Genomic DNA, 115,343 nt, shown 5'->3' with positions numbered 1-115,343 from the left:
CCCATCGAAAATACTGACGTTCCGAAGCAGAATCGGCTTTTCCGCTTTTTGTGCGAATGCGGGGCTCGCGATTCCAAGCGCAGGGACGGCGAGCGTTGCCGCGATGCCTTTTAGAACCGAGCGGCGCGACATTTCTTTGCCGATCCGTGCGAAAAGCTGCTGTGCGTTTGAACTATGACACGCGCAGCCCCCGGCATGATTAAGATGCTGGTATTGACGACCGAGGCTAAACAATCTGCACACTCCTCGTTTCACGCAAAGATTGTACTAGGCGGCAGCTGGAATTTGCGCAACCCCTAATATTGTGTCGAGATAAAAACACGATTGGAAGGTTGGCTATCCTTCCAACGCCTTTCGAACCGTAGCTATCTTCCGTTTTCGCTGGTGGGTCCCTATGTCCAGGGAGCTAGGAAAAAAACGCAGCGACAAAAGCGAATTCTTCCATTGGCCTATGGGTGGCCTGCGAACCACAATTCACCAAATTGACCGCTTCTCTACCGACCAGCTACCTGCTGGTTCGTGCCGCTTTCCTTTAGACTGGATAAGGCCAGCTGATTTTCAGGCGGTAAAGACCGCGGCAAAGGCGCTACGCGAAATTTCCTGCCCGGTATGGCTTCGTCATTGATCCGGCAAAAAAGGCTCCGCGGCATCGGCCCATCAGGGGCCTTGGGGGTTACAGGCCGATGCTCAACAACTGTCGTACCTACAAAGGCATGGACATCGTAGTCGATCCACACCGATACATGGACGCGTTCCGCGAATTTCATTTTCCTGTCAACGGGCGAGGGCGAGTAAGCGATGGATATTTGCCGGTCGCGGTCGATCAATGCTCCGCGTAACACCGTTCCATGCGGTTTCACGCCTTTATATTCGCTGCAACTCCTTATCTAACGTCTCGAAGTTGGCGCCTGAAGAATGCGTCAACGTGCCAGACGGCTCCGCCATAAGCTGTCTAAATCTGCCCGCAGCGACGGCTGCGGGCTTTTTTAATGAGATGTACCAGGACAGCAGAAATGATCGTCGCCTTGGCGGAACCGCAGACAAGCAAACCAGACACCAGCAGAGTGCTTTCGGCGGAACGTGAAAAAGAGGCGATACTTCACACGCTCTCCAACATTTGCACTTCGGACACTTTCCGAAATTCCCCGCGGATGCAGCGTTTTCTCCGTTACATCGTGGTGGAAACGATCGAAGGCCGCGCAAATGGTATCAAGTCCTATGTCATTGCCACGGACGTGTTTGACAGATCGCCTTCGGCAGCAATTATCAATGATTCTGTTGTGCGGACGGCGGGAACGCGGCTGCGACTGCTACTTGAGCGCTACAACAGCTCCCCCAAACCCGCAAATGCGATCGTGATAACTCTTCCCCGGGGAGCTTATATTCCTGATTTCAACAGGAATCCCGCCTATGAGCGGAGCGATCCGGCTGGAGTTGAATTTCGGAAGACGCCGCAAATAGGCTGGCCCCTCTGCTGCGCCTTGGTACTGCTCGTTATATTGGTGATGACATATGGCCTGATTTCTCCCGAGCAGCCTTCAGCTGCCCCGACACTGTTCGTTCAGGAAATGGAGTATCGCGAGAATGACAAACGGCTTAACGCGTTCTCCACAGAGTTCCCCGCTCTCATTTCAGGGCAAATGGCCAATTATGGTGGTGCAAATATCATTGATGCGTCATCTTCAAGGGTCCAGCCAAACCAGTTAACGCATACGCACAGTCCGAGCTTCTCGCTCGGGAGTTCGTTACTCGAGGTAGATGAAAGCGTTTTTCTACTCTGGAAAATAGTCGACGTTGATACTCATGAAATCTTATGGGCTGATCGTGACGATCTAGGGCCGTTGGAGCGGTTGGACACGAGTCTCATTGCCAAACGTTTGGCTGTTCAAGTTCTGGGACTGAACGGAGCACTGTCGAAGATCAGTGCCGCAGTTGGTAACCCGGTGCAATGCGTTACACGTGCCGAACGAATCTCACTTGTCTATCACTCTGACTTTGGACCTTCGACGCGCGCCTGTCTGGAAAAACTCGTCAGAGACCAACCTACGAACGCCGACGCCTGGGGATTGCTCGTGCAGGTATATTTCAGGTTGGCCAGGCGGGCCGCATCCTTCGGCGATGATCCGAAACCTTATCAAAACCTGCTGCAACAAGCCGCCACGCAGTCGATGTTACTCGCGCCAAATAGTTTTTCATCGCGATTGGCTGAAATGTACGCATCCATTGATGCGAAGAATTTTGGGGTATTCGCCGATGTTGCGTGCGAATTGATCGACGACTTCCATGATCCCCATCTGAAAATCCGGTTCGGTGCAGCACTCGTCGCCATCGGTCGGCTGGAGGAGGGTGTCAATTTACTGCGACAAGGGCTTAACGAGACCGAATTTAAGGAAACGGGACCATTCTTATGGCTCGCATATGCATCATATTTTGCAGGTGATTATCAAGGCGGGCTTCAGAAATTGTCCTACGTGACGAGCGAGGATCATTATCAGCTTCCTCTACTCAAAACGGTTCTTCTCGCAGAACTGGGGCATGCGGCCGACGCTCGCATCGCGTTGGCGGAACTGCACCGGTTGCGGCCCGGATACGAAGATCACCTGGACTTTGATCTTCGGAACGCAAATTTCTCGGAAGCCTATATCGAGAAGATGAGCAACAGTTTGCAAAAGTTGAAGGTAATGAATCAATGACACGCTCTCCATCTGCACGTACCTTCGGGCCAAGATCACCCGCCCGCCTCCCAAACAACATTTTTGAAATTTGTAATTTAGATAATGCTTTAATTTAGTGTAGATATTGCCACGGTAGGTTTTCATGTATGGCTGCCAATTTTTTGGCTCGGAGTGCGCAGTAGTATTTGCTGGAGTTCCGCTTGACAGGTAATCTCAAAATCAACCCGATCGATCGCGAGGAGGTGATGGCCGCGCTATCGCAGATGTTTGCGTCCGAGATGTTTCGCAATTCCGAACGGATGCAGCAATTCCTGCGATATATCGTGATCGAAACCCTGGAAGGCCGTGCTGACCGCATTAAGTCCTATTCGATCGCTATCGAAGTCTTCGGTCGCAATTCCGGTTTTGACTCTGCGGAAGACCCTATCGTCAGAACGACAGCAACGCGTTTGCGATCACTTCTCGATCGCTATAATCAAACAGCCAACAACGAGAATGGCATCATAATCCAATTGCCCAAGGGCCGTTATGTCCCTGAATTCCAACGAAGAGAGGAACGACAGGAAACGCGGCTGGATGACACGGAAACAGGCCCCGCCAGAACAGAAACGTTGAATAAAAGAAAGCGCTGGCCAAGCGCTTCATTTGCTTATGCGGGAATTTCTCTGTCTGTCGTCGCTGCGGTCGCATTGGTGATAACAGCAGTCCTGCTTGATTTCATACCATGGCCGCCATTTACGAGTGTGCCTGATCACACGGCCTCTGTGGTGGTAATAGTGCGGGATACAACGGCAACTGCCGGAAGTCAGGCCGCGCACTATTTGGCACAGGATTTTTCCGAGCTTGTCGTCGGAAAGCTTGTAAACCACGGCGGAATAAAAATAGTCGATGCCGCCGGGGAAGCAGCAGACTTCGTCAGTTCAATTGTTAAGTCTCGCCCGGATGACGACGTTTTTACATTTGACAGCCTGGTGCGGGAAGGGGGCGGAGCTCTCTCCGTCCTCTGGAAATTAAACGATGCCCGCAGCGGTGTCGTCGTCTGGGCAACCGAGGAACCGGTCAAAAACGAGGCACTGCGCGACCCCAATGCTGTCGCGGACGTCGTGATCGGACGCCTGGTCGGGCTCGAAGGGGCAATACCGACTGTGCTTTCGATTATATACGGCGATCACGCTGATCGTAGAGAGTGCCTGACGAAACCGCAAAGAATTGCGTTTATTTATCACTCAGCATTTCAGCAAAATATGCGGCAATGCCTTGAGAAGGTCGTGGAGAAGGATCCAGCTGATGCGGAGGCCTGGGGCGTGCTTGCGCAATTGTATCACAGGCTCGGTCGAAATGCTGCGTCTTTTGGAAAGGATACAAGCGAGTTCAGTCAGTTGTTAAGTGACGCAGCCCAGAAAAGCGTAGAGCTCGCCCCTCAATCGTTTCTCGGAATGCAAGCATCGATGTATGCTGCTTACGACAAGAAGGATTTCCAGGGGTTCGAATTTGTAGCCAGACGAATTCTAAGCCGTTTTCATGACCCTCATCTTAAAATCAGGATCGGTAATGCCTTCTCGAACATTGGTCGGGACGATGAGGGAATTCCGCTCACACGAGAAGGGATTGAGGAATCAGGTGAACTGCAGGGCCTGGGCTACCTGTCGCTCGGCTATGAGCGATATTACCGGGGAGACATGCTGGGCGCGCTTGAAATGTTAAGCCGCGTTAACGCGGAGGATTACTACCTCGTGCCGTTATTACGCGCAATTACGATGGCGCAGCTCGGTCGATCAGAAGAAATGAACCAGGCAGTAAGCCGGTTGCATGTGTTACGCCCCGATTATGAAGAGAATCTCTATTACGACTTTAATCATAACAACGTTACAAAGCCCATTATCGACAGCATTGCGGTCGGATTAAGAAAAGCCGGGTTGCAGGTCGTTGATCCTCAGGCCCAGCTAAATTGACTGCCGCCAAAAGCGATCGTGACGTCTGTGCAGGAATTTCTGGCGGGAGCCGTGTGTTTGGGGCCTTCCTCCGAAGCGTTAAAACAACATGCTCTGACGAATTGGGTCTATCGGCGAATGCTCAGGTAAAAAACCTTTCGGCCTTGGTTTGCAAATAAAATAGCCCTGCACATGTGTCGCACCAGCTGCAGCCGAGCGTATAAGATCTCGAGCGTCCTCAACCCCCTCCACGACGACCAGCGGCGCGACGGCTTTCGCAAACCCGATAATATGATGGAGCGAAGAATGGTTTTGCCCGCTCGATCGGATATTTCGTAGCAGCGACTTATCGATCTTCACAATATCGACTTCAAGTCTCAAAAGCATAGCTGGTGACATGTAGCCATCGCCAAAATCATCCACGGCAATGCGGCATCCCAAGCTGCGAGCCTGGGCAAGATTTTCAATGAACGCGTCAATATGCGCGATCGGACGAGTTTCCGTTATTTCGATGATCAATCTGTCTGCGACATGAGAATTTTCTGCGATGATTTTGTAAACGCTGTTCCAGGCGTTGTTGTCCTGGATGGTATCGACAGAAATATTACACCCAAGTGCGCCCCGTTCGGTCTGATTGAGATGGGAAAGCGCAAGTGTGATCATGTGCTCGTCTAACAGGCTGATGTTGCCGGCAGCCTCCAATTGCGGAATGAAGGCATCGGGGGCCACAAGGCGTCCTTCGCGGTTCACCATACGGACGAGACATTCACCGTATAGTTCCAGCGTGTTGTCCAGTGCGCAGGAAATTGGCTGAACAACATAAGTCATCCGATCCTGAGCCACCGCAGATAGAAAGTCATCTTTCGCGGATGGCTTTTTGATAAAAGGGAAATTCATGCTTATCACGTTCGACCTACAAATTGGTGGATATAGGACGGGTAATGCTCAGTTGTATCGCAAACGTCCGATGCGCAAATCTGGCATTCTTTAACGGAAAAGATCAGTTTGATACCGCTACAGCACGGTACCAAGCGCGATTGGGCGTCGCGCTCCTGCAGTTCTAATCCGGCATTACCTGAGGTTATGGCGGCCCAGAGCGTGAGGCGAGATATTGCCGTGAGTATTCGGACGTGGGTGAAATCGCACAGCTAAGCAGGGTTCAATGAATGTTGGGCGCACTTTTTGTGCTTGAGGAGAGAAACCTGACTTTGCGAATCTCCGGGATCACTGCGTTCGAAGCAGAATTATAGATATTCATTACCTCAATAGTCCCAAAACGTACGTCGACGAGTGTATCGCTGCGCGTAGAATTGCCATTAAAAAACAATGGCTTCTATTCTTTTTTCTCCGTTTGCAACATGTCTCGCAACGGTATCACACCTCCCGCACGGTCTTGTTTGAGGTTAGCAGGCGCTTCGCATGCAGCTGGGTCTTCGTTTCAAAATCGTAATCCCGTCTGTACTGAAAATTTTGACGGGCCTATGTCCGGCTTGCAACTGGGAAGAAGTCCAGAATTATGAAGCATAAAGCGCAAAGTGCCAAAACTGCAAAAGAAAAGGTTTCTCGTTTTGCAGAGAATTGGTTTGGCAAAAATGCAGATTCCCGTTTCGCACGACGCCGATTGTTCGCCATGCTGCGTATGGCTTATCGGGTTCTCGGCATCAAATCGCGGCGCGGCCTAGGACTTTTGGGAATTGCCGCTGGACTCGGTCTCGCGTCCGCCTCGCTTGTAATGGCGAATGGCATATACATTAATGCAAACACAGACGGGCGGTGCGTGAGCATCAACGATCCGCAGGACAGCTTCGCAGTGGGTTCGCCGACTTTTATCCAGGACGCAACGGCCTATATCAACTTGCGCAACAATGCTGCCGAATGTAACTCGAACAACAAGGCAACCCAGACAAATTCTGTTCTGTTCTACCGTCCAGCAGGTGTGAACGGAGTCGGAGCCACTTCGCTGAGCTTAGGAGGCGAAATTTACGTCAACGGGCTCGCGATGCTCAACGGCTACGTTCATATTCCGATGGCAACTCTTCAAATGGGAAGAGATACAGGGGCCGGATTCAAGATCGGAAGCGCAACAACCAGGACCGTACACGCCGGCGATATCGCAATCGGCGGACAGGCCTCGGCAGACGGAAGTGTTGCGGATGGTGCCGCGCAAGGTTTTGCGGTCGCGATCGGCAATAATTCAGAGGCGATCGGGACCTATGCCCTCGGGGTCGGTACGGCAGCGAAAGCAAGAGGCCAGCGATCCACAGCTGTAGGTCCATCGACGCAGGCGGAGGGATATTCCGCTCTGGCCGCAGGTCGATTTGCACAGGCCTATGGACCCAATACAACTGCAGTCGGACGGAATGCAATAGCAGGGATCGCAAACCAGTTGACTGTCGCAGAAGGCGCCGTCGCTGTGGGCTACGGCGCACGGGCAAGAGCGGAAAACGCGATAGCATTGGGAAGAAACGCCCTCGTTGAGCAGAACATACGCGACGCAATGGCGTTGGGATTCGGAGCCACTGCTGAAAATGACTTCAGTGTTGCGCTGGGTTCCAATGCGAGAACCGGGAACATTGTTGCATATCCAACGGCAACCTTGGCTGGAACAGTCTATAACTTCGCAGGCGGTGCACCACACGCCGAACTCTCAGTTGGTAGTTTGGCACAGCAAAGACAGATCACGAATGTTGCATCGGGGCGGATCACTTCCGAGAGTACGGACGCCATAAATGGTTCGCAGCTCTTTGCCGCTTTCTCAGAGATCGGGAAAACACACAGTCGGGTCAACGATCTCGAAACAAGGATGGCCGCCCTTCCAGCTGCCGGAACGAACCCCGGACAGACACGTGTGGACGAATCCGTGCGCGCTGCGATCGGAGGCGGCGCGGTGATCAATGAGGCAGGCGGTCTCGTCATGCCGCAAATTACATTGAATAGCCTTGGAGCAAGAGTTGACGGCAACGGAAACACGGTCCCAGCCGAACAACCCGACAGCCTTCTGGGTGCAATCGCCGCGCTCGACAATGAAATGATCAAGAATGACCGCGCCATTGGAGCAATCATTGAAAGTGCGCTGTTGTGGCACCCTGACAAAAAAGCCTTCGATGCTGAGCGCATCGTTCCCCAGCTTGATGGTGATGGAAGGCAATTGCTGGACGGTGATGGCAACCCGATGATGGTGCGTGAAAATGGAAAGATAACAAATCTCGCACCCGGAGCTCTTACCCCGGAATCGTCGGATGCGGTAACGGGTGGTCAATTGTCCGAGACCAACGACCGGGTTACCGATCTTGCCACCAAGGCTGACCGCCTTGGTGAGGATTCACTGCTTTGGAACCAGACGTCCGGTGCGTTCGATGCCCGCCACGGAACATCGGCAACCAGCAAGATCTCCAACATCGCCGATGGCGTGCTTGTAAATGATGCCGTCAATGTCGGGCAGTTGCAAACTGTGGCATTGGCCGCCAGCACCGCGCAGACTGCTGCAGACGCCGCCAAGACTGCCGCTGATAACGCCCAAGCATCTGCCAATGCTGCCCAGACCACGGCCGATGGTGCCAAGACCGCTGCCGATGCCGCGCAAGGTACGGCCGATAATGCCCTGACTGCGGCGGGCAACGCCCAGACGACGGCCGACGGCGCGAAGACCGCCGCCGATGGTGCCCGGGCTGCCGCCGATGGCGCCAAGACCGCTGCTGATGCCGCGCAAGGTACAGCCGATAATGCCTTGGCTGCGGCGGGCACCGCCCAGACCACAGCCGACGGTGCAAAGACCGCTGCCGATGGCGCCAAGACCGCTGCTGATACCGCGCAAGGTACAGCCGATAATGCTCTGGCTGCGGCGGGCAACGCCCAGACCACGGCCGACGGTGCAAAGACCGCTGCCGATGGCGCTAAGACCGCTGCTGATACCGCGCAAGGTACAGCCGATAATGCCCTGGCTGCGGCGGGTAACGCCCAGACGACGGCCGACGGTGCGAAGACCGCCGCCGATGGTGCCCGGGTTGCCGCCGATGGCGCTAAGACCGCTGCTGATGCCGCGCAAGGTACAGCCGATAATGCCTTGGCTGCGGCGGGCACCGCCCAGACTACAGCCGACGGTGCGAAGACCGCTGCCGATGGTGCCCGGGCTGCCGCCGATGGCGCTAAGACCGCTGCTGATGCCGCGCAAGGTACAGCCGATAATGCCCTGGCTGCGGCGGGCACCGCCCAGACGACGGCTGACGGTGCGAGGACCGCTGCCGATGGCGCTAAAACTGCTGCCGATGCCGCGCAAGGTACGGCCGATAATGCTCTGGCTGCGGCCGGCACCGCCCAGACCACGGCCGACGGTGCAAAGACCGCCGCCGATGGCGCCCGGACCGCTGCCGATGCCGCGCAAGGTAGAGCCGATAATGCCTTGGCTGCAGCGAGCACCGCCCAGACGACGGCCGACGGTGCCCGGGCCGCTGCCGATGCCGGTAAGCCCGCTGCTGATGCGGCGCAGGGTACAGCCGATAATCCCCTGGCTGCGGCGGGCACTGCCCAGACGACGGCTGACGGTGCGAAGCCCGCTGCCGACGCTGCGCAAGGCACCGCCGATGCTGCTTTGGCTGCGGCCGACACCGCCGGTTCCCAGCTCGCAGGGATTGGTGCCAACGAAACCGTTGCTGGCCGTATTGCCGGCGTTGGACAATCGACCGCCGATGCTCTGGGCGGCGGCTCGTCGGTGAACTCGGATGGCACGGTGACAGCGCCGGCCTACGAGATTGCCACGATAGGGGCGGACGGTACGGCGCAGGACCCGACGGTGCATCACAATGTCGGGGATGCAATTTCTGCACTCGACGGCAATATCGCCACGGTCAACACACGCGTGGATGATCTTGCCGATGACAGTCTGCTTTGGAGCGAGGAGGAAGGTGCTTTCAGCGCAAGCCACGCCCTTGAGAAAACAAGCCGCATCGCGAATGTGACGGCGGGTGTCGCTGAGACCGATGCCGTGAATCTGGGGCAGCTGGACACCGTTCGAAACGCTGCAGATGCGGCGCAGATTGCGGCGACTGCCGCACAAGGCACTGCCGACACTGCGTTGAGGGCTGCGGGCACTGCCCAGCAGGCGGCACAGGGTGCAGAAACCGCGGCTGGCGCCGCGCAGACCTCTGCGAATGCGGCGCAGGTCGTGGCTGATAACGCTCTGGCCGCGGCAGGGGCTGCACAGAATACGGCCGATACCGCACGGGATGCGGCGGCGACTGCACAAAACACGGCTAATGCCGCTCTGGCCGCTGCGGGGAACGCCTCATCCCAGCTGGCGGGGGTTGGCGCCGATGAAACCGTTGTTGGCCGTATCGCAGACCTTGGTCAGTCGACTGCCGATGCGCTTGGAGGCGGCGCGGCCGTTAATTCCGACGGTACGGTGACGGCCCCGTCCTACGGGATTGCCACGATAACGCCGGACGGTACGAAGCAGGATCCGACAGCGCATAATAATGTCGGAGACGCACTCTCCGCACTCGACGGCAATATCGATACGGTTAACACCCGTGTCGACGATCTGGCTCGCGACAGCCTGCTGTGGAGCGATGACGAAGGCGCCTTCAGCGCCACGCATGGCAACGAAAAGACGAACAGGATTGCCAACGTGGCGGCGGGTGTCGCTGACACCGATGCCGTCAATTTCGGGCAACTGGAAGCGATCAATAAGCGGGTGAGTGATGCATTTGATCTGACAGAGGAAAGCTCTCAACAAGTTGACGGGCTTAAAGAGGCATTGGTGCAAGCACTTGGTGGAGCCGCGGTGCTGAATGCCGATGGAAGTGTTGCGGCACCGGCATACGGAGTTGGGACCATCAGCCCCGACGGTACGGTGCAGTCCCCGACAATCTTCAGCAATGTTGGCGATGCACTTGGAAGCCTCCGTGGCAATGTCGAAGTCGTCAACAGTCGCATTGATAATCTAGCTGACGAAAGCCTTAGGTGGGATGCAGGCGAGGGAGCTTTCAGCGCTAGCCATGGCGATGACAAGACCAACCGTGTCGGCAATGTCGCTGCCGGTACACGCGACACCGATGCCGTAAATGTCGGGCAGCTGAATGCCGTCAGCGATGCCACAAATGCTGCGCAGGGGACGGCTGATGGCGCCATGGCTGCCGCTACCGCCGCCCAATCCCAGCTGGTTGGGATCGGACCCAACGAAACTGTTGCTGCCCGCATCGCCGAAGTTGGACGCTCTGCCGCGAATGCGCTCGGTGGTGGTGTCACCACGAATTCCGATGGCACATTAACGACGCCGGCCTATGAGATTGCCATGATCGGAGCGGACGGCACGACCCAGGGCCAGAGGTTGTATAACAATACAGGCAGCGCACTTGCCGCCCTCGGCGACAATATCGGTACAGTCAACACCCGCGTCGACGATCTGGCAGAGGCGCAGGCAGCCAGCCTAACCTACGACGCTACACCGAACGGCTCCCGGGCAAACTCGGTAACATTGCTTGGCGGTGACCCTAATGCCCCTGTCTTGATCAGGAATGTGGCGATGGGTGTCGATGAACAGGACGGGGTGAATGTCCGGCAGTTAAAACAGGCCCAGCAGGAGCTGGAAGCGCAAGATCGTCAACGTGCGACGGAGGCCCGTGCCTATGTTGATCAATCCAATGTTGATACCCTGGTGGCCGGCAAGTCTTATGCCGATGAGGTCGGGTCAAACACGCTGACGACCTCCATGCAATACACCGACCAGTATGTCGGCTCGCTTGCGGGCGATATGAATGAAGGCTTCAACAGGCTCAGCTCAAGCATAAACGAGGTGCGTGGGGAGGCAAGGCAGGCTGCGGCAATCGGACTGGCGGCGGCCTCGCTGAGGTTTGACGACAGGCCCGGCAAGCTTAGTCTCGCGGTTGGTGCAGGCGCCTGGCGCGGAGCCGGTGCCGGAGCTTTCGGTCTCGGTTACACCAGCGAAACCGGCAACATGCGGATGAATGTTTCCGGTGTCATGACCGAAGGGAATTTCGGTGTGGGCGCCGGCCTGAGTTTTACTCTCAACTAATTGGCTGAGCTATGCGTCTCTTTTACACAATGCTGTTGATTTCGATCGTGTCTGCCTTTGATGGCGCAATTGCTGCCGCGGAGGACGGTTCGCCGTTTCGGTTGAAACCCTCCGACGTGGTGGTGCCGGCAGGATCCGTACTTGGCAACTATCAGCGGGTCGTTCGCCCATTTGAGAACTGGGAGCTGATCTGTGACGAAAACCTCGTTTCGATGAAAAAAATCTGCAATGTGACCCAGTCTATCGTGGACGGGGAGGGAAAGGTTGCCTTCAGCTGGTCCTTGGCTGCCACAGACGGGGGCCAGCCTGTCATGATACTGCGGACACGTCCGGATCCGGACGGAGACAGGATGATTGTCTTAAACGTGCCCGGGCGCCAAAAGCCGGTCAGCATCAAAATCCAAGCCTGCGATGTATCCGTCTGTACGGCCTTTTTGCCGGTAGGGGCGATGATGCGTGAGCAAATCCGCCAAAAGGCCACGATAGCGGTCAGCTATTCATCCGCCGCCATGGGCAATGTCAGTTTAAAGGCGCCATTGGCGGGGCTTGTTGCCGCTTTGGCCGCTATCGAATAGTCGCGCCCCGATGAAGCGCGTTGCGGACACAATCTTCCATTTGAACCTGTCAGAGATCGTTGTGCTTATATGAAAACAGTCATGAAAATTACCGCGAGCATCGGAGCTTTCCTTGTCTTGGCGGGCGCCACTTTTTCGCACGCCCAAACACCGACGTCACATACGTTACCAGGAGGAGCGACCTCCGTCCGTGAGGTTTTTCGCGACTGGATCGTCGAGTGCCAGGTGATCGGGAACGCCAGTGACTGCATAATCTCACAGGAGCAGACTCAAAGCGACGGGCGACGCCTGCTGCTGATCAACATCCGGCCTCAGAATGAAGGCACGGTAAGTGGTACGATGGTCCTGCCATTTGGGTTGATTTTGACACAGGGCGTCAGAATCCAGATTGATGAAGGAGCGGTAGGCGAGGTGCCACTGCCCTTCCACACCTGCCAGCCTATAGGTTGCATTGTCGAGTTCACATTGAGTGCGGCTCTTGTTAAGGCAATGCGCGCCGGGGCGGCTCTCAACATCCTGGGCACGGTGCCGGACTCAAAGGAGCATCCTTTTCGGATCCCGCTGGGCGGCTTTTCCGCCGCATCCGAGAGAGCCCTTTTGTTGATGCGTTCTTGAGCATAGCAATGCTTCGCGCCGGATAAATTCCGGTGCATTTGTGGACTGAATATTCCACTGAGTGTTGTGAGAAATTGCTGCACCTCATAAGCGGCGGAAACGGTTTGCATGGAGTTTCGTTTTTAGCCGCTCCGGCTGAGCCGATATGAGCAAGATAACGAACAAGTTCTCGCCTGAAGTCCTCGAACGTAAGATCCGTATGGCGCTGGCTCACGGAGCAGAACACCCTTCGCGCCAGCCCGCACGACATTCTCGCAAGATGGCTTGGAGCCGGCTTGACCGGCAGCTCGAAGCCCCTGCACTCGACAGGCTTTACCTGTTTCGTCACTTGTCAGGGCTTCGCCTGTCGCTTTGTCGGCTGGTCGGCGAGCCCGCCGGCACATGCAAGCTTTGTCCTGGATGGCCCGGTCATCGATACGTCGACAACACAGGCGAGTGATGATTAGAATGAAACCACCCGGGGGGCCAAGACGTTTAGGGGAATATACGTGTCAAATTGAATTGCGGGCAACTGCCGGATGGGCCTAGTGCCAAATGGAGCAGATGGTCGAAGGGGTGGAGATGGTAGGAGCTTTAAAGGCAAGAACGGGTGTCTCCGGGTTGGATGACATTCTCGGAGGAGGCCTGTCCAAAGGTCACGTGTTTCTTCTTGAAGGCAATCCCGGAACTGGAAAGACAACGATTGCCCTGCAGTTCCTGTGCGATGGCGCAGAGGACGGAGAACGGGGTCTCTATATAACCCTGTCCGAGACCGACACAGAACTGCGAGAAGGGGCGAACTCGCATGGAATGGAAATCCCCGGTTTAATCGACGTCTTTGAACTTGTGCCGCCGGAAAGCCTGCTTGACGCAGAACACCAGCAGAGCCTTCTTTACTCGGCTGATCTTGAGCTTGGCGAGACGACAAAGCTGATCTTCGAAGCATTTGAGCGGGTCAAACCCGCGCGTGTCGTGCTCGACAGCCTTTCGGAAATACGGCTGTTGGCGCAGAGTTCGCTGCGCTATCGTCGGCAGATTCTCGCCCTGAAGCATTACTTCGCGCGTCAGGGGGCCACGGTCCTGCTGCTTGACGACCTGACGGCCGATGTTCTCGACAAGACCGTTCACAGCGTTGTTCACGGTGTTATTCATCTTGAGGAACTGGCTCCCGACTATGGGGCAGAGCGCCGTCGGTTAAGGATCGTCAAATACCGCGGCCAGGCCTATAGAGGCGGCTATCACGATTTCACCATCAGGACAGGCGGCGTGGCGGTGTTTCCGCGGTTGCGTGCCAATGAGCATTTCACAACCTACGACCGCCATCAGGCCCGCAGCGGAATTGCGGAACTCGATGCGTTGCTGGGTGGTGGGATCGAGCAGGGCTCCAGCACGCTTGTGCTTGGACCTGCCGGAACCGGCAAAACGATCTTTACCATGCAGTTTGTCGCAGCAGCGATCGCCCGTGGAGAAAAGGCAGCGTTTTTCGGCTTCGACGAAGAGCTGGGGCTTCTGTCAAATCGCATGCGCGGGATCGGTATCGATATCGACGCCATGCGTGAAAGCGGCATGCTGCATATTGAGCAACTCGATGCGGCAGAACTGTCGCCGGGCGAATTTGCCCATAGGGTGCGGGAGCGTGTCGATATTGCCCAAGCCAAGACGATCGTGATCGACAGTATTAATGGCTACCAGGCCGCGATGCCGCAAGAAAATGCACTCATTCTGCATATCCATGAATTGCTGCAATATCTCAACAGGCAGGGCGCCAACACGTTTCTCACTGTTTCCCAGCATGGCCTTTTCGGCGATATGAAATCGCCTGTCGACGTCACCTATCTCGCCGACAGCGTCATCCTGCTGCGTTACTTCGAGGCCATGGGAAAGGTGCGTCGCGCCGTGTCGGTCGTCAAGAAGCGCACCGGAAGACACGAAACGACAATTCGGGAATACAATATCGGCGAGGTCGGTCTGGTGCTCGGTGATCCTCTCGCGGGCTTCCAGGGTGTCTTGCGCGGCATACCCCATTTTGTCGGTGAGCAGAAAAACATGCTCGACATTGGAGGGAATTCCGATTCCTGATCGTGACAGTGTCGCCCTCATTTACGCCCCGAACGGTCGCGACAGTGTTGTCGCAGCATCCATCCTGCAAGAGCGCGGTATTTCATCGCAGCCGGTGGCAAGCCTTGAGGCCCTGGCCGAGTGCCTTGGAGAAAACGCTCTTTTTGTCGTCGTCGTGGAAGAGGTCCTTCGCTCCAGCAATCTCGGGCCTATCAACGCCTGGGTGACGGCCCAGCCAAGCTGGTCGGATCTCCCTTTCATCGTCCTGACGCACAAAGGAGCGGGGCCGGAGAGAAACCCTGCTGCCGCAAGAGTTGCCCAGGCACTTGGAAACGTCTCCTTTCTGGAGCGACCGTTCCACCCGACAACTTTCGTCAGCGTCGTGGAGTCGGCACGCAAGAACCGTCGGCGGCAACTTGAAGCTCGCAACCGCATTGTCGAATTGCGTGAAAGCGAGCTCAACCTCAAGACTGCATTGCTTGCAGGGCATCTAGGCACATGGAGCCTAGACCTCTCGAGTTGGGAGCTTGGCTCCTCCCCCGAGTTTCGTCAGATTTTCGGCCGATGTGCAGACAAGGAGCTGAGTTACGACGAGCTTACAGCCTCCGTGCATCCCGATGACAGGCAAGGCCGTGAAGATGGTCTTCGACGCAGCCTGGATGCAGGCGAAGACTACGTCTCCGAATATCGTGTTATTTGGCCGGACCAAAGCCTGCATTGGGCGGAGGTTCGCGGCCGTCTTGTCCATGATCAGCGCGGCAAGCCCCAGCGTCTTATTGGTGTCGGTTCCGACATCACATCCCGCAAGCATGCCGAGGCGGCGCTACGCTCGATGAATGAAACGCTGGAGCGCCGGGTCGAAGAACGAACCGAGGCGCTGAAGGCGGAAATAGCCCAGCGGCAGGATACCGAGCAGAAGTTGCTTCAATCGCAGAAACTTGAGGCGATTGGCCAGTTGACGGGCGGGGTCGCCCACGACTTTAACAACCTGCTCATGGCCGTGCTTGGCAACCTCGACCTCGCCAGAAAACATGCTGCCGATGATCCGAGACTGACACGTCTGATCGATGGCGCGCTTCAGGGTGCGCGGCGCGGCGCCTCCTTGACACAGAGACTGCTGGCGTTTGCACGCCGGCAGGATCTTGAGGTGGAGCCGACAGATCTATCCGAACTTGTGGCAAACATGCAGGAACTGCTGGCACGCTCCGTCGGCTCGTCCATTCAGATTACCACTGCCATCGCCGGCGGCCTGCCATTGGTTCTGGTCGACGGCAACCAGGTCGAGCTTGCTTTGCTCAACCTTGTCGTCAATGCGCGCGACGCCATGCCGGAGGGCGGTCAGTTGTCGATAAGCGTTCGCGCTGAAGAAAGCGTGGTACCTTCCGAGGGGCTTCCTCTGGGTGCATATGTATGCCTCAGCGTAAGGGACACCGGATCCGGGATGGACGAAGAAACCGTTCGGCGTGCCGTAGATCCGTTTTTCTCCACCAAAGAACTGGGCAAGGGGACGGGGCTGGGCTTGTCGATGATCCATGGTCTGGCTGTCCAGCTCAATGGCGCACTGACACTCACCAGCACACTGGGCGAGGGCACATTGGCCGAGCTCTGGCTTCCGGTGACCACAGAAGTGCGCCGTCAGGTATCGATGCCCGACCCGTCAGATGAACTGCCGCGCGGGCCAGCGATAATCCTGCTGGTTGACGATGACGCCTTGATCGCCATGAGTTCCGTCGACATGCTCGAAGATCTCGGACATCGCGTACTAGAAGCAAATTCGGGGCAACAGGCGCTGGATATCATAAAAAATGAGCCAGCCATTGACCTGATGATTACTGACTTTTCGATGCCAGGCATGAATGGAGCTCAACTCGCAAAGGCCGCACGCGAATTGCGCCCAGCCCTGCCGATCCTGGTTGCGACGGGTTATGCGGATTTGCCGGCCGGGACCGAAATGGGTCTTCCAAGACTGGGAAAACCCTACACGCAGGAACAGTTAGAGCGAGAGATCGCCAGAATTCTTTCCTGAACTATAACGCCCCTTTTTCGGCGCCACAGCCTCAATCTCGTGAATTTCTCCGGGCGTCCGGGTCATGGCGACATTGCATCTTCTTTACATCACCGCCGTTCTTCATCGGTTTTCTGTCAGCCGGAGGAAACCAGCGCCGCTTTCGCGGATTATCCACTGGTAGACATTTAAAGGAGGACGTCATGACCATAACCCGACGCACCATTCTCGTAACAGGCGCGGCGGCAGCTGCCGCAACAGTCTTTCCGCTCCCTCACATCGCCCGCGCAGCCTTGCCTTTGAAGCAACCGGCCCTTCCATTTGCGGAAGCTGATCTAGCACCGGTCATTTCGGCCAAAACGGTTGGCCTGCATTACGGCAAACACCACAAGGCCTATTTCGACAAGCTCAACACATTGGCAACTGGCAGCCGTTATGCGGATATGGACCTGATCGAGATCGTCAAGGCAGCCGCCAAATCGAAAGGCGCGGATGATGTCAAGATTTTCAACAATGCCGCGCAGGCCTGGAACCACGTTGCTTATTGGGATCAGTTCGTTCCCGGTGGCTCAAACCGCCCGACAGGCAATCTTGCAGCTTCTATTGACGAGACCTTCGGCGGCTATGACGGCTTTACCAAACGCGCCGTTGATGTGTCGGATACGGTGTTTGGAACCGGCTGGGTCTGGCTTACACGCGACGATGACAACAAGCTCGCCCTGATCGGATATGAAGACGGCAACAATCCCGTCGCCGTCGGCCGTCCCGCCTATCTCGGCATCGATATATGGGAACACGCCTATTACCTGGATTATGAAAATCGCAAAGCAGAACATATCCGCGCAGTTCTCGACAGGTTGATCAACTGGAAGGTCGTTGAAGAGCGTATCAACGCCTGAAGATCGCTGGTGCGAAATCCACGGTGAAAACTCGGCGCTGCAATTCCTGCGCCGATTTCATTTAGCATGCAGGCAAGCTGGGTCTGCGGCGACTGTCCGGGCACCCATTCATCTTTCCGCAGATGGGGCAGCAGAGATTTCGGGCGATTATAGCCCTCGATATCATTTTTCTGTCACTATGTTTTCTGCACAGCGCTTCGATCAGGACATGCAGTTCTTCCGTTCGCTCTTGAAGCATACCCGTGCTTCCTAGCTGGTCTGCGAAGCAGGTTCGACTGCAAGCCGGTAGCGGGTGGTGAAGGTCCGGTCTGGCTCGAATGCGATTGCAGTCGCTATGCCGGATGATGCCAGCGGGTTGGCAGCGTTTGACACCGCAGGGCCGAGGTCGAAGGCGGAAGCGACCGGCTCGACACCAAGCGCCAGGTGCCGTCCATTCCAGGGATAGGCCCTGCGTCCGCGATTGCTGTACCAGAGGAGGAGGCTGGGAAAGTGCTCCTTCTGCCACGTGAGCCGTGCGCGAAAACCCTCGTCGCGGTAGTGAAGCGCCAGCCTGCCATCAATGCCGGAAAGCTGTAGAAGGTCCTCGGTGTTTTCGGCAAGGGGTACTTGCGCTGCATCGACCGTCGAACCGCCGCGCGTCTCGACTGTGCCGAGCGAGGGCCATTGCCGATCGGGTGCAAACAGCGCAGCACCCGGTTCGACATCGCCGGGGAAACTCCAGACCTGATCGCAGATGCCGGGCTCGATAATGACGGACCCTGGCCGCGGCGACAGCCGGAAGGTCGGATGCAGGCCAATCGGAAGGCGGCAAGGGTGCCGTACCTCGATCTCCAGGATAATGTCGATGGCAGCCGCGCTCTGATCCGGAATGATCCTCCGGCGAAGCAAGCGGATCGGATGAAGGTCGGGATAGCGGCATTCCATTGCGATCTGCCGCTCGTCGCAGTCTCCCCAGGTCCAATGGACATTCGAGCTGTGACCATGCGGCACGCCCGCGCCGTCGAAACTCTCGCCCGTTGCGGGCCAGCCTGGTGGGAGCTTTCGGCCCGCGTCGCTGCCGAAGGGAACGCAAGGCCATTCGCCGCGAAGCTCCTGCAGGATTTCCGGCAGTTTCTCGCGCTCAGCCTCATTGCCCCAGGGGGCGACATGCAGCGGGCTGACCTGCCGCCCGTCAGGCAGCAGGAACAATACCGGACCAAGCATACCGCCGAGCGACTGCACCGCGACGCATCCATGCGCCCAGGCAAGTGCACGTCGTGTGGTCATTCCGCTCATGGTGTCGCTGCTCCGTAGCGGTTTTCCGGAAGGCCGGCGATGTCTACCCGCATGGCATAGAGACTGCCGGCGAGTCGCTCGGCCGATCCCCCGCCTGCCGTTGTGATGTAGAGCGTTTTCAGATCCACGCCACCGAAGGCGCAGGTGGTGATGTTGGTGACCGGCATATCAATCACCTCCGCCAGGCTGCCGTCAGGCGCGATGCGGGCCAGACAACGGCCGCCATAACGGCAGTTCCAGAGGAAGCCTTGGCTGTCGATCGCCGAACCGTCGGGCGAACCGCGCTCGAAGCCGGCGAAGAAGTGCCGCTCTGCCGATATGGTACCCTTCGATACATCGTAGTCGAAAGCGTAAATTTCGTTCGCGAGCGTATCGCCAAAATAGAAGGTGCTTCGGTCCGGGCTCCAGCAAAGCGTATTGGAAATTCCAAGGCCAGCCCGCCATTCGCTGAAGGCACCGTCCGGCGCGATCCGGTAGAGGATGCCTTCGCCGGGCGCCACATCGCCCAGTTGACCATCGGGAAGGACGTTGTTCTTCATGGAACCGACCCAGAAGTTTCCGGCCGGATCGGTGCGTCCGTCGTTCAAGCGGACGCGTGGGGCATCGGGCAGGACAAAGCCGTGATCCTTGCGCCGGTCGGTCTGTGGCCACCACCAGATCAGCTTCGAGCCGAGGGCGACAAGCAGTCGGCCATCTTCGTCTGTGAGCGAGATAGCGACCACCGGCTCCTCGAAGAGCCACGTCCTGACGGCGAGTGTTTCCTCTTCGTAGCGATGAATGAGAAAACGGTTGATGTCGGTCCAGTAGAGTGCCGCTTCCGGCGCCGACCAGACCGCACCTTCACCGCAGCGGTCGCCCACGGGCGCGACACAGACAGGTTCGCGTGCCATCCGCACCTCCTATTCCGCCGCCATGCTTGCGGTGAAAGAGCGCGACGGGCCGAGAGCTTCGGCGTTCTGCACAAGCGCCTTCATGTATCCAAGCGCGAAAGCCTTGCCCGCATGCCAGGAAGCACCGCAGGTCATGGCCGGCGTATGGTCGGGGATCAGCACGCCCCGGTAATTCTCGTCACGCAGGATGCGGATGATTTCGGCCATGTCGATATCGCCCTCATCGACGAAGGTTTCAACATAACGCGGCATTTTTCCGCGCACGTTGCGGAAATGGATGTAACCGATGCGGCCGGAGCGGGCGAAGCGACGAACGTGCTCATAGATGTCGCCGCCCGGCATTTCCTGCAGCGACCCGAGGCAGAGTTCCAAACCGTTCGAGGGCGAATCCACGATCGCCATCAGCCGGTCGTACTTTTCCGGGCGGTTGACGAGCCGTGCCGTGCCGCGCAGTTCCTCCGCCGGCGGATCGTCCGGGTGAGCGCCAAGCACGACGCCCGCCTCTTCGGCAACGGGCACGATCTCCTTCAGGAAACGTCCAAGGCGGTCCCAAAGTTCAGCCGAACTGACCGAGACGGAGGCCGCGTCAGCGACCGCGCGGCGATAGCGCATGTTCCAGACCATACCATCCGGGATCGGTGCGTCCGGACTGGGCGCAATACTGTTTTCGACGCCGAAGCCAACGGATTCCGCGCCGCCGCGGGCATAGGGACCGCGCGTCCACCCATAGACACCGGCAAGGGAGAAATTGTAGCCGATGCAGGGAATGCCGGCGCGTCCGGCGTCTCGGATAAGCTGTTTCAGCCCCTCGATCTGTTGAGCCCGCTCCGGTCCGTCGAGCAGCACGTCATGCCAGAAACGCGGCGAGAAGTTCTCGATCGCTGCAATCTCCAGACCGCCGGCGCGCACGTCCTTCACCAGAGCCGACAGTTCCTCGTAAGACCACAGCCGGTCGCCGGAACAATCGCCCCAGCCACCTGTGTCACCGCTGTCGATCTTGGGATCCTTGCCGGCAAAATAGTTGGTCAGGTGCGCAACGACATGGGTTGCGCCCGCTTGCTGCGCAAACTGATAATTGTCGGGGGTGAGCTGCTCCCGGTAAAGTCCAAGGCCGATCTTCATGTTGTCGTTTCCTGTCTGATTATTTGACGCCAATGCCGGCGGTAAGACCACCGTCTATGCGGAAGTCCGAGCCGGTGACGAAGGCTGCGCGGTCGGAGGCGAGATAGGCCACGAGTTCCGCCACTTCCTCCGGTTCACCGATGCGGCCGATGGGGTGCGCGGCGCCGAAGCGGGCGAAGGCTTCCGCTTCGCTGACACCCTCACCGCCATAGGTGCGGGCCGCAAGCGCAAGCAGCGGCGTGCGCACCGATCCGGGGCTTACTGAATTCACCCGGACTTTCGCTGCCGCATGGTCAAGCGCCATGGCGCGGGTCAGTGCATGGATGGCGCCCTTGGAGGCGACATAGGCTGCAACGTTCTGTTGGCAGGCATGGCCCTGTACCGAGGAGATGTTGACGATCGCGCCGCCGCCGCGCTTCACCATCTCCGGAATGCCGAAGCGACCAGTGAGGTAGATGGAGCCGACATTGACGGCGAGGCAGCGGGTAAAGGTCTCGGCGCTGGTATCGAGCACCGTGCCAAAAGGGTGGACGGCTGCGGCGTTGACGATGATATCGAGCCCGCCATGGCGCAGGACTGTTTCGCGCACGGCCGCCTCGACCTCTGCCTCCACGGCGACATCGGTGGACCGTGCCGACATCGGCAGGTCGCGCTCCTTGGCGATGCGGTCGAAGATCTCGTTGGTGGCGGCGTCGTTACCGCATGCAAGCACGGTCGCGCCTGATGACGCCAGGCGGATCGCCGAGGCAAGACCGATCCCGGAGGTGCCGGTGACGAGCGCGATTTTTCCCTTGAATTCAGTCATGATTGTCTCCGCGACAGATCGTCATGGTTTCAGTCCGGACAGGCCCGAAACCATAAGCACGATCAAGTTTCATGGGAGCGATATGCAAGGCGTCTGCCTCAACGCACCCGTTCCAGAACTTGGTTGAGAAGCACGGCGCCGAGGATGATGCCGCCGCGCACGACGTACTGCCAATATTCACTGACATTCATCAGTGTCATGCCATTAGAGATGCAGCCGAGGAACAGGACGCCAATCAGCGTGCCCCAGATGCGGCCCTTGCCGCCGAAGAGCGAGGTGCCACCGATGATCACGGCTGCGATGACGTCGAGCTCCATGCCGGTGGCCGTCGTCCCGGTTCCAGCGCCGATCTGCGAGGCGATCAGCGTGCCTGAAAGGGCCGTCAGTGCGCCGGTGAGGCCCAGTGTCAGCGCCTTCACCTTCCAGATGTCGATACCGGAAAGGCGGGCAGCTTCCATATTGCCACCAACGGCATAAACCTCGCGGCCGAAGCTCGTGTACTTCATCAGGAAGTGCATGACGGCAAATGTGAGCGCGAAAATATAGACCGGAAACGGAATGCCGAAGAGGTATCCGCCGCCGAGGAAATCGAAACCGAGCGGGAAGGACGACAGTGGAAAACCGCCGGTGATGAGGTTGGCAACGCCGCGCAGCGCTGCAAACAGGGCAAGCGTGGTGATGAAGGTCGGCACGTTAAACCATTGGCGGAAACGGCCGGTGAGATAGCCGAGCGTGAAACCGAGCAGGAGCGCCACGGCAAAGCCGACCGCGACTGCGCCCCAATCGCCGAGGACGCCGGCAAAGCGGTCCGCGAACCAGGCGACGATGCAGCCGGCGAGGGCGGCGCCGGCACCGACAGACAAGTCGATCTCGCCGCTAATGATCACGGCCGTCATGCCGAAGGCGATGATGCCAAGCATGGAGACGGTACGAAGCACATTGAGCATATTGGCAGTCGAGGCAAAGCCGGGCGCAACCAGGATGAGGAAAATCACCAGTGCCGCGAGGATGATCTCCATCGGGTAGGTCTTGAGAAGCTTGAGCAGCGTATTCTGGCCACGGGCTTCCGTTGTCGGGTTTACAAGCGTCATTGTCTGGCCCCTTCCATGCATAGGCCGTAAAGTTCGGTAAGGTCGGTTTTTGCCGGGTCCACCTCGGCAACGACTTCGCCGTGGTGCATGACGAGAATGCGGTCAGCCACTTCGAGGACTTCCTCGAGTTCCGTCGAGACAAAAATGCTGGCAAGACCGTCAGCCGCCTTCTGCCAGATGATATCGAAGATCTGGCTCTTCGCCTGAACGTCGACACCGCGGCTCGGTTCATCAAAGAACATCACCGAAGGCTGCCGGTTTAGCCACTTGCCGATCACCACTTTCTGCTGGTTGCCGCCTGACAGCGACGACACGGGCAGTTCGGGGTCACCACACTTGATGTGGAGCGCCGTGATCTGGCGGCGGACAAACGGCTGTTCGCGCCGACGGGAAATGAAGCCTCCGCTGGAGATCGGACCAAGGCTCGCCATGCAGAGATTGTCGGCCGTCGAGAGCGATTGCACGAGGCCGACTTCCTTGCGGTTTTCCGGGGTGTAGCCGAGACCGGCCTTGCGCATGTCGCGTGGGCTGGCGCCGGTCATATCACGGCCGTTGAACATCACTGAACCGCCGTCGACCGGGTCAGCACCGAAGATTGCCCGCATTAGCTCGGTGCGGCCGGCGCCGAGCAGGCCCGCAATGCCGAGGATTTCGCCGGGGTAAAGATCAAAGGAGACATCCTGGAAATGCCCGGATCGACTGAGGTTGCGGACCTCAAGCACCGGCTCGGCGCGATCGAGTGTTCGCCGTGGCGGGCGTGTGGCGCGTGCGGCATCGCCGAACATCATGCCGACGATGGCCGATGGCGTCGTCTCCTTCATCGCAACCGCGCCGATGTAATGGCCATCGCGGATCACCGTGCAGGTATCGGCGATTTCGAAAAGCTCACTCATCCGGTGGGTGATGTAAATCATCGTTACGCCGCGGGCGCGCAGGCGTTCGATGAGTGTGAAGAGCTGTTTGACCTCGCGGGAAGCAAGCGCCGAAGTCGGCTCGTCCAGAAGCAGGATCGAGGGATTGAAGGACATCGCCTTGACGATCTCCACCACCTGCTGCTGACCGACGCTGAGCGCGGACACCGGCTGACGGGAATCGATCGTCAGCCCCATGTCGGCGAGCAGTTCGCCGGCGCGGCGATGGAGCCCCACCCAGTCCACGACGCTGAAACCGGCGCGGCGGCGATGAGGCAGGCGTCCGAGAAAAATGTTTTCGCCAACCGAAAGCTCCGGCACCAGCGAAAGCTCCTGGTGCACCGTGACGATGCCGGCTGCGAAAGCGTCATGCGGCGACGTAAAGCGACGATCCTCGCCATTGACGCTGATCGTGCCGGATGTCGGTTCGGTGACACCGGCAAGAAGTTTGACAAGCGTCGACTTACCGGAGCCGTTCTTGCCCATCAGGGCATGCACCTGGCCCGGCGCGAAACTGTGGGTGAACTCGGAAAGGGCGACCGTCGGGCCATAACGCTTGGTCACGGCCTGAAAGTCCAGCCGTCCCTGCGCCCCTTGCAACGCGGCTGACCTCAATTGCGGATTGCTCATACGGATTTCCTGCTGTCGGGTGCGAAGGCGCGGCGGGAAAAACCCGCCACGCGGCTCACGTCCTGGCCCTATTTCAGGGCCTTCAGGCCTTCCTTGTAGGCGGCGATGCCTTCGGCGTTGGCGCGTGTCAGAGGCAGCACCGGCACGTTGACCTTGGTCTCGATCTTCTTGCCGTCGAGCAGGTTCTGCGCCGCCTCGATCGCCTGCTTGCCGACTTCGAGTGGCTGCTGTGCCGTTGTCGCCTGCAGCACGTTGTCGGAATTCAGGAGCATGTTGGCGAGCTGCTCGGAACCGTCTGTGCCGAAGACGAAGACCTTGCCTTCCAGGCCGGCCTTCTTCACGGCCTGGACGGCGCCAATCGTACCGCCTTCGTTGGCGGCATAGATGACGCGGATACCCGGATTGGCCGTTAGCATGTCACTGGCGACGGCGAGCGCCTTTTCGGCAAGCCAGGCGTCCTGCTGGGCGACGATATCGACCTGATCGCTAACGACGCTCAGGAAACCCTCGACGCGGGCATTGGACTGTTCGGGCAGCAGCGCCTTGAAGGCGAGCATGCCGATCTTGACCTTCTCGCCGTTGCCGAGTGTCTTCAGGAAATCAGTCGCGGCCTTGCCGGTGCCGATGCCGATATCGCGGTCGGAGCTCGTCACTGTCGCCTGTGCGACGTCGCCATTGGCCGAGGTGCCGTAGGTAACGACCGTAATACCGGCATCACGTGCCTTCTTCAGCGCAGGAACCGAGGCGTCGGCCGAGAGTGGCGCGACGACGATCGAGTTCACGCCACGGGCGATGTAGGTGTCGATCAGCTGGGCTTCCTTCTCGAGCTTGCTATCGCTGTTACCCGCCAGGAGCTCGTCACCGGCAGCTTTCGCCGCCTTTTCCATGCCGATTTGGATGCCACGGAAATATTGGTCCTGCTGAAAAACGATGCCGGCGATTGCCTTGCCACCGGCAAATGCAGCATTCGGCGCAAAGCTTACGGTGGCAAGCAGCGCGGCAAGCGCCAGACGTTTCATGTTGCTCATATTGGTTCTCCTCCCAAAGCGCCCTGTTCGTACCGCCGGACCAACGGGCGAGTGGATCCGGAAAACGGCTGCCTGCACCGCCCACATTGGGAGCGGTTCAGCTAAAATCTCATATGCTCATCACAACGGTTGACCCCGAGGTGCTGCATCGACGAAACGGATGCCGAACTCCAAGTGACGGCTCATCAGGTAAACATAGGCGATGCGATCGCGAGCCCTCAATGCACGGACGATCTCCGCATGCGTTTCGAAGGTTGCCGCATGCACCGGACGTTCCGTCTTGCCGAGCCGCATGACCTCCTCGATCACCGAGCGCAGCATGTGATAGGCGGCAAGGGTCGTGCGGTTGCCGGAGAGTTCGACGATCGCCGAATGGAATTCGTAGTCGCAGCGCGCTGCCGCCTCGACGCTTTCGGCCTCCAGAATTCGCGCATTGATCGTGTCGAGCCTGTCGAAATCCGCTTCGCTTGCGGTGAGGATGATGTGTTCACCGATGCCGGTTTCAATGATGCGGCGGAAGCCCTGCAGATCTCGGAAGGAGTCCGGCGAAATACCGTTGTGAAAGGCGAAAAGGCGGCGGATTGCCTCGCCATGGCCACCGCTGATGACGGCACCGACCTTTGGCCTGGTCTCGACCATGCCATAGGCGCGAAGCACCTGCAGTGCCTCGCGCACGGTGTTGCGGCCGGTCTGAAACTGCTCGCCGAGATCGCGCTCGGTTGGCAGCGCGTCGCCTATCCCAAGGCCGCGTTCCGAGATCATCTCGCGGATCTGATCAACCAGCCGATCGACCGCCGAGGTCTTGCCGGGTTCGACAATCTCCATGCTCGACAGCGCATCTTCCCTTGCAGAACTGCTCACCGATCATCCTCCGTGCAATGGCTTATTTGTTGGTCCAGATTTAAACATCAGTCAAGAGAACCTCTCAAAATATTTTCTTATCAGGGCTTAAATCGCAAAATTACATAATGTCAGGCTTGAATTGTTGGGCCAATTGGACATTATCGGTCTTTGTGGTCCAACAATAGCCACCTGAAGCGGTAGGAGTTCTGCATGAGACTGATGGAAGAGTGCTTTCGCTGGTACGGGCCAAACGATCCGGTGCCGCTCAGCCATATCCGGCAGGCAGGCGCTACGGGGATCGTTTCGGCGCTGCACCACATCTATGATGGTTCGCCCTGGTCTGACGAAGCAATCCTGGCGCAGAAGGCGCAGATCGAAGCTGCTGGAATGCGCTGGAGCGTCGTCGAGAGCATCCCGGTTCACAACTCGATTAAGCTAGGAACATCAGACAGCGCGCGCTATATCGGCTGGTACAAGGACACGCTGCGGGCATTGGCGCGCTCTGGCATTGAGATCGTCTGCTACAATTTCATGCCGGTGGTGGACTGGACACGCACCGAGTTGATGCAGCCCCTGGCTAACGGCGGTTATGCGCTGCGCTTTGACGCGGTTGATTTTGCCGCCTACGATCTTTTCGTGCTGAAGCGGCCGCGTGTCGAAGAAAGTTACTCCAAAGAGCAGATATTCACGGCGCGTCAGCGTCTCGATGGCATGGATCAGGCAAAGATCAACCGGATCGAGCGCAATCTCATTGCCGGCCTGCCGGCAACCGAGCGCCAGTTCAACCGAGCGAGCTTTCTCGCCGCGCTCGCCGAATATGACGGTGTGGCTGCCGATGTCCTGCATGCGAATCTCGCGCGCTTCCTGAGGGAGATCGTGCCCGTTGCCGAAGAGGTCGGTATACGGCTTTGCATCCATCCCGATGATCCGGCCTTTTCGCTCTATGGTCTGCCGCGCATCGTCTCGACGGCCGCCGATGTCAGACGCATACTCTCCGCTGTCGATAGTCCCGCCAACGGTATCACTTTCTGTACCGGCTCATATGGCACACGCGCCAACAACGACCTGCCGGCCATGGTTCGCGAGTTCGGCCCGCGCATTCACTTCGCCCACCTCCGCAATGTCCAGCGCGAGGATGATGGCTCGTTCTACGAAGCCGATCATCTCGGCGGATCGAGCGACATGCCGGCGGTAATCCTTGCACTGATGCAGGAGCAGGAGCGGCGCGTAGGCGAGGGCCGCGCCGACTGGCAAATCCCACTTCGTCCGGATCACGGACACCTGCTAGCCGATGATATCGGCAAGGATCGGATCAATCCCGGCTATTCCCTAATCGGACGCTTGAAGGGCCTGGCCGAAATCCGAGGCGTGATGCAAGGCATCGCAATAGCTCTCGCGCACAGTGAATGACGAATTTCCCCGTGCCACAAAGCCGCGTTTCCACGAAACTCGCTATAGTCGGACTAATGTGACGGCTGGTATCGATCGGCCCGTGGGCAGGCGTGGCAGAGCCGCGCTATTGCCCCGAGCCCTGTGCACGACTTGGCTCTGGATCGAGAAATGGTGGCGGTCTGCGGCTCATTTGGAGGTTCCTTCGCTTGCTGTCTTTGGTTGGCGTACGCGCCGCGGCAGTTGCCCGTTGAGGACGATGGCGGCGGCGAGGCCGATTAGCAGGCCCCAGAACGCCCCACCAATACCGAGCAATTTGATATTGGCGGCAGATGCGAGGAAGGTAATCAGCGCCGCCTCGCGGGAACTCGGGTCTGCCATCGCTGCCGCAAGACTGCTGCCGATGGTACCAAGAAGTGCAAGACCGGCGAGCGTGGTGATGAAGGTTGCTGGAAACGCCATGAAGAGGGCAGCCAGCGTTACGCCGAACACGCCGACCAGAATATAGAAACAGCCAGCGGCAACTCCGGCAATCCAGCGTTTGGAAGGATCGTCATGCGCTTCTTTACCCGTGGCGATCGCCGCCGTGATCGCTGCGATGTTGAAGGCATGGGAGCCGAAAGGAGCCATGGCGAGCGAACCAAGTCCGGTCACGGTCACAATGGGATTGGCGCTTGTCTTGAAGCCGTCATTCCGCAAGACCAGCATTCCCGGCATATATTGGCCGGACAGCGTAATCAGGAATAGCGGAAGCGCGACCGACAGCAGCGCATTCAACGAGAATTCCGGCATGGTGAAGACCGGCGCTGCAAACTTCAGGGTGAGGCCGGACAGATCGACGCGACCTTGCGCCAGAAGGAAAACAAGCCCCAGAACCAGAATACCGACCACTGCGTAGCGAGCGGAGAGCCTTTTCAATGCCACGTAGGCGAAGATTAGCGAGCCGACCAATAGCGGATCGACACTTGCGCCAGCGAAGGCTCCGATGCCGAATTGCAGCAGAATGCCGGCAAGCAAACCGGAAGCGATACCGGGTGGGATCAGGCGAATGACTTTCTCGAAGTAGCCGGATATGCCGAGCACGACGAAGGCCGCCGCAGAGATCATGTAAGCGCCAATCGCCTCCGCATATGGTGTTGTTGCCAGCGCGGTGACGAGAAATGCCGCAGCCGGTGTCGACCATGCCGTGATGATCGGTTCGCGATAGCGCAGGCTGAGGAAAAGCCCAGTCAATCCGACGCCGATCGAGATCGACCACACCCAGGATGCCGTGAGTTGTGGGCTCAGGCCTGCAATCTTCGCTGCCTGAAAGACCAGGATGAACGTGCCGCCATAGTTGACGATGACGGAGATCAATCCCGCAACAACGGGATGGGGAAGGTCGTCAAGGCGGACGGATGAAGGCGAGAAATGCGGTGGCATAGTCTGGGAAATCTCCTGGAGTTTGAGCAGGCCGTGAACAAGGCGCATTGACATTTAGTCCATTAATGGACTGATTAACCCAGCCAATCTTGACACTGCGAGCAGACCATTTGTTCAAGCATTCCCAACTCGAAACCGTAAAGGCTTGGATTGCCGATCCGGCCCATGCCGCTATGCCGCTTCACGTGCGGATTCAAAGGGCGATCCGCCAATTGATTATCGGTGGTGCATTGGGTCCGGGCAGGCCTTTGCCCGCCTCACGCGCGCTTGCCAAATCGCTGGAGGTATCGCGTGATACGATCGAAGCGGCCTATACCCAGCTTCACGCCGAAGGTTTCATCGACCGGCGTGTTGGCAGCGGCAGCTTCGTCGCGGAGATGACGGAGTTCACGCCCGGCCCCCGTCTTTCCCGGCAGGCCATGCTCCTGCGCAGTCAGGCTCCCAGTCTCAGCAGGCGGGGGGCGGCCATGTTTCGCAGCGGCGGCGTTCGCGAGATGCTGTCACCGCGGCCGTTCGCTCACGGGATACCGGAGACGCGCACCTTTCCGCTTCAGATATGGGAGCGTCTCGAACGGCAGGTTCGCAAGGAGGTTGGCGCACAAACTCTGCTTCACGGTGACCCGCAGGGAGCAGAACCGCTTCGGCGCGCCATCGCCGATTATGTCAACCTTGAGCGGGGCGCACGCGCGACTGCCGACAGGGTGCTGGTATTGACCAGTTCGCAGCAGGCTATGTCGTTGTGCGCCAACATGCTGCTTGATCCCGGCGATCGGATCTTCATCGAAGATCCCGCCTATTACGGCGCGCGCAAGGCGTTCGATGCGGCGGGACTGGAATGTGTTTCTATACCTGTCGACCGGCAGGGCGTCGTCATCGAGCAGATCATGGCTCACCCGCGCCGGGCCAAGGCGATTTTCCTGACGCCATCCCATCAATTTCCGACTGGTGCGACGCTGGCTCTGGACCGTCGCCTGGCGCTGATTGAATGGGCGGCCCGGCATCAGATGTGGATCATCGAAGACGACTATGACAGTGAATTTCACTACGCCGGCAAGCCAACTGCCTGTGTGCAAGGTCTGGATCCCCACGACCGGACTATCTACATCGGCACCTTCACCAAATCGCTCTTTCCGGGTTTGCGGATCGGCTATGTCGTGTTGCCGTCCCAGCTCGTCAAGCCGATGACCGTTGCGCGCACATTGCTGGACGGTCATACGGCGCCGATGGCGCAGCTGACGCTCGCCCGCTTTATGGAGGGTGGGCATTTCGGAGCACATGTACGCGCCATGCGCGGCATCTACGCCGAACGGCTCGACGTATTGGCTCGTCTCGCCAGCAAGCATCTGTCGGATTTCATCGAGCCGCATGTTCCCGTTGGTGGGCTGCAAATGTCCTGTGTATTGACTGGTGAACTTTCGGAACGCGCTGCCATCGATGCGGCACGGCGCGTGGGTATCGAGCTTCTGGGGTTATCGGGTCTATACGCTGCCGGTGACCCGAAGGCCGGTTTCCTGATGGGTTTTGCTGCATACACACCTCTCGAGATAGAAGAGGCCATCAAGAAACTGGCGAAGGCGCTTCGGGCGGTGGCAAAACCATGATTTCACCTGTCCCACTTTCCTGAACGGGCATAAACGCACAAGTAAGCGCGGTCCAATTGTCAGTCGCGGATTGGTGATTGCGTGGTTAAGTGCCCCTAATCTGCGTCTCTGCGGAGGTCTGACGTTTTCCAGGCCAGGCCGCAAGTGCAAGGTCGATCAGCCGTTTCAGCAAGGCATTGCAGGCGCCGTCGCAAGCCTGGGCGGACATGCCCTGGATGATCGCGCCATAAAAGCGTGCGAGCGTGTCGGTATCAGTGTTTGCAGGCAACGCCCCTTCCTCGACGGCGCGGTCGAAACGGGCTTTGAGTGTCTGCATTGACGTTTCGCGCAAGGATGCCGTCATCCGCGCCACGGATGTATTTTCTTGCGCATGTTGCAGGACGGCCGTCGAGACCATGCAGCCGGGCGGTTTGTCCGGCTGGGTGTCTCCGTCAGCGATATCGTAAAGATAGAGCCTCAAGGCTTCATAAACCGGAAGATCCGATTGCAGGATGTTCGACCGGCGGCTGTTTTCACGGGCAATGCTGAAGTCGAGCGCCTGACGGTACAATTCTTCCTTTGAGCCGAAGGTGGAATAGAGAGTTGGCGGATTGATACCCATCGACCTCGTAAGATCGGCGATCGATGTCCCTTCGTAGCCATGTTCCCAGAACAGCCGGGCCGCGATGTCGAGGCCAATATCGCGGTCGAACATGCGGGGTCTGCCGCGTTTGCGGACTGGCTTCTCCATTAAAATAGCGATCCCTATTAAATTGTTGACAGACGTATTTCAGCTCTTATTGTAGGGATCACTATTTATTTTAGCAACGGAGTGATCCATGTCCAAGCGTCTCGCAGGCAAAATAGCCCTTATTACTGGAAGTTCACGCGGTATCGGCCGGGCAGTTGGCCTCGCTTTTGCCAGGGAGGGCGCCGCCTTGATTGGCGTTCACTACACCGCCAATTTGGATGCGGCCAATGCAACGGTACGCGACATCGAGGCGCTTGGCGTCAAGGCCGTCGCGGTGAAGGCCGACCTCAGACAGGGTAAGGAGGCGGCCGACAGCCTCTGGGCGCAGTTCAGTGAAGCCGCGCGTGACGAGACGGGTTCGTCCGGTTTCGACATACTGGTGAACAATGCCGGCATCGCGCCTGCGTTGCCGTTGAAGCAGACGAACGAGTCTGTTTTCGACGAGGTGATGACGATTAACTACAAGGCGCCGTTCTTCCTGATCCAGGCAGTCGCCGACCATATTCGCGAGAACGGCCGGATCATCAATGTCTCCACCGGGTTTACACGGATCGCGGCGCCGACGCATCCCGCCTACGCTGCTTCCAAAGGTGCGCTTGAGACATTGACGCTTGCACTGGCACCTGAATTTGCAGCACGCGGCATTACAGTCAATGCCGTGCTACCGGGCGTGACGGAAACGGATATGAATGCCGAGTGGCTGGCGTCGCCTGATGCGCGCGCCGGTGCGGAAGCCCTCTCGGTCTTCTCGCGTGTCGGACGAGCGGAAGATATTGCCGACGTCATTGCCTTCCTCGCATCGAACGATGCGCGTTGGACGACGGGCCAGATGATAGATGCAACCGGTGGCGCCCGGATCTGATCGGTTGGGCTCTCCTTTGCAAGGAGAGCCTATGCCTCCTCAACGGTGTAGCAATCCCGGGTCCGTGGGATGCTGCTGCACACGCCTTCTATAACAGCCGCGCGCTGCCGACGGCGATAACTGGGCCGGTTGCCTGACCGGTTGGCGATCCGCCGAAGGGCTCCACGCTGATCGCGAAGGTCGTGCCTTCCGTGATTGTGCTGCGCATATCGGCGGGGATGATGAGATCGCCAGACGTGCCGGGCTGGAACACGCCCAGCGAGCGCGTCTTGCCGCCATCCATGACCAGCCACAGTTCCAGTGATTTTTCGTCCGTCTTACCGGTTGCGACGGGGATGATGCGCATCCGTCCGGATTCCGCGTCATAGGAGGCAAGCAGATTGACCTGGCTGTCGGTTGTCGCAAGTTCCGCCACCAGCGGGGTGACGCCCTGCCGTTTTTCGGGAAAGGCGGCGTAGACCACGGCGGCCACGGCGGTCGCGCTGGTGGCAACCGATATCCAGCGCCAGAAGGACGCGGAATTCCACAGGCTGCCGTTGGCGTTGATATCCCTGCTGCCAAACAGGCGCTCTTCGATGCGAGCAAGAACAGCCGTATTCGGTACCTGCTCTTCATAATCGGCATTGAAGTCGGAAAATTCCTGCTCCCAACGCTGCACCAGTTGCGCGAAGACCCTGTCGTTCTCAATACGCCGCTCCAGTTCGCGGCGCTTTTCGAGCGGCAGGACGCCCAGCACATATTCGCCGGCGAGGATTTCGTCGCGCGAGTGCATTCCGCCGCTCTGGTCGCCCGTTGTCATCGCTGCATGCACTCTCTGAGTTTGAGAAGACTGCGCCGCAGCCACGTTCTGACCGTATTCAGTGGCACGCGCAATTCATCTGCCAGTTCGAGATAGCTTAAACCCTCAACATAGGCTCGGCGTACCGCCTTTGCGTGAACAGTTTCAAGTTCACGCATGCAATCCTCGATCCTGCGGCCTTCGTCAGCCAGAACGACCTGCTGTTCAGGATCGCGAATGCCATCGTCGGCAAGTTCGTAGGCCTCATCAATATCATCGCTTATGGGTTTACGGGCCCGGATCGTGTCGATCGCGTGGTTGCGGGCGATGGCGGCAAGCCATGTAGCCGGCTTGCCGGCGCTTGCGGCAAATGTGCGGGCGCGCTGCCACACCTTGATATAGATTTCCTGCAGCGCCTCCTCGGCTTCGGTTCTGTCCCGCAGGATCTTCAGGCAGATCGCGAAAAGCTTTGGACTGGTTGCCTGGTAGAGCGAGACGAATGCTGAACGATCACCCATGCCGACACGGTTGATTAGGCTTGCTATCTCTGTGCCCTGCATTCGAACCTTCCTTGCTGCGCTTCCTTTATAAGGTCGTCTTTCACACGAAGACAAGGGACGAGGAAGAGGAAGTTCACGATGGGACCCCCACAGGAGGGCCGCACTTGCGCCGTAGCCGAGAGGAAGCGTCGTCATGATATGCCCGTCGAATTTTCCAGCGGGCCGAGGAGGCGCACCGTGACGAGATAACCGATGATCGCCGCTGCGGCGGAAACGAAGGTTCCCCAAAGAAGATCGGCGATGGTGAGGGTGGTTGGCCAGTTCTTCAACGTCGCCTGATTGGTCAGATCATAGGTGGCGTAGGCCATGAAACCGACAATCGCGCCGTAAAGCAGCGCCGTCGTCCATTCACCGGAAAGCAGGGCCGGGCGCACGGCAAGAAAGGTCAGCCCGCCGGCGTAGATGAGGTAGAAGACGACCGCTGGAGCGAGCCGGAAATTTTCCGCCAGGAGATCGCCGATAGCCGGGCGGTAAAGACGTGACGCCATGGTGCTCAGCCAGATGAAATCGATCACCAGAAACGCGATGAGCGTGAAAAAATAGGCTGCGAAATAGGTCTTCATCGGTGTTTTCCTTTGCCGGGCATTGAGAAGGCGGCGAGTTTTTTTCGTTCGGAAGACAATGCAATTAGTGGATGGAACGGCGCGTGATCTGCGCTAGTCGATCCGGGTCCAGCTTATGCCCTTGCACAGAAGGCCGGCGACGATACAGCCCTTCGTGGTCATGTTACTTCCCGAAAGTGTCACAGTTATCCTGTAGGATTTGTCCCGCTGAGGATCGAAGGCGGTGCCGGAATAGATGCCCGCCTCGCTCTCTTTGATGTCCATGATCAGGCGGTCGCCGGTCTTCTCCTTCGGCGTGCCGGGTTTGATCCAGGTGTTTGTGGCGCATATTTTTTCACCGCAGGGCGCGATCAGCACTTTTGCCTTGCCGTCGCCGCGCGCCCAGTTGCCGTCGATCTCCGCCGCTGTCGCGCCGAAGCCGACCAGCATCGGGGACAGGGCAGATACAATTGCCAATCTAATGATTTTCATTGTCTTTCTCCACCGGTTGGCCCCGCCTCATCCTTGTTCTATCGTGTACAAGCCGACATTTATGGTCCCTTCGGCAAAACCTGCTTCGCAATAGCAGAGGTAATAATCCCAGAGCCGCCGGAAGCGGTCGTCGAATCCAAGCAGGGAAATCGTCTGCCACCGGGCATTAAAACGCTGACGCCACTCCGAAAGCGTGAGCGCATAGGACTGGCCGAAAAGTTCTGTCTCCGTGAGCTTCAGGCCGGCTTGTCCTACGGCTTTTTCGAGCGCTGAATCGGAGGGCAGGAAACCGCCGGGAAAGATGTATTTCTGGATGAAATCTGCCTTGCGCCGATAGGTATCGAAGCGGTTTTCCTCGATGGAGATGATTTGCAGCACCGCACGGCCGCCGGGTTTCAGGCAGCGTTTCAGCGTTTCGAAATAACTTGGCCAGTAGGCTTCACCGACCGCTTCAAACATTTCCACGGAGACGATATTGTCGAATTGGCCGGTCACGTCGCGGTAATCCTGCAATCTGAGATCGATCCGGCTGGCCTTGCCTTCTTTTTCCGCCGCATTTTCCGCCCAATTCAACTGGGACGGGGACAGGGTAATGCCGGTCACGCTGGCATTGTGCTGCGTGGCGAGGTGGATGGCGAGCGCACCCCAGCCGCAGCCGATTTCCAATACGCTCTTGTTGCCGGTTAACTGGAGTTTTTCCGCAATGCGCTCGAGTTTCTTGCGTTGCGCGGCCTCAAGGCTGGGTGTCGTGCCGTCGAAAATCGCCGACGAATAGAGCATCGAGGGGTCGAGCCATTGCCGGTAAAACTCGTTGCCGAGATCGTAATGCGCCTCGATATTGCGGCGGCTGCCGCGTCGGGTATTGGCATTCAGCCCGTGTGCAAGCCGGTTGATGAGGCGCATGGGCAGGCTGCCGCGCATAGACCTTGCAAATGCCTCGCGATTTTGAGCGGCGAAACGGATGAGCGCCGTCAGGTCAGGCGTAGACCAGTCATTCTCGATGAAGCCTTCCGCGAAGCCGATATCGCCGTTGACGAGCAGCCTGCGGATTGCCCGCCAGTTATGCAGCACGATAACGGCGTCGCTGCCTTCCGATTTTCCTGATTTTTCGACGGTTCCGCCGCCAGGAAGGACGACGCGCAGCCGTCCCCGGTCGATATTGTTCAGCAGCCGGTTGATGAGCCATATGCCCATGCCTGTGCGGCCCTTGAGGCGGGTATTCTGCGCCGGTAACTCGGAGAGATTTTCAAACGGAGTCATGACTTCTGGCCTCGATTTGCGACGATGAAGGGGAAACGAAGGAGATTGGCTCGACGGGTGGCAGCGGACGTTTTCTCAGCCGCACGCCCTTCAGCCAGATTTTCAGGGCTTCCCAGTGAATGCCGACAACGACTTTCAGCGTGAGAAAAGGGATGGCGACGAAGGCTTTCAGCAGCGCGCCATCGGTCAGCTCGACCCTTCGGGCAAGATGGCGGGCTGTCAGGACCGGACCTTCATCATCGAAAGTTTCAATGACGATCTTCAGCCTGTCACCGGGCGGGACGACGCGGAAAACATAGTGGAGGTTCATGTCCATGAAGGGCGAGACATAAAAGGCCTTGTTGCATCGCTGGACGATCTCTGTCCCCGTGCCGGCCTCTACCGGGATCAGATAGGAGTGTCTTTGGCCGAAGGTGTTGTCGACCTGCCAGAGGATGGCTTTAAGTGACATGTCGCGCCCGTGGCAGAAGAACACGCTGAGCGGGTTGAAGGCCCAGCCAAGCAGGCGCGGCATGGTAAGCAGGCGGATGGGCCCGCCATCGACGGCCATGCCCGCCGCCGCCATGGCCGTTTCTATCTGCTGGCGCAGTCCGATCGTGTTGTCACCATTGCCGCGATCCTTGCGATGAAACGAAAACAGGTTGAAACGGTCGACAGAGAACAACCGTAATTTCCGGTCGAGCGTCTCCAGCTCATCGAGATCGAGAAGCAGCGAATAAATCCGGTAGTCCAGTTTGTGGGTTTTTGGCTTGAAACGCGCATGGGTCACGTGGCCCGGGAAAAGCGCCGATGTGAGGGGAGGCGTCATGGCGTTGCCTCCATGAGTTGTGTATCCGTCGCAATCGCCGCCAAATCCAGGCGAATGATCCGGCCGCTGTCGTCCGCAACCTTCCATGGGCGGGATGCGCCGCCAAGATCTTCGGCGACCGCAAGGCCCGCCTGAAGGCCGTCTTCATGAAAACCAGAGCCGAAATAGGCGCCGCAGAACCAGGTGTTTCGCAGGCCCTGCAAGGCCCATAATTCCTGGCGCATCTGTTCGGTGCCAGCGTCAAAAACCGGGTGGTGATAGGTTTCCTCGGCGATGATTTTTCCTTGATCCGGTTCTCGCGCCGGGTTCAGCGTTACAAAAGTATCAGGGGTTTTGCCCAGCGGCTGGAGCCTGTTCATCCAGTAGGTGATGCTCGGCTGACGAGCTTCAATGCTCTTGTCGGCCACATAGTTCCAGCTTGACCAGGCAGCGCGCCGGCGCGGCATGAAGCTGCTGTCGGTGTGAAGCACGGCGCGGTTTCGGGTGTAGGTAAAGGCGCCGAGAATGCGCCGTTCGGCGCGCGTTGCATCCACGAGCATATCGAGCGCCTGATCCGCATGGGTTGCGATCACCACGTCATCGAAGCGAGCGGTTTCGCCCTCCGCAGTGATGATTTCGATGCCATCAGGCAGGCGGTGGATGCGCGTCACCGGCGTCGAGAGGCGAATTCGATCCGCAAACGGTGCGGTGATGCGTTTTACATATTCGTGTGCGCCACCGACGACGGTGCGCCAGACCGGCCGATTGCGTAGCAGCAGCAGACCGTGATTGCGGCAGAATTTGATGAAATGTGCCGCTGGATAACGACCGACCTCCATCGCCGGCGTGGACCATATGGCCGCGGCCATGGGGTAAAGATGATCATCGCGGAAGGCCGCCCCGTAGCGATTGCGCGTGAGATAGTCGTCGAGAGACACGTCGCCCATCACATGCAGGTCTCGCGGAGCGTTGCGGTAGAACCGCAGCAGGTCCGCCAGCATCGACCAGAAACGGGGTCGTAGCGCATTTCTCTTTTGTGCCAGCAGGCCAAGACCGGTTCCGCCGGAATATTCAAAGCCGCCATTGTCGAGCGAAACGGCGAAAGACATGTTGGAGGCTGCCGTCGGCACGTCCAGTGTCTGAAAAAGCGCGGTGAGATTGGGATAGGTCGATTCGTTATAAACGATGAAGCCGGTATCGACGTGAACCGGCCCATTATCCGTGTCGAATGTTACCGTGTTGGTGTGACCGCCGATGCGATCCGCCGCCTCGAAGACCGTGACATCGTGCCGTTGCGACAAAAGCCAGGCCGCCGACAGGCCGGAAATTCCTGTTCCCACTATGGCGATGCGCCGCCGGCTATGTCCTCGTGTTGCTTCGGTGTCGGTCATCTATCCTCGCTATCGCATTACAGAAATTTGCCCTGGGACAGCGCAGATACGAGGCCGGCGCCTGATAAGTTTCAGCGGCCGGCAGTTTTTTTGATTTTTTTCCGAACCCTGAAACTCTTTTGCCGGTTCGCTCGTATTTGCCATCACGGACACCCGGCCTCGATCTGTTCAAAACGGTGAGCGAAGTAGTGATGTTTTCTGTGATCCTGATGCTTGCCATTCTCATGTCGCTGCTCATGGCCGGAGCGTGGGCATTACAGAGAGCAACCGGCTCTAGCGGCTGGATCGACACCGTCTGGTCCGCGAGCGTGGGGCTCGGAGGCGTCTTGGCTGTTTTATTGGCGGAAGGAGACGGTGCGCGACGCGCTATCGTATTTTTGCTTATTGCCGTCTGGTCCCTGCGGCTTGCCGGCCATATCGGCCTGCGCACGCGGGGCGGCGGGGAAGATCCGCGTTATGCGAAACTCATCGAAAAATGGGGCAGCGCGGCCTCCCTGCGACTTTTCATCTTCCTCCAGATACAGGCCATTGCCGCCTTCGTGCTTGTTCTGGCAGTCTATCTTGCGGCCAGTAATGGCCAGAGTTTCCTGCGTGTTCTCGACCTTCTTGCCACCATGATTGCCGTTGCAGCGCTGGCAGGGGAAGCTCTCTCGGACGCACAGCTATCGAAATTCAGGAAAACCCCTGAAGCAAAAACCGGCGTGTGTGAAACCGGTCTCTGGCGTTATTCCCGCCATCCCAATTATTTCTTCGAATGGCTCTTCTGGTGCGGCCTGCCGTTGCTGGCGGTTCAGGCCCACGCCTTGTCATGGGCCTCGCTCGCCGCACCGGTCATGATGTACTGGCTGCTCGTCCATGTCTCCGGCATTCCGCCGCTTGAAGAGCACATGCTGAAATCGCGCGGGGAAAAATTCCGCGCCCTGCAACGCCGCGTCAACGCCTTCTTTCCGGGGCCGCGCAAGAACGAGGAAACGCCATGAACATGCTCTCCTTCGCCATCAATGCCGCGGAACGTACGCCGCTAAACGACAGCGTCACTCTCGCCGGGATAGATATGCTCTGCGCAAGAACGAAACGGCGGCTTGCAAAAATCCCGGCCGATGCCGAGTTGGTTTTTGCGGCCGATATGGCAAAATTCCCCATTGCCAGCCATACCGACGAGGCGAACAGGCAGCACTACGAGGTCCCCGCGGAATTTTTCGCGCTCGTTCTTGGGGCCCAGCGCAAATATTCCTGCTGTTATTATCCCGATGCCGCGACGACCCTCGATGAGGCGGAAACTGCTGCGCTCGCCGAGACCGTAGCCCATGCCGGGTTGCAGGATGGTATGGACATTCTCGAACTCGGCTGCGGCTGGGGCTCGCTTTCCCTTTATATGGCGGGTCGTTTTCCCAACGCGCGGATCACGTCCGTTTCGAATTCTGCATCGCAACGCGAATATATAATCGGCTACGCCCGGGAGCGTGGCTTTTCCAATCTGTTGGTAGTGACCGCCGATATGAATGATTTCACCTCCGGCGCGCGTTTCGATCGCGTCGTTTCGGTGGAAATGTTTGAGCACATGTCCAACTGGCGCGCATTGTTTGAGCGTGTTCATGCATGGCTGAAGCCGGAAGGCCGCTTTTTCCTGCACGTCTTTAATCACCGTGACCGATCCTACCGTTTTGACCACAATAATCCGGCGGACTGGATCGCGCAGCATTTCTTCACCGGCGGCATCATGCCTGCCTTCGATCTTCCCCATCGTTTCGACACGCTTTTCACCGTCGAACGGGAATGGCGCTGGTCGGGATCGCATTATCGTCGGACAGCGCTCGACTGGCTGGCGAATTTCGACCGGGAGATCGATCATATACGACCGATCCTGCAACGGGTTTATGGGGCTGATGCGCGGTTGTGGGAACGGCGCTGGCGACTGTTCTTTCTGGCAACCGCCGGGCTTTTTGGCCATGACGGCGGTGACGTCTGGGGGGTGGGGCATTATCTCATGGCGAGCGTTGGGTCATAGCGACTGGAGCGACGATCTCCGGAAATTCTGGTGGTCGTCCTGACACGATTTGCTGAAAACGAGCGTTTACATCGCCGCAATAATCAATAGGTTGGCGGCATCTTTTGAGCAGGTCGATCGTTCTTCTACAAAGAGCGGCTGGAGAAAGTCATGAGTTCAGTTACGCCGAAACTGGATAGTTGCGGCGCCGAGCCCATCCACATCCCCGGCGCTATTCAGGAACATGGTGCGCTTCTGGTCCTGGCTGCCAACGAATTTTTCGTCGTGCAGGCGAGTGATAATCTCCATGATTATATTGAGGCGTCCCTGCCGATTGGTGCGGCTGCAAATGCCACGGTCCTGCCGTTCATAGCCGCCTTATCCGAATGGTATTCCGGTGACGAAAACAATTTCCGATATGTCTGGACCGAAAAGGCACTCGATGTTTCTGCGTATCGATCCGGCGCCTTGATCATAATCGAATTCGAAAAAACGAGGCACGGCGAATCGGCTGAAAAGTTGATGGGCGAACTCACCGGTTTGGCGCAATATCTGAACAGCGCACCCTCGCTGGAAGACGCGCTTTTGCGGACAACCCAACTGGTATCCTCTATCAGTGGTTATGACCGCACCCTGATCTATGACTTCGGGCTGGACTGGAGCGGCCATGTCGTTGCGGAAGCCGGAAGCGGCAATTTGCCGTCTTATCTTGGGCTTCGCTTTCCGGCGGCCGATATTCCGCCGCAGGCACGGCAGCTCTACACGATCAACCGCCTGCGGATGATCCCCGATGTCGATTATCGACCTGTCCCGGTCACACCGCAGTTGAATGCGGCAACGGGGGCGGTGCTTGACATGAGCTTTTCGCAGCTTCGCAGCGTATCGCCGGTCCATCTCGAATATATGCGCAACATGGGTACGGCCGCGTCCATGTCGGTGTCGATTATCGTCAACGGCACCCTGTGGGGTCTGATTGCCTGTCATCACGCCACGTCGCATTCGGTGTCCCTTGCCGTGCGTGAAGCCTGTGATTTTGCTGCACAGCTCCTGTCGATGCGGATAGCAATGGAGCAGAGCTCCCAGGATGCGTCCCGCCGCGTGGAGCTTGGCCATATTCAGGCGCGCCTGCTGAAGGGGATGGCAGGGGCCGAAAAATGGGCTGATGGCCTTCTAGAAGGCGATGATCAAAGAGAAGACCTGCTGAAACAGGTGGGAGCGGATGGCGCTGCGCTCGTCCGGGGCAATGAATATGAGCTGGTCGGCAAGACACCGTCACGGCAGCAGGTTGAAGAGTTGGTCCTGTGGCTCGGCGAGCAGGCGATCACGGATGTCTTTGCGGCCGAGTGCCTTGTGAATGATTATCCTGCAGCTGCGTCTTATGCCGGCGCGGCAAGCGGAATTATCGCGATGCGCATCTCGGAACTGCACGGCAGCTGGCTTATCTGGTTTCGGCCGGAAGTCGTAAAAACCGTACGCTGGGGAGGAGATCCGCACAAAACCGTGCAGGAAAGCGGGCGGATACATCCGCGCAAGTCCTTCGAAATCTGGAAGGAGCAGGTGCGTAACACGGCTTTGCCGTGGTCTGAACCGGAACTTTCGGCGGCACGGGAGCTTCGAAGTGCGATTATCGGCATTGTCCTGCGCAAGGCCGAGGAAATGGCGGATCTGACGCGAGAATTGCAACGGACCAATAAGGAACTGGAAGCTTTTTCCTATTCCGTTTCGCACGACCTGCGCGCGCCTTTCCGCCATATTGTCGGCTTTGCGCAGTTGCTGCGCGAGCGCAGCGACGCCATGGACGACAAATCAGAGCATTATCTGCAAATGATCTCCGAGGCGGCTCTGGGGGCAGGCAGGCTCGTGGACGATCTTCTGAAGTTCTCGCAGCTTGGCCGCACGCAAATCGCCATGAAATCCGTGGACATGGAAAAGGTGGTGAGCGAGGTTCGCCGCTCCCTTGCCCCATCCATGACTGATCGTCAGATCGAGTGGCGTATTGGTCGTCTGCCGGTTACGCGCGGCGATCCGACCCTGTTGCGGCAGGTCTGGTACAATCTCATCGACAACGCGATCAAATATTCCCGCCAGGAACCGGTCTCGATCATCACTATCGGTGCGGTCGAAACCGAAGACGACGTCACTTATTCGGTGGACGACAATGGCGTCGGCTTCGATATGGCCTATTACAGCAAGCTCTTTGGTGTGTTCCAGAGGCTGCAACGTGTTGAGGATTTTGAGGGAACAGGTATCGGGCTTGCTCTCGTCAGGCGCATTGTTGAGCGCCATCACGGTTCGGTCGGTGCACAGGGAACCGTAGGCGAGGGAGCCTCGTTCTCCTTCACATTGCCGGTTATGAAAATTGAAGAGGAAGAAATTGCCTGAACTCAGACCTATTTTGCTGGTGGAAGATAATCCACGCGATCTGGAACTAACGCTGACCGCACTTGAGAAATGCCAACTTGCAAACGAGGTTGTTGTTGCGCGGGATGGTGCCGAGGCACTTGATTATCTCAATGTCACGGGTGCCTATCACAACCGCCCAACGGGTGATCCCACGGTCGTTCTTCTTGACCTCAAATTACCAAAAGTAGACGGGCTTGAGGTTTTGCAGATGGTCAAGGGCAGCGATCACCTGCGGCATATCCCCGTTGTCATGCTGACCTCGTCCCGCGAAGAACAGGATCTTGTGAAGAGCTACGAACTCGGCGTGAACGCCTTTGTCGTCAAGCCCGTCGAGTTCAACGAGTTTTTCAAGGCCATCAAGGATCTCGGGGTTTTCTGGGCGCTCTTGAACGAGCCACCACCGGGTGCGCGTCGCAATGGTGAATGAGGCAATGCTGCAAATGGAAGCAAGCAGGCTTCTTCTCCTTGAGGACAGCTCTGTTGATGCGGAACTGATCGAAGAGCAGCTTTCGCGCATTTCGCCGCCGCCTGCGGTAACAAGGGCGGTAGGCAAGGCATCGTTCATGGAGGCATTGGAAAACCAGCAGTTCGATATCATCCTTGCTGATTTTTCTCTGCCGGATTTCGATGGCATGTCTGCGCTCGATGTCACCATGCAAAGGTTTCCAGACACACCGTTCATTTTTGTGTCGGGCATTTTGGGTGAAGACGCAGCAATCGATGCATTCAGGCGCGGTGCGACCGATTACGTCCTCAAACAACGATTGGCAAGATTGCCGTCTGCTGTCGAACGGGCGCTTGCGGAAGCGCGGGAGAAACAGGAGCGGAAGCGGGCGGAGATCCACAAGGAATTGCTTGTCCGTGAGCTTAGCCACCGCGTCAAGAACACCATGGCGATGGTCATTTCCATCATCCGCAGAACGTCAAAGGGCAGCACCTCCGTCGACGATTATCAGGAGAGGCTTGTGGCCCGCGTGACGGCGCTTGCCGAAAGCCACGCCCTGCTTTTTCAAAGCAACTGGGGCGAGACAGATCTGAAGGATGTCGTGAAGCGGGCGATTGAGCCCCATAACAGTTTCGCAAGCCGGGTCGAACTTGAGGGTCCTGAAGGCGTTCAGGTGTCACCAAAATCCGCACTGGCGCTCGGGATGATCCTGCATGAGCTGCTGACGAATGCTCAGAAATACGGATCTCTTTCCGGAGCGCACGGGAAGGTGGAGGTTTTCTGGAAGACGCAGCGTGACAGTCAGGGGCGTGGTCATGTCGATCTCCGGTGGCAAGAAAGCGGTGGCCCCCCCGTTTCTGTTCCCCAGGAAACCGGTTTTGGAACGACCCTGATAACAAAAGGCGCCAGATACGAACTACAGGCGGAAAGCGAAATCCACTATGAGCAGGCCGGTCTGCAATACCAGGTGGCCTTTCCACTGGATTGATGCGGAAGATAAAAGGATCTGCATACGGGGTGGCGTATTAAGCCCGGAATTCTCGCCTCACTGATTGGGTGAGAATTCATTCGCCAGAACATGTGAGAGATCGTCAAAGTTGCAGGGTTTTGAAACGACTGTCAGCCCGGCCAGCTGCGCTCGCACTCCGGGTATTTCCGCATATCCGCTGCAAACGACGAAAGGCACCTTTGCGGCCCTCAGTTCCTCGATAACCGGAAACGACAGTTCACCCCTCAGATTGAGATCGATGACGGCACCATCCAGCTCGGTTGCGTTTATTTTTTCCAGCGCCGCTTCTATGTGGGAGACGGGTCCGACAACGTTGACCCCCAGATCCGACAGAAAGTCTTCCATATCCATCGCGAGAAGTGCGTCGTCTTCCAAAACAAGGATCTGTTTTCCCTGAAAATTATATCTCATGTCACCGCATTCACATCGTTTCAGCCGTGTCGGGGGCTGTTTTCACCAACATTGCTGAACTCCTGAAATCTGACGGGGTTCCACGGTTGCGTAAAAAGAAATCATTCGCATCTGGCGCAACCGTCATCTAGTTTGTCGCACTTATTAGCTGCCTACCGGGAATGTTATTGCTGTGACTGGTTTTTCACCGTTTGCCCAGCGAAGCCTTTTGATGCTTGCTGTGGGTGTCGCAATTTTGATTGGCATGGTCTCCATGTCATTATGGCTTGTTCAGGTGAATAACCGGTACTCTCAGGAAACCGCGGAACTGCGACGTGTGCGTGCAGCGGTTCTCGATGTGCTGACAACAATGCAGGACATTGAAACGGGCCAGAGAGGATATCTGCTTAGCAACAATGTCGATTATCTGGTGCCCTATGAAGAGGCGTTGCGCGGCCTGCCACAGCGTCAGTCCAGAATTCTCGATCTTCTGAAAGACGAGGACCGATATAAACAGGCCTTGTCGCAACTGACAGAAGCGATCAATGCGAAACTGGCCGAGACCCGCGAAACGATCGATTTGCAAAAGGCCGGCCGCATGACCGAGGCGGTGGATGTCGTCCGCAACAATGACGGCAAACGCTTCATGACCGAAATCAGGGATGTTCTGTCGCGCTTGCAAACAGACACTGATGATCGGTTGCGCGTCATCGTCGGAGATCAGCTCGGTGCAGCCAATACGCTTCGATGGGTGACGGTGGGCGGCGCCCTTGCAATTCTCCTTGTCGTCGGCGGTTCGATCTTTCTCGTTTTCACCTATATCCGCGCTTTGACCAGGTCTCGGGAGGATGTTGATGAGCTCAATCGCCATCTGGAAGAACGTGTCGAGGAAAGGACGCGTGATCTTCGCCGCGCCAATCAGGAAATTCAGCGCTTTGCCTACATTGTCACCCATGACCTGCGCGCGCCGCTCGTCAATATCATGGGTTTCCTCTCCGAATTCGATACCTCGCTCAAGCCGGTGACCAGTTATGTCCTGGCTGACGGTAAAACCCCACCGGAAGAGGTGGTCCGGGAAGCACGGCTGGCGGTTCAGGAGGATATTCCCGAGGCCATTGGCTTTATCCGTTCATCGACGCGGAAAATGGATCAACTGATCAACGCCATCCTGAAAATATCTCGCGATGGTCAGCGGAAGCTGCAGCCGGAGAAGGTCGATATAGAAACATTGCTCTCTTCACTATCCGAGACGGTGCGTCATCAGATCACCGCCAATGGCGGCGAGATCGATGTTGATACGCCAAAGCTCACGATTGTTACCGATCGCATATCTCTCGATCAGATTCTTGGAAATCTCTTTGACAATGCGGTGAAATACCAGATGTCGGGTCGTCCGTTGCGGTTGACCGCGCGTGCCTACCCGGCCGGGCGCGGAGCGATTTGTATCGAGGTTGGCGACAATGGGCGCGGTATCGGCGAGCAGGATCTTGAACGGGTCTTCGAGCTTTTTCGTCGGGCAGGCAGTCAGGATCAGCCGGGAGAGGGAATAGGTCTCGCACATGTTCGTTCGCTAATAAGAAATTTAGGCGGGGACATTAGGGTGGAGTCCAAACTCGGTGAGGGCAGCACGTTTTTCCTGCTGCTGCCGAGTGACCTCAGAAGAGTGACGAAGGAAGGCGACAAATGAAAGCGACCGGTCAGGAAGTAACGATCGTGATGATCGAAGACGACGAGGGCCATGCGCGCCTGATCGAAAAAAACGTGCGGCGCGCCGGCGTGAACAACGAGATTGTGCCCTTTACGCTCGGTGCGAAGGCGCTGGATTACATCTTGGGCGAAAGTCGGGATGGGCTTGTCAGCAAAGATCGCTATCTTCTCGTACTGCTCGACCTCAATCTCCCCGATATGTCGGGCATCAACATCCTTGAGCAGATCAAGAGCAATGAATACACACGCCGTTTGCCTGTGGTGGTTTTGACGACAACCGATGATGAGACTGAAATTCAGAAATGTTATGATCTCGGTGCGAATGTTTATATAACCAAGCCGGTCGATTATGAGGGCTTTGCGAATGCCATCAAAAACCTCGGCCTGTTCTTTTCCGTAATCCAGATACCCTGAAAGCATGATGGCTCTGCGCATTTTGTATGTTGATGACGATCCGGCTCTGGCGCGGCTTTCGAGCCGCGTTCTTGGTCGTCACGGAATGGAGGTGGTTCATGCCGCCTCCGTAGCGTCCGGACTCGAGCTTTTTCAAAACGGACAGTTCGATGTCGTGGTTCTCGACCACTATTTCCAGACGGCGACAGGCATGGAATTTCTCGCCGCGATCCAGACGATACCGGCGCGCGTTCCGGTTCTCTATGTGACAGGGTCAAACGAGGCCCAGATCGCCATAGATGCCATCAAGGCGGGCGCTGCGGACTACGTCATCAAAAACGTCGGGGATGACTTTTTTCCGCTCTTGCTCACTGCCATTAACCAGGCCCTGGAAAATCATCGCCTGCGCCAGACGAAGGAGGAGGCGGACCGTCTGCTGGTAAAAGCCAAGGAACACGCGGAAATGATGGTGAAAGAGATGAACCATCGTGTCGCAAACAGTCTTTCGCTGGTCTCGGCCATGATCCGCCTGCAAATAAATACCCTGAAGTCGCAGGAAGCAGAGACAGCATTGCTGGAAACGCAAAGCAGGATTTCTGCCATCGCCGGCGTTCATCGCAGCCTCTATAATACAGCCAATGTGGGACTTGTATCCCTCGGTTCGTACCTGACCTCCATCATCAGCGATCTGTTTCAAGCCGTACCCGGCTCCTCCTCCATCACGGTTGAAACGTCACTATGCGAGGTTGATCTGAACGCAGACCACGCCGTTGCTCTCGGTGTCATCATCACCGAACTGCTGACCAACGCGCTGAAATATGCCTATCCCGATCAAACCGGGACCGTGCGGGTCAATCTGTCAGAACAGGACGGACAGTTCGTTCTTGTCGTGGAAGATGACGGAATAGGATCGGGGCCTGATGCATCGCCGAAGGGCACCGGGTTAGGCACAAAACTGATCATGGCAATGGCGAAGAACATCAATGCCCGCGTCAATCAGACGTATACTCACCCGGAACGGAACGCGGGAACGCGTTACACGATGACGTGGAACGAAAAGTAGCGGCTGCGTATTGCCTTCTTGGCATGTATCTTTGCATTTGAGGCGACGCTCATGCTCGTCGCACTCTTCTTGGTTCGACAGGAAAAATCGGTGAGTTCCTGATTGAGCGCTCTCTCAAACGGTTACCTTTGCCGAAAGCGGACATCGTGCCATTTAGATGGCGACCAACGGCTCTCGCGCATAGGCCTCTTTGAGGATTTCTATTAAGGTCGCTGACGAGGGTACAGAAACAGCATCAAAGCCGCTGACAGCAACACCCGGTGTCCACGAATTCATAAGTGCTGCGCCTTTCATATCGGCCAGCCGCGCGAGTGTGATCTGCTCCTCCCGCTGGGTAATTCCAAGGATTGCAAGTTGACGGCGGATGATCCCCATCGTGACGCCTGGCAGAAGCGCTGCCTTGGGCCAGACAACGGCTTCGCCGTCCCAGAACACTACGTTCCAGATAGTGGCTTCGCTTACATGTCCGTGACTATCGACGAATACCGCATCGTCAAAACCATTTTCGACAGCGCGTCGGAGATACTGCGTTTTTGATGCCTCGCCGACATGTTTGATCGTTGGAAATGGCCTCTCGTGCTGGACAACGGTCAAGCGCAAAGGTCCCTCAGGGCCATCGAACGAGGGTGCTGTGCGCACTAAAACGGCAGGATCGTTGTCAGCCCCGGTCGGCGTAAACTCGCCGCTCCGAGAGTACATCGTTGCCGTTACCGAAACTGCGGAAGGCGCATCCTGTAAGGCGTTCCGAATACGTTCACGCACCAGATCGTCGGACAGTGCTTGCCCAAAAAACTCAACCGATGCCCGATGCAACCGGGCTAAGTGAAGGTCCAATCCCCTTACTGCGCCATCGCGAACTTGCATGGCCGTAAAGTGCGCGAAGCCTGCGAAAGCCAGAGAAGAGAGAGCTTCGACTGTAGCCTCACGGCCGTCGATCTCCGTCCGAAAATCAAACTGATTAGTCATTCTAATGCTCCTTTTGCAATTTACATTCTGGAGCCTTCTCCCTACAGTCTGACAGTGCTGTCAGAGTCAAGGGCTAACATGAAGATCGGCGAATTGTCTCGAAGGACCGGCATCAGCATAAGAATGCTGCGCTATTACGAAACAGAGGGTCTTCTCTCACCGGTTCGTACTCAATCGGGATATCGTGATTACAGTCATGCCGATGTGGAGACCGTGGGACGTATCGGATTGCTTTCAGATACAGGCATGACATTGGCAGTCATCCGGCAGTTCCTGCCGTGTTCCCTTGACCGACGGCACGCTTTCGAACCCTGTGACGAATTGAAGTCGCAATTGCATACGCAAATAAGTTCGATTGATGAGAAGAGCCGCAAACTGTCGGAAAGCCGGAACCTTTTGGCCGGGTTACTAAAAGCGTTTGAAGAATCGACGCCCACGTAAACTCCCTCGAAGACACACGGCCGGCAACGCCAAATGGTCGGTGCATCTGAGATCCGCCGTAGTGGGCGTGAGCGTTACTCCGGCGGCACGAACAGGCCGAGTTTAACGTCGCGCAGCACTACATTCGTGTGCATTCTGCGGATCTGCGGATTTTCCGCCATGATCAGCGCGGCGATGTCGTCATAATGTTCGACGTCGCGGGCGGTGACGATCGCAATCAGATCGACCGCGCCGGTAACGTAATAGACCTGCTGGATATGATCCTGCTTCTCCACCCAGACGCGAAACTTCGCCAGCGCGTCATAATTGTCCCGCTCGATCTCCATTCCCACGATGAACACCATCGATGTTGCCGTTGCTTTTCGATCGATGACGGCGACTTCCGCTCTGATAATCCCTTCTTCGCGCAGGCGCTTCAACCGTCTTTGTACGGCCGAGGCGGACAGGCCCACCCGTTCCGCGATGGTTTCGGCCCTCAACTGGCAGTCTCGTTGAATGAGATCCAGAATGTCGCGGTCAAAACGATCCAGTTGTTCCATTGTCTGATCCAGTTCGGTTTCAGCTGCGGCCCATCAGGTATTTCGCCGCACTTGCCGCATAAAGAAGATTATTTTGCATGAAAAAAGCAAAATAGATAGAAATTGCGCGAAAAAACCGCGTTATTTTGTCATTATTCTCCGCAAATTCATTTTAGTCGGAACCATGCATGCCAGACCAACCCTTTCCTGCTCTTCGCGTCGAAGATCTCCACAAAAGCTTCGGCCCGCATCAGGTTCTCAAAGGGATTTCGGTGCAGGCCCACAAGTCTGATGTGATTTCCATTATTGGTTCGTCGGGTTCTGGAAAAAGCACCTTCCTCAGATGCATCAATTTTCTGGAAACGCCCGATCGCGGCCGCATTGTCGTGAACGGCGAGGAGATAGCGCTGAAGGCCGGGCGCGACGGGCGGTTGCAGCCGCGCAGCTGGCGACAGGTTGAACGGCTGCGCACCGGGCTCGGCATGGTCTTTCAAAGCTTCAATCTCTGGGCGCATCGCACCGTGCTGGAGAACGTCATCGAGGCGCCTGTTCATGTCATGGGCATGCCGCGGCGTGAAGCGGTCGAAAAAGCCGAGGCCCTGCTTCACAAGGTTGGGCTTTTCGAAAAGCGTGACACCTATCCGGCCTTCCTTTCCGGGGGGCAGCAACAGCGTGCGGCGATCGCCAGAGCGCTTTGCGTCGACCCTGATGTCATGCTGTTCGATGAGCCGACATCGGCGCTTGATCCGGAACTGGTCGGCGAGGTTCTCAAAGTCATCCGCGATCTCGCGGAAGAGGGCAGAACCATGCTGATCGTCACGCATGAAATGCGCTTTGCCCGCGATGTCTCGAACCGCGTTCTCTTCCTTCATCAGGGACAGGTCGAGGAGGAAGGCCCGCCGGAACAAATATTCGGTGCACCCGTCAGCGCCCGATGCCGGGAATTCACCGGCCTCATCGCCCACTGACGCACAACCCGCCATCATCGACAACACCCATCAGGAGAAACCTTGCGAATGAAACTGCTTCCCATGTTTTTCGCCGGCGCGGCGTTTGCGCTGTCTGCCTTCACGGCACAGGCCGAAGTCCGCTTTGGCATCATGAACGAATCCTATCCGCCCTTCTTCGCCAAGGACGCCTCGGGCAAATGGCACGGATGGGAAATCGACCTGATGAACGCGGTCTGCGAAGAGATGAAGGAAAAATGCTCCATCGTCGATATTTCCTGGGACGGCCTCATTCCGGCCCTGCAGAGCAAAAAGTTCGATGTGATCTGGTCGTCCATGTCGAACACGGCGGAGCGCTCGAAGGTGATCGACTTCACCGACAAATATTACAACACGCCAAGCACGCTGATTGGCCCCAAAGACCAGAAGCCCGGCGCCACGGCTGAAGACGTGAAGGGCAAAACGATCGGCATTCAGGTGTCGACCATCCAGTCTGAATACTACAAAAAGTATTTTGCCGGCGTCGCCGACGAAAAGACCTATCAGACACTCGATGAGGCATTCCAGGATCTGGCTGCTGGCCGCATCGACTATGTCTTCGGTGATTCACTGGCACTCGACGCCTTCCTGAAAAGCGATGGTGGCAAGGATTGCTGCGTGAAAATGGGCGACGTTTCCGATGACAAGGAAATACTTGGAGCCGGCGTTTCGGGCGGCCTGCGCAAGGAAGACACCGAACTGAAAGCCAGGCTGAACAAGGCGATAGCTGCGGTTCACACCAACGGCCAGTATGAAGCGATCACGAAGAAATACTTCGATTTCGACATCTACGGCGCGAAATAAGCAATCATCAGATGGCGAACGCGCAACAGGGCATTCTGGAACTGCTGTCTCCCTATCCTCCGGGATGGGGCGGCGTGCTTTTGGCAGGTGCCGTCGCCACGGTCGCCATCTCGGCCTGCGCCTTCGTGATCGGGCTGTTGCTCGGCACGGCCGGTGCGCTTGGAAAGCTTTCGCGTCATCCTTTGCTCCGGCTTCCGCTTGATCTCTATACGACGGTGATCCGCTCCGTTCCGGAATTGATCCTGATCGTCGGGCTCTATTATGCGGGCACCGATGGTCTCAATCGGCTGCTGGAGGCTCTCAACCTGCCGCCTGTCGAGGTCAACGGTTTCATCGCGGCCGTCGCCGTGTTGGGTTTCGTTCAGGGCGCCTACATGACGGAAGTGCTGCGCGGCGCAATCCTCGCCATCCCCGCCGGGCAGATCGACGCCGCCAAGGCCTTTGGCATGGGGCCGGTCCTGAGGTTCCGCCGCGTCCTGCTGCCGGCGCTTCTGCCCAATGCGCTGCCGGGCCTTGCCAATCTATGGATGTCGGTCACCAAGGATAGCGCGCTGGTCGCGGTGGTCGGTTATCAGGAACTGGCGCTCGCTACCCGTCTCGCCGGGGCAAGCACCAAACATTACTTCCTGTTCTTCCTGGCGTCGGCATTTCTTTACCTCGCCATCACGCTCGTTTCCAACGTCGTCGTCAAAATGATCGAAGGACGGGTGCGGCGCGGACAGCCGCGCCTTGCCTGAGGAAAGCACCCCATGAGTTTTGACTGGATACCGAACTATTGGACGCTGCTTCTGACGGGTGCGTGGCAGACGGTGGCGCTGCTGGTGATCTCGGTGGTGTTCGGCTTCATCCTCGCCATCGGGCTTGCTTTCGCGCAGGTCAGCGGCGGCAGGCTGACGCGGCTTTTGGCTCGCGGCTACTGCACCTTCTTTCGTGGCACGCCGCTGCTGATCCAGCTCTGGCTGCTTTATTACGGGGTCGGTTCGCTGCTGCCGATGGTTCCCGGGCTTCGCCAGAGCCTGTTCTGGCCGATTTTGCGCGAGGGCTTCTTTTTCGCTGCCGTCAGCTTCACGCTGAATTACGCGGCTTATGAGGCCGAGGTCTTGCGGGGAGCGCTGCTTGCCGTTCCCAAAGGCGAACTCGAAGCCGGTCGGGCCTTTGGCCTTTCACCCTGGAAGCTGACCCGCCGCATCTGGCTGCCACGTGCCATTCGCATCGCCCTGCCGACGATTGCGGGAGAAATCATCATGCAGCTCAAGGCGACGCCGCTCGCCTTCACCGTTACCGTGATGGATCTCTATGCCGTGGCCAACAAGGTTCGCCAGGACACCCTGCTGGTCTATGAGCCGCTGCTCGTTGTTACCTGCTTCTATCTTGCCCTGACGGCCGTGATCGCCCGTGTCTTTCGAGGTCTGGAAGCACAGGTGCCGGTTCGCCGCTAGCTGCACGGACAATCCACCACATTGTTTTGAAAATCCCGCTGCCGGTGACGGCGCGATAGCCTGAATGGAGATGAACTCATGAGCACAATACGAATTCTCGACGGCGGTATGAGCCGCGAGCTGCTGCGGCTGGGCGCCGAGCTTAAGCAGCCTGAATGGTCGGCACTGGCGCTGATGAATTCACCTGACATTGTGCGCGAGGTACACAGGGAATTCATCGCCGCGGGGACGCAGATCATCACCACGAACAGCTACGCGCTCGTCCCCTTCCACATCGGTGAGGAAAGGTTCCGGAACGAGGGGCCAGCGCTGATCCGCCTCGCAGGCCGTCTGGCGCGGGAAGCAGCCGATGCGGTCACGGATCGCAAAGTGCTGGTTGCAGGCTCGCTGCCGCCGATCTTCGGCTCCTACGAGCCGCAGAATTTTCAGCCTTCGCGAGTGCAGGACTATCTGAAAGTGCTTGTCGAAAACCTTGCACCCTTCGTCGATGTGTGGCTCGGCGAGACGCTGAGCCTGATCGCCGAGGCGGATGCCGTCCGCGAAGCGGTGGCGGCAACGGGCAAACCGCTCTGGATTTCGTTTACACTGGAGGATGGCGAGGCAGCGATAAGCGGCGACGAACCGAAACTCCGGTCAACCGAAACTGTGGAAACTGCCGCATACTGGGTGGCTTCATCGGGTGCCGAAGCCATTTTGTTCAATTGCAGCAAGCCCGAGGTCATGCAGGGGGCCGTAGAGGTGGCAGCGCGTGTCTTCCGGGAGAAGAATGTCCGCCTCGAAATCGGTGTCTACGCCAATGCCTTCGAAGGCGAACAGGGTGAAGCGGCCGCCAATGAGGGCCTGCACGACACGCGCAAGGATTTGAATGACGATGTCTATTCGCGTTATGCCTGCTCCTGGGCAGAGGCCGGCGCGACGATCATCGGCGGCTGCTGCGGCATCGGGGCTGCCCATATTCACCGCTTGAGGATGACACTTCCAAATGGGCAAACAGAAAGGCCGCAATAGCGATCGCGATCTGCGAAGTTTCCCCGATCAGGCGCTGCCCGCTGGAGATGAGATGACGGATTGCTTTTTCGCAATCCCCATCACCCACATATGAAATTCTCTTCCATAGGGTTTCTCAAATGCGGAGCGATCCCAGGCCAGATAATAACTCTCGGGAAGTGGAAGGCGAATATCAAACGGCACGACAAGAGTGCCTGCCTCCAACTCGTCCTCGATCATAGAAAGCTGAGCCAGAACGAAGCCGTGGCCGTTGACGGCGGCGTCGATTGCGTTGCTCGAAAGTGCGAAAAACAGACTTGAGAGCCTTTCATTCACGGTTGCACCAACGAGCTGCGCCCATTCGCTCCATTGTGGCGGCCGGCTGTAATGGGATTCCCACTCGATGTTGAGCAAAGGGAATTTGAGAACGTCCGCTGCGGTCGCCAGGGTTCGGTCGCCCAGCAGGCGGGGCGAGCAAGCGGGAACTACCCAGTCCGTGTAGAGAGGAGCGAAATGGGCGTGCACTTCTGCGCGCTTTCCATAGGTTATGCGGAAATCGCTCTGCCCGGCTGTGAGGCTGGGTTCGTCGTCCTTGCCGATGATGCGAACATTGGCTTCGGGGTAGAGAGCCTGCCAATCGAAGATCTTGCGGCCGATCCATTTGTTGACGACCGAACTGAGAGCGGTGAGCACAATGCCGGTTTGGCTCCGCGCCCGCTCAAGCACATCGACGGAATGATGAAGCTGGTTGAAACCCTTGGCGACCTCCTTGTGAAGAAGGACGCCCCATGACGTCAACTCCACACGGCGTCCCACGCGCTCAAGAAGCGTGACCCCGAGATGATCCTCAAGCTTGCGCACCTGTTGGCTGATGGCGCTGGGTGTCACGCCAAGCTCTTTTGCAGCGGTCCTCATCGTACCGCACCTTCCAACGGCTTCAAAAGCTTGCAGGGCATGGAGGGGAGGCATGGCCAAGACGGTATCTCCGATTCTGTCTTTTGTTAAGTTTTTCTAAACAAGAACGCAATGGAAATCCGCTTGTCGGCCAGCGCCACAAAGAAAATACTTCTCTCACTGGAAGCTGGAATAAGGGGAAGAAAAATGTTTCTCAGGAATGCCTGGTACGTCGCGACATGGGATCATGAAATCGGCCGCGACCTGACGCCCGTTACGATGCTCGGCGAAAATATCGTCCTTTATCGCCTGCAGAGTGGAAAGCTGGCAGCCCTTGAAGATGCCTGTCCCCATCGCAAGCTGCCCTTATCCATGGGGCGCATCAAGGGCGATGATGTTGAATGTGGTTATCATGGCCTGACCTTCGACTGTTCGGGCGCCTGCACCCGCGTGCCGGGGGCAGAGCGTATTCCGCATGTAGCCTGCGTTCGGTCCTATCCGGTCGAGGAACGTTACGGTCTTGTCTGGATCTGGATGGGTGATGCTGCGAAAGCTGATCCCGCCGAGATTTTCCATGTCGAGCATTTCGGTGATCCGTCCTGGGGCGTCAATCGTGGCGAGTCCATGACGATCAACTGCAATTACCTCTATATGACGGACAATCTGCTTGATCCGTCCCACGTCGCCTGGGTGCATCAGAGTTCGTTCGCCAGTTCGGCTTGTGAAGAAACGCCGCTGGAAACGACGGTGAAAAGTGATGGTGTGGTGGTCTGGCGGTGGATGCTGGATTCCGAACCGGCGCCGTTCTACGCTCCCTTTCTGCAGTTCGAAGGGACGTGCGACCGCAAACAGCATTACGAGGTTCGCTATCCCAGCAACGCCATCATCAAGGCGATCTTTGCACCTTCCGGTTCCGGTGGCGAGGGCCGGGAATTGCCGGACAACACGTTCCTGATGGACAGCTACAACTTCATGACACCGGTGGATGAGAACCGCACGAAATATTACTGGTTCCAGATGCGCAATTTCGCACCCGATGACCCGGATGTTTCGGCGCGTTTTGCAACCTCTGTCCGCGGTGCGTTCGAAGAGGACCGTATCGTGCTGGAAGCGGTCCATCACGGTATTGCCAACAAGCAGACCCCCAACCTCGATCTGAAGATCGACGTTGGCCCCCTGCGGTTCCGGCGTAAACTTTCGCAGATGATCGAAAGCGAGACAGTAAGCATGGTCGCTGCCGCAGAATAATCGCCAGCGCCGGAATGCTTTGGCAATACGTTCTTCGCTTGGCCCACGGAGCCAGGCGAAGATCACACAAAATAATCGGGAACATAGCGGGTGAACGGCAAAAGCCGACCTCTGCAATCAATCGGGAGTATCCTTGATGCGCCACATCAGGCAGCCTGAGCTTTATTCTGTGGACTATACTGTGCTGCGACAGCGTTTTCTCTCCGCGGCACGCCGGTCCGGCGCTGCCCTGTTTGAATACAAACATCCATTGCATGGCCCCGGCGGCGAGCCGCTTTTTACCGATGTTGCTTATCTCGGTGAACGCAATGCATCGAAAAAGCTTGTCATCCTGTCCGGCACCCACGGGGTGGAGGGGCAATTCGGATCGGCATGCCAGGCCGAATGGCTCTCTGCAAACAATCCGTTGCCCCTCGCCGCCGATACGGCTGTCGTGATCATTCACCTGATCAATCCCTGGGGAACGGCATGGAGCCGTCGGGTCAACGAAGACAATGTCGATCTCAACCGCAATTTCATTGACTGGGAAGCCGCCGTTCCGCGAAACGAGCGATATGCGACGCTTCACGAGGCCTTTGTCTGCGCCGAGTGGGATGGGCCTGATCGTGACCGTGCCGATCAAAAACTGAAAGACGCCAAAGCCGCAGCCGGTGGTCATGCCGGCATCGCCGCAATCGTTGAAGCAGGCCAATATGACTGTCCGGACGGGCTGTTTTACGGCGGCAGCGGTCCGACGTGGTCGAACCACACTCTCAGGGATGTTTTGAATACCTTCGTCAGCGGTGCATCCGATGTCATCGTCTTCGATCTACACACCGGTGCCGGACCTTACGGATATCCCGCTTTGCTCAGCGTCGCCGAAGAGGACCATGACGGGCTGGAATGGGGCAGGAAAACCTATGGGCATGCGCTGGCGGTCGTGATGACCGGCAAAGGCGCAACGACAGACACCGGCATTGCCGCGACCGCCACGGGTTATGTCTCGACAGCCGTGCGCAAATCCTTGCCGAACAGCCGCGTGCTGCCGCTCGTGATCGAATGCGGAACCCTTGAAGGCCCTGTTGTGATGGATGCCGTGCAGGCGGATAACTGGCTGCATCTGTTCGGAAATATCGAATCTCCGCTTGGCCGGAAAATCAAGACGACGCTGCGCACAGCCTTCATTCCGGTTGATCCCGAATGGCAGCAGAACTGTCTTGGGACAAGCCTGCGATATTTCGACCGCGCACTGACGGCGCTCGCCTCGGTCGCCGCGCCGGATAGGGGGGGAGAAATCGCGACAGCGGCCGCTCCTGCGTCCGTCGTCAATTGGCCGCCGGCGATCCCGGTCAACATCAAGCGCCATGACCGACCAGCCGTTGAAGTTCGCGATCTGCACAAAAGTTTCGGCACACACGAGGTGCTGTCAGGTGTCGGGCTGAGCGCCGACCCCGGCGAAGTCGTCTCGATGATCGGATCGTCCGGCTCCGGCAAGAGCACGTTTTTGCGCTGCATAAACCTGCTCGAACAGCCCAGCAGCGGCACGATCGTCATCGATGGTGAGGAAATACGGATGAAGAGCGCAGGGAACGGCCGCTCTCATCCCGCCGACATGCGCCAGGTCGAGCGTATTCGCGCCCGCGTCGGCATGGTGTTCCAGAACTTCAATCTCTGGCCCCATATGTCCGTGCTTGAAAACATCATCGAGGCGCCCGTGCATGTGCTGGGCGAACGTCGTCAGGATGCGATCGAACACGCCCATCAGTTGCTGAAGAAGGTCGGGCTTTCGGAAAAACATGCACAGTTTCCCGGACAGCTCTCCGGCGGCCAGCAGCAGCGCGCCGCCATCGCCAGAACGCTTGCCATGCGGCCGAAAGTCATCCTCTGCGATGAGCCGACGTCGGCTCTCGACCCGGAACTCGTGGGCGACGTCCTGCGGGTGATCCGCCAGCTGGCGGAAGAGGGCAATACCATGATCCTCGTCACGCATGAAATGCAGTTTGCGCGCGAGGTATCGCACAAGATTCTCTTCCTGCACCAAGGCAAGGTGGAGGAAGAGAGTACGCCTGCGGAATTGTTCAGCAATCCGCGATCGGAACGACTGCGTCAGTTCCTGTCGCGGACTTTATGAGCTGCCGCCGATTTTCTGTCGGACGGCGTCCGGCACCTAAAACGCAACAAATAACCAATAGGGGAACTCGCGTTATGAATTTGAAAATCTTGTCACTTGCCCTGCTTCTTGCCGGCGTCAGCACGGCCAACGCCGCGGAAGGTGAACTGTCGATCGGCACCGAAGGCGCCTATCCGCCGTGGAGCATGGCCGATTCCGCCGGAAAGGTGACCGGTTTTGATGCGGATGTCGGCAATCTGCTATGCACGAAACTCGCCATGAAATGTCGGTTCGTCGTGCAGGCCTTCGATGGGCTGATACCGGCCCTCAAGGCGAAACGCTTCGACATCATCATTTCCGGGATGTCGATTACCCAGGATCGGAAAAAGGAAATCAATTTTTCGGTCGGCTATGCCGAGCTGGCGAACATGTTTCTGGTCCCCAAGACCTCGGATCTCGCCGGCATCAAGGATATCGACGCCTTGCTGAAGGGCCTCGATGGGAAAACCATCGGGGTTCAGACTGGCACGACACACGCCCACTTCGTCGAAAAGCGGATCCCTGGAGCCAATCTCAAGACCTACGACACGCTCGACAACATGCAGATCGATCTCGCAAGCGGCCGCATCGAGGCGGCATTTGCCGATGCCTCCGCGCTGCAGGATTTTCTGGCCAAACCTGAAGGCAAGGACTTTCAGTTTGTCGACGTAAAGGTTCAGAGCAAATTCGATTCCACCCTCGGTGAAGGCATCGGTGTCGGCATCGCCAAAGATAACACGGAACTGAAAGCAAAAATGGACAAGGCCCTCTGCGACCTCGTTGCCGATGGATCGATTGGAAAGTCGAGCCAGAAATGGTTCAAAATGGATATCTCCCGCCCTTGTAACTAAGTGTCTGCCCCGCTCTCCACCGGAGTGCGGGGCGATCGTTCCATCGCAAGCTCTAAGGGTTTGCACGGTCGAAAATGCTGAAGATGTCCGGTGCCGGCAAGGTGCTGGAAGAGCCGGCAAAATTTGGGGGCAGGTCTCATGGAGTCTAGTCTGATGCTGGTTTGGCAGGGTGGGTGGATAAGGGCCATTCTGCAGGGCGCGGCGATAACCATTGCCGTCGGCACGGTGAGCATCGTTGTCGGTGCGCTGATCGGGACCTTGTGCGGGGTTATCAAGTGGGCGCGGATATTTCCGCTGACGCTTGTGGTGGACGCCTATACTTCGCTCGTGCGCGGCGTGCCTGAACTGCTGATCATCTATCTGCTGTTCTTTTCCTCGGTGGAATTCGTCACGCAGGTTGCCACGGCGTTCGGATATGCGGCTCTTGCCGACAGCGGATACGCCTTCATCATCGCCGTGGTTGCCGTCGGAACGATCTCGGGCGCCTATTCGACCGAGGTCATCAGGGGCGCACTGGCCTCCATCCCGGCAGGACATATCGAGGCGGCGCGGGCCTTGGGAATTCCCGGGCGCCGCATCTTCAGGCGCATCATCCTGCCGCAAATGCTGCGCATCGCCATCCCCGGCATGAATAATGTCTGGCAAACAACCATCAAGGACACGGCGCTGGTCTCGGTCGTTGGGTTGCAGGAATTGATGCGTACCGCCTCCGTTGGTGCCGGCAGCACGCGCAATCCGCTGATTTTTTTCCTTATCGCAGCTTCCGTGTACTTCGCGATCACCCTGATCAGCCAGGCCGGCTTTGACAGGGTGGAGCGTATGGTGAGACTTAGGGCAAGGACATAACGCGATGGATATCGAATTTTGGGAAACATCGTTGCCGTTCCTTTTAAGAGGTCTTTCGACAACGGCGGCGATAACCGTGATATCCGTCGCGATCGGTTTCAACCTCGGTCTTGGCCTTGCCTTGATGAGACTGTCCGAAAACCGCTTCGTTTCGGGGTTTGCGAAATATTACAGCATGGTTTTTCGTGGGACGCCGCTTCTGGTGCAGCTGTTCCTGTTTTATTACGGGCTCGGCCAGCTCGGCTTCATCAAAAACAATGCGATCACCTGGTGGATCGTCAGTGACGGCACGCGCTGTGCGGTCATGGCCATGGCTCTGAACACGGCGGCCTACACATCCGAAATTCTGCGTGGCGGGTTGCTCTCCGTTCCCGTGGGTCTCAAGGAAGCGGCCAAAGCCACCGGAATGTCGCCATTTCTGCGCTTCCGCCGGATCGAACTCCCGCTCGCCATTCGTCAGGCGCTGCCAGCTTACGGCAATGAGCTTATCCTCGTCGTCAAGGGGACGAGCCTTGCCTCGACAATCACGGTTCTTGAAATCACCGGATATGCAAAACGTCTGATGAGCCAGACATTCGCGATTTTTGAGGTCTTCGCCCTGGCTGGCGCGATCTACCTCGTCATCAATCTCACCCTTGTGATGCTCATCCGCGTGGCCGAGCGACATATGATGCGGCATGCGGCGCGCTGAGAGTATATGATGCCGGAGAGACAACGGCATGCATCGTCTGATTGCCGATAAGCTGACCATGGTGTTTCGCCAGAATTGCCAGGCGAACCCTGTCGCCTGATTGCCGAACCTCGAACAAACATGAAAAGGAAATTGAGATGGACGTACGCGCCGCTGTTGCCATTCAGGCAGGAAAACCGCTTGAGGTCATGACCGTTCAGCTGGAAGGTCCGCGCGCCGGCGAAGTGCTTGTTGAGGTCAAGGCGACCGGCATCTGCCACACCGATGATTTCACGCTTTCCGGTGCCGATCCGGAAGGTCTGTTTCCGGCCATCCTCGGCCATGAAGGGGCCGGTATCGTCGTTGATGTCGGCCCCGGCGTCACCTCGGTCAAGAAGGGTGACCATGTCATTCCGCTCTACACGCCGGAATGCCGTGAGTGTTATTCCTGCACCTCGCGCAAGACCAATCTGTGCACCTCCATCCGCGCCACCCAGGGTCAGGGTGTGATGCCGGACGGTACCTCGCGCTTTTCGATCGGCAAGGACAAGATCCACCACTACATGGGTTGCTCGACCTTCTCGAACTACACCGTTCTGCCGGAAATCGCGCTCGCCAAGATCAATCCCGACGCGCCGTTCGACAAGGTCTGTTACATCGGCTGCGGCGTCACCACCGGCATCGGTGCGGTCATCAACACCGCCAAGGTCGAGATTGGTTCCACAGCGATCGTCTTCGGTCTCGGCGGCATCGGCCTTAACGTGCTGCAGGGCCTGCGCCTTGCCGGCGCCGACATGATCATCGGCGTCGATATCAATAACGACCGCAAGGCCTGGGGCGAGAAGTTCGGCATGACCCACTTCGTCAATCCGAAGGATGTCGGTGACGACATCGTGCCCTATCTCGTCAACATGACGAAGCGCAATGGCGACCTGATCGGCGGCGCTGACTACACCTTCGACTGCACCGGCAACACGAAGGTCATGCGTCAGGCGCTGGAGGCCTCGCATCGCGGCTGGGGCAAGTCGGTCATCATCGGCGTTGCCGGCGCCGGCCAGGAAATCTCGACCCGCCCGTTCCAGCTGGTCACCGGCCGCAACTGGATGGGCACCGCCTTTGGCGGCGCGCGCGGCCGCACGGACGTGCCGAAGATCGTCGACTGGTACATGGAAGGCAAGATCCAGATCGATCCGATGATCACACACACCATGCCGCTCGAAGACATCAACAGGGGCTTCGACCTGATGCACAAGGGTGAGAGCATACGCGGCGTCGTGGTCTACTAGGCGTGATGCCCCATGCAAGATAGCCGGCGCACTCCGCGGCGGCGAAAAAGGGAGGAACCTTATCATGACGATGATTGCCATTCATCCGACCGTCGACTCGGGCTATCGGGCAACCGATACAGCCTTCTCAGGCGGAACACTGGTGTGTGCATGTACATCCCGGCCGGTCAAACTCCGGGTTAAAGGAGACATTGCCCACAACCACGCCTGTGGCTGCACCAAATGCTGGAAACCGGAGGGATCGCTGTTCTCCGTAGTCGCGGTTGCGCCGACCGAGAGTGTGGAAGTTTTGGAACACGGCGACAAACTGGCTGTTGTCGATCCATCCGCGCTGATCCAGCGGCATGCCTGCACTCAATGCGGCGTCCACATGTACGGCCCCGTGGAGCGTGATAACCCCTTCAAGGGACTGGCATTCATTCACCCTGAGCGGTTCGAGGAAAAAGGTTGGGCAGCGCCGGGCTTTGCTGCCTTCGTATCATCCATCATCGAGGCGGGTTTTTCACCAGACAAGATGTCCGGAGTACGGGCCAAGCTGAAGGATAGCGGCCTTGAACCCTACGACTGCCTGTCTCCCGCCCTGATGGACTATATAGCGACCTGGACGGCCAAAAAGAACGGCGTTCTGGCGAACTGACACGCAATCGGTCCACATCTCTCGGCGCCGCGCTTCCAGAAAGCGCGGCGTTGCCATGTCAGCCGGTGACCTTGCCGGGGTTCAGGGTGTGTCCTGCGTCCATGGCGGCCTTGATCCGGGTCATCAGGGCAAATTTTACGGGGTCGGCTGTCGCACGCAGCGCATGAACGCGTTTGGAGCCGATGCCGTGCTCTGCCGAGAACGAGCCTCCCGATTGCGTCAGGTCACGGTAGAGAACAGCTTCGACGGCGGCGGCCTTTTCAGGCGTCAGATCCGCACCTGCCGCGTTCAGGACGATATGAAGATTGCCGTCGGCAATATGCCCGAAAAGGTAGGGATCGAAGGTTGGATCGATTGACTGAAGTTCCGGTATGCAACGGGTCACATAAGCTTCGATGCACGACAGTGGGACGGAGACGTCAAAAGACGGCGCGGCCGGATATCTGCGATAGATGAGGTCCGTATCTTCCCTGAGACGCCACAACTCCGCTTCCTGCGCCTGCGATGTTGCAACGACGGCAGACATCTCGGGATAGGCCTCATACAATTCTTCATATATCCGGCCAAGCTGCGTCTGCAGCTGTTCCTCGTCCCCTCCGCCAAGTGCCATGATGAGATTGACGGGATAGTCGGGGCAATAGTCGGTCGCTGACCAGAGATGCTCGCCCGATGTCAGGGAAAAAAACGAGTTCCAGATGGCTTCCGCCGCACGCATATGGCCGTACTCGATTCTGAGCCCGAGTTTGGTCGCCTGAAGAGCCGCTTCCACCGAGGGGAGCCCGAAAAGCGCCGTGGCGGTCGCTGCGGGAACGGGTTCCAGCTTGATCGCCGCCCTGGTGACGATGCCAAGCGTTCCCTCAGCCCCGATGAAGAGATGCTTGAGATCGTAGCCTGCAGCGTTTTTTACCACCCGTGTCAGGTCTGAATAAATCGAGCCATCCGGCAGGACAACCTCCAGGCCGAGGACGCGATGGCGCATCACCCCATAACGAAAAGCCGAAATCCCGCCGGCATTTGTCGAAACCATGCCACCGATCGTGGCGGAACCACGCGACGGCAGGTCGATGCCCGGCTCAAGCTGATATTCCGACGCGGCCGCCTGCAATGCCTGTAGCGTCACGCCCGCCTCAACCACAGCAACCCGCTCATCGGGATAAATTTCAACGATCCGATTGAGCCGGGTGGTGGATACGACGATCTGACCGGGACTGGAAACACCGCCGCCGACAAGCCCGGTTCGACCGCCCTGCGGCACAACGGGAACGCCATGCGCAGCGGCGCTTCTGATGATGGAGGCAACCTCCTGTGTCGATGACGGGAAAGCCACGGCGTCCGCGCCGAAATTTGCGGGGGTTATGCCATAATCGAGATTGGCGATGGCATCCCCCTGTTTCAGGTGGGAAAGGCCGATGGTCGTTTCAATATCCCTGAGGAAGGCCACGGGCAAATCCCCTGTCGTATGGGCATTTTGCTCGGTCATGACGGGACGTCCGCCTCAAGCAGCTTTTCTTTCAGCAAGCGCAATGCTTCGAGAAAACGATCGTTTTGCGCAGGCAGTCCAACGGTCACACGGATAAAGCTTGTAAATCCCGGTTCTTTCCAGGGCTTGATGATAACGCCATGCGACAGAAAATGATCGAAAGCGATCGCGCTGTCGCAGCCGATGTCGATGAACAGAAAATTGGTCCGGGATTGCGGAACGAACAGGCCAAGCGATGTCATTGCCTCAGCCATGCGTCTGCGTTCCCCAATAACCTTCGCCACCGAACCGCGCATCCAGCCCTCGTCTTCAAGGGCGGCAACCGCCGCCAATTGTGCGGCTGCATTAACGTTGAACGGTGTTTTTGCCGATGACATGGCCTGCGCCAGCCGCGCATCGGAGGCAACGGCATAACCCACGCGCAATCCAGCCAGCCCGTAGGCCTTGGAGAATGTTCGCAGCACGACATAGGAAATCGCGCTCTTCGCCAGGAGCTCGAGCCCGTCGGGCGTATTTTCGTCACAGAATTCGAAATACGCCTCATCAAAAACAAGCAATGTCTTCTTCGGAACAGCCGCGATGAGGCGTGAGAGCTGATCCCGCTCCAGCGCGGGCCCGACCGGGTTTGAAGGCGAAGAGATGAAGAATATTGACGGTTTGTCTCGCAGGGCAATCGTCATTGCCTCAAGATCGAACCGCAGGTCTTTCGTCATCGGTATCCTGACGATTTGCGCTCCGTTTGCTCTGGGCTCGATTTCATGGAGACCGAAACCTGGCGTCATTGCCACCACAGTGGCAAACGGGCGCAGAACGGCGCGGCAAACCGCAGCGATCATCTCTTCGGAGCCGTTTCCGATGACAATTCGGTCGCCGTCAACACCAAGCTTTTTACTCAGCGCGTCCCGCAGGATCACACAGGTGGGGTCCGCATAACGGGATGGATCAAGGTCGGCCAGCGCCGCGGCCACCTTTGGCGAACAGCCATAGGGGTTCTCGTTGCTGGCAAGCGCTGCAATATCGGTCAAGCCCGTCTTGCTGCGCGCCACCGCAATGTTCATCCCGGCATTATAGGGCGGGAGTTCCGCAACGTACGGATTGAGTCTGAGTGGTTCGACCATGGCTTGTCTCGCTGATTTTGGATGGATGCTGGAAACTGGCTTTCAGAGGTCGAGCACGACCGAATTGACGGGTTTGGTACAACAGAGGAGAACCTGGCCGGCCGGCACGTCATCCAGCGGCTCTTCCACATATTCCACGTCGCCGGAAACGAGGCCCTGAACGCAGCTTCCACAAACGCCAGCCCTGCATGAAAATGCAGGTTCGACACCCCGATTTTCCAGAAAACTCAGGATGGATTCCGAGGCTGCATCCCACTCGAACCTGGCATTTGACTTTCCAAGGACGATCTCGATGCCGGTGCTTTTGGCCGCTTGCAGAGCGGCAGCGCTATTTGGGCTGGGATTTGCATCCGTCTTCGGCGGCGCTGGTGAAAGCAGCGATGCGGGTCCGAAGAACTCATAGGCGATCCTGCTCTTTTCCAACCCGAGGGAAAGAAGCAGATCATACATCGCCTGCATGAAAGGCGGCGGGCCGCACATATAGACCTCGTAGTCGTCCAGCGGCAGAAAAGACTGCAAGGTCTGACGTGTGATGAAGCCGGTGGAATGGAACAGCCCCGCTTTCGCGTCTTCATCGGTCGCAAAGCGATAACAGGTGTGCACATGAACATTGTCGCGCTGTTCGGCGAGCGCCCGTATTTCATCGCGTAACGCGTGGGTGGCGGCCCCGTCGCAGGCATGCACGAACCAGACGGGTCGGTCGCTTTCCGCAACCAGTACCTTCAACATCGAAACGGTCGGTGTCAGCCCGACGCCACCGGATAGCAGAATGACCGGCCGCTGACTGGCCCTGTCGAGCTTGAAGGCGCCGCGTGGCCTGTCGATATGCACCACCATGCCTTCTTCGACCGTGTCATGCAGCCAGCACGACGCGATACCATCGGCCATATCCGGCGTCAGTGCCGCCTCCCGTTTGACGGTGATGCGATAAATCCCGACGTCACCCGGTCCCGACGACACGGTGTAGTTCCGGATAAGCGGTTTCCCACCTTCGGGATTGGGTATCTGGATCGTGAGAAACTGGCCCGCTTCGAAAGGACGCCAATCCTCGGGGTTGACGGGTGCGAGGTAAAAAGACGAGATCGTGGTGCTCTCTTGCTTTTTCATCTTTACCTTGAACGGCCGAAAGCGCGTATCTAGGGTATTCGCCATAATGTGCTTGTCCTCATGATTGCCGTGTCGGCGATCCGCAGGCGTCACCCTGGGGACTGCCCACGAGACCGATCGACAACGGCTGGATTCAATCTTCAGAAGGCCCAAGGTTTTGGCGGGAGGCGCGAGCCCCTTAAGACTGTGTTTGCTGATTGGCCACGACCAATCTATCGTCCCACGCCGGACCTCGATTTATCCCTCTGACAAAACTGAGTATTTGCGTGGGCATAGGCAGAAACAATCCCGTCGGCCATGCGTTTTTGTTTAGAATAACTAAACGAAATGGCGGTGCGTCGTCCGATCTTGCAACGCGCTGCCCACTCAAGTTCTGCGACTTCCTGCCATAGACAGTGCGGCGGCGGGCCTCGTCCTCAATGGCTTCAGGATTTTCGCGAGCCTTCACCGGAAACCCTGACCCAACTCGTGAAAGGCAAATCGATCCGCCTTATCCCGAAACTTCTGGCTGACCGCCTCGATCTCATTCTGACCGGGCCAGGCGTGGATGCAATCGGGTTAGAATTCAAAGCACTCCGATCAACATTGCGACAAAAACTGTGATTCTTGATGATAATTGTCATGAAATATCTGTTCGGCTGACGGTTTGGGTGCTAGAGGTCTTTACCGGAAATCTGCGCTGCCAATCGGCGGCTTGCAGTTTCGTTGATCCTTGAAATTTCTCTCGGTTGAGACATGGGCATACGGGAAGATGACAAGCGTTATAACGCTTACGTCGCGCATAGGGTCGACCTGATCAAATACGCCACCCTCATTCTGGGGTCCCGGGCGGATGCGGAAGACGTTGTTCAGGAAGCATTCCTGAAATTCGTTCCGGAAGCCTCCGGCAATCCCTCCAACCTCAAATCCTATCTCTTCCGGATCGTTCGCAACCTTGCCCTTGATAATCGCCGGCGCAGCCGGCAGGACCTGCGGGAGCGGCCGGATGACACGCCGTTCTGGGGGATGCCGCAGGATCATGGTACGCCGGAGGAGCATGCGCTGTTCTGCGATGAAGTTCGGCAGATGCAGACGATTTTGGCCTCCCTGCCGGTTCAGGCACGCGTGGCATTGGAAATGCACAGATTCGGTGGTTACAATATGGAAGAGATCGCGCGTCACCTCGGGGTGTCCGTGGCCAGCGCTCACCGTCTGATCAAGGGCAGCATTGCCGCGATTACCAAAGAAATGAAGTAAAATTGCCCTGCTTGTCGCATCCCGTGAAAAAAATCGCTCTCTCAAACGTCTTTATAACAACGCGGAAGACGAGGCGGCACCTCCGCCTGCCCAAAGGAACTGGCCGGGTTCAATGACCATTGATCCAGATAACAAAATAGAATTACCGGACGGGAAGGCGGAAGAAGCGGCCGAGTGGCTGCTCCGCCTCCAGGCAGGCGCAGTGGAACCGCGGCTGAAGGCTGAATTCGACCGATGGCTGGCAGCGTCTGCGGCAAACCGTCTTGCCTGGGAGCGGACCTGCAGGACGTGGCGCAACCTTGGTCTGGTAGAGCCGGAATTCAAGAACCTCTGGGAAGACGCGCCGCATTTGCCGGAAAAGGCTGTGAAACCGATATCGCGGCGACGTTGGTCCGGGCGGCATTATGCTGGTGCGGCGATGGCGGCGGCGGCCGCTCTCTGTCTTGCCGTGCTGTTCGTCCCGGCATCTCTCGTCCGTATCAAGGCCGATTATCAGACTACCACCGCTGAAAGCCGCACGATAACCCTCGATGATGGCAGCAGGGTACAGCTTGCGGCGGCGAGCGCGCTTTCCACGGATTTCACCAATGGCCGCCGCACTGTGAAAGTGCTGAAGGGCGAAGCCTTCTTCGATGTCGTACCGGATACCACACGCCCCTTCACCGTGGAGGCGCAAAACGTCACCGTTCAGGTGCTGGGCACGGCTTTCGACGTTGACCTCACGGATGGTGTAACGCAAGTCGCGCTTGCCCATGGTTCCGTGGAGGCCTCCTTCCGCAACGCACCGCCAACCCGGCTTGTGCCGGGCGAGATGCTGATTGTCGACGCTTCAGGTGCGATCCGGAAAGAAAATATTTCCGTCGAGGATATTGGCGGCTGGCGCAACGGCGAGCTCTACGTTGTGGACGCGACGATCGGTTCTGTGGTGGAACAGATCCAGCGTTACCATCCGGCGTGGCTGACAATGGCCGACAAGACGCTTGCCGGGCAGCGGGTGACGGGTTTTTACGATCTACGCGACCCTGACCGCGCGCTGGAAGCTTTGGTGGAGCCCTATAAGGGTAAAGTTCACGCGATTGGCGATAGCGCCCGCATCATCACCCGCTTCTGAAACCTTCTGAAACAAAAACGTATTTATTTTCAGTAATTTATAAAATTTCTTCCGAAAGCCTGAAAAAAATTGCCGAGGCAATCGTCTTTTTGTTGAGTAATCCGGTCAACATATGTCCGGAGTGAAAGACAGGAAGACAAAGCCAGCATGCGCCTCCAGATACGTACGACCGGTTCACAGAAAAAAGCGGGGCAGCGGGCGCGCAGGGCCGCCCTGCTGGCCACGACAGTGGTCGCCGTGTCAATTTCGATGCCGGCTTTTGCGCAGACCGCAACGAATACCGCAAATGGTCAGCGCGCCGGTGGTGAGCAGGGCGCAACGCGGCCATTCAATATTCCCGCCCAGTCACTATCGTCGGTCGTCGGTGCTTTCGGGCGGCAATCCGGCCTTCAGGTCACGCTTGCCACGCCATCTGCCGGCAATGTGCGCACCAATGCCGTCACCGGCAGTTTCACGGTGCGGGAGGCACTGTCACGGCTGCTGGCCGGCACCGGCGTCAATTTCCGCATCGCCGGAAATGGCAGAGCTGTTGTCATCGGCACGGGGCAGGCGGCGGCCGATCTTTCCGGGGCCGAAGGCACTACCGCTCTGGAAGCAATCACCGTCACCGGTAAAACCGGGCGCAATTCCATTGCCGGCACCGGTTATCAGGGGACGCCGGACTGGGTTTATGAAACCCCTGCCAGCATCAGTATCGTCAGCCGCGAGGCGATCCAATCCGCCGGCGTGCGCAATACGCGCGATGTTTTCAACCGCGTGTCCGGTGTTTATGCCGGTGAAGGCAACGGCAGCTTCCCGACAGTTTCGCCCAATGTGCGCGGTTTGCAGGAGAGCGGCCGTGTGGTCGTCTCCATCGATGGAGCGCGGCAGAATGCGCAGCGTGGTGCCGCTTTCGGCGGCAACTCCAGTTACACCGCAAGCGCCGGGCAGAGTTACGTCGATGTCGCCTTTATCCGCGCTGTCGAGATCGAGAAAATAACCAATGCGACGTCTGGTAATGCCGGCTCTCTGGGTGGCAAGGTCGAGTTCCGCACCGTCAGCGCCGCCGATCTGATCGCGGAGGGCGAAAACAAGGGCGGCGAAGTGAATATATCCCGCGGCACCAATGGTTACGACCTTCAAGGCTCGGTTCTGGCTGCCGTTCGAGAGCCGGATGGCCCTCTTTCCTTCGTTGCCGGCTATAGCCGCACGATTATGGATGAATACAAGATCGGAACGAAGGGCGAGTCCCGAAGCACCGCGCTTGCGATGAAAGATCTGCTTGGCCGGGACGGCTGGTCGACGTTTTTCAAGGGCGAAGGCGACTTTGGTGACGCGCAGGCGTCGCTTTCGTGGATGCATCAGGAGAACGATTTCGTTCAGGGCGCATCCACCGTGATCGACCGCGAAAGCGTGCGCAATGACAGCGTCGTCGCCAAGCTGGACTGGGACCCCGGAAGCGAACTCATCGACTTCAAATCGTCGCTATGGCTGAATGATAATATGACGCATGAACTGCGTGCGGCGCGTACCTATGCCGTAGAGACGAACCTCGATATGGGCCTGCGCAGTTTCGGCGGCAGCCTGGAAAATACCAGTCGCTTCGACACCATGGCGGGTCCGCTCAGCTTGAATTACGGAGCCGAAGCCTTCCGGGACATCGCGACGTCCGTTGCGACGAGCGCCAAAATCGCCGAGAATCCCTCCTATGCTAGCAGCTACACGTCTTTCAGCCCTGCCGGACGGCGTGATGTCGCCAGCGTGTTTTTAAACGGGGAACTGGAGCCGACGGATTGGATCACGCTCAGCGGTGGTATGCGTTATGATTGGTCGCGTCTGAAAGGGTCAGCGACTTACTACAGCACCCGCAGCTATCTTATCGACACATCTGTTGCGTGCGATCCCGTGCGTAATCATTATACGCCCCTAGACTATTTCAATCAGGTTTTTCTTCCGGCGAATCCGGGCTGGGCAGCACGTTACGCACTTTATCTCGCGCGTGCCTGGCCAAACGCTTCGGCTGGTTGCATGCCGGGAACCGGGACAATTACGCCGCCGATACCCGTCACCGAATACCCGGAGCACAATGTCGATATCGATCGTACATATGGCGCCTTTCTCCCTTCCGCCACGATCGAACTGAAACCAGTCGACTGGTTCCGCCCTTATGCCAGCTATTCGCAAAGCCTGCGCCCGCCGACAATCCTCGAGGCCCTGTTCGCTGGCGCGCGCCCGGGTGACAGCCCCGGCTACGAATATGCTCCGAACACCTCCCTGCGGGCAGAAAAAGCAACGACATACGAAATCGGCGCGAATATGAGCTTCGACGGCGTGCTGCTGGAGCATGACTCCGTGCGCATCAAAATGGCCGCTTTTCGCCGTGAGGTGAAGGACTACATCGCTCTCGGTTATCTCGTCACGGATCAGGTCACAGATCGCACCTATACCAGCTTCGTCAATCTGGACGGCACGACCTACATGCGCGGGCTTGAATTCGAGGGCAATTACGATGCCCGCAGCTTCTGGCTCGGCGGTTCGGCGACGCTGCTGAAGACAGACTGGCCGGATAAAACGCAGGTCTTCTCCAACGGCACGACCTCGACGACGGGCGAGATCGTCGCCTGGCCGGGTGATGTCGCGCCCAAGGTGAAGCTGACGCTTGATGGCGGCATGCGTTTCTTCGATGAAAAATTCTCGCTGGGAGCAAGGCTCAACCACGTTACACCGACGCAATCCCGGTCGCTGGATACGGAGGGCAATCTGCGCGAGGTGACTGATCCCTATACGACGGTGGACCTTTATGGCTCCTACGCCTTCAACGACAAGGCGACGCTTCGTTTCGCCGTCAACAATCTGACGGACCGCAAATATATCCCGGCAGCAAGTGCCTACACGGCACCGGGCCGCACCTTTATCGCGACGATGAACGTGAAATTCTGAGGAGCGAAAGAAATTCTCCGGGCCGGAGTTGCAGTCCTTCCCGGAGATGAAACGCCTTCGTCACATGACCAAGGTATCTGTATTGGCCAGCAAAGGAGTACACCTATGGCTACCACAATTCAACTGACCCAGTCTTCCTCCAACCTGATCGGTTATCTGAACGGTTGGACGAGCGGTTTCGGTTCGACCTATGGTGCGTTCTATGACGCTCAGACCAGCTCTCTCGCCACGACCACCATCAATCCCAACACGACCTATGAGGCGTGGGGTGATGGCAGCACCGGCGGCAAGGGCATCGTCATGAGCGGCGCTCTGCAATACTCCCAGGGCAACCTGACGGGTTCGGTCGACAGCATCGTTCTTGGCACTGGCTACAGCCAGTCCACCAGCGGCATCGCCGTCAGCCAGCAGGAACTGCTGATCGATCCCGACAGCGCTTACTCGCTTGCCGGCGCGCGCGATCTGCTCGATCTCGCTGTTTATCAGCTTGCCCGTTTCGGCTCGCTGGCCGGCTTTTATGACTACTTCGCGGCCACCGGCACGGTGATCGAGGATACGGGCGCTTCGAACACCCTGACGGGCTTTGCTGGCGCGGACACGTTTGTATTCTCCGGCGGCAACGACGTTGTAACGGCTGGCCCTACGGGAACCTACGGGTATCAGGATGGCACGGATACGCTCGACGTTTCCGCTTGGGGCGCAACTTCGGTGGGCGATTTGTTGTGGTATAATGATAACGGAAATGCCGTTATCCTTTCGGCAACGGACACGTCCGTTTCCATCACTCTTAATGGTGTAGATTCCAGCGTACTCGACGCATCGGACTTCATTTTCGCCAGCGCATCGGCGCTTGCCGCGTAAAGGAAAAACAGGCTGTGGGCTTTCAAAACCACCAGCAGACACCGCCGCAGTCCCTCACTGCGGCGGTTGTTTCGCCCCTTAAAAGTACGTTTCTCGGTGTCGCGCTCGTCAGCGGCGTGGTCAACATACTGGCGCTCACCTCGCCGCTCTTCATGCTGCAGGTCTATGACCGGGTGCTGGCCAGCGGCAGCCTGCCGACACTGGTCGGGCTCGCCCTTCTGGCGCTTGGCCTTTACGGTTTTCAGTGCCTGCTTGATATCATCCGCGCCCGTGTTCTGATCCGTATCGGCGAAGATTTCGACATGCGCCATTCAGGCAGGGTGCATGATGCCGTCGTGCGCCTGCCGCTCGTCAACCGCATGCCGGGCGACGGGTTACAGCCGCTGCGCGATCTCGACAATGTGCGCGGCTTCCTTTCCGGCACCGGGCCGACCGCCTTTTTCGATCTGCCGTGGATGCCGCTTTATCTCGGCATATGTTTTCTGTTTCATTTCTGGATCGGCGTGACGGCCCTTGCCGGCGCCATTCTGCTCATATCGCTGACGATTCTGACCAACATATTTTCCCAGAAACCGATCCGCGACACGATGGTCGAAAACATGGCCCGCAATCGGCAGCTGGAGGCCTCGCGCCGCAATGCCGAGGTTGTTCAGGCCATGGGGCTTTCCGGCCGGCTCGGCAAACGCTGGCAAAACTCCAACGAGGCCTATCTAGCCGCCAATCGCAAGGCGGGCGATGTGGCCGGCGGTCTTGGCAATATCGCGAAATCGCTGCGGGTCGTGCTGCAATCGGCCATTCTTGCGGTCGGCGCGTGGCTCGTCATCAACCAGGAGGCTTCGGGCGGCGTGATGATTGCCAGCTCGATCATGATGGGCCGGGCATTGGCGCCCGTCGATCTTGCCATTTCCAACTGGAAGTCCTTCGTGGCCGCTCGGCAGAGCTGGGCGCGACTGAGGGAGCTATTCGCGCAGATGCCGGCCAATGCCACGGCCATGGCGCTGCCGAAACCTGAAAAGGAACTGCGGGTAGAGAACGCCACCATTGTCCCGCCGGGCGAGAGAAAGCCTACTGTCACCGGCCTTGGTTTTGTCATCACTGCCGGAAATGCGCTTGGGGTAATCGGCCCCTCCGGCTCCGGCAAATCCACCCTGTCGCGTATTCTCACCGGCGCCTGGATGCCGGCAGCCGGCAAGGTGCGGCTGGATGGCGCGAGCTTCGATCAATGGGATCGCGAGGCCCTTGGTCGCCACATCGGCTATCTGCCGCAGGGCGTGGAGCTGTTCGACGGTACGATCGGCGAAAATATCTCCCGTTTCGAGGATAATCCCGATCCCGAGGCGATTATCGCTGCGGCAAAAGCTGCCGGAGCGCATGAACTGATCCTGCGTTTCGAAAAGGGCTATGACAGCGATATCGGCGAGGCAGGCTCCGCGCTTTCGGCCGGGCAGCGCCAGCGTATCGGGCTTGCCCGCGCGCTTTACGGCGATCCCTTCATCGTGGTGCTGGACGAGCCGAACGCCAATCTCGATGCGGAAGGTGAAGCCGCCGTGGTCAAGGCGATTGCGTCGGTCAAGGCGCGCAACGGTATCGCCGTCGTTGTCGCCCATCGGCCGAGCGCTATCGGCGTCGTTGATTTCATTCTGATGATGGAAGAGGGCCGGATGAAGGCTTTCGGCCCGCGCGACGAGGTGCTCTCGAAGGTGCTGCGTGTTCCCCAGGGGCAGGCTCAAAAAGGGCAGGCTCCCAAGGGATATGCCGCATCCGCCCAGACGATCTCGCCGTTGCGTGTCGTGGCCAATGCTCAGGCCCAGCCAGTGGCGCTGGACGATGCTCGGGAAGAGAACAGCCAGGAAGGAGATGCGGATGTCAAACATTGATCAGCGCACCCATGTGTCGCGCTCCATCCGCACACATCTGCTCGCCGGCCTTGCTGCAGGTGTTGCGTTGCTGGCGGGTGTCGGCGGCTGGGCTGCGACGACCAATCTTGCCGGTGCCGTCGTCGCCTCCGGTCATCTGGTGGTGGATTCCTACAGCAAGAAAGTGCAGCACCCGAGCGGTGGCGTCGTTGGCGAAATTCTGGTGAATGAAGGCGATAGGGTGAAGGCCGGAGATGTCGTCATGCGTCTCGATGCGACCCAGACCCGCGCCAATCTCGCCATCGTCACCAAACGGCTGGATGAGCTGAATGCGCGTATGGCGAGGCTGGAAGCCGAGCGGGACGATATGCCTGAACTAGTCTTTCCGCAGGCTCTGGTGGTACGCAGGGACGATCCCGATGTCGCTTCCTCCATGCGCAGCGAAACCAAGCTGTTTGAGTTCCGCAAGTCCTATCGTGAGGGTCGAAAAGCGCAGCTTTCCGAACGAATTACCCAGTTCGAGCATGAAATCGAAGGCTTGAAGGCGCAGGAAGTTGCCTATGATAACGGCCTTGCGGTTTTACAGGCTGAAATCACCTCGCAGAAATCCCTGCGGGAACAGGGCGTCGTGTCCGTGCAGCGGCTGAACAGCCTTCAGACGCAGGCCGCGACATTTGGCGGCGAGCGCGGCGAAAAAATTGCCTATCAGGCGCAGACGGCGGGTCGGATTACCGAAACGAAGCTGCAAATTCTGCAGATCGACCAGGAATTGCGCACCGAAGTCGGGCGGGAGCTGCGTGAGATACAGGCCCAGATGGGCGAATTTGTCGAGCGCAAGGTCGCCGCCGAAGATGAATTGAAACGCATCGATATCATCGCGCCGCAATCCGGCATGGTGCATGAAATGGCCGTACACACCGTCGGCGGGGTGGTAACGCCGGCAGACCCGATCATGCTTATTGTACCCGACGGAGACGAGCTGGCGCTCGAGGTGCAGATCGTGCCGAAAGATATCGACCAGTTGCAGGTGGGGCAAAAGGCCATGCTGCGCATGACCGCCTTCAACCAGCGCGTCACGCCGGAACTGGAAGGCCATATCAGCCGCATCGCGGCGGATATCACCACCGATCAGCGCACCGGTCTCTCCTATTATCTGGCGCGGATTTCCGTGCCGGTCACAGAGCGGGAAAAGCTGAACAACGCGCCGCTGGTGCCGGGCATGCCGGCAGAGGCTTTCATCCAGACCAGCGAGCGCACGGCGCTCTCCTATATCGCCAAACCGCTGACGGACCAGATCAGCCGCGCCTTCCGGGAGGATTAGGTTTTCGGAAAGGCAGCGGCCGGCTCAAGCTCCATCCGCAAAGCGGAAGGCCGGAAAACCCTCAGCATTGGCCGGAATGGCCCATACGCCGCCCGACCGCGGAAAGCGCGTGCGGGTCTCTTCGTCCATGTTGTTGCGGTGTGAGGTGACGAAAAGTGTCCGGAAATCCGGGCCGCCGAAACAGGACATTGTGGGGTGCGGCACCGGCATCGGGATTTTTTCCAGCAGCGTGCCGTCATTGCCGTGAATGTTCAGCACGCCAGCGGAAACGCCGGCGCTCCAATAGCGGCCGTCGCCATCCACGCAACCGCCGTCCGGGCGCCCGTCTTCCTTTGTCGGCCTGGCGATGATCCGGCCTTCGTCGAAGAGACCGGTCCGCCGGTCGAAATGCCGTCGGCGGATCCAGCGCTGCACGGAATCGCTGTGCCACATCACCGTGCCATCGGCGGAAAACGCAAGGCCGTTGGGACAGGTCAGCCCCGTTTCGGTACAGCGAATGTCTGTCGCCGTGACCCGCCATAATTGCCCCATCGGCCGAATATCGCTGAAGGCACCGGCGTCCATCGTGCCAACCCAGAAGGCACCATCGGGACCAACCCGCCCGTCATTCAGCCGGCAGGGCAGGTCGTCGGGTGCGGGAATGGTGGCAAGTGTCTCTATCGTGTCGTTTTCGGGATCCACCAGCAGAATCTGCATGCCGCAGGCAACGATCAGCTTGCCGCTTTCACAAAGGCCGAGACAGGAGACCGTATCCGGAAGTGCACATGTCCAGTGTTTGCCGCTGGAGGGCACGATGGAATGAAGCTTCTTTTCCATGATGTCGCACCAGAAAAGCGCCTGCCGCCGTTCGTCCCATACGGGTGATTCCGCAAGAGTGCCGATCACATCGCAGATGAGTTCCGCTCGTTCCATATTCAGCATCATTTTTGCCATGGCACTCTCATTTCACTGGGGCTGATATTCGACGTATCTTGGTGGCCTATTCGAAATATTCGCGATGAGCCTCGTAGATTTGCGACAGGATGCCAAGGACGCGGCGCAGATGCTGGCGCAGCCATTCCACCGCACGGTCCTCGTCCTTCGCCTTGACCGCGTCATAAACGGCCTCGTGTTCGGAAAGCAGGCGGGCCATATGCGCCTCGTCGGTGATGGCGAGCACCCGCAACCGGTCGAGAGCGGCTTTTTCCCGCATCAGCAAGGTTTCCAGACGATCGAGGCCGGTAGCGGCCGCCAGCGCGCTGTGAAACTGGTCGTCATGCAGGCGGAACGCCTTTCGGTCACCGTCGGTCATCGCCTGACGCTGCGCAGCCAGAGCCTGCTCGATGTCGCGCATGGCCCGCCCCGACAGGTCCATCTGGCAAAGCCTGCGTATGGCCGCCACTTCCAGCGCCTCACGAATGAACTGCGCACTTCTGATCTGCAGTTCAGAGAGCTTGGAGACATAGGTTCCCCGGCTCGGCAGGGTGACGATCAGGCCGTCGTCGCGCAGGCGGCTCAATGCTTCACGAACCGGCGTGCGGCTGGAATTGAAAAGCTGGCCGATATCGTTTTCCGAGACGGCCTGACCCGGCGCAAGCTGCCGGTCAAGGATTGCCGCTTTCAGCGCGGCATAAATCTGGTCCACCGCCGGGCGGTTCAGATCCAGCGGCTCCATTTCCGGAGTCGGATATTCCGTTGTCAGGCCTTTTCGCATTTTCCCCCCTGCGTCCGGCAATTTTTCATGAACCTGTTTACCGGAATGCAAATTTATTGACAACCGGCATACCGGTATGCACTTTAACCACCAAACGTGGGTTGGGAGGCTCGCGATCATGCGAACAGGCAAAACTTGTGTCATTGTGGGTGCCGGAATGGTCGCCAGAACGCATTTACTTGCCGCAGCTGCATCTCCTGACAAAGTCAATCTCAAGGGCATCGTGGATGGCGGCTCCGGCCGGGCCGCCCGTCTGGCGCAGGAAGCTTCCGCGCTGATGGGCCATGAGGTCATAGTCTATCGCTCCGTTGAAGATGTGGCGGCTGATCCCGGAGTGGATTTCGCCATCGTGGTGACGCCGCCAAATGCCCGCGCAAGCGTGGTGGAGCCGCTCGCCCGCGCCGGAAAACATGTCCTGCTTGAAAAGCCGGTTGCCCGTAACACGGCGGAAGCATCCGCATTGGTTGCCTTCTGCCGAAGCGCTGGTATCTCGCTTGGCATTGTTTTCCAGCACCGCATGCGCGCGGCTTCGCTCAAGGCGAAGGAACTTGTCGCGGGCGGCACCCTCGGTGCATTGGGCGTCTGCGAAATTTCCGTGCCGTGGTGGCGCGCACAGGCCTATTACGACGAGCCGGGCCGCGGAACGCGGGAGCGGGATGGCGGCGGTGTCTTGATATCGCAGGCGATCCATACGATCGACTTGGCGCTCAGCCTTGCCGGGCCGGTGGCACGTGTGCAGGCCATGGCGACGACGACGCGGTTTCATCGGATGGAGACCGAGGATTTCGTCTCTGCCGGGCTGCGTTTCGAAAATGGCGCTGTTGGTTCGCTGATGGCAAGCACGGCCAGTTTTCCCGGAAGTGCCGAAACCATTGCCCTGCATTTCGACAAGGCCAGTCTGCGGCTTGCCTCCGGCGTGTTGCAAGTCGACTGGCGGGATGGGCGCAGCGAGGTCTTTGGCGGGGCGGCATCCGGCACGGGTGGCGGCGCCGATCCCATGGCGTTCACCCATGAATGGCATCAGGGCATTATCGAGGATTTTGTCGATGCCCTTGTTTTGGAGCGGGAGCCGGTGGTGACCGGTGAGGCCGCGCTCCTTTCTCACCGACTGATCGATGCAATCGTCAAATCTGCCGAAGGCGGCAAGGAAGTGGAACTGCGCTATGACTAAACCGATCAAGTTTGCGGCTCTCGGTATCGAGCACCGGCATATTTTCGGCATGTCACAGAACATGCTGAATGCCGGCGCGGAATTTGCCGGCTGGTGGACGGAGGGCGAACCCGAAATTGTGGAGGGTTTCCTGAAACGCTTCCCCGATGTTCCGCGTGTGGGGAGCGTTGAAGAGATTCTTGCCGATCCGACCATCGATCTCGTCCTGATTGCCGATGTTCCGAAGAAGCGCGCCGACCTTGCCGTTCGTGCAATGGAAGCGGGCAAGGATGTGATGTCGGACAAGCCGGGATGCACCACGCTTGCCCAGCTGGAGCAGCTGCGCGCCACCGTGGCCCGCACGAAACGCATATGGTCGGTGAATTTTTCGGAGCGTTTCGAAGTGCCGAGCGTGACGAAGGCCACGGAACTGGTGGCGGCGGGCGCCATCGGCCGGGTGGTGCAGACCATTGGCACGGGGCCGCACCGTCTCAACCGGGCGCTGCGCGCCGACTGGTTTTTCGATCTGGAATCCTATGGCGGTATCCTCACCGATATTGCCAGCCACCAGATCGACCAGTTCATGTTCTTCACCGGCTCGACGGATGTGGAAGTTGTTTCTGCGACAGTCGCGAATTATGCCAATCCCGGCGATCCGGGCTTGCAGGATTTCGGCGAGGTGCTGCTGCGCGGTGATCGCGGCCATGGCTATATTCGTGTCGACTGGTATACGCCGGATGCGCTGCCCACCTGGGGCGATGGCCGCCTGACCATTCTGGGAACGGAAGGCTATATCGAGCTGCGGAAATATGTCGATCTCGGCAACAAGCCGGGCACCGACAGGCTTATTCTCGTCAATGGCGATCGCTGCGAATACATAGATGCCTCGGATGCCGGCCTGCCCTATTTCGACCGCCTGTCCGCTGATATCCGCAACCGCACCGAAACCGCCATGCCTCAGGCTCACGCTTTCAGGGTGTGTGAATTGGCGCTGAAGGCGCAGGCAAAAGCCGAAGGGAGAGTGGCATGATCGGCGTTGCAATCATCGGCGCGGGCATCGGCGCGTTGCATCTCAAGGGCTATCGCGCGCTTCCAGGCCGCTTTACGGTAAAGGCCATCTGCGATCTCGATCTGGAGCGGGCGCGCAAGCTCGCCGAGGATGACCCCTCGATAAAGGTGACGGCAAGCCTTGAGGAGGTGCTGGCGGATGACAGCATCTCGCTGATCGATATCTGCCTGCCGCCGCATCTGCATTTTCCGGTTGCCCTGCAGGCCCATGCCGCCGGCAAGGATGTGATCTGCGAAAAGCCGCTTGTTCGCTCGCTGGAGGAGGCGCATGCCCTGCTTGTTTCGGTGAAAAACACCGGCCGTCAGGTGTTTCCTGTGTTCCAGTACCGATTCGGCCATGCCATGCGGCAGCTGCGCGCGCTGATCGATGCCGGCCTTGCCGGCAAGGCCTTTGTCGCCAGTTCTGAAGTGCACTGGAACCGGGGTGCTGACTATTATTCAATTCCATGGCGCGGCACATGGAAGGGCGAATGTGGCGGCGCGACGCTCGGGCATGCCATCCATGCCCATGATCTTATCTGCCATGTGCTCGGTCCGGTCGAGGAGGTATTTGCCTTCGCCGATACGCGGGTGAACGCCATCGAAACGGAGGATTGTGCAGCCATCAGCCTGCGCATGAAAAGCGGTGCGCTGGTAACGAGTTCCGTGACGCTTGGCGCTGGCAATGACACGTCGCGGCTGCGTTTCTGTTTCGAGGGGCTGACTGCTGAAAGCGGCACCAAACCCTATGCGCCGGCCGAGGACACGTGGCACTTCACCGCCCGCGCGCCGACGACGCAGCAGGAGATCGATGCGGTTCTGGCGCGGGTCGGTACGGGGCTGGATGGTTTTGCCGGTTTCCTCGAAGCCATCGCCGATGCGATCGAGGGCAGGGGTGGCAATGAAGTGACCGTTGCCGACGGGTTGCGCTCCATCGAACTCGTCACCGCCACCTATAAGTCGGTACGGCAGGGGCAGCCCGTGCGGTTGCCGCTGAGCGAGGGTGACGATCTCTATAAAGGTTGGGCGCCTGAGACGCCCGTTTCGCGGAAAGTCTGACATGACCGACAGAAAATTGAGATCCGACCGCTGGTTCGCGCCCGATGACCTGCGCAGTTTCGGCCACCGCTCCCGCATGATGCAGCTCGGTTATGCGGAGGAAGATTTTGTCGGCAAACCCGTCATCGGCATCCTCAACACCTGGTCCGAATTGAACACCTGCCATTCGCATTTTCCCGAGCGTGTGAAGGATGTGAAGCGCGGTGTCTTGCAGGCGGGCGGCTTCCCGGTGGAAATGCCATCGCTTTCGGTTGATGAGAGTTTCACCAAGCCGACTTCGATGCTCTATCGCAACATGCTGGCGATGGAGACGGAAGAGATGATCCGCTCGCATCCGCTTGACGGCGTGGTGCTGATGGGCGGTTGTGATAAGACGACGCCCGGCCTCGTCATGGGCGCGATTTCGGCCGGCGTACCGATGATCTATCTGCCGGCCGGGCCGATGCTGCGCGGCAATTATGCCGGCAAGGTGCTGGGTTCCGGCTCCGACGCCTGGAAATATTGGGACGAACGCCGGGCTGGCAATGTCAGTGACGAGGAATGGCGTGGGCTGCAGGGCGGCATCGCCCGTTCTGCCGGTGTCTGCATGACCATGGGCACGGCATCGACCATGACGGCGATTACCGATGCGCTGGGCCTGACGCTGCCGGGTGCATCCTCCATTCCGGCTGTCGATGCCGAACACCAGCGCATGTCGGCAGGCTGCGGCCGCCGCATCGTGGAAATGGTGGGTGAGGATCTGACCCCGGATCGCATTCTGACGGCGGCTGCATTCCGCAATGCCGCCATCGTTGCCATGGCAACCGGCTGCTCCACCAATGCAGTCGTTCACCTCATCGCCATGGCGCGCCGCGCCGGTGTGCCGATGACGCTCGATGAGCTGGACGAGCTTGGCCGTGTCACGCCGCTCATCGCCAATGTCCGCCCCTCGGGCAAAGACTATCTGATGGAGGATTTTTATTATGCGGGCGGTTTGCGCGCCCTGATGAAGCAGCTTGAAAGTCGGCTTGACTGCTCGGCTCTCACGGTGACCGGCCGCAGCATGGGTGAAAATCTCGAGGGCGCGAAGGTTTATAATGACGATGTGATCCGTTCGCTCGACAATCCGGTCTATGCGGAAGGCTCACTCGCCGTCTTGCGCGGCAATCTCTGTCCGGATGGAGCGGTCATCAAACCCGCCGCCTGCGATCCGAAATTTCACATCCATGAAGGCCCGGCGCTGGTTTTTGACAGCTACCCCGAGATGAAGGCGGCAATCGACGATGAAAATCTTGATGTGACGCCGGATCATGTGCTGGTGCTGCGCAATGCCGGTCCACTCGGCGGCCCCGGTTTTCCAGAGTGGGGCATGCTGCCGATCCCCAAGGCGCTGATCAAGAAAGGCCATCGCGACATGTTGCGTATCTCCGATGCCCGCATGTCCGGCACATCCTATGGCGCCTGCGTGCTGCATGTCGCGCCGGAGAGTTTTATCGGCGGGCCGCTCGCCTTGCTGAAGTCAGGCGATATCGTACGGCTCGACCTGCCGCAACGCCGCCTTGACATGTTGGTCAGCGATGAGGAGCTCGCCAGCCGCCGGGCCGCCTGGCAGGCGCCGCCGCCGCGTTATGAGCGCGGCTACGGTTATATTTTTTCCAAACATGTGAGCCAGGCCGATCAGGGGTGCGATTTCGACTTCCTGCAGACCGATTTCGGCCGCGCCGCTGGTGAGCCGGATATTTATTGAAGCCTTGAGCAGGGCAGAGCCCTCGCCAATGATATAAAATGACAGGAGAGACCGGGATGAACCAAGAGACCCGCGACAAGCTGAAAACCATTTCCGTCGCCACGCTGGCGACAGCGCTTTACAAGCGTGGCCTGCGAAACCAGGTCATACAGGGCGTACATCCGCTCGGCTACAAGGGCACGAACATGGTCGGGCCGGCATTTACGCTGCGTTATATGCCCGCACGCGAGGACCGCAACCAGCTCGTGGAATTTCGCAATCCCGCCCATCCGCAGCGGGTGGCAATCGAAACCTGCCCGCCGGGTCATGTGATGGTGATCGACAGCCGCAAGGATGCGAGCGCCGCCTCGGCCGGCGATATTCTGGTAACGCGCCTTATGGTGCGTGGCGGTGCCGGCATCGTCAGCGATGGCGGTTTCCGCGACGCCGCCACCATCGCCGAACTGGATATTCCGGCCTATCACACCCGGCCTTCCAGCCCGACCAACCTCACCAAACATGAGGCGATTGAGATCAACGGCCCGATCGGCTGCGGCGACGCGCCTGTCTTTCCCGGCGACATCATCGTTGGCGATGCGGACTGCGTCATCGTCATTCCCGCCGGCATTGCCGACGAGATCGCCACCGAGGCGGTGGAAATGACGGCTTATGAGGATTTCGTGGTGGAGCAGGTCAAGGCCGGCCAGACGATCATCGGGCTTTACCCCTGCACCAAGGAAGAACACCAGACGGCTTTTGCCGAATGGCGCAAGAAGAACAACCGCTGAGCCTTACAGCCAGCCCAGTGCTTTCGCCGCGCGGATCGCCTCCACGCGGCGTTTGCAATCCAGCTTGCGGAACAGTTGCTTGCAAAAGCCGAGACCAAGGCGCAGAACGCAGCCGTTGCGTCTGGCGCGGAGCGGGCGAGCCTCAAGACGCTTGAGGTCGAGGACATCCCGATCACCTATCTGCCGGGCGGCGCTCGCAGGGTGCGCGTACGGGTTATCGGCGATATCGCCTTTCATTGATGGTAAGAGGCCCTGCGGGAGTGGGGTGACGAAGGAGTGAGCACATGACGAAGATCGCACTGGCCATTCATGGTGGTTGCGGCGTGATGCCGGAAGACAGCATGACTTCTGAGGAGTGGGCTGCTGCGCGTGATGATCTGGCAGCGGCGCTGCGTGCCGGTTATGGCGTGCTGAAGGCTGGCGGAACCGCGCTTGAGGCGGTCGAGGCGGCGGTTGTCGTCATGGAGGACAGCCCGCATTTTAATGCCGGGCATGGTGCTGCACTCAACGAAAACGGCATTCACGAACTCGATGCGTCGATCATGGATGGTGCCACACTGGCGGCGGGCGCGATCAGCGCGTCCCGCGCCATCCGCAACCCTGTGAAGGCGGCGCGTGCGCTGATGGTGGATGAACGTGCCGTCTATCTGACGGGTGAGGCGGCCGACCGCTTCGCCAGGGAAAAGGGGCTAGCCACCGAGCCTCAATCCTACTTCACCACGCAAAAGCGCGTGGAGGCACTGTCGGCGATGAAGCGCCACGCCGCCACAGGCACGGAAGCAACTGAAAACGAAAAGCACGGGACTGTCGGCGCAGTGGCGCGCGATGCGGCGGGGCATCTTGCTGCGGCCACCTCGACCGGCGGTTACACCAACAAGCCGGACGGCCGCGTGGGAGACAGCCCGGTAATCGGCGCCGGCACCTATGCGCGGGATGGCGCCTGTGCGGTCTCGGGCACCGGCAAGGGCGAGTTTTTCATCCGTTATGTCGTCGGCCACGAGATCGCGTCCCGCGTTGCCTATCTTGGGCAGGATCTGGAGACCGCCGCCGGCGATCTCGTGCACAAGGATCTGGCTCCCTACAATATCGGTGCCGGGCTAGTGGCGATCGATGCCGAAGGCGGCATATCCGCGCCCTATAATACATCCGGCATGTTTCGCGGCTGGGTGACGCCATCGGGAGAGGCACGCGTGGCCACCCATGACACGGTCTATGAGGTGAAATTGTAGGTCGCTGTCGCGGGTAGGATAAAAAACCGGTGACAGGAAGCGCTATCGGCGGCAAAAGGTTTGAACCGTTACCGGCTCGTTTTTCATCCATGGTGCTGGCCTCATGAACATCAAGCAGCTCGAAGTCCTGCGTACGCTTCTTTCCACCGGCTCCACCATTGCCACGGCCAAGGCCATGGGTCTCAGCCAGTCCGGTGTCAGCCGGCTTCTGGCGCAGCTCGAATCGGATCTGTCGCTGACACTGTTTGCCCGCGACAAAGGGCGGCTCATTCCGACGCCGGAAGCCGCACTTCTTGCCCGTGATGCCGAAAACGTGCTGCTCGCCGTCGATCGCATGTCCGGCCACGCCGAAGATTTGCGCAATGGCGCGGCCGGCCCGGAAATCGTTCGCATCGGCCTGCCAAGCAGCATGTGGGAAAATTTCGCGCCCGCCATGCTGATCGATTATGTCCGGGATTTTCCCGGCGTGCGTATCGAAACCTTCTTCGAGACGACCACCGCCATCAACAAGCTGGTGGGCGAACGGGTGATCGATCTCGGTTTCCTGCGGATGGAAGGCGAGATCGGGCCGGGCATCGATGTCGAACGTGTTGCAACCGGCAAGAGCGTCTGCGTGGTCCGGGAGGATCATCCGCTGGCTGAACTCACCGAAATCACCGTCAAGGATCTGCGCAATGTTCCGCTCATCCTGATCGGCCGGCAGAGGCCGAACCGCATGGCGCTCGATCAGGTATTCAAGAAGGCCGGCGTCAAGCCGATGGTGAAGATCGAGACCCATACCAACAGTTCCGCCTGCGCCTATGTGGCGCACGGGTTGGGGGTAACGATCATTAGCAGTTTTTATGCTAACCTCTACCGGCACCTTCCCGTTGTCGCCCGACCATTCGTTCCGCAGGCCACACAGGAATTCGGTCTTGCCCGCGCTTCCGGTGCACCCTTGTCCATCGCGGCGCAGGCACTGAGCGATGCCCTGAAGCGGGAAATCCAGCTTTCGCAAAAAATCGACTGAAAACGGGATTTTGGGCGGGAAATCTCATTGCCTTCATCAGGATGAAACGCGCCGCCATTCTGCATAGACATATGACATTTACGCATAATATTGCGTGATATTTCTCAATCCGTCATAGTCACCAGCAACGAAACCGATAGAGGCGGGATGTCATTCCCGGCCATCAATCGTGGGGAACCGATGATAAGATTCATACTGAGCCGTCTTTTGATGGCGCTGCCGACGATCGCATTCGTGTCGATCACGGTCTTTGCGCTCATCCGCTTCATTCCGGGTGATCCGGCTGCCCTGATGCTGGGCGACATGGCGCAACCGGAACAGATCGAAGCCATGAGGACCGAACTCGGCCTCGACAAGTCCATGCCGCAACAATTCATGATCTGGGCCGGCAATGTGGTGCAGGGCGATTTCGGCCGCTCCATCGTTAATGACGAAGCCGTGTTGCCGCTGGTCGTGTCGCGTTTTCTCGTCAGCGCCGAGATCGTCGTGGTCGCCGTGCTGCTCGCTAGCCTGATTGCGGTTCCGGCGGGTGTTATCGCCGCCTGGAAACAGAACAGCCTGACCGATCTTGCGCTGGTGGGAACGGCAACCCTGCTTCTGTCCATCCCGACATTCTGGCTGGGCCTGCTGCTTCTTCTGTTTTTCGGCCTCAAGCTCGGCTGGCTGCCGGTGCTGGGATATGTGTCGATCAGCGATAATCTTGTTGGTGGCATGCTTTATCTCGTCCTGCCCGTCATGACGCTTGTCATCCACGAAATGGGTGTTCTGATCCGCATGGCGCGCGCCTCGACACTGGAAGTGCTGCGGCTGGATTACATCACCCACGCCCGTGCCAAGGGCCTCTCGGAAAGTGCTGTCCTCTGGCGGCACGCCTTCAAGAACGCCTTCGGCCCGACCTGGACGATGATCGGCCTCATCCTCGGCAATCTCCTCGGCGGCATCGCCGTCATCGAGACGGTGTTCACCATTCCCGGCCTCGGACGGCTGATGGTCGACAGTATTTTTGCCCGTGACTATCCGGTCATACAGGGCTGCCTGCTGTTCGTCTCGCTGTCCTATGTGCTGGTCAACCTGTTCGTCGACCTTCTTTATCCCCTCTTCGATCCGCGTGTGGTTGCCGAATGAAAAAGTTCACACTTAACGGGCTTATCGGCGGCTTTCTCATCGCCCTCCTGCTCATCACCGCCGCAACCGGTCTGTTCTGGACGCCCTATGACCCGATGAAGCTCGGTTTTGCCTCGCGTCTGGCCGGTCCAAGCGCCAGCCATCTTCTCGGCACCGACGAATTCGGGCGCGATGTTTTGAGCCGCCTGATGGTTGGCGCACGGGCCAGCGTCTGGATCGGCTTCCTGACGGTCAGCTTCGCGACAATCTTCGGCACGCTGATCGGCCTTGTCAGCGGTTATGCGCGGGGCTGGGTGGATGGCGTCATCATGGCCATCAACAATGCGCTCCTGGCCTTCCCGGGCATTCTGCTGGCGCTCGGCCTGCTCGCGGTTTTCGGCGCAAACCAGTATGGCATCATCTTCGCGCTCGGCATCGCCTATACGCCATCCATGGCCCGCGTGGTGCGTGGTGCCGTGCTTTCTCTGCGCGAGCGGGAATTCATCGAGGCATCTCTGGTGATGGGCAATGGCGAGATCTACACCATGGTCCGCCACATCCTGCCCAATTGCATCGCGCCGATCACGGTTCTTGCCACCTCCATGTTCGGTTGGGCCATCCTGTCGGAAAGCGCGCTCTCCTTCCTCGGCCTCGGCGTGCCGCCGCCGGCCCCCACCTGGGGCAACATGCTGGCCGCCGGCCGGCCCTTCATCCAGCAGGCCGTGTGGCTCGGGCTTTTCCCCGGTCTCTGCATCGCGCTGACGCTGCTTGGCATCAATCTTCTGGGCGATGCCCTTCGCGACAGGCTTGACCCGCGCATGAGAGGTCTCAAATGACAGACAATACACTTCTCACTGTTCGCGGCCTTTCGCTCGAAGTCGCCAGAACCGGCCATCGGGTGGTCAAGGATGTCTCCTTCGATATTGCCGCAGGGGAAATCTTCGGCATCGTCGGCGAAAGCGGCTCGGGCAAGACGCTCGCCACCCGCGCGCTCATCTCGCTTCTGCCGCCGGCCATCGCCGTCACCGGCGGGTCGATCATCTACAAGGGGCAGGATGTCATGTCCCTGCCGGTGAAGGATCTTCGGCGGCTGCGCGGCGCGGAGATCGGCGTGGTGTTTCAGGAGCCGATGACCTCGCTCAACCCATCGATGACGATTGGCAGACAGCTGGAGGAAGGGCTGATCCTTCACACGAAGCTGTCGCCCGAAGAGCGCCGCGAGAAAATTCTCGACATGCTGCGCCGGGTCGGCATCCGCGATCCCGAAGGTGCGTTGACGGCCTATCCGCACGAGTTTTCCGGCGGCATGCGCCAGCGCATCATGCTGGCCTCGGTCATGCTGCTGAAACCGGCCCTGCTGATTGCCGATGAGCCGACGACGGCGCTTGACGCGGTCATCCAGCGCGATGTCATGGAACTGATGGTGGAACTGACGCGGGCGGAAGGCACTGCCGTTCTCCTCATCAGTCACGATCTGCCGATGGTGGCACGTTATACCAGCCGCATCGTGGTGATGGAAAAAGGCACGATCGTCGAACAGGGCCGCACCGAGGACCTGCTGGACGCGCCGCAGCACCCCTATACGAAGAAACTTCTTTCCTCTCTGCCGTTTCGCGGTGAGCCGCGCAGTATCGACACCTCCAGGGCGCCAATGGTTTCGGCCCGCGATATCGTTGTCGATTATGCCGGTCGCAAATCGCTGCTGAAAAAAGCCAAATCGAAGCGTGCGCTGCACGGCGTCAGCATCGATATTCACGAGGGCGAGGTCGTGGCGCTGGTCGGCGGCTCCGGTTCCGGCAAGACCACGCTTGGCCGCACCATTGCCGGTCTCGTCAAGGAAAGCGAAGGGCAAATCCGCTTTCAGGGCCGTGAGCGCAACGAGGACTGGAAGGATTATCGCCTGAATTGCCAGATGGTGTTTCAGGATCCCTATTCCTCGCTCGATCCGCGCATGACCATTCAGGCGCTGGTGGAGGAGGCGCTGCGCCTCGTGCCGGACCTCGATCAGGCCGCCAAGCGCAAGCGGGCGCTGGAAACGCTGGAGGAAGTGGGGCTCGGCGCCGATTTTGCCGCCCGCTATCCGCATGAGCTTTCCGGGGGGCAGCGCCAGCGCGTGGCGATTGCCCGCGCCATTGCCCGCCGTCCGCGGTTCCTGATTGCCGACGAACCGGTCTCGGCACTCGACGTGACGGTGCGGGCGCAGGTGCTCGATCTCTTTTCCGATCTGCAGAAACGTTACGGTTTTTCCTGCCTGTTCATCAGCCACGATCTCGGCGTGGTGGAGCAGGTGGCCGACCGTGTCGTCGTCATGCAGGACGGCCGCATCATCGAAGAGGGCGACCGCGACACGATTTTCGACAGTCCTAGAGAGGCCTATACACGCCGGCTGCTCTCGGCCATTCCCGCCCTCGACCAGAATGAGAAAGGCGGCGTGACACTGAAATGGCGTCTGGAAGATGAAGTTTAACAGGAAGATGACAATGACTGTGGCTGCCCAATTAAATGCGATCTGTGATGCACAGCCTTTCGTGACGCGCTTCATGGTGCGCAATCTCCTGACCGGTGAAGAGATCGGCCGGGGAGAAAACGAGGAGACGCCATCGGGCAGCACCCGCAAGACGTCGATCATGATGGCCGTTCTCAAGGCCGCCAGCGAAGGGCGGATCGATCTCGACCAGCCCGTTACCTATGAAAAACGGCTAGCGGAAGAGGTCGCGAGCGGCATGTTCCGTTATATGACGCCGGGTATCGTCATTTCGCTACGCGATGCCGTCGCCGGCATGATGGTGCTGAGCGACAATGTCTGCACCAAGATGGTGCTCGAACGGCTGACGCTGGAAGAGGTGGACGGCTATTGCAAATCGCTCGGCATGGCCAATACCCACCACCGTTTCCTCATCCCGCCGCTGGCGCTGGCGGCCGACCATCCGTTGAAGACAGTTACGACCACCTCGGCGGCGGATCAGGTGCTTCTGCTGCAGACCATTCTCGATGCGCAATCTTCGCCGGAGGCGCAGGCAAAGCTCGGTTGCAGCCCGCAATTGTGCGAGTGGGCGATGCAGACGCTGAAAAACCAGATTTTGCGGTATGGAATTCGCTCCCGCCTGCCTTTTGAGGCCGTGGTGGCCAGCAAGAGTGGCCGCGGCAAGCGTGGGCGCATGGATGCCGGCATCGTCTACAGAAACGGCGCGCCGTCCTTCATCATCACCACCTATACCGATGAGGTTCCGCAAACCATGCCTGACGGCACGCCGGGATACACCATCGCGCTTGAGACGATCGGCCGGCTGGCACAGGCCTGCTGGGACGGTTTTTAATCAATTACAATCAACGACAACAAAGAGGGTAGAACAGTGAAAAAATTTCTCCTTGCAGGCGTTGCCCTGCTGGTAACGGCCAATATCGCGGCGGCCCGCGATATCACCATCGCGCAGAGCTCGGATCTGCGCAGCAACAATCCCGGCGTGAACCGCGACGGCAATACGGACGGGGTTATCCTGCACATCGTCGAAGGCCTCGTCGGTTATAACAATGCTGGCGAGGTGAAGCCGCTTCTGGCCGAAAGCGTCGATGTTTCGGCTGACGGCCTGACCTATACGTTCAAGCTGCGCAAGGACGTGAAATTCCACAATGGCAAGCCGCTCACCGCAGAGGATGTTGCCTGGAACTGGACACGTTATCTGAAGCCGGAAACAAAATGGACCTGCCTCAACGATTTCGCGGAAGGCGGGGCAGCGCACGTCACCGGCGTCAAGGCCACGGATGCATCCACGGTCGAGATCACGCTTGAAAAACCTTCCGCCGTTTTCCTCGGCCTGATGTCGCGGCCGGAATGCGGTTATACCGGCATGATCTCACCGGAATCGGTTGCTGCCGATGGCAGCTTCGTCAAGCCGATCGGCACCGGTCCGTTCCAGTGGGACGAGTGGAAAAAAGGCGAATATATCCGCCTCGCCAAATTTGCCGATTATGTTTCGCCGGCAAATGACGGCAAGCCTGACGGCATGGTCGGCTCCAAGCGGCCGCTGGCCGACGGCATCAAATTCATGGTCATTCCTGATGCTTCGACGGTGAAGGCGGGCCTTGAATCCGGCGTGCTCGATACGGCCGAGATTTCTCCCGATCTCATTCCGGAATTCAAGACCAATGACAAGATGCAGCTCATCGTTGCCCGCAACAACGGCAAGAACCTGTTCTACATCCAGACCCGCGACAAGGTTCTGAGCAATCCAGGCGTGCGCCGCGCCATGGCGATGGCGCTCGATCTCGATGAACTGGTTGCTGCCGCATCGAACGGCACGGGTGAAGCCAACGGCTCGATGGTCTCGCAGGATTCGGTCTATTTCGACGAGACCCAGAAAAAGCGTCCGGCCTATGACATCGAGGCCGCGAAGAAGGAACTGGAGGCCGCCGGTTACAAGGGCGAGCCGATCTCCATCATCGCCAACAAGCGTGGCAACGTGCCGAGCTTCCCGGCCGCCGTCATGGCGCAGGCCATGATGCAGCAGGCGGGTCTCAACGTGCAGATCGAGGTGCTGGATTATGCCACGCAAGTCGATCGCCGTCGCTCCGGCAATTATCAGGTGATCTCGCAGTCGGTCGCCCCGCGTCTCGACCCGGCGCTGATGTATGCCTTCTATGTCGGCAACAAGGACAAGAACGCCTCCCTGATGTGGGACGATCCGAAGGCGATCGAGCTGATGAAGGCGGCCTATGTCGAGGCCGACCAGACGAAGCGCCAGAAGATTTTCGACGAGTTCCATGAGCTGATGCTGAAGGAAATGCCGGGCATCTTCCTCTACGACATGGTCGATGTCTGGGGCGCCACGAAGAAACTCAAGGGCCAGCCGGTCTGGCAGTCGAACGCCCGTCTCTGGGAAGTCTCGGTCGACAACTGATCCACTGTTGCCCGCGCCGGAGGCGGACCCCGGCGCGGGCTTTCCATTATAGGGTGCAAGGATTTGGCGGTGCATCCGCCGAAGCGCTTGCGCGTGCCCGTAAAGGGCGGAAATGCGAGGACAAGCCATGAACCGTGATGCCGTGATGTCGATTGCCGCCGAAGTCGAGGCCATGAAGCCCGACTTCACCACCCTAAGCGACAGCATCTGGGATTTTGCCGAGCTTAAATTTGAAGAACGGCAATCCTCTGGCGTTCTGGCCGCCGCGCTTGAGGAAAACGGCTTTGCGGTTCGCCGCGGCGTGGCAGGCATGGAAACGGCGTTCATCGGTGAATTCGGTAGCGGCAAGCCGGTCATTGCCTTCCTCGGCGAATTCGATGCGCTGGCCGGCATGAGCCAGGTGGCCGATGTGGCGCAGGTGCAGCCGCGCGAGGCGAACGCCACCGGCCATGGCTGCGGCCATAACCTCCTCGGCGTTGGCTCGCTGATGGGGGCCATCGCGCTCGCCCGGCATCTGAAAGCCAATAATCTGCCCGGCACCGTGCGTTATTACGGTTGCCCCGGTGAGGAGGGCGGTTCGGGCAAGACCTTCATGGTGCGGGCTGGCCTGTTTGATGATGTCGACGCGGCGCTGACCTGGCATCCGGCCCCGTTCAACGGCGTGCGTTCCACCAATAATCTTGCCGTGCTGGAATATTTCTACCGTTTCAAGGGCGTTGCGGCCCACGCCTCCAACGCCGCCCATCTCGGCCGCTCGGCGCTTGATGCCGCCGAACTCATGAATGTCGGCGTCAATTTCCTGCGCGAACACATGCCGCAGGATTGCCGGGTGCATTATGCGATCACCGATACCGGCGGCAAGGCGGCGAATGTTGTGCAGGCCAAGGCCGAAGTGCTTTACCTGATCCGCGCCCCGGAAATGCGCCAGGCGCTCGATCTTGCTGCACGGGTGGACAAGGTGGCGCGCGGCGCGGCGATGATGACCGAGACCGATGTTGAGATCGTCTTCGATACCGCCTCCACCAACCTTCTGCCTAACATCACGCTGGAAACGGCGATGCATGAAAACATGGTGGCGCTTGGCCCCATCGCCTTCGACGAAGCGGATATTGCTTTCGCAAAGAGCATTCAGGATACTTTCACCGACGAGGCGATCAAAAGCAGCATCCGGCTCTATCAGATAAAGGGTGATGTTTTTTCCAACCGGAAGATTGATGGTTCGACGCCCCTGCATCTCGGCCTGCGCGCTTTCGAGGGCGAGTCGCATTTCCGGGCGGGTTCCACCGATGTCGGCGACGTCAGCTGGATCACGCCGACGGCGCAGTGCTGGACGCCGGCCTGGGCGATCGGGACCAATCCGCATACCTGGCAGGTGGTAGCGCAGGGCAAAAGCCCCGCCGCTCACAAGGCCATGGCGCATGCCGCCAAGACGCTTGCATCGACCGGGCTTGCGCTGATGACCTCGCCGGAACTGCTCGCCAGTGCAAAGAAGGAATGGCAGGAAAAAACCGAAGGCAGCGATTATGTCTGCCCGATTCCTGCAGATGTCATGCCCAGTTCGCATAGATAGAACGTACCGTTCCAGCATCCACCCCAATGGATGATGTGCGGGCTTGCGATTGAATTCGACCTGCCATCAAACTTGGCGTCATCCTCAGGTTTGCCCCGGGGATCCATGATTTCAACGGCTTATCTCTCCTCGCCGCAAGGGCGGGGAGGAAGCTCCGTTTTCCTTAATCTCCCATCATCACCGCCTTGTGTGCCGCTTCGTCGCCTGGCTGCGAAGAAAACATTGACGTTCGAACCAAAAATGGAATAAATATATCGAACAGCAGAAAATCGGTTTCATTATTCCGTTTTCTGAATGTGGAGATAGCGGCGGGCTTTCGGGTCCGCTTCCGGCTGGGAGAGGTGGCGCCGGACACTGTGGAGGAGAAAACAATGAAGAAGCTTATTATTGGTGCAGCCATGTCTGTGCTTCTGGGCACGGCGGCACATGCAGAAACCGTCGGTGTTTCGATGGCTCAGTTCGACGACAACTTCCTGACCGTGCTGCGAAACGGCATGCAGGATTACTCCAAGGAACTGAAGGGCGTTACCCTGCAGGTTGAAGACGCGCAGAACGACGTTGCCAAGCAGCAGAGCCAGATCCAGAATTTCATCGCGTCCAAGGTTGATGCGATCATCGTCAACCCGGTCGATACCGACGCGACGGCGGCCATGTCGAAACTTGCGGCAGAAGCCAAGATCCCGCTGGTTTACGTTAACCGCCAGCCGGTGAACGTGGACAGCCTGCCTGAAGGTCAGGCCTTCGTGGCATCTGAAGAAACCGTGGCCGGTACGCTGGAAACCAAGGAAGTTTGCCGCCTTCTCGGTGGTAAAGGCAAAGCCGTTGTCATGATGGGCGAGCTTTCCAACCAAGGCGCGCGCATGCGCACGCAGGCCGTGCACGATGTTCTGAAAACCGATGAATGCAAGGGTATTTCGGTGGTTGAAGAGCAGACGGCCAACTGGCAGCGCACGCAGGGCGCCGACCTCGTCACCAACTGGCTCTCCAGTGGTGTCGAATTCAACGCGGTCATCGCCAACAATGATGAAATGGCCATTGGTGCCATTCAGGCGCTGAAATCCGCTGGCAAGGACATGAAGGACTACGTCGTTGCCGGTGTGGACGCCACGCAGGACGCGCTTGCCGCCATGCGCGCCGGCGATCTTGATGTGACGGTGTTCCAGGACGCCGCTGGTCAGGGCAAGGGCGCTCTCGATGCGGCACTGAAGCTCGTCAAGGGCGACAAGGTCGACAAGAAGGTCTACATTCCCTTCCAGCTCGTCACGCCTGAGAACGTCAAGGATTACGTGGCCAAGAACTGACGATCCCGTTCCGGCATTTGCGCTCGATTGAAATAATATCGGGAGCAGATGCCGGACCCGGACGGCAACTGAAGGCGCAGCCTGCGGGCTGATGCAGAGAATATAATTTCATTGAATTCAAAGTGTTACAGCGCCCATGCCTGTCTTTGGTGACACGGCGCTGTAAGCCTCCCCGGAGGAAGGTCGCGATTTCGCAGGCCAATTTTCCGGTCATTTTTGTCTATTGTGGAGGGTGAGATGGTCGTCAGTCCATCGACAATGGCCGCCGTGCGCGCCAGCGGCGCCGTGCCGAATGCAGAATTTCTTCTGGCAGCGGACGGTATACGCAAGGAATTTCCCGGCGTCGTGGCGCTTGATGATGTGTCGTTCCACCTCAAGCGCGGCACCGTGCACGCGCTGATGGGCGAGAACGGCGCCGGCAAATCGACGCTGATGAAGATTCTCGCTGGTATCTATCAGCCGGACATCGGTGAAATCCGCCTTAAAGGTGCTCCGATACGCCTCGATTCCCCACTCGACGCGCTCGAAAACGGCATTGCGATGATCCATCAGGAACTCAACCTGATGGCCTATATGACGGTGGCCGAAAACATCTGGATTCGCCGTGAGCCGAAAAACCGTTTTGGTTTCATCGACCATGGCGAAATGTACCGCCGCACGGAGACGCTGCTGGAAAGGCTGGGTATCGACCTCGATCCGGAAACCCGCGTCGGCGAGCTGTCGGTTGCGAGCCGTCAGATGGTCGAGATCGCCAAGGCGGTTTCTTACGATTCCGACGTTCTGATCATGGATGAGCCGACATCGGCGCTGACGGAACGCGAGGTCGAGCATCTCTTCCGCATTATTCGTGACCTCAGGGAACGTGGCATCGGCATCGTCTACATCACCCACAAGATGAACGAGCTGTTCGAGATCGCCGACGAGTTCTCTGTCTTCCGCGACGGTAAATATATCGGCACCCATGCTTCCACCGATGTGACGCGCGATGACATCATCCGCATGATGGTGGGCCGCGAAATTACGCAGATGTTCCCGAAGGAAGAGGTTCCGATCGGCGATGTGGTGCTGTCGGTCAAGAACCTGACACTTGATGGCGTGTTCCATGACGTGTCGTTCGATGTTCGCGCCGGCGAAATTTTAGGCGTTGCGGGTCTTGTCGGCTCGGGACGCTCCAATGTTGCCGAGACAGTGTTCGGTGTTACGCCGGCCTCCTCGGGTACCGTTGCAATCGACGGTAAACAGGTCGCGATCGACAGCCCGACCGAGGCAATCCGCCACCGCATGGCGTTCCTGACCGAGGACCGCAAGGATACGGGATGTCTGCTGATCCTCAATATTCTGGAGAACATGCAGATCGCCGTCCTGCAGGACAAATATGTTGCCAATGGCTTCGTGCAGGAAAACGCCCTTTCGGACGCCTGCGAAGAGATGTGCCGCAAGCTGCGGGTCAAGACGCCGCATCTATACGAGCGTATCGAAAACCTGTCCGGCGGTAACCAGCAGAAGGTGCTGATCGGTCGCTGGATGCTGACCAAGCCGCGCATCCTCATTCTGGATGAACCGACGCGCGGCATCGATGTCGGGGCCAAGGCGGAGATTCACAAGCTGGTTTGCGAGATGGCGCGTCAAGGCGTCGCCGTCATCATGATTTCCTCCGAAATGCCGGAGGTTCTGGGTATGAGCGACCGTGTCATGGTCATGCATGAAGGTCGGGTGACGGGTTTCCTTGACAGAAGTGAAGCCACGCAGGTGAAGGTGATGGATCTCGCATCGCGGTGAGGCGCGCCGGGATTTCTCGAGGAGGAACAACTATGAATACGAACGCCACCGCCAACGCAGAGTTGGATGCAAAATCCGGACGCAAGCCGCACAGGCGCATACCGCCGGAAGCCAATATCTTTTTCGTGCTGATCGGCATCGCGCTGGTCTATGAAATTCTCGGCTGGATTTTCATCGGCCAGAGCTTCCTGATGAACCAGCAGCGCCTGACGATCATGATCCTGCAGGTGTCGGTGATCGGCATCATCGCCGTTGGCGTGACGCAGGTCATCATTACCGGCGGCATCGACCTGTCTTCCGGTTCGGTTGTCGGTCTGACAGCGATGTTGTCTGCCAGTGTGGCGCAATCCTCGACCTGGCCGCGGGCGCTTTATCCGGGCCTCACCGACCTGCCATTCTTCATACCGCTTGCTGTCGGCATCTTGGCCGGGGCCTTGGCCGGGTTCATCAACGGGCAGCTTATCGCGCGAACGAAAATCCCGCCCTTCATCGCAACACTCGGCATGATGGTGACGGCACGCGGTCTTTCGAAGTGGTACACCAAGGGTCAGCCGATCTCCGGCCTGACCGATGGCTTCAACTTCATCGGTACGGGCATCTGGCCGGTCGTCGTTTTCCTCGTCGTCGCCATCATCTTCCACATCGCGCTGCGTTACACGCGTTATGGCAAGTTCACCTATGCGATCGGCGCTAACCAGCAGGCGGCACGCGTTTCCGGTATCAATATCGAGGCGCATCTGATCAAGGTCTATGCCATTGCCGGCATGCTGGCCGGTCTTGCCGGTGTCGTCACCGCAGCCCGTGCACAGACGGCGCAGGCCGGCATGGGCGTGATGTATGAACTCGACGCCATCGCCGCAGCCGTTATCGGCGGCACATCGCTTGCCGGCGGCGCTGGACGCATCACCGGAACGGTCATCGGCACCATCATTCTCGGCGTCATGACATCCGGCTTCACGTTCCTCAGGGTCGATGCCTATTACCAGGAGATCGTCAAAGGCCTGATCATCGTGGCTGCCGTCGTCGCCGACGTCTACCGACAGAAGAAACGCGCAAAGCGCTAAGCACTCCTCCTCCCGGACTTGGGGCAGGCTTTCAGGCTTGCCCCTTTTTTTGCGCTAGCGTCGGAGATGCGGCTTGCCTTGAAGGGCCGGGGCGACCCTTGAAGGGGAGGGGCGATTTTTACGCCTTGCTGTTTCGGTATTCGTGAACAGCCTTGCCGAAGGCCTCGAACAGGGCGCGCGACGGCGCATCCGTCTCGGCCCAATATTCCGGATGCCATTGCACGCCGACCGCAAAGCCCTTGGCGTCGATGACGGAAACGGCTTCGATGGTGCCATCCGCCGCCGTGGCTTCGACCTGCAGGCGCGGCGCGGTCTCGGCAATTGCCTGGCGGTGCAGTGAATTGATCTGGATTTCACCCGACATGCCAAGATGCTGCGCAATGCACGAACCTTCGCGCACCTGCACCGGCTGGCGAATGGCGAAGGCCACGTCGCGGTCGTCATGTTCCGGCTTGCGGTGATCCCACACGCCGGGCTGTTCCTGAATTTCCGAAGCAAGCGTGCCGCCAAGCGCGACATTCAATTCCTGAATACCGCGACAGATCGCCAGCATCGGAATGCCGCGTTCGATGGCGCGGCGGATGAGCGGCAGGCTGGTCGCGTCACGAGCAGGATCGAAGGGACCATCGCTTTCCCGTGCCTCTTTTCCGTAAAGGGCAGGGTGAACATTGGTTGCCGAACCGGAGACGAGCAGGCCGTCCACCCGGTCCAGAATGGCGTCGACCTCGTTACCGTCCTCGAAGGCCGGAACGATGAAGGACATGACACCGGCGACCTTCAGAGCTGCGGAAAGATACTGGTTCTGCGCGGCGTGCCAGTCGGCTCCGGTGAAATGCCTGATGTCGGCGGGAACGGCAATGATGGGTTTTGGCATGTTGGCTCCGGGGCGAATCTTCGAAATTTGTGCGACTGCCGGTGAACCAAGTCAAGCAGGTGTTTTGCGTTTTGCCGGTAGTGGATGCGCCTAAAGTATAAGGCGGCGCGAGGATATTTCAGTTGCAAATAAAATACGAAGGAGACTTTCCGAAAAGGCCGGTTTTCCGCGATTAATTCTTGGGGCGGGTGCTTGTCAGCCGGGCGGTAACCGTGCTTACTTTGCTGCGATGCCTGAACAGCAAAGAGGGGAATTCAAGCTGCGGGCAGCGTTCATATCTGGGAGGATATAGATGGATCGCCGTTCCTTTATGAAAAAAGGTGCGCTTGCGGGAGCCGCTACGGCTCTGGCCGCGCCCGCCATTGCACAGCAAAATACCAAGATTAACTGGCGTCTGACGTCGTCGTTTCCGAAATCGCTCGACACGATCTATGGCGGCGCCGAGGACATAGCCAAACATGTTGCCGCGGCAACGGATGGCAATTTCACCATCCAGCCCTTTGCTGCCGGTGAAATCGTGCCCGGCCTGCAGGCGGCCGATGCCGTGTCGTCAGGCACGGTGGAAATGTGCCACACCTGCTCCTATTATTACGTCGGCAAGGACCCGACCTTCGCCATCGGCACGGCGATACCCTTCGGCCTTAATGCCCGCCTGACCAATTCCTGGTTCTACGAAGGCAACGGCAACAAGCTGCTCAACGAATTTTACGCCAAGCACAATCTTTACGGCATGATCTCAGGTAATACCGGCGCCCAGATGGGCGGCTGGTTCCGCAAGGAAATCAATACCGTTGAGGATTTCAAGGGCGTGAAGATGCGTATTGCCGGTCTCGCCGGCAAGGTGGTGGAAAAGCTTGGCGTCGTGCCGCAGCAGATCGCCGGCGGTGACATCTACCCGGCGCTGGAAAAAGGCACCATCGATGCCGCCGAATGGGTCGGCCCTTACGACGACCACAAGCTCGGCTTCCAGAAGGTGGCGAAATATTACTATTACCCGGCTTTCTGGGAAGGCGGCCCGGTCATCCACTCCTTCGTCAATCTGGACAAGTGGAACAGCCTGCCGAAGAACTACCAGACGGCGCTGCAGGATGCCTGCGCCTTCGCCAACACCAGCATGATGGCGAAATACGATGCCAAGAACCCCATCGCCATCAAGCAGCTGGTTTCGGAAGGTGCCGTATTGCGGCCGTTCAGCCAGGAAATCCTCGAGGCCTGCTACAAATCGGCACTGGAAGTCTACGCCAATATTTCGGCCACCAATCCAGACTTCAAGAAGATCTACGAGGACCAGGTCGCGTTCAAGCGCGAAGGTTACCTGTGGATGCAGCTTGCGGAATACACCTTCGATACGTTCATGATGATCCAGCAACGTAACGGTAAGCTCTGATTATTCAGTGACGGCGGCGGACCTGGCAAAGGCCTCGGAAACTTCGGTTTCCGGGGTTTTTGTTTGCGTGTCAGCCTTCATGCGCCCGACAAGAAAGGGTGATTTACGATCAAGCTATTGGGCGCAAAAGCAGCAGGCTCCGGGGCCAGCCGGAGTGTCGGCGAGGATTGGCCACGCCGACCTCGGCAAAGGCCTTGCTCTCAACTGTGGAGGTGATGTGATGTGGAAACCACTGAGCATTACGCTTTAGTTTAGGAAGAACCGGACGGGCTGGTCTGTCTCCGTCCGGTTCAATTTTCTAAGCAGATAAGCAAAGGGAAGGCGGGGCTGGAACCCTGTCTTCCACTCCGCAACTATAAGCGTTTCGCCAAATCCTTACAAGGCGGCTCTCACGGCCCGATCTTCGGCGGTTCACCGAGGTTCGGCATGCCGGGCAATCCACCCGGCTGACCGAAATTGGGCATTGTGTTGCCGCCCTGATTACCAAAGGCGGGGATTTCGATCTTGATGGAGTTCAGATCCACATCGGGTGCCTTGTCGAGCCAGTAGGTGACGGATTCCGGCCAGAAGATCACGATGGCGACGAGGATAAGCTGCATGCCGAGCCACGGTATGGCGCCCATGTAGATATCCGATGTCTTGACCGAGCGCGGCGCGATGGAGCGCAGATAAAACAGGGCAAAACCGAAGGGCGGATGCATGAAGCTCGTCTGCATGTTGATGCAGATCAGCACGCCGAACCAGATCAGGTCGATACCGAGCGACTGGGCGATCGGCGCCAGCATCGGAATGACGATGAAGGCGATCTCGAAGAAATCGAGGAAGAAGGCGAGGAAGAAGATGAAGATGTTGACGAAGATCAGGAAGCCGATTGGGCCGCCCGGAATGCCCGACAGCATATGCTCGATCCACAGCGAACCGTCCATGCCCTGAAAGACAAGGGAAAAGCAGGTGGCGCCGACGAGAATGAACACCACCATCGAGGTGATGTGCATGGTCGAATGCATGCCCTGTTTGACGAGATCCCAGGTGAGGCGGCGGTGGGCAGCGGCGAGCGCCATGGCGCCGACGACGCCGAGTGCGCCGGCCTCCGTCGGGGTGGCAAGGCCGAGGAAGATGGTGCCGAGCACGAGGAAGATCAGCACGATGGAGGGGATCATGCCCGCCAGCACGCGGAACACCAGCGCCCGGTTGAGTTCGCCACGCGCTTCCGGCGGCAGCGCCGGCAAATCCTTCGGCCGCAACATCGACATCACGAAGATGAAGAGCATGAAGATCGCCACCTGCAGGATCGATGGGCCGATCGCGCCGAGATACATGTCGCCGACGGATTTGCCGAGCTGGTCGGCGAGAACGATGAGGACGAGGGACGGCGGGATGACCTGCGTGATCGTGCCCGATGCGGCGATGACGCCGGTGGCAAGCCGCGGATTATAACCGTATTTCAGCATGATCGGCAGCGAGATGACGCCCATGGTGATGACGGAGGCGGCAACCGTGCCGGTGATTGCGCCGAGGATCGCGCCGACGATGATGACGGCATAGGCAAGACCACCGGGAATGGCGCCGAACAGCTTGCCGGTTCCCTCAAGCAGATCCTCCGCCAGTCCGCATCGCTCGAGGATTGCGCCCATGAAGGTGAAGAAGGGGATGGCGAGCAGAAGGTCGTTGGAGACGATGCCGAAGATGCGCAACGGCAAGGCCTGCAGAAAGGCCGGCGAAAAATGCTCGGTGAAGATGCCGATGACACCGAAGACGAGGCCGACAGTGGCAAGTGAGAAGGCAACCGGAAATCCGTAAAGCATGAAGATGATCATGCCGAGGAACATCAGAGGTGGAAGAATACCATATTCAAACATGGGAAATATCCTGAAGGTTCAGATCGGCGCGATCATTGCAGGGGCTTTTCATACTTCGTATCGAGCGCATAAAGCCCGTTGAGGGCGCCTATGCGCTTGATGAGTTCTGAAAACCCCTGAAGAACCAGCAGGGCGAAACCGGCGAAGATGACGAGTTTCACGGGCCAGCGGATGAGGCCGCCGGCATTGGAGGACATTTCGCCCTGATGCCAGGAGAGCGTGAACATGGGCCAGGACAGCCAGGCCAGATAAAAGCAGCCGGGCAGCAGGAACAGCACGATGCCGATAATATCCACCCAGATGCGGTTGCGCGGCGAAATCGCCCCATAGATGATGTCGACACGCACATGCTCGTTCATGCGCAGCGTATAGGATGCGCCGATCAGCACGATGAAGGCGAACATGTACCACTGGATTTCCAGCCAGCCATTCGAACTGTAATTGAAGGCATAACGAACCATGGCGTTGCCGGCGCTGACGAGGCAGCAGATGAGCACCAGGTAACCGGCGACCTTGCCCAGAGCTTCGCTCGCAAGGTCTATCAAAGCACTTATTTTTAAAAGCGATTTCATGACTTTCCCCTCTTCCCTTGCCGGGCCCTTTGCGGGTTATGGCGAAGAAGAAAGCCGGGAACTTCCTCGGGGCGGCCGCGCTTCCACGCCTGTCCGCTCCTGCAAATTCCAGATTCCTCCCCACGGAATCCGTGTATGGGCAGGCTGCTTGAAAAGCAACCAAAACCGCCACAAAACGGTCCAAATAACGCCTCTATTCGACTATTGGCGTAGGACCATTGTTTAATTGCCGGTGCTGTTCTGTTTGTCCCGCATCGCCTTGGCGACGCGATGTTCTTTCACAGAGAACGCATTGCGCTTTTCGACGACTTCATGTTACCTCTGGCTACGGAGAGTCCGGCATGAGCCCGTAATCATACGCGGGAGAAATCGTCTTTTACGACGGCATGACGGATGGAGCAAAGGGGAAGCGGAATGAGCGAACACCACACGGGTCCGGTCGAAGTTGGCGCCGAGATGAATTACGTCGAGCACGAAAAGACCTATAACGGCTTTCTGGCTTTGACGAAATACGGCACCATGCTCCTGTGCGTGCTGATGCTGGCCATGGTCGCTGGTTTCTTCACCTCTGCGGGTTTTCTGGGTGGTCTTATCGTATTTCTGGTGCTTTCGGCCGCAGGCTTCATTCTGTTGCGCTGAACGATCTCCCTTCGCGAGAGGTTTCCCGGTGCGGAAACCGGGCGACGCCGGACATCGGAAAGGCTAGTCATGAAGCGCCTGTTATCCTGCCTGATCCTGTTTGCGGCGCTTTCGCAGCCTGTTCTGTCGCGGGATCTTTCGCCGTCTGAGCAAGACAGGCTGCATACGCAGATTGAACGGTTCAGCGCCGCCTTGAACGGGCAGGATTTCGACACCGTCGGCAAAACGGTGCCGCCCAAAATCTTCGAGTTTATCGCAAGCGATGCGGGCGTGACCGTCGAACAATTGCGCAGCGCCCTGACGACGCAGATGCAGATGGCGCTCGCGGCGGTCAAGATAACCGAATTTACCATGGATAAAGGGGCGATCAGCGTTGAGCAGACGCCTGATGGAACGCCCTATGCGCTCATTCCGACAAAGACGGTGATGGAAACCGGCGGCCAGACGATCGAGGCGAAATCCCATACACTCGCCTTGATGGATGGCACGGACTGGTATCTGCTACGCGTGAGCGATCAGCAGCAGGTTACGATCCTGCGAAAAGTCTATCCGTCCTTCGCTACGGTGGAATTCCCTGATGATTCCATGCAGCCGGTGAAGTAACCCGCATATTGTTGTCAGCACCGCTTCAGGGCGGGCTTCGCGCTCTTCACTTACGAAAAACGCCCCGGTCGGAAAGGATCGACCGAAATCGCGGTCTCCTCGCCGTTTGCCAGCTGGGTCACGAGGCGGGCCGTGGCTGCTGATTGCGTCAGTCCCAGATGGCCATGGCCGAAGGCGTAGATGACGGAGGGCGTGGTACGCGCTGTGCTGATGACGGGAAGACAGTCCGGCATTGACGGACGGAAACCCATCCATTGCGTTCCGCCTTCCACCTTGAGACCGGGCAGGAAACGCCCGGCCTTTTTCAGCATCGCTTCCGACCGTTTGAAATTCGGCTCCAGTTCCAGCCCGCCAAGCTCGACCGCGCCGCCGACGCGGATGCCTGAAGACAGCGGCGTCACGACAAAGCCGTGATCGTTGAAATAGAGCTGGCGCGTCAGGTTGAAGGCACCGACGGGCAGGGTGGTGTTGTAACCGCGTTCGGTTTCCAGCGGCACGATATTGCCAAGCGTCGCGGCAAGTTTCTTCGACCAGGCGCCGCAGGCGATTACCACCCTGTCGGCATCGATCTTGTCGCCATTTTCGAGGGTGACGATCGTGCTTTCGCCAACGGCGTCGATGCGTTCCGCCTCACCCTTGCGCAGGCTTGCGCCCCGGGCAATCACCAGATCGAAAATGGCGCGGGTGAAATCAAGGGGGTCGGAGACCTGCAGGCCATCTGGGGAGAACATGGCGTGGCGGAACTGCGGGGCAAGGCCCGGCTGCAGCTCGTCTATCTCACTGCGGCCGATACGCTCAAAGGAGAAACCGGCGCGTTGTTTTTCTTCCCAGCCCCTCGCCGCAGCATTCAAGCTTGCTTCTGTGTCATAAAGATCGAGTGTACCGGTTTTCGAAACGAGGGACGAAAGCTCCGGCATGGCGGCGACATGCGCCATTTCACTGGCTGCCAGCCTGTTGATCTCGCTCAGTACCCTCAGCCCATGACGAAAGTTGCGCTCGGCGCTGGCACGCCAGAAACGCCAGAGCCAGGGGGCGATCTTTGCAGCATAGGCTGGCGGCACGCTGAGCGGGCCGAGCGGATCGAAAAGCCAGCGCGGCGCTTTTTTCATGATGCCGGGAGAGGGAATGGGGATGATTTCCGGAAAGGCCAGAATGCCGGCATTGCCGGAACTTGCACCGCCGGCAACTTCGCCACGTTCGAGAAGCACAACCTCTCGTCCGGCATTTTGCAGGTAAAGCGCCGCCATGGAACCGATAATGCCGGTGCCGATCACCAGCACGTCGCATTTCAGGGTTTTGGTCATTAGCGCTCCTGCAACACAAATCTTTCAGGCCCGCCATAACAATGAATGCGGTTTCAATGAAAGGCCGCATTGCGCCGCAGCCGCAGAAATATCAGCACTGTGGCAAATAAGCGGTCCACATCTGGGGGATGCCGCATGCCGGAGGGGTTCGGGCCTTTCGGTTTTTTAGCGGCAGATTAGACCTGTGAGACGATGGTTATAGCTCATCATTAATCGCTATTTAACGGTGTCGAGCTAGTTTGCGTGCGGGCAGACCGATCAGTTTCATCTCTTGTCTAATTCAGGGTTGAGGAGGTCCGCAAACTGGTCATTGTTGGGGGTTCGAAAGCATGTCTCATTTTTCTAAATTTGGTTTGGATGCATCTGCGGTGCTGGAAGCCCTGAACCGCTCACAGGCCATTATCGAGTTTGATCTGACCGGCAAGGTGCTCAAAGCGAACGATAATTTTTGCAAGGCCATCGGCTATAGCCAAAACGAGATCGTCGGCCTCCATCACCGCACATTCCTTTCCGCCGAAGATGCAGCGTCTGCGTCATACAAGACTTTCTGGGAAAAACTGGCCCGCGGCGAGCACGACAAGGGTCAATATCGTCGGCGTGCGAAAAGCGGCGCGGATATCTGGATCGAAGCCTCCTACAATCCGGTCTTCCGTTTCGGTAAACCCTACAAGGTCGTCAAGATCGCAACCGACATTACGGCCATCAAGCGCCAGAGCGCCGATGACAACGGCAAGCTCGCGGCGCTCTCCCGTGCCCAGGCCATGATCGAATTTTCGCCGGATGGAACGATCCTCAGCGCCAACGAAAATTTCCTCGAAGCGATGGGATATCAGGCGCAGGAGATCATCGGCAAGAACCACTCGATGTTCTGCGAACCCTCTTATGCCGGGTCGATGGAATACCGCACCTTCTGGGAAGACCTGCGAACCGGCCGTTTCTCCACCGGCCAGTTCATGCGGCTCGGCAAGGATGGCAAACGCATCTTCATCCAGGCATCGTACAACCCGATCCTCGATGATCGGGGACAGGTCTTCAAGGTTGCCAAATTCGCCTTCGACGTGTCGGACCGGGTGCATGCCGTGGAAGAGCTCGGCGCGGCGCTGGAGCGGCTTTCCCAATGCAACATCCGCGTCACGCTGGACAAGCCGTTCGTCGGCGAGTTCGAGGGGCTGCGGAGGGACTTCAACAAGTCCATCGCGGAATTCCAGAAGACGCTGGAGAATGTTCTCGGCCAGACCGGCGACCTGACCCGCAGCAGCCAGGAAGTCAGCGAAGCCTCCGTCAATCTCGCCGAACGCTCCCGCGAGCAGGCGGTGGCGCTGGAAGAGACCTCAGCGGCGCTTGAAGAGATAACCGCGACGGTTCGCTCCTCCACCGAGAACATGAAGGAAACGCGCAAACTCGTACAGAGCGCGCGGACATCCACGGTGGCCTCCACGGAAGTGGTCGAACGGACGGTGGATGCCATGCAGCGCATCGAGACGGCATCGCGGGAAATCAGCCAGATCATCGGCGTTATCGATGAAATCGCCTTCCAGACCAACCTTCTGGCGCTGAATGCCGGTGTTGAAGCAGCGCGTGCAGGTGAGGCGGGCAAGGGTTTTGCCGTGGTGGCACAGGAAGTGCGCGAACTTGCACAACGTTCCGCCAATGCCGCCAAGGAAATCAAGGCGCTCATCAACAATTCCGGTAGCGAGGTTCTGGAAGGCGTCAGGCTGGTCGGCGAGACCGGTGAGGCGCTGAAGCAGATCGACGCGCTGGTCAGGCACATCGACGGCAATGTCGAGATGATTTCAAAGGCGGCCGACGAACAGGCCGTTGGCATCAGCGAAATCAACAAGGCGGTCAACCGGCTCGACCGGATGACGCAGGAAAATGCCGCGATGAGCGCGCGCACCACTGCAATCAGTGCCACGCTGGCTCAGGGTGCCGATGTGCTTGCGCAGCTTGTCAGCCTGTTCAAACTGAACCGTCGTAACATTCAGCGTGAAGACGGATCGTCCGTCCGGTCTGAATTTTCAAATGCCGGCCGGCGCGATCAACAGCCAGGACGCGCTGCCGCGTGACAGGCGGGGCTTCTGCCGCCCTGACTTATCGATGAGATCTGGTGATGCGGGTGCCTTTGGTCAAAGGCACCCGCACGCCGTTATGCCCGCAATGCCGGACGATCGATGCCGAGATGGTCACGCAGCGTCGTGCCCTCGTAATCCCTGCGGAACAGGCCGCGCTCCTGCAAAAGCGGCACGACCTCGCGGTTGAACTCTTCCAGCCCGCCGGGGAAGAAGGGCGGCATGACGTTGAAGCCATCGGCCGCACCATTTTCAAACCATTGCTGCATGCGGTCGGCCACGTCTTTCGCCGTACCCATGACAATGTGGTGGCCGCGACCGGCGGCGACACGTAAAGCCAGTTCGCGGATCGTCAGCTTTTCTCGGCGCGCCAGTTCGGTCAGAAGTTCGGCGCGGCTGCGCAGCTGGTCGGAGATCGGCAAATCCGGCAGCGGGCCATCGAGATCATAATCTGCAAGGCTGTGGCCGATGCGTTCTTCAAGCAGCGGCATGGCGCTCTTGATGTCCGTCCAGCGGTTCAGTTCCTTCAGCTTTTCACCGGCCTCTTCGAAGCTGCTGCCGATGATCGGCATGAAGCCCGGCATCACGGCCACACTTGCCGGATTGCGGCCGAATTTCTCCACGCGGGCTTTAAGGCTCGTATAAAAGGCCTGCGCTTCGGAAATCGCCTGCTGGGCGGTGAAGACGATATCGGCGGTGCGGGCGGCGAGATCCTGTCCCGGGCCGGAGGAGCCAGCCTGGATGAGAACCGGGTGTCCCTGCGGCGAGCGTGGAATATTGAGCGGTCCCTTGACCGTGAAATATTTGCCCTCGTGGTTGAGGATATGGACCTTTTCAGGATCGACGTAACGACCCGCCTGCTTGTCCTTGACGAAGGCGTCGTCATCCCAGCTGTCCCACAGGCCACGAACGACATTCACATATTCTTCCGCCACCGCATAACGCTCGTCATGTTCAGGATGGTCCTTGGAGAAATTTGCCGCCGTTCGGGCATAAGATGTGGTGACGATGTTCCAGGCCGCGCGGCCATGGCTCAGATGGTCGATGGACGCGAAGGCGCGGGCGGTGTGATAGGGCTCGCCATAGGTGGTGGAGGCGGTGGCGGCCAGCCCGATCTTGTCTGTCACCATGGCCAGTGCGGCAAGCAGGGTCAGCGGCTCGAAACGGGCAATCATGGAAGGATGCGCGTCAACGCCGCTGGTCAGTCCGTCGGCCAGAAAAACCATGTCGAACTTCGCTGCTTCCGCCATTTTCGTGACGCGGGTGAGCAGGTCAAAATTCTCGCTGCCAGCCTCCGCATCGGGGTGACGCCAGCCGGAAACGTGGTGCCCGGCGCCCTGCAGGAAAAGGCCGAGATGCATCTGTCTTTTGCGGGTCGTATTGGTCATGGGGTCATGCCTTCATGTCGGTCGTGTTATATTTCACTTGCCAGAAGCGTTTCGAGCTTCCTGAGATCGGCTGCGGTTTTCATAGAACGCACCAGTGCCGGAATTTCGGCGAATTTCTCATTGCCGCCGGTGGCATCGGCGAATTTCTCCGTCGGATCGTCGATGCCGGGCAGGCCGTCGATGCGGCGTGACAGCAATGTTCCGTCTTTCTTTGTCACATCGATGACCACGAAACGGGTGGTCGGATCGGGGGACAGGCGGCGGGCTGTTTCATCATGCCGGCGCGCGACTTTTGCCGAAAGTGTAAGCAGGTCGGCACGAACAGGGCGCTCGTCGAAATGGCCAATCCCGAGTGCTCCATCCGCAAGCGCTGCGGCAAAAACATATTCGGGGCTGAAGCGCGCATCGATGCCGGTGACGGGCGCGGCGGTGCCGACAAGGGCGGCATCGCCGCCCGGCGGGAAGGTGATGATAACGGTTTCGATCTCGTCCGGCGTCAAATCATGCCCGTTGCGCAGTGCCAGCGCGCCGACGGCGACGGGGTGGGCGGCGGTGCAGCAGGGAAAGGCTTTGAGCGTCAAGCCCGGCGAGACGATCTGCCAGGGCGCGCCCCAGCCAGACAGGACCCGTTTGGGTTGCTCTGCACCAAAGGCGAAGGCGGAATAAAAGCCGATGGGGTTTTCCAGAAAATCCGGTGCGCCCTGAAACCCTGAGCGTGCCAGCCGCGCGGCGGTGAGGCCGGCGCGGGTGGCAAGCCCGGCATGCAGCGGCTTGGCATCGAACCCGAATTGCAGACGCAGCCCGGCCGATTGCGTGGCGGCGAGGCCAAGTGCAACGGCTGTGGTCTGCGGATCGAATTTCAGAAGATGGGCGATGGCAGCGGCAGCGCCGATAGGGCCGAGCGTGGCGGTGGCGTGGAAGCCATTTTCGTAATGTTTGGTGCCAAGCGACAGGCCAATCCGCGCCATTGTCTCCAGCCCGACAATATAGGCGGCGATGAAGGCGTCCGCCGTCGAATTTTCCTCGACCGCAACGGCCAGAAGTGCGGGAATGATGGCGACGGTGGGGTGGCCACGCACGCTGCCATGCACATCATCATAATCAAGCACATGGCCGGCATGGCCGTTGATGAGGGCGGCGGTAAAGACGTCAGTGCGCAGGTCATGGCCGATGATGCCGGCCGTGCCTTGCGTGCCTGTCGTGAAGGTATCGATCAGAATTTTCGTGCTTCTGTCGGCAGCACCGCCCAGCACGCAGGCGAAAAAATCGATCAACGCCGTGCGGGCAATCGTCACCGCCTCATCGTCGCGCAGCGGATCAGACGCGGCGATGGCTTCGGCCAGTTGAAGGGTGATTTTTTCCTCGGTGGCCATGGCGTCAGATCCCCTCGCCATCATTGAGCCGTGCCACCTGTCCTCCCAGACCATTGACGAAGGCGTTGATGCGCGGATTGGTCGACTTGTAGAAGATATGATCAGGCGTGCCCTGATCGACGATCAGGCCGTTTTCGGTGAACACGATCTTGTCGCTGATTTCCTCGGCAAAGCGCATTTCATGGGTGACGAGAATACTGGTCATGCCGTCATTGACGAGATCGCGGATGACGGCAAGCACCTCGCCCACGGTTTCCGGATCCAGCGCCGAGGTGACCTCATCAAACAGCACCAGTTCCGGTCGCATGGCAAGAGCGCGGGCGATGGCCACGCGCTGCTGCTGGCCGCCGGAAAGCTGGCCGGGATAGGCATCCACCTTCTGCGACAGGCGGACTTTTTCCAGCAGTTCGCGAGCATGACGCTCTGCTTCCGCCTTCGGTGTGCCGAGGATTTTGATCGGCGCGATGGTGATGTTTTCCATGACGGTCAGATGCGGGAAGAGATTGAACTGCTGGAACACGATGCCGATGCGCTTGCGTAGCGCGATACGTTCCGCCTCGGTCTTTAACAGGTCTACGCGGGTGCCACCAACGGTGATCTTGCCGGATTGCGGGATGAGCAGGCCGTTGATGCAGCGCAGGATCGTGGACTTGCCGGAGCCGGAAGGGCCGATGATGGAAACGGCGTCGCCCTTGTTGACCGTGAGGTCGATCCCTTTCAGGACCTGGTTGTCGCCGAAGGAGAGATGAATTCCTTCGAGTTCGACAAGCGCTTGGGCGGTTTGTGGTGCGGGTGCGGACATGGCTTGTTCCAATCAGCGGGAAGCGAAGCGCCGCTCGAGGCGCTGCGTGAAACGGGAGACGGGATAGCAGAACAGGAAGAACGCCATCAGAACGGTGAGATAGACCACGACGGTGAAATCGTTGCGCTGCACGGCGGTGCTGGCGTCTGTTGCGGCGTGCAAAAGCTCATGCACGCCGACCAGCGAGGCGAGCGCCGTGCCCATGGTGATCGAGGCATAAAGGTTCATCCATGGCGGCAGCGAACGTTTCACGCATTGCGGCAGGATGATCCAGCGCAGGGTCTGATTGCGTGAAAAACCAAGACCCTGGGCGGCTTCCCATTGCGCGGTGGGGATGGACTGGATGGCGCCGCGGGTGATTTCGGCAATATGAGCGCTGGCCGGAATGGCAAGCCCGACCACGGCCTTGATCCAGTCCGGAAACGGAATGTAATTGCCGAAGGCGACGATCTCGAAGGGGAAGATGTAGGTCGCGGCAAAGATCAGCACCAGATGCGGGGCGTTGCGGAAGATCTGCACATAGGTGAGCGCCGGCGCCCGCACGAGGCGATAGGGCGCAAGCTCCATGATGCCGAGCAGGACGCCGATGAAGGTGCCGATGGCGATCGCAAGGATGCTGATCAGCACGTTCATGGCGAAACCCTTGGCCAGATAGGGCAGCCATTGCAGCAGCACCTGTCCAAGCGACGGATCGAGGATCAGCCACAGAATGACTGATATCAGCACGCCGAGCAGCAGAATGGTGCCGAAGGGCAGCTTTTTTGCCGCCCGCGTTTGAGAAACCACCGCGCTCATTGACCGAACCCCGGAACCGCAAGGCGTCGCTCAAGCCAGAGACCGGCCCTTGCGACGATGAAATTGATGACGCTGAAGAAAAGGAGGATAACGAGCATCAGCTCGACCACATTGTCGCGCTGCGTCCAGATCAGGATCGAGGCATAGGTGATTTCACCGACCGCAATTGCCGAACCGACGGTGGTGAGCTTCACCAGATTGACGAGATTATTGATGATCGAGGGCAGTGCCGTGCGGATCGCCAGCGGAAACTCCACATAGCGTAAAATCTCGAAGGAGCTGAAACCGATCGCGCGTGCCGCCTCGATGGTGGTGGCTGGAACCGCCTCGATGCCGCCGCGCAAGGCCTCCGCATGGAAGGCGGCGATATGCAGGCCGGTGATGGCGACGACCCAGAAGAATGGCGTCAGCGGGTTGTTCTGCGCGCCGCCCAGCACGTTGGAAATCAGCATGTTAAGCACAAGGAAACCGCACATCAGCTGCACCAGCGTCGGCGTGTTGCGCGTCAGTTCCACATAGGCGCGCACCGGGCCGGCGAGCCAGACTTTGCCCGATGTCAGCATGGCCGCGAAAATGAAGCCGAAGATAAGGCTGAGCGGCAAAGTGACGGCGACGAGGATGAGCGTCATCTTCATGCCGTCAAGCCAAATCTGAACCTCGTAACCGCTGTTCAGAAAATCATAGTTGAGGCCGAGATGCGCGGCGAGTTCTATGAAGCGCGCTGTAAATGAATCCTGCATCGGAAATCCATGCTGTTATCGCGGAACCGCCCGGTGGGCGGCGCCAGAATGGCCTGCCTTGTTATAAAGCAGAAAAGAACGGCAGGCGAAACCGGCCGTTCCTGATGGTCACGGGAAATCACTCCGCCTGTTCGGCATCATCCTCACCCTGCGGTGAGGAGAGGCATGGAACGGAGAGACCCTGCGTCTGTCTTATTGCGCGGCGGAAAGCTTCTTCTGCTGCTCTTCCATGTAGCCGATGCTTGGCAGGCGGTTCGCCTTGGCGAATTCGATCATCTTGCCGGAAGCGTGCAGCTCTTTGACGATCTTGTCCAGAGCGGCCTGCGTGTCAGCCTCACCCTTGCGCAGCCAGATCACGGAATCGGAAGGGATGAGGTCGGTGGGGATAAGAATGCCGTAATCCTTCCACTCGTCGGCGCGGTCCTGCAGCATCAGGCTCAGCGTGCCGTTGACGTGAACGGAGACATCACAATTGCCGCCCTTCAGCGCCAGCAGCGATTCCGGCTGGCTCGGCAGCGCCTTAACCTGCGCGCCGTACTGCTCGATCAGCGGCTGGGTGTAGTTGGAGCCCTGCGATACGCAGGCAATCTTGCCCTTCAGATCCGACCAGTCCTTGATGCCACTGTCCTTGCGACCGATGGCAGCGCCGCCCTGGCGGTCATAGGGGGTCTGCACGTAATCGAGGGTCTTGGCGCGTTCTTCGGTGTACTGCATGTTGGCGATGAGAATGTCGACCTTGCCCTGCTGCAGGAACTGTACGCGGTTGGGCGGGGTCACGGTTTCGGTGACCAGCTCGACGCCGAGGCCGGCAGCCAGCGCCTTGGCGACATCGATGTTGAGGCCCTTCTGCTCCTGCGTCTTCGGATCGATGAAGCCGAAAGGCGCGCCAGAGAGGATGACGCCGACGGTGAGCTTGCCGCGACCCTTGATACGGTCAAGCGTTGCATCCGCATGGGCGGCAGTGGCCATCGAAGCGATGACAACGGTTCCGGCAATGAGTTTTGCGGCAAATCTGGAAAAAGAGAGGGCCATGGGTATTTCCTTTTGATTGTAGGTGGAAACTACATGAGGCACCCGCCAAGAGCGAGAATTGGCATTGCGCAAAAAATACTATGAATAAAATCGTGTTCCAATAAAGCTTTGAGGGCGAAAAAATATCCTAATAATTTTAAATCGTAGAATCCTGTTCTTTGTCTGCGTCTGGCCGTAAGGGGGCGCAGGACAATCCGGACGCCGTTTGCCGACCGAATGGCCAAAGGGAAAGCGAGCGAGCACTGCTTGTTTCTTCTCCCCGAGGGGGAGAAGGTCGCGGCAGCGGGATGAGGGGGCACGGGTCGTGAGATACGGCAACGTTGCCCCCTCATCCGACCCTTCGGGCCACCTTCTCCCCGGCGGGGAGAAGAAACAGTGGCAACATTTCGCGCCGTCGTTACCGGCCGGCGTTATAAGCCGCGATCGCGGCCATGTTGACGATATCGCTGTCCTTCGCACCCATCGAGGTGATCTGCACCGACTTGTCGAGGCCGACGAGCAGCGGGCCGATGACGGTTGCGCCGCCCAGTTCCTGCAGCATCTTGGTGGAGATGGAGGCTGAATGGATGGCCGGCATGACCAGCACATTGGCCGGGCCGGAAAGCCGGGCGAAGGGATACTGGCTCTGCATGCGATGATGGTTCAGCGCCACATCGGCCGACATCTCGCCGTCGACCTCGAAGTTGACATTGCGCCGGTCGAGGATTTTCACCGCCTCGCGCACCTTGTCGGAACGCTCGCCGGTCGGCTGGCCGAAAGTGGAATAGGCAAGCATGGCGACGCGCGGTTCGTAACCGAAACGGCGGGCGAGGCCGGCCGCCTCTTCGGCGATATCGGCCAGGTCTTCGGCCGACGGCATGTCGTGTACGGCGGTATCGGCGACGAATACGGTGCGGTTGCGCGAGACAACCAGCGAAACGCCGATGACGCGGTGGCCGGGCTTGGTGTTGATGCAGCGGCGGATATCCTCCAGCGCCGTTGAATAGTTACGGGTAACGCCGGTCACCACGGCATCCGCATCGCCCATCGCCACCATGCAGGCGGCGAAGTGGTTACGGTCATTGTGGATCAGGCGCTGCACGTCGCGCAGCAGGAAGCCGCCACGCTGCAGCCGCGCATAGAGATAATCGACATAAGCGTCGACGCGGCTGGAGAGGCGGGCATTGGTGATCTCGATATTGGCACGGTCGAGATCGATGCCGGCACGTTCGGCATTGGCCTTGATAATATCGTCGCGGCCGAGCAGGATGGCGGTGCCAAGACCTTGAGCGGTGAACGAAATCGCCGCACGCATGACCTGTTCTTCTTCCGCTTCGGCAAAGACCACGCGCTTCGGCGAGCGGCGCACGCGCTCGTAGAGACGCTGCGTCGTCGAGGCCATCGGGTCGCGGCGGGCGGAAAGCTCGCGGGCATAGGCGTCGAGGTCTGGCAATTCGCGCTGGGCGACGCCGGTCTCGATGGCGGCTTTCGCCACGGCCACCGGAATGGCCGAGATCAGGCGCGGATCGAAGGGAACGGGAATGATATATTGCGGCCCGAAACGCGGGCGGTTGCCCTGATAGGCGGCGGCCACATCGTCAGGCACGTCTTCACGGGCAAGATCGGCCAGCGCCTGCGCGGCAGCGATCTTCATCGCGTCGTTGATCTGGCGGGCGCGCACATCGAGCGCGCCGCGGAAGATATAGGGGAAGCCGAGGACGTTGTTGACCTGGTTGGGATAATCCGAACGGCCGGTCGCCATGATGGCGTCGTCGCGGATGCGTGAGACTTCTTCCGGTGTGATTTCCGGGTCCGGATTGGCCATGGCGAAAATGATCGGCTTCGGCGCCATGGAGCGGATCATGTCTTCGCTGAAAGCGCCCTTCTGCGACAGGCCGAAGACCACATCCGCACCCTTCATGGCTTCCGCCAGCGTGCGATCATTGGTTTTCACCGCATGGGCGGATTTCCACTGGTTCATGCCTTCGGTGCGGCCCTGATAGATCACGCCCTTGGTATCACAAAGCGTGATGTTTTCCGGGTTGAAGCCCATGGCCTTGATGAGGTCCATGCACGCGATGGCAGCAGCGCCCGCGCCATTGCAGACCAGCTTCGTGGTCTTGAAATCGCGGCCGGTCAGCTCAATGGCGTTGATGAGGCCGGCGGCGGCGATGATGGCGGTGCCATGCTGGTCGTCATGGAAAACGGGAATATCCATCAACTCGCGCAGGCGGCTTTCGATGATGAAACATTCCGGCGCCTTGATGTCTTCCAGATTGATGCCGCCAAAGGATGGGCCAAGATAACGCACGCAATTGATGAATTCATCCGCATCTTCGGTATCGACCTCGAGATCGATGGAATCGACATCGGCGAAGCGCTTGAAGAGGACCGATTTGCCTTCCATGACCGGCTTGGAGGCGAGCGCGCCGAGATTGCCGAGACCGAGGATCGCGGTGCCGTTGGAGATCACCGCCACCATGTTGCCGCGTGTCGTATAATCGTAAGCCGTTGCCGGATTTTCGGCGATGGCTTTCACCGGAACAGCCACGCCTGGCGAATAGGCGAGCGACAGATCCCGCTGCGTTGCCATCGGCTTGGTCGGGGTGATTTCCAGTTTCCCCGGTCTGCCCTCAGAGTGGAAATCCAGGGCCTCCTGATCCGTAACCGATGTTCTGGTGCTGGCGGTTTTTGGCGTATCGGACATGGGCTGTGTGCGCTTTCCTGTCGTTATCAGTATAAAAATATTCGTTGTTGTTATGGTATTTTTTGCACGCCTGCCAAGCCTTGAATGTTGTTCAGTGCAGCAAATTTAAGCGTGATGAAATTTGCGGTCGATTCAATCGATTAAGTCAATATTCTTCGCCTGGCGCGGGGTCGGCAGGTTCGGTGGATCAGTGCTCCCGCTGCCGATGAGGCTTTTCATTCTCCGCGATATTTTCGTGCCGGATCGGATGGAACCTCACAAGCGACCTTGCGTTAGCGAATGGGACCCGCAGGTAATACACATGCCCTCCAGCTGCCCCCGCCATCTATTCACCAAGCTTTCACAAGGCGAATTTATGAGCTTGCGCTTGTGTGCCCGTGAACCGATGATGGCAGCATTGGCAAATATGTATATTGTCCGGCGCGCCGGGAAATTTTTTAGAGTTGGAAAGGTTTTATTGTGAAGGAACACTCTCGAAAGATCACGCCGGTTCTTCTTGCTGGCGGTGCCGGCTCCCGGCTGTGGCCTGTTTCGCGTGACC

General features: G+C 58.6%; 98 protein-coding genes and 2 pseudogenes (1 of these 100 running past the window's edge). 61 read left to right on the top strand and 39 right to left on the bottom strand.

Going from position 1 to position 115,343, the window contains the following annotated elements; all coding sequences use genetic code 11:
- Positions 1–234: the start of a metal-dependent hydrolase family protein gene (locus PL640_RS09015; protein ID WP_271361559.1), read on the bottom strand. It extends 1,221 nt beyond the left edge of the window; only the first 234 of its 1,455 coding nucleotides appear in the window; the start codon lies at positions 232–234; its stop codon lies off the left edge, out of view.
- A gap of 779 nt (positions 235–1,013) precedes the next feature.
- Between PL640_RS09015 and PL640_RS09010 the strand changes: the two genes are divergently transcribed.
- Both PL640_RS09010 and PL640_RS09005 read left to right on the top strand, forming a co-directional pair.
- Positions 1,014–2,693, top strand: a complete 1,680-nt coding sequence (locus PL640_RS09010) for a hypothetical protein (protein WP_271361558.1) — start codon at positions 1,014–1,016, stop codon at positions 2,691–2,693.
- Between the two features lie 182 nt (positions 2,694–2,875).
- Complete coding sequence (locus PL640_RS09005; RefSeq protein WP_271361557.1) at positions 2,876–4,627, top strand: tetratricopeptide repeat protein; 1,752 nt, start codon at positions 2,876–2,878, stop codon at positions 4,625–4,627.
- A gap of 78 nt (positions 4,628–4,705) precedes the next feature.
- Here PL640_RS09005 and PL640_RS09000 read toward each other — a convergent pair whose 3' ends face one another.
- Positions 4,706–5,503, bottom strand: a complete 798-nt coding sequence (locus tag PL640_RS09000) for an EAL domain-containing protein (protein ID WP_271361556.1) — start codon at positions 5,501–5,503, stop codon at positions 4,706–4,708.
- A 619-nt stretch (positions 5,504–6,122) separates the two neighbouring features.
- On the opposite strand from PL640_RS09000, the gene PL640_RS08995 reads away from it, so the two are divergent.
- The 6 genes from PL640_RS08995 to PL640_RS08970 all read left to right on the top strand — a co-directional run bounded on the left by PL640_RS08995 (position 6,123) and on the right by PL640_RS08970 (position 17,767).
- Positions 6,123–11,636: a YadA-like family protein gene (locus tag PL640_RS08995; protein ID WP_271361555.1), complete on the top strand. Its 5,514-nt coding sequence runs from the start codon at positions 6,123–6,125 to the stop codon at positions 11,634–11,636.
- 11 nt (positions 11,637–11,647) lie between these two features.
- Entirely contained in the window at positions 11,648–12,211 is a 564-nt protein-coding gene (locus tag PL640_RS08990; protein WP_269699306.1) for an invasion associated locus B family protein, read from the top strand.
- An 81-nt stretch (positions 12,212–12,292) separates the two neighbouring features.
- Positions 12,293–12,826 (top strand): invasion associated locus B family protein, encoded by a 534-nt coding sequence (locus PL640_RS08985; protein ID WP_271361554.1) that lies wholly within the window; start codon positions 12,293–12,295, stop codon positions 12,824–12,826.
- A 543-nt stretch (positions 12,827–13,369) separates the two neighbouring features.
- Positions 13,370–14,884, top strand: coding sequence for an ATPase domain-containing protein (locus PL640_RS08980; RefSeq protein ID WP_271362082.1), 1,515 nt, complete (start codon positions 13,370–13,372; stop codon positions 14,882–14,884).
- A complete protein-coding gene (locus tag PL640_RS08975; protein ID WP_271362080.1) occupies positions 14,838–16,889 on the top strand; it encodes a hybrid sensor histidine kinase/response regulator in 2,052 nt (683 codons plus the stop codon). The genes PL640_RS08980 and PL640_RS08975 overlap by 47 nt, the downstream gene beginning before the upstream one ends.
- A gap of 182 nt (positions 16,890–17,071) precedes the next feature.
- Positions 17,072–17,767 (top strand): superoxide dismutase, encoded by a 696-nt coding sequence (locus tag PL640_RS08970; RefSeq protein ID WP_271361553.1) that lies wholly within the window; start codon positions 17,072–17,074, stop codon positions 17,765–17,767.
- 249 nt (positions 17,768–18,016) lie between these two features.
- Here PL640_RS08970 and PL640_RS08965 read toward each other — a convergent pair whose 3' ends face one another.
- From PL640_RS08965 to PL640_RS08930, 8 genes are all read right to left on the bottom strand, one after another.
- On the bottom strand, positions 18,017–19,042 hold the full coding sequence (locus PL640_RS08965; RefSeq protein ID WP_271361551.1) for a hypothetical protein: 1,026 nt from the start codon (positions 19,040–19,042) through the stop codon (positions 18,017–18,019).
- Positions 19,039–19,932 (bottom strand): SMP-30/gluconolactonase/LRE family protein, encoded by an 894-nt coding sequence (locus PL640_RS08960; protein WP_271361550.1) that lies wholly within the window; start codon positions 19,930–19,932, stop codon positions 19,039–19,041. Before PL640_RS08960 ends, PL640_RS08965 begins: the two co-directional genes overlap by 4 nt.
- Positions 19,933–19,941: 9 nt before the next feature.
- Positions 19,942–21,054, bottom strand: a complete 1,113-nt coding sequence (locus tag PL640_RS08955) for a mannonate dehydratase (protein WP_271361549.1) — start codon at positions 21,052–21,054, stop codon at positions 19,942–19,944.
- 19 nt (positions 21,055–21,073) lie between these two features.
- Positions 21,074–21,859, bottom strand: a complete 786-nt coding sequence (locus tag PL640_RS08950) for an SDR family NAD(P)-dependent oxidoreductase (protein ID WP_271361548.1) — start codon at positions 21,857–21,859, stop codon at positions 21,074–21,076.
- 98 nt (positions 21,860–21,957) lie between these two features.
- Positions 21,958–22,950 carry an ABC transporter permease gene (locus PL640_RS08945; protein WP_161991486.1) on the bottom strand — a complete coding sequence of 331 codons (993 nt, stop codon included), beginning with the start codon at positions 22,948–22,950 and terminating at the stop codon, positions 21,958–21,960.
- On the bottom strand, positions 22,947–24,491 hold the full coding sequence (locus PL640_RS08940) for a sugar ABC transporter ATP-binding protein (protein WP_271361547.1): 1,545 nt from the start codon (positions 24,489–24,491) through the stop codon (positions 22,947–22,949). Before PL640_RS08940 ends, PL640_RS08945 begins: the two co-directional genes overlap by 4 nt.
- A gap of 68 nt (positions 24,492–24,559) precedes the next feature.
- On the bottom strand, positions 24,560–25,519 hold the full coding sequence (locus PL640_RS08935; RefSeq protein WP_269699323.1) for a substrate-binding domain-containing protein: 960 nt from the start codon (positions 25,517–25,519) through the stop codon (positions 24,560–24,562).
- A gap of 120 nt (positions 25,520–25,639) precedes the next feature.
- Positions 25,640–26,380, bottom strand: coding sequence for a FadR/GntR family transcriptional regulator (locus tag PL640_RS08930; RefSeq protein ID WP_271361546.1), 741 nt, complete (start codon positions 26,378–26,380; stop codon positions 25,640–25,642).
- Positions 26,381–26,581: 201 nt separating this feature from the next.
- Between PL640_RS08930 and uxuA the strand changes: the two genes are divergently transcribed.
- Positions 26,582–27,772 carry a mannonate dehydratase gene (gene uxuA, locus PL640_RS08925; protein ID WP_271362079.1) on the top strand — a complete coding sequence of 397 codons (1,191 nt, stop codon included), beginning with the start codon at positions 26,582–26,584 and terminating at the stop codon, positions 27,770–27,772.
- Positions 27,773–27,940: 168 nt separating this feature from the next.
- Here the strand turns inward: uxuA and PL640_RS08920 are convergent, their stop codons facing one another.
- Complete coding sequence (locus PL640_RS08920) at positions 27,941–29,173, bottom strand: benzoate/H(+) symporter BenE family transporter (RefSeq protein ID WP_271362078.1); 1,233 nt, start codon at positions 29,171–29,173, stop codon at positions 27,941–27,943.
- 110 nt (positions 29,174–29,283) lie between these two features.
- Here PL640_RS08920 and pdxR point away from each other — a divergent pair, with 110 nt between their 5' ends.
- Complete coding sequence (gene pdxR / locus PL640_RS08915) at positions 29,284–30,774, top strand: MocR-like pyridoxine biosynthesis transcription factor PdxR (protein ID WP_271361545.1); 1,491 nt, start codon at positions 29,284–29,286, stop codon at positions 30,772–30,774.
- 85 nt (positions 30,775–30,859) lie between these two features.
- On the opposite strand, the gene PL640_RS08910 is transcribed toward pdxR, so the two are convergent.
- On the bottom strand, positions 30,860–31,504 hold the full coding sequence (locus PL640_RS08910; protein ID WP_271361544.1) for a TetR/AcrR family transcriptional regulator: 645 nt from the start codon (positions 31,502–31,504) through the stop codon (positions 30,860–30,862).
- 88 nt (positions 31,505–31,592) lie between these two features.
- Here PL640_RS08910 and PL640_RS08905 point away from each other — a divergent pair, with 88 nt between their 5' ends.
- Entirely contained in the window at positions 31,593–32,366 is a 774-nt protein-coding gene (locus PL640_RS08905) for an SDR family oxidoreductase (RefSeq protein ID WP_271361543.1), read from the top strand.
- A gap of 88 nt (positions 32,367–32,454) precedes the next feature.
- Here PL640_RS08905 and PL640_RS08900 read toward each other — a convergent pair whose 3' ends face one another.
- From PL640_RS08900 to PL640_RS08870, 7 genes are all read right to left on the bottom strand, one after another.
- Positions 32,455–33,165: an anti-sigma factor gene (locus tag PL640_RS08900; protein ID WP_271361542.1), complete on the bottom strand. Its 711-nt coding sequence runs from the start codon at positions 33,163–33,165 to the stop codon at positions 32,455–32,457.
- Positions 33,162–33,704 (bottom strand): sigma-70 family RNA polymerase sigma factor, encoded by a 543-nt coding sequence (locus PL640_RS08895; protein WP_269699331.1) that lies wholly within the window; start codon positions 33,702–33,704, stop codon positions 33,162–33,164. Before PL640_RS08895 ends, PL640_RS08900 begins: the two co-directional genes overlap by 4 nt.
- Positions 33,705–33,835: 131 nt before the next feature.
- Entirely contained in the window at positions 33,836–34,267 is a 432-nt protein-coding gene (locus PL640_RS08890; RefSeq protein WP_271361540.1) for a DUF2177 family protein, read from the bottom strand.
- A 93-nt stretch (positions 34,268–34,360) separates the two neighbouring features.
- Entirely contained in the window at positions 34,361–34,738 is a 378-nt protein-coding gene (locus tag PL640_RS08885; protein WP_271361538.1) for a DUF2147 domain-containing protein, read from the bottom strand.
- Between the two features lie 27 nt (positions 34,739–34,765).
- Positions 34,766–35,998 carry an SAM-dependent methyltransferase gene (locus tag PL640_RS08880; RefSeq protein ID WP_271361536.1) on the bottom strand — a complete coding sequence of 411 codons (1,233 nt, stop codon included), beginning with the start codon at positions 35,996–35,998 and terminating at the stop codon, positions 34,766–34,768.
- Positions 35,985–36,806, bottom strand: coding sequence for a DUF1365 domain-containing protein (locus tag PL640_RS08875; protein WP_271361534.1), 822 nt, complete (start codon positions 36,804–36,806; stop codon positions 35,985–35,987). Before PL640_RS08875 ends, PL640_RS08880 begins: the two co-directional genes overlap by 14 nt.
- The gene (locus PL640_RS08870; protein ID WP_271361533.1) at positions 36,803–38,176 is read right to left on the bottom strand and encodes an NAD(P)/FAD-dependent oxidoreductase; all 1,374 of its coding nucleotides are present in this window, start codon (positions 38,174–38,176) and stop codon (positions 36,803–36,805) included. Before PL640_RS08870 ends, PL640_RS08875 begins: the two co-directional genes overlap by 4 nt.
- A 191-nt stretch (positions 38,177–38,367) precedes the next feature.
- On the opposite strand from PL640_RS08870, the gene PL640_RS08865 reads away from it, so the two are divergent.
- The 5 genes from PL640_RS08865 to PL640_RS08845 all read left to right on the top strand — a co-directional run bounded on the left by PL640_RS08865 (position 38,368) and on the right by PL640_RS08845 (position 43,999).
- Positions 38,368–39,156, top strand: a complete 789-nt coding sequence (locus PL640_RS08865) for a DUF1295 domain-containing protein (RefSeq protein ID WP_271361532.1) — start codon at positions 38,368–38,370, stop codon at positions 39,154–39,156.
- On the top strand, positions 39,153–40,184 hold the full coding sequence (locus PL640_RS08860) for an SAM-dependent methyltransferase (protein WP_271361531.1): 1,032 nt from the start codon (positions 39,153–39,155) through the stop codon (positions 40,182–40,184). The genes PL640_RS08865 and PL640_RS08860 overlap by 4 nt, the downstream gene beginning before the upstream one ends.
- A 150-nt stretch (positions 40,185–40,334) precedes the next feature.
- Positions 40,335–42,545, top strand: coding sequence for an ATP-binding protein (locus PL640_RS08855; RefSeq protein ID WP_271361530.1), 2,211 nt, complete (start codon positions 40,335–40,337; stop codon positions 42,543–42,545).
- Positions 42,538–42,993, top strand: a complete 456-nt coding sequence (locus tag PL640_RS08850; protein WP_142843561.1) for a response regulator — start codon at positions 42,538–42,540, stop codon at positions 42,991–42,993. Before PL640_RS08855 ends, PL640_RS08850 begins: the two co-directional genes overlap by 8 nt.
- Positions 42,983–43,999 carry a sensor histidine kinase gene (locus PL640_RS08845; RefSeq protein WP_271361529.1) on the top strand — a complete coding sequence of 339 codons (1,017 nt, stop codon included), beginning with the start codon at positions 42,983–42,985 and terminating at the stop codon, positions 43,997–43,999. The genes PL640_RS08850 and PL640_RS08845 overlap by 11 nt, the downstream gene beginning before the upstream one ends.
- Positions 44,000–44,056: 57 nt before the next feature.
- Here the strand turns inward: PL640_RS08845 and PL640_RS08840 are convergent, their stop codons facing one another.
- Entirely contained in the window at positions 44,057–44,431 is a 375-nt protein-coding gene (locus PL640_RS08840; RefSeq protein ID WP_269699347.1) for a response regulator, read from the bottom strand.
- A gap of 211 nt (positions 44,432–44,642) precedes the next feature.
- On the opposite strand from PL640_RS08840, the gene PL640_RS08835 reads away from it, so the two are divergent.
- Genes PL640_RS08835 through PL640_RS08825 form a run of 3 tightly spaced genes read left to right on the top strand, consistent with a single transcriptional unit; the run spans position 44,643 to position 47,573 of the window.
- Positions 44,643–46,097 carry a sensor histidine kinase gene (locus tag PL640_RS08835; protein WP_271361528.1) on the top strand — a complete coding sequence of 485 codons (1,455 nt, stop codon included), beginning with the start codon at positions 44,643–44,645 and terminating at the stop codon, positions 46,095–46,097.
- Positions 46,094–46,531 (top strand): response regulator, encoded by a 438-nt coding sequence (locus tag PL640_RS08830; RefSeq protein ID WP_142843558.1) that lies wholly within the window; start codon positions 46,094–46,096, stop codon positions 46,529–46,531. The genes PL640_RS08835 and PL640_RS08830 overlap by 4 nt, the downstream gene beginning before the upstream one ends.
- 4 nt (positions 46,532–46,535) lie before the next feature.
- On the top strand, positions 46,536–47,573 hold the full coding sequence (locus PL640_RS08825; RefSeq protein ID WP_271361527.1) for a sensor histidine kinase: 1,038 nt from the start codon (positions 46,536–46,538) through the stop codon (positions 47,571–47,573).
- A gap of 153 nt (positions 47,574–47,726) precedes the next feature.
- Here the strand turns inward: PL640_RS08825 and PL640_RS08820 are convergent, their stop codons facing one another.
- Positions 47,727–48,539: an aminotransferase class IV family protein gene (locus tag PL640_RS08820; RefSeq protein ID WP_271361526.1), complete on the bottom strand. Its 813-nt coding sequence runs from the start codon at positions 48,537–48,539 to the stop codon at positions 47,727–47,729.
- Between the two features lie 78 nt (positions 48,540–48,617).
- On the opposite strand from PL640_RS08820, the gene PL640_RS08815 reads away from it, so the two are divergent.
- On the top strand, positions 48,618–48,980 hold the full coding sequence (locus PL640_RS08815; RefSeq protein WP_271361525.1) for a MerR family transcriptional regulator: 363 nt from the start codon (positions 48,618–48,620) through the stop codon (positions 48,978–48,980).
- A gap of 74 nt (positions 48,981–49,054) precedes the next feature.
- Here the strand turns inward: PL640_RS08815 and PL640_RS08810 are convergent, their stop codons facing one another.
- Positions 49,055–49,519, bottom strand: a complete 465-nt coding sequence (locus PL640_RS08810) for an Lrp/AsnC family transcriptional regulator (protein WP_271361524.1) — start codon at positions 49,517–49,519, stop codon at positions 49,055–49,057.
- A gap of 167 nt (positions 49,520–49,686) precedes the next feature.
- Between PL640_RS08810 and PL640_RS08805 the strand changes: the two genes are divergently transcribed.
- The 5 genes from PL640_RS08805 to PL640_RS08785 all read left to right on the top strand — a co-directional run bounded on the left by PL640_RS08805 (position 49,687) and on the right by PL640_RS08785 (position 53,735).
- Positions 49,687–50,466: an ABC transporter ATP-binding protein gene (locus tag PL640_RS08805; RefSeq protein ID WP_271361523.1), complete on the top strand. Its 780-nt coding sequence runs from the start codon at positions 49,687–49,689 to the stop codon at positions 50,464–50,466.
- A gap of 48 nt (positions 50,467–50,514) precedes the next feature.
- Complete coding sequence (locus PL640_RS08800) at positions 50,515–51,288, top strand: transporter substrate-binding domain-containing protein (RefSeq protein WP_271361522.1); 774 nt, start codon at positions 50,515–50,517, stop codon at positions 51,286–51,288.
- Positions 51,289–51,299: 11 nt separating this feature from the next.
- A complete protein-coding gene (locus tag PL640_RS08795; protein WP_271361521.1) occupies positions 51,300–52,025 on the top strand; it encodes an ABC transporter permease in 726 nt (241 codons plus the stop codon).
- Positions 52,026–52,037: 12 nt separating this feature from the next.
- Positions 52,038–52,727 carry an ABC transporter permease gene (locus PL640_RS08790; RefSeq protein WP_271361520.1) on the top strand — a complete coding sequence of 230 codons (690 nt, stop codon included), beginning with the start codon at positions 52,038–52,040 and terminating at the stop codon, positions 52,725–52,727.
- A gap of 78 nt (positions 52,728–52,805) precedes the next feature.
- Positions 52,806–53,735 carry a homocysteine S-methyltransferase family protein gene (locus tag PL640_RS08785; protein WP_271361519.1) on the top strand — a complete coding sequence of 310 codons (930 nt, stop codon included), beginning with the start codon at positions 52,806–52,808 and terminating at the stop codon, positions 53,733–53,735.
- 27 nt (positions 53,736–53,762) lie between these two features.
- Here the strand turns inward: PL640_RS08785 and PL640_RS08780 are convergent, their stop codons facing one another.
- Positions 53,763–54,683 carry a LysR family transcriptional regulator gene (locus PL640_RS08780; protein ID WP_271362077.1) on the bottom strand — a complete coding sequence of 307 codons (921 nt, stop codon included), beginning with the start codon at positions 54,681–54,683 and terminating at the stop codon, positions 53,763–53,765.
- Positions 54,684–54,815: 132 nt separating this feature from the next.
- Between PL640_RS08780 and PL640_RS08775 the strand changes: the two genes are divergently transcribed.
- From PL640_RS08775 to gfa, 7 genes are all read left to right on the top strand, one after another.
- Complete coding sequence (locus tag PL640_RS08775; protein ID WP_142843548.1) at positions 54,816–55,856, top strand: aromatic ring-hydroxylating dioxygenase subunit alpha; 1,041 nt, start codon at positions 54,816–54,818, stop codon at positions 55,854–55,856.
- Between the two features lie 136 nt (positions 55,857–55,992).
- Complete coding sequence (locus tag PL640_RS08770) at positions 55,993–57,966, top strand: DUF2817 domain-containing protein (RefSeq protein WP_271361516.1); 1,974 nt, start codon at positions 55,993–55,995, stop codon at positions 57,964–57,966.
- A 74-nt stretch (positions 57,967–58,040) separates the two neighbouring features.
- A complete protein-coding gene (locus PL640_RS08765; RefSeq protein ID WP_271361515.1) occupies positions 58,041–58,835 on the top strand; it encodes a transporter substrate-binding domain-containing protein in 795 nt (264 codons plus the stop codon).
- A gap of 138 nt (positions 58,836–58,973) precedes the next feature.
- Entirely contained in the window at positions 58,974–59,681 is a 708-nt protein-coding gene (locus PL640_RS08760; protein WP_269699359.1) for an ABC transporter permease, read from the top strand.
- A 4-nt stretch (positions 59,682–59,685) separates the two neighbouring features.
- Positions 59,686–60,372, top strand: coding sequence for an ABC transporter permease (locus PL640_RS08755; protein ID WP_271361514.1), 687 nt, complete (start codon positions 59,686–59,688; stop codon positions 60,370–60,372).
- Between the two features lie 137 nt (positions 60,373–60,509).
- Entirely contained in the window at positions 60,510–61,637 is a 1,128-nt protein-coding gene (locus PL640_RS08750) for an S-(hydroxymethyl)glutathione dehydrogenase/class III alcohol dehydrogenase (protein WP_271361513.1), read from the top strand.
- 64 nt (positions 61,638–61,701) lie between these two features.
- On the top strand, positions 61,702–62,274 hold the full coding sequence (gfa, locus tag PL640_RS08745) for an S-(hydroxymethyl)glutathione synthase (protein WP_271361511.1): 573 nt from the start codon (positions 61,702–61,704) through the stop codon (positions 62,272–62,274).
- A gap of 58 nt (positions 62,275–62,332) precedes the next feature.
- On the opposite strand, the gene PL640_RS08740 is transcribed toward gfa, so the two are convergent.
- From PL640_RS08740 to PL640_RS08730, 3 genes are read right to left on the bottom strand one after another with little or no spacing between them, the layout of a single operon-like run.
- On the bottom strand, positions 62,333–63,754 hold the full coding sequence (locus PL640_RS08740) for an FAD-binding oxidoreductase (protein ID WP_271361510.1): 1,422 nt from the start codon (positions 63,752–63,754) through the stop codon (positions 62,333–62,335).
- Positions 63,751–64,872 carry a histidinol-phosphate transaminase gene (hisC, locus tag PL640_RS08735; protein WP_271361509.1) on the bottom strand — a complete coding sequence of 374 codons (1,122 nt, stop codon included), beginning with the start codon at positions 64,870–64,872 and terminating at the stop codon, positions 63,751–63,753. Before hisC ends, PL640_RS08740 begins: the two co-directional genes overlap by 4 nt.
- Positions 64,873–64,914: 42 nt before the next feature.
- Complete coding sequence (locus PL640_RS08730) at positions 64,915–66,024, bottom strand: 2Fe-2S iron-sulfur cluster-binding protein (protein ID WP_271361508.1); 1,110 nt, start codon at positions 66,022–66,024, stop codon at positions 64,915–64,917.
- A gap of 325 nt (positions 66,025–66,349) precedes the next feature.
- Here PL640_RS08730 and PL640_RS08725 point away from each other — a divergent pair.
- From PL640_RS08725 to PL640_RS08695, 7 genes and pseudogenes are all read left to right on the top strand, one after another.
- Positions 66,350–66,504 (top strand): annotated as a pseudogene (locus PL640_RS08725) (LysR family transcriptional regulator); the annotation flags it as partial.
- A 210-nt stretch (positions 66,505–66,714) separates the two neighbouring features.
- Entirely contained in the window at positions 66,715–67,215 is a 501-nt protein-coding gene (locus PL640_RS08720) for an RNA polymerase sigma factor (RefSeq protein ID WP_271361507.1), read from the top strand.
- 112 nt (positions 67,216–67,327) lie between these two features.
- On the top strand, positions 67,328–68,326 hold the full coding sequence (locus PL640_RS08715; protein ID WP_271361506.1) for a FecR family protein: 999 nt from the start codon (positions 67,328–67,330) through the stop codon (positions 68,324–68,326).
- 147 nt (positions 68,327–68,473) lie between these two features.
- On the top strand, positions 68,474–71,245 hold the full coding sequence (locus tag PL640_RS08710) for a TonB-dependent receptor (protein ID WP_271361505.1): 2,772 nt from the start codon (positions 68,474–68,476) through the stop codon (positions 71,243–71,245).
- A gap of 105 nt (positions 71,246–71,350) precedes the next feature.
- On the top strand, positions 71,351–72,106 hold the full coding sequence (locus PL640_RS08705; protein ID WP_271361504.1) for a hypothetical protein: 756 nt from the start codon (positions 71,351–71,353) through the stop codon (positions 72,104–72,106).
- Positions 72,107–72,120: 14 nt separating this feature from the next.
- The gene (locus PL640_RS08700; protein ID WP_269699370.1) at positions 72,121–73,983 is read left to right on the top strand and encodes a type I secretion system permease/ATPase; all 1,863 of its coding nucleotides are present in this window, start codon (positions 72,121–72,123) and stop codon (positions 73,981–73,983) included.
- Positions 73,970–75,283 carry an HlyD family type I secretion periplasmic adaptor subunit gene (locus PL640_RS08695; protein ID WP_269699371.1) on the top strand — a complete coding sequence of 438 codons (1,314 nt, stop codon included), beginning with the start codon at positions 73,970–73,972 and terminating at the stop codon, positions 75,281–75,283. Before PL640_RS08700 ends, PL640_RS08695 begins: the two co-directional genes overlap by 14 nt.
- 24 nt (positions 75,284–75,307) lie before the next feature.
- Here the strand turns inward: PL640_RS08695 and PL640_RS08690 are convergent, their stop codons facing one another.
- Positions 75,308–76,216, bottom strand: a complete 909-nt coding sequence (locus tag PL640_RS08690) for an SMP-30/gluconolactonase/LRE family protein (protein ID WP_271361503.1) — start codon at positions 76,214–76,216, stop codon at positions 75,308–75,310.
- Between the two features lie 46 nt (positions 76,217–76,262).
- On the bottom strand, positions 76,263–76,976 hold the full coding sequence (locus PL640_RS08685; protein ID WP_142842635.1) for a GntR family transcriptional regulator: 714 nt from the start codon (positions 76,974–76,976) through the stop codon (positions 76,263–76,265).
- A gap of 118 nt (positions 76,977–77,094) precedes the next feature.
- Here PL640_RS08685 and PL640_RS08680 point away from each other — a divergent pair, with 118 nt between their 5' ends.
- From PL640_RS08680 to PL640_RS08600, 17 genes and pseudogenes are all read left to right on the top strand, one after another.
- Positions 77,095–78,147: a Gfo/Idh/MocA family protein gene (locus PL640_RS08680; protein ID WP_271361502.1), complete on the top strand. Its 1,053-nt coding sequence runs from the start codon at positions 77,095–77,097 to the stop codon at positions 78,145–78,147.
- Positions 78,140–79,156: a Gfo/Idh/MocA family protein gene (locus PL640_RS08675; RefSeq protein WP_271361501.1), complete on the top strand. Its 1,017-nt coding sequence runs from the start codon at positions 78,140–78,142 to the stop codon at positions 79,154–79,156. Before PL640_RS08680 ends, PL640_RS08675 begins: the two co-directional genes overlap by 8 nt.
- A complete protein-coding gene (locus PL640_RS08670) occupies positions 79,153–80,232 on the top strand; it encodes a Gfo/Idh/MocA family protein (RefSeq protein WP_271361500.1) in 1,080 nt (359 codons plus the stop codon). The genes PL640_RS08675 and PL640_RS08670 overlap by 4 nt, the downstream gene beginning before the upstream one ends.
- 1 nt (position 80,233) lies before the next feature.
- Positions 80,234–81,958 (top strand): L-arabinonate dehydratase, encoded by a 1,725-nt coding sequence (araD, locus tag PL640_RS08665; RefSeq protein ID WP_271361499.1) that lies wholly within the window; start codon positions 80,234–80,236, stop codon positions 81,956–81,958.
- Positions 81,959–82,014: 56 nt separating this feature from the next.
- On the top strand, positions 82,015–82,725 hold the full coding sequence (locus PL640_RS08660; RefSeq protein ID WP_142842640.1) for a ribonuclease activity regulator RraA: 711 nt from the start codon (positions 82,015–82,017) through the stop codon (positions 82,723–82,725).
- Positions 82,726–82,794: 69 nt separating this feature from the next.
- Positions 82,795–82,965: pseudogene (locus tag PL640_RS08655) on the top strand (hydantoinase/oxoprolinase N-terminal domain-containing protein); the annotation flags it as partial.
- Between the two features lie 44 nt (positions 82,966–83,009).
- The gene (locus PL640_RS08650) at positions 83,010–83,954 is read left to right on the top strand and encodes an isoaspartyl peptidase/L-asparaginase family protein (RefSeq protein ID WP_271361498.1); all 945 of its coding nucleotides are present in this window, start codon (positions 83,010–83,012) and stop codon (positions 83,952–83,954) included.
- A 103-nt stretch (positions 83,955–84,057) separates the two neighbouring features.
- Positions 84,058–84,963, top strand: a complete 906-nt coding sequence (locus PL640_RS08645) for a LysR family transcriptional regulator (RefSeq protein WP_110757939.1) — start codon at positions 84,058–84,060, stop codon at positions 84,961–84,963.
- A gap of 180 nt (positions 84,964–85,143) precedes the next feature.
- Positions 85,144–86,088: an ABC transporter permease gene (locus tag PL640_RS08640; protein WP_137453905.1), complete on the top strand. Its 945-nt coding sequence runs from the start codon at positions 85,144–85,146 to the stop codon at positions 86,086–86,088.
- On the top strand, positions 86,085–86,903 hold the full coding sequence (locus PL640_RS08635; RefSeq protein ID WP_142842642.1) for an ABC transporter permease: 819 nt from the start codon (positions 86,085–86,087) through the stop codon (positions 86,901–86,903). Before PL640_RS08640 ends, PL640_RS08635 begins: the two co-directional genes overlap by 4 nt.
- Positions 86,900–88,534: an ABC transporter ATP-binding protein gene (locus PL640_RS08630; RefSeq protein ID WP_271361496.1), complete on the top strand. Its 1,635-nt coding sequence runs from the start codon at positions 86,900–86,902 to the stop codon at positions 88,532–88,534. Before PL640_RS08635 ends, PL640_RS08630 begins: the two co-directional genes overlap by 4 nt.
- 13 nt (positions 88,535–88,547) lie before the next feature.
- Positions 88,548–89,384 (top strand): serine hydrolase, encoded by an 837-nt coding sequence (locus PL640_RS08625; protein WP_035221036.1) that lies wholly within the window; start codon positions 88,548–88,550, stop codon positions 89,382–89,384.
- Positions 89,385–89,420: 36 nt separating this feature from the next.
- Positions 89,421–90,965 (top strand): ABC transporter substrate-binding protein, encoded by a 1,545-nt coding sequence (locus PL640_RS08620; RefSeq protein ID WP_271361493.1) that lies wholly within the window; start codon positions 89,421–89,423, stop codon positions 90,963–90,965.
- Between the two features lie 127 nt (positions 90,966–91,092).
- A complete protein-coding gene (locus tag PL640_RS08615; protein WP_271361491.1) occupies positions 91,093–92,535 on the top strand; it encodes a M20 family metallopeptidase in 1,443 nt (480 codons plus the stop codon).
- Between the two features lie 371 nt (positions 92,536–92,906).
- Positions 92,907–93,836 (top strand): sugar ABC transporter substrate-binding protein, encoded by a 930-nt coding sequence (locus tag PL640_RS08610; protein WP_142842647.1) that lies wholly within the window; start codon positions 92,907–92,909, stop codon positions 93,834–93,836.
- Between the two features lie 237 nt (positions 93,837–94,073).
- Positions 94,074–95,615 (top strand): sugar ABC transporter ATP-binding protein, encoded by a 1,542-nt coding sequence (locus PL640_RS08605; RefSeq protein ID WP_142842648.1) that lies wholly within the window; start codon positions 94,074–94,076, stop codon positions 95,613–95,615.
- Positions 95,616–95,647: 32 nt separating this feature from the next.
- The gene (locus PL640_RS08600) at positions 95,648–96,679 is read left to right on the top strand and encodes an ABC transporter permease (protein WP_142842649.1); all 1,032 of its coding nucleotides are present in this window, start codon (positions 95,648–95,650) and stop codon (positions 96,677–96,679) included.
- A 118-nt stretch (positions 96,680–96,797) separates the two neighbouring features.
- On the opposite strand, the gene PL640_RS08595 is transcribed toward PL640_RS08600, so the two are convergent.
- Positions 96,798–97,553 carry a gamma-glutamyl-gamma-aminobutyrate hydrolase family protein gene (locus PL640_RS08595; RefSeq protein WP_269699384.1) on the bottom strand — a complete coding sequence of 252 codons (756 nt, stop codon included), beginning with the start codon at positions 97,551–97,553 and terminating at the stop codon, positions 96,798–96,800.
- Positions 97,554–97,845: 292 nt separating this feature from the next.
- Here PL640_RS08595 and PL640_RS08590 point away from each other — a divergent pair, with 292 nt between their 5' ends.
- Positions 97,846–98,940: a TRAP transporter substrate-binding protein gene (locus PL640_RS08590; protein WP_269699385.1), complete on the top strand. Its 1,095-nt coding sequence runs from the start codon at positions 97,846–97,848 to the stop codon at positions 98,938–98,940.
- Positions 98,941–99,329: 389 nt separating this feature from the next.
- On the opposite strand, the gene PL640_RS08585 is transcribed toward PL640_RS08590, so the two are convergent.
- Both PL640_RS08585 and PL640_RS08580 read right to left on the bottom strand, forming a co-directional pair.
- Positions 99,330–100,799: a TRAP transporter large permease gene (locus tag PL640_RS08585; RefSeq protein ID WP_269699386.1), complete on the bottom strand. Its 1,470-nt coding sequence runs from the start codon at positions 100,797–100,799 to the stop codon at positions 99,330–99,332.
- Between the two features lie 32 nt (positions 100,800–100,831).
- On the bottom strand, positions 100,832–101,371 hold the full coding sequence (locus PL640_RS08580; RefSeq protein WP_142842653.1) for a TRAP transporter small permease subunit: 540 nt from the start codon (positions 101,369–101,371) through the stop codon (positions 100,832–100,834).
- A gap of 414 nt (positions 101,372–101,785) precedes the next feature.
- Here PL640_RS08580 and PL640_RS08575 point away from each other — a divergent pair, with 414 nt between their 5' ends.
- Positions 101,786–102,010 carry an aa3-type cytochrome c oxidase subunit IV gene (locus PL640_RS08575; RefSeq protein ID WP_161991423.1) on the top strand — a complete coding sequence of 75 codons (225 nt, stop codon included), beginning with the start codon at positions 101,786–101,788 and terminating at the stop codon, positions 102,008–102,010.
- Positions 102,011–102,079: 69 nt separating this feature from the next.
- A complete protein-coding gene (locus PL640_RS08570; protein WP_271361489.1) occupies positions 102,080–102,613 on the top strand; it encodes a hypothetical protein in 534 nt (177 codons plus the stop codon).
- A gap of 50 nt (positions 102,614–102,663) precedes the next feature.
- Here the strand turns inward: PL640_RS08570 and PL640_RS08565 are convergent, their stop codons facing one another.
- Entirely contained in the window at positions 102,664–103,917 is a 1,254-nt protein-coding gene (locus PL640_RS08565) for an NAD(P)/FAD-dependent oxidoreductase (protein ID WP_271361487.1), read from the bottom strand.
- A 329-nt stretch (positions 103,918–104,246) separates the two neighbouring features.
- Here PL640_RS08565 and PL640_RS08560 point away from each other — a divergent pair, with 329 nt between their 5' ends.
- The gene (locus tag PL640_RS08560; RefSeq protein WP_271361486.1) at positions 104,247–105,983 is read left to right on the top strand and encodes a methyl-accepting chemotaxis protein; all 1,737 of its coding nucleotides are present in this window, start codon (positions 104,247–104,249) and stop codon (positions 105,981–105,983) included.
- An 80-nt stretch (positions 105,984–106,063) separates the two neighbouring features.
- On the opposite strand, the gene PL640_RS08555 is transcribed toward PL640_RS08560, so the two are convergent.
- The 7 genes from PL640_RS08555 to PL640_RS08525 all read right to left on the bottom strand — a co-directional run bounded on the left by PL640_RS08555 (position 106,064) and on the right by PL640_RS08525 (position 114,802).
- Positions 106,064–107,374 carry an LLM class flavin-dependent oxidoreductase gene (locus tag PL640_RS08555; RefSeq protein ID WP_271361485.1) on the bottom strand — a complete coding sequence of 437 codons (1,311 nt, stop codon included), beginning with the start codon at positions 107,372–107,374 and terminating at the stop codon, positions 106,064–106,066.
- A 26-nt stretch (positions 107,375–107,400) separates the two neighbouring features.
- On the bottom strand, positions 107,401–108,747 hold the full coding sequence (locus PL640_RS08550) for an MmgE/PrpD family protein (RefSeq protein ID WP_271361484.1): 1,347 nt from the start codon (positions 108,745–108,747) through the stop codon (positions 107,401–107,403).
- 4 nt (positions 108,748–108,751) lie between these two features.
- Positions 108,752–109,549, bottom strand: coding sequence for an amino acid ABC transporter ATP-binding protein (locus PL640_RS08545; RefSeq protein WP_271361483.1), 798 nt, complete (start codon positions 109,547–109,549; stop codon positions 108,752–108,754).
- Between the two features lie 12 nt (positions 109,550–109,561).
- Positions 109,562–110,344: an amino acid ABC transporter permease gene (locus PL640_RS08540; RefSeq protein WP_142842661.1), complete on the bottom strand. Its 783-nt coding sequence runs from the start codon at positions 110,342–110,344 to the stop codon at positions 109,562–109,564.
- Positions 110,341–111,084, bottom strand: coding sequence for an amino acid ABC transporter permease (locus tag PL640_RS08535; protein WP_142842662.1), 744 nt, complete (start codon positions 111,082–111,084; stop codon positions 110,341–110,343). Before PL640_RS08535 ends, PL640_RS08540 begins: the two co-directional genes overlap by 4 nt.
- 192 nt (positions 111,085–111,276) lie before the next feature.
- A complete protein-coding gene (locus tag PL640_RS08530) occupies positions 111,277–112,116 on the bottom strand; it encodes a transporter substrate-binding domain-containing protein (protein WP_142842663.1) in 840 nt (279 codons plus the stop codon).
- 397 nt (positions 112,117–112,513) lie between these two features.
- Positions 112,514–114,802: an NADP-dependent malic enzyme gene (locus tag PL640_RS08525; protein WP_142842664.1), complete on the bottom strand. Its 2,289-nt coding sequence runs from the start codon at positions 114,800–114,802 to the stop codon at positions 112,514–112,516.
- Between the two features lie 459 nt (positions 114,803–115,261).
- Between PL640_RS08525 and PL640_RS08520 the strand changes: the two genes are divergently transcribed.
- A partial coding sequence (locus PL640_RS08520; RefSeq protein ID WP_271362076.1) for a sugar phosphate nucleotidyltransferase occupies positions 115,262–115,343 on the top strand: 82 nt, incomplete at its 3' end.

The sequence above is a fragment of the Agrobacterium sp. ST15.16.024 genome, from assembly GCF_027956545.1.
In the GTDB taxonomy this organism is placed as follows: domain Bacteria; phylum Pseudomonadota; class Alphaproteobacteria; order Rhizobiales; family Rhizobiaceae; genus Agrobacterium; species Agrobacterium cucumeris.
Note: the sequence above shows the minus strand (reverse complement) of the source record. Positions and strands in the feature narration are given on the sequence as shown.

Excerpts from the sequence above, each read along its gene's own strand:
- PL640_RS09010 (WP_271361558.1), top strand. The coding sequence starts at position 1,014 with ATGATCGTCGCCTTGGCGGAACCGCAGACAAGCAAACCAGACACCAGC.
- PL640_RS09000 (WP_271361556.1), bottom strand. The coding sequence starts at position 5,503 with ATGAATTTCCCTTTTATCAAAAAGCCATCCGCGAAAGATGACTTTCTA.
- PL640_RS08995 (WP_271361555.1), top strand. The coding sequence starts at position 6,123 with ATGAAGCATAAAGCGCAAAGTGCCAAAACTGCAAAAGAAAAGGTTTCT.
- PL640_RS08990 (WP_269699306.1), top strand. The coding sequence starts at position 11,648 with ATGCGTCTCTTTTACACAATGCTGTTGATTTCGATCGTGTCTGCCTTT.
- PL640_RS08985 (WP_271361554.1), top strand. The coding sequence starts at position 12,293 with ATGAAAATTACCGCGAGCATCGGAGCTTTCCTTGTCTTGGCGGGCGCC.
- PL640_RS08980 (WP_271362082.1), top strand. The coding sequence starts at position 13,370 with ATGGTCGAAGGGGTGGAGATGGTAGGAGCTTTAAAGGCAAGAACGGGT.
- PL640_RS08970 (WP_271361553.1), top strand. The coding sequence starts at position 17,072 with ATGACCATAACCCGACGCACCATTCTCGTAACAGGCGCGGCGGCAGCT.
- PL640_RS08965 (WP_271361551.1), bottom strand. The coding sequence starts at position 19,042 with ATGAGCGGAATGACCACACGACGTGCACTTGCCTGGGCGCATGGATGC.
- PL640_RS08960 (WP_271361550.1), bottom strand. The coding sequence starts at position 19,932 with ATGGCACGCGAACCTGTCTGTGTCGCGCCCGTGGGCGACCGCTGCGGT.
- PL640_RS08955 (WP_271361549.1), bottom strand. The coding sequence starts at position 21,054 with ATGAAGATCGGCCTTGGACTTTACCGGGAGCAGCTCACCCCCGACAAT.
- PL640_RS08950 (WP_271361548.1), bottom strand. The coding sequence starts at position 21,859 with ATGACTGAATTCAAGGGAAAAATCGCGCTCGTCACCGGCACCTCCGGG.
- PL640_RS08945 (WP_161991486.1), bottom strand. The coding sequence starts at position 22,950 with ATGACGCTTGTAAACCCGACAACGGAAGCCCGTGGCCAGAATACGCTG.
- PL640_RS08940 (WP_271361547.1), bottom strand. The coding sequence starts at position 24,491 with ATGAGCAATCCGCAATTGAGGTCAGCCGCGTTGCAAGGGGCGCAGGGA.
- PL640_RS08935 (WP_269699323.1), bottom strand. The coding sequence starts at position 25,519 with ATGAGCAACATGAAACGTCTGGCGCTTGCCGCGCTGCTTGCCACCGTA.
- uxuA (WP_271362079.1), top strand. The coding sequence starts at position 26,582 with ATGGAAGAGTGCTTTCGCTGGTACGGGCCAAACGATCCGGTGCCGCTC.
- PL640_RS08920 (WP_271362078.1), bottom strand. The coding sequence starts at position 29,173 with ATGCCACCGCATTTCTCGCCTTCATCCGTCCGCCTTGACGACCTTCCC.
- PL640_RS08910 (WP_271361544.1), bottom strand. The coding sequence starts at position 31,504 with ATGGAGAAGCCAGTCCGCAAACGCGGCAGACCCCGCATGTTCGACCGC.
- PL640_RS08905 (WP_271361543.1), top strand. The coding sequence starts at position 31,593 with ATGTCCAAGCGTCTCGCAGGCAAAATAGCCCTTATTACTGGAAGTTCA.
- PL640_RS08900 (WP_271361542.1), bottom strand. The coding sequence starts at position 33,165 with ATGACAACGGGCGACCAGAGCGGCGGAATGCACTCGCGCGACGAAATC.
- PL640_RS08895 (WP_269699331.1), bottom strand. The coding sequence starts at position 33,704 with ATGCAGGGCACAGAGATAGCAAGCCTAATCAACCGTGTCGGCATGGGT.
- PL640_RS08890 (WP_271361540.1), bottom strand. The coding sequence starts at position 34,267 with ATGAAGACCTATTTCGCAGCCTATTTTTTCACGCTCATCGCGTTTCTG.
- PL640_RS08885 (WP_271361538.1), bottom strand. The coding sequence starts at position 34,738 with ATGAAAATCATTAGATTGGCAATTGTATCTGCCCTGTCCCCGATGCTG.
- PL640_RS08880 (WP_271361536.1), bottom strand. The coding sequence starts at position 35,998 with ATGACTCCGTTTGAAAATCTCTCCGAGTTACCGGCGCAGAATACCCGC.
- PL640_RS08875 (WP_271361534.1), bottom strand. The coding sequence starts at position 36,806 with ATGACGCCTCCCCTCACATCGGCGCTTTTCCCGGGCCACGTGACCCAT.
- PL640_RS08870 (WP_271361533.1), bottom strand. The coding sequence starts at position 38,176 with ATGACCGACACCGAAGCAACACGAGGACATAGCCGGCGGCGCATCGCC.
- PL640_RS08865 (WP_271361532.1), top strand. The coding sequence starts at position 38,368 with ATGTTTTCTGTGATCCTGATGCTTGCCATTCTCATGTCGCTGCTCATG.
- PL640_RS08860 (WP_271361531.1), top strand. The coding sequence starts at position 39,153 with ATGAACATGCTCTCCTTCGCCATCAATGCCGCGGAACGTACGCCGCTA.
- PL640_RS08855 (WP_271361530.1), top strand. The coding sequence starts at position 40,335 with ATGAGTTCAGTTACGCCGAAACTGGATAGTTGCGGCGCCGAGCCCATC.
- PL640_RS08845 (WP_271361529.1), top strand. The coding sequence starts at position 42,983 with ATGGTGAATGAGGCAATGCTGCAAATGGAAGCAAGCAGGCTTCTTCTC.
- PL640_RS08840 (WP_269699347.1), bottom strand. The coding sequence starts at position 44,431 with ATGAGATATAATTTTCAGGGAAAACAGATCCTTGTTTTGGAAGACGAC.
- PL640_RS08835 (WP_271361528.1), top strand. The coding sequence starts at position 44,643 with ATGCTTGCTGTGGGTGTCGCAATTTTGATTGGCATGGTCTCCATGTCA.
- PL640_RS08830 (WP_142843558.1), top strand. The coding sequence starts at position 46,094 with ATGAAAGCGACCGGTCAGGAAGTAACGATCGTGATGATCGAAGACGAC.
- PL640_RS08825 (WP_271361527.1), top strand. The coding sequence starts at position 46,536 with ATGATGGCTCTGCGCATTTTGTATGTTGATGACGATCCGGCTCTGGCG.
- PL640_RS08820 (WP_271361526.1), bottom strand. The coding sequence starts at position 48,539 with ATGACTAATCAGTTTGATTTTCGGACGGAGATCGACGGCCGTGAGGCT.
- PL640_RS08815 (WP_271361525.1), top strand. The coding sequence starts at position 48,618 with ATGAAGATCGGCGAATTGTCTCGAAGGACCGGCATCAGCATAAGAATG.
- PL640_RS08810 (WP_271361524.1), bottom strand. The coding sequence starts at position 49,519 with ATGGAACAACTGGATCGTTTTGACCGCGACATTCTGGATCTCATTCAA.
- PL640_RS08805 (WP_271361523.1), top strand. The coding sequence starts at position 49,687 with ATGCCAGACCAACCCTTTCCTGCTCTTCGCGTCGAAGATCTCCACAAA.
- PL640_RS08800 (WP_271361522.1), top strand. The coding sequence starts at position 50,515 with ATGAAACTGCTTCCCATGTTTTTCGCCGGCGCGGCGTTTGCGCTGTCT.
- PL640_RS08795 (WP_271361521.1), top strand. The coding sequence starts at position 51,300 with ATGGCGAACGCGCAACAGGGCATTCTGGAACTGCTGTCTCCCTATCCT.
- PL640_RS08790 (WP_271361520.1), top strand. The coding sequence starts at position 52,038 with ATGAGTTTTGACTGGATACCGAACTATTGGACGCTGCTTCTGACGGGT.
- PL640_RS08785 (WP_271361519.1), top strand. The coding sequence starts at position 52,806 with ATGAGCACAATACGAATTCTCGACGGCGGTATGAGCCGCGAGCTGCTG.
- PL640_RS08780 (WP_271362077.1), bottom strand. The coding sequence starts at position 54,683 with ATGCCTCCCCTCCATGCCCTGCAAGCTTTTGAAGCCGTTGGAAGGTGC.
- PL640_RS08775 (WP_142843548.1), top strand. The coding sequence starts at position 54,816 with ATGTTTCTCAGGAATGCCTGGTACGTCGCGACATGGGATCATGAAATC.
- PL640_RS08770 (WP_271361516.1), top strand. The coding sequence starts at position 55,993 with ATGCGCCACATCAGGCAGCCTGAGCTTTATTCTGTGGACTATACTGTG.
- PL640_RS08765 (WP_271361515.1), top strand. The coding sequence starts at position 58,041 with ATGAATTTGAAAATCTTGTCACTTGCCCTGCTTCTTGCCGGCGTCAGC.
- PL640_RS08760 (WP_269699359.1), top strand. The coding sequence starts at position 58,974 with ATGGAGTCTAGTCTGATGCTGGTTTGGCAGGGTGGGTGGATAAGGGCC.
- PL640_RS08755 (WP_271361514.1), top strand. The coding sequence starts at position 59,686 with ATGGATATCGAATTTTGGGAAACATCGTTGCCGTTCCTTTTAAGAGGT.
- PL640_RS08750 (WP_271361513.1), top strand. The coding sequence starts at position 60,510 with ATGGACGTACGCGCCGCTGTTGCCATTCAGGCAGGAAAACCGCTTGAG.
- gfa (WP_271361511.1), top strand. The coding sequence starts at position 61,702 with ATGACGATGATTGCCATTCATCCGACCGTCGACTCGGGCTATCGGGCA.
- PL640_RS08740 (WP_271361510.1), bottom strand. The coding sequence starts at position 63,754 with ATGACCGAGCAAAATGCCCATACGACAGGGGATTTGCCCGTGGCCTTC.
- hisC (WP_271361509.1), bottom strand. The coding sequence starts at position 64,872 with ATGGTCGAACCACTCAGACTCAATCCGTACGTTGCGGAACTCCCGCCC.
- PL640_RS08730 (WP_271361508.1), bottom strand. The coding sequence starts at position 66,024 with ATGGCGAATACCCTAGATACGCGCTTTCGGCCGTTCAAGGTAAAGATG.
- PL640_RS08720 (WP_271361507.1), top strand. The coding sequence starts at position 66,715 with ATGGGCATACGGGAAGATGACAAGCGTTATAACGCTTACGTCGCGCAT.
- PL640_RS08715 (WP_271361506.1), top strand. The coding sequence starts at position 67,328 with ATGACCATTGATCCAGATAACAAAATAGAATTACCGGACGGGAAGGCG.
- PL640_RS08710 (WP_271361505.1), top strand. The coding sequence starts at position 68,474 with ATGCGCCTCCAGATACGTACGACCGGTTCACAGAAAAAAGCGGGGCAG.
- PL640_RS08705 (WP_271361504.1), top strand. The coding sequence starts at position 71,351 with ATGGCTACCACAATTCAACTGACCCAGTCTTCCTCCAACCTGATCGGT.
- PL640_RS08695 (WP_269699371.1), top strand. The coding sequence starts at position 73,970 with ATGTCAAACATTGATCAGCGCACCCATGTGTCGCGCTCCATCCGCACA.
- PL640_RS08690 (WP_271361503.1), bottom strand. The coding sequence starts at position 76,216 with ATGGCAAAAATGATGCTGAATATGGAACGAGCGGAACTCATCTGCGAT.
- PL640_RS08685 (WP_142842635.1), bottom strand. The coding sequence starts at position 76,976 with ATGCGAAAAGGCCTGACAACGGAATATCCGACTCCGGAAATGGAGCCG.
- PL640_RS08680 (WP_271361502.1), top strand. The coding sequence starts at position 77,095 with ATGCGAACAGGCAAAACTTGTGTCATTGTGGGTGCCGGAATGGTCGCC.
- PL640_RS08675 (WP_271361501.1), top strand. The coding sequence starts at position 78,140 with ATGACTAAACCGATCAAGTTTGCGGCTCTCGGTATCGAGCACCGGCAT.
- PL640_RS08670 (WP_271361500.1), top strand. The coding sequence starts at position 79,153 with ATGATCGGCGTTGCAATCATCGGCGCGGGCATCGGCGCGTTGCATCTC.
- araD (WP_271361499.1), top strand. The coding sequence starts at position 80,234 with ATGACCGACAGAAAATTGAGATCCGACCGCTGGTTCGCGCCCGATGAC.
- PL640_RS08660 (WP_142842640.1), top strand. The coding sequence starts at position 82,015 with ATGAACCAAGAGACCCGCGACAAGCTGAAAACCATTTCCGTCGCCACG.
- PL640_RS08650 (WP_271361498.1), top strand. The coding sequence starts at position 83,010 with ATGACGAAGATCGCACTGGCCATTCATGGTGGTTGCGGCGTGATGCCG.
- PL640_RS08645 (WP_110757939.1), top strand. The coding sequence starts at position 84,058 with ATGAACATCAAGCAGCTCGAAGTCCTGCGTACGCTTCTTTCCACCGGC.
- PL640_RS08640 (WP_137453905.1), top strand. The coding sequence starts at position 85,144 with ATGATAAGATTCATACTGAGCCGTCTTTTGATGGCGCTGCCGACGATC.
- PL640_RS08635 (WP_142842642.1), top strand. The coding sequence starts at position 86,085 with ATGAAAAAGTTCACACTTAACGGGCTTATCGGCGGCTTTCTCATCGCC.
- PL640_RS08630 (WP_271361496.1), top strand. The coding sequence starts at position 86,900 with ATGACAGACAATACACTTCTCACTGTTCGCGGCCTTTCGCTCGAAGTC.
- PL640_RS08625 (WP_035221036.1), top strand. The coding sequence starts at position 88,548 with ATGACTGTGGCTGCCCAATTAAATGCGATCTGTGATGCACAGCCTTTC.
- PL640_RS08615 (WP_271361491.1), top strand. The coding sequence starts at position 91,093 with ATGAACCGTGATGCCGTGATGTCGATTGCCGCCGAAGTCGAGGCCATG.
- PL640_RS08610 (WP_142842647.1), top strand. The coding sequence starts at position 92,907 with ATGAAGAAGCTTATTATTGGTGCAGCCATGTCTGTGCTTCTGGGCACG.
- PL640_RS08605 (WP_142842648.1), top strand. The coding sequence starts at position 94,074 with ATGGTCGTCAGTCCATCGACAATGGCCGCCGTGCGCGCCAGCGGCGCC.
- PL640_RS08600 (WP_142842649.1), top strand. The coding sequence starts at position 95,648 with ATGAATACGAACGCCACCGCCAACGCAGAGTTGGATGCAAAATCCGGA.
- PL640_RS08595 (WP_269699384.1), bottom strand. The coding sequence starts at position 97,553 with ATGCCAAAACCCATCATTGCCGTTCCCGCCGACATCAGGCATTTCACC.
- PL640_RS08590 (WP_269699385.1), top strand. The coding sequence starts at position 97,846 with ATGGATCGCCGTTCCTTTATGAAAAAAGGTGCGCTTGCGGGAGCCGCT.
- PL640_RS08585 (WP_269699386.1), bottom strand. The coding sequence starts at position 100,799 with ATGTTTGAATATGGTATTCTTCCACCTCTGATGTTCCTCGGCATGATC.
- PL640_RS08580 (WP_142842653.1), bottom strand. The coding sequence starts at position 101,371 with ATGAAATCGCTTTTAAAAATAAGTGCTTTGATAGACCTTGCGAGCGAA.
- PL640_RS08575 (WP_161991423.1), top strand. The coding sequence starts at position 101,786 with ATGAGCGAACACCACACGGGTCCGGTCGAAGTTGGCGCCGAGATGAAT.
- PL640_RS08570 (WP_271361489.1), top strand. The coding sequence starts at position 102,080 with ATGAAGCGCCTGTTATCCTGCCTGATCCTGTTTGCGGCGCTTTCGCAG.
- PL640_RS08565 (WP_271361487.1), bottom strand. The coding sequence starts at position 103,917 with ATGACCAAAACCCTGAAATGCGACGTGCTGGTGATCGGCACCGGCATT.
- PL640_RS08560 (WP_271361486.1), top strand. The coding sequence starts at position 104,247 with ATGTCTCATTTTTCTAAATTTGGTTTGGATGCATCTGCGGTGCTGGAA.
- PL640_RS08555 (WP_271361485.1), bottom strand. The coding sequence starts at position 107,374 with ATGACCAATACGACCCGCAAAAGACAGATGCATCTCGGCCTTTTCCTG.
- PL640_RS08550 (WP_271361484.1), bottom strand. The coding sequence starts at position 108,747 with ATGGCCACCGAGGAAAAAATCACCCTTCAACTGGCCGAAGCCATCGCC.
- PL640_RS08545 (WP_271361483.1), bottom strand. The coding sequence starts at position 109,549 with ATGTCCGCACCCGCACCACAAACCGCCCAAGCGCTTGTCGAACTCGAA.
- PL640_RS08540 (WP_142842661.1), bottom strand. The coding sequence starts at position 110,344 with ATGAGCGCGGTGGTTTCTCAAACGCGGGCGGCAAAAAAGCTGCCCTTC.
- PL640_RS08535 (WP_142842662.1), bottom strand. The coding sequence starts at position 111,084 with ATGCAGGATTCATTTACAGCGCGCTTCATAGAACTCGCCGCGCATCTC.
- PL640_RS08530 (WP_142842663.1), bottom strand. The coding sequence starts at position 112,116 with ATGGCCCTCTCTTTTTCCAGATTTGCCGCAAAACTCATTGCCGGAACC.
- PL640_RS08525 (WP_142842664.1), bottom strand. The coding sequence starts at position 114,802 with ATGTCCGATACGCCAAAAACCGCCAGCACCAGAACATCGGTTACGGAT.